General features: G+C 45.0%; 112 protein-coding genes and 1 pseudogene (2 of these 113 running past the window's edge). 29 read left to right on the forward strand and 84 right to left on the reverse strand.

Annotation, left to right across the window (positions count from 1 at the left end; genetic code table 11):
- Positions 1 to 299 carry the end of a DUF885 domain-containing protein gene (locus ABFV83_RS16275; RefSeq protein ID WP_349945274.1) on the forward strand. It extends 1,522 nt beyond the left edge of the window, so only the last 299 of its 1,821 coding nucleotides appear in the window; the start codon falls outside the window, past its left edge; the stop codon is at positions 297 to 299.
- Positions 300 to 350: 51 nt separating this feature from the next.
- On the opposite strand, the gene ABFV83_RS16280 is transcribed toward ABFV83_RS16275, so the two are convergent.
- The 3 genes from ABFV83_RS16280 to ABFV83_RS16290 all read right to left on the reverse strand — a co-directional run bounded on the left by ABFV83_RS16280 (position 351) and on the right by ABFV83_RS16290 (position 1,995).
- Positions 351 to 887: a GerMN domain-containing protein gene (locus ABFV83_RS16280; protein WP_349945276.1), complete on the reverse strand. Its 537-nt coding sequence runs from the start codon at positions 885 to 887 to the stop codon at positions 351 to 353.
- A 27-nt stretch (positions 888 to 914) separates the two neighbouring features.
- A complete protein-coding gene (locus ABFV83_RS16285; protein WP_054739937.1) occupies positions 915 to 1,364 on the reverse strand; it encodes a MarR family transcriptional regulator in 450 nt (149 codons plus the stop codon).
- Between the two features lie 103 nt (positions 1,365 to 1,467).
- Positions 1,468 to 1,995, reverse strand: coding sequence for a spore maturation protein (locus ABFV83_RS16290; RefSeq protein WP_349945278.1), 528 nt, complete (start codon positions 1,993 to 1,995; stop codon positions 1,468 to 1,470).
- A gap of 138 nt (positions 1,996 to 2,133) precedes the next feature.
- Between ABFV83_RS16290 and ABFV83_RS16295 the strand changes: the two genes are divergently transcribed.
- On the forward strand, positions 2,134 to 2,493 hold the full coding sequence (locus ABFV83_RS16295; protein WP_349945279.1) for an arsenate reductase family protein: 360 nt from the start codon (positions 2,134 to 2,136) through the stop codon (positions 2,491 to 2,493).
- A 100-nt stretch (positions 2,494 to 2,593) separates the two neighbouring features.
- Here the strand turns inward: ABFV83_RS16295 and ABFV83_RS16300 are convergent, their stop codons facing one another.
- Positions 2,594 to 3,082, reverse strand: coding sequence for a hypothetical protein (locus tag ABFV83_RS16300; protein ID WP_349945280.1), 489 nt, complete (start codon positions 3,080 to 3,082; stop codon positions 2,594 to 2,596).
- 110 nt (positions 3,083 to 3,192) lie between these two features.
- Between ABFV83_RS16300 and ABFV83_RS16305 the strand changes: the two genes are divergently transcribed.
- Positions 3,193 to 4,260 carry an undecaprenyldiphospho-muramoylpentapeptide beta-N-acetylglucosaminyltransferase gene (locus tag ABFV83_RS16305; protein ID WP_349945281.1) on the forward strand — a complete coding sequence of 356 codons (1,068 nt, stop codon included), beginning with the start codon at positions 3,193 to 3,195 and terminating at the stop codon, positions 4,258 to 4,260.
- 3 nt (positions 4,261 to 4,263) lie between these two features.
- Here ABFV83_RS16305 and ABFV83_RS16310 read toward each other — a convergent pair whose 3' ends face one another.
- Genes ABFV83_RS16310 through ABFV83_RS16320 form a run of 3 tightly spaced genes read right to left on the reverse strand, consistent with a single transcriptional unit; the run spans position 4,264 to position 5,884 of the window.
- Entirely contained in the window at positions 4,264 to 4,806 is a 543-nt protein-coding gene (locus ABFV83_RS16310; RefSeq protein WP_349945282.1) for a sigma-70 family RNA polymerase sigma factor, read from the reverse strand.
- Positions 4,803 to 5,240 carry an HIT family protein gene (locus ABFV83_RS16315; RefSeq protein WP_349945283.1) on the reverse strand — a complete coding sequence of 146 codons (438 nt, stop codon included), beginning with the start codon at positions 5,238 to 5,240 and terminating at the stop codon, positions 4,803 to 4,805. Before ABFV83_RS16315 ends, ABFV83_RS16310 begins: the two co-directional genes overlap by 4 nt.
- 23 nt (positions 5,241 to 5,263) lie before the next feature.
- Positions 5,264 to 5,884: a rhomboid family intramembrane serine protease gene (locus ABFV83_RS16320; RefSeq protein WP_349945285.1), complete on the reverse strand. Its 621-nt coding sequence runs from the start codon at positions 5,882 to 5,884 to the stop codon at positions 5,264 to 5,266.
- A gap of 326 nt (positions 5,885 to 6,210) precedes the next feature.
- Between ABFV83_RS16320 and ABFV83_RS16325 the strand changes: the two genes are divergently transcribed.
- The 6 genes from ABFV83_RS16325 to ABFV83_RS16350 all read left to right on the forward strand — a co-directional run bounded on the left by ABFV83_RS16325 (position 6,211) and on the right by ABFV83_RS16350 (position 10,240).
- Positions 6,211 to 6,600 carry a transcriptional repressor gene (locus tag ABFV83_RS16325; RefSeq protein WP_349945287.1) on the forward strand — a complete coding sequence of 130 codons (390 nt, stop codon included), beginning with the start codon at positions 6,211 to 6,213 and terminating at the stop codon, positions 6,598 to 6,600.
- Positions 6,601 to 6,630: 30 nt separating this feature from the next.
- A complete protein-coding gene (locus ABFV83_RS16330) occupies positions 6,631 to 6,927 on the forward strand; it encodes a hypothetical protein (RefSeq protein ID WP_349945289.1) in 297 nt (98 codons plus the stop codon).
- 118 nt (positions 6,928 to 7,045) lie between these two features.
- Complete coding sequence (locus tag ABFV83_RS16335; protein WP_349945291.1) at positions 7,046 to 8,035, forward strand: metal ABC transporter substrate-binding protein; 990 nt, start codon at positions 7,046 to 7,048, stop codon at positions 8,033 to 8,035.
- A 14-nt stretch (positions 8,036 to 8,049) separates the two neighbouring features.
- Positions 8,050 to 8,760: an ABC transporter ATP-binding protein gene (locus tag ABFV83_RS16340; RefSeq protein ID WP_349945293.1), complete on the forward strand. Its 711-nt coding sequence runs from the start codon at positions 8,050 to 8,052 to the stop codon at positions 8,758 to 8,760.
- Positions 8,757 to 9,611, forward strand: a complete 855-nt coding sequence (locus tag ABFV83_RS16345) for a metal ABC transporter permease (protein ID WP_349945295.1) — start codon at positions 8,757 to 8,759, stop codon at positions 9,609 to 9,611. Before ABFV83_RS16340 ends, ABFV83_RS16345 begins: the two co-directional genes overlap by 4 nt.
- On the forward strand, positions 9,608 to 10,240 hold the full coding sequence (locus ABFV83_RS16350) for a hypothetical protein (protein ID WP_349945297.1): 633 nt from the start codon (positions 9,608 to 9,610) through the stop codon (positions 10,238 to 10,240). The genes ABFV83_RS16345 and ABFV83_RS16350 overlap by 4 nt, the downstream gene beginning before the upstream one ends.
- A 229-nt stretch (positions 10,241 to 10,469) precedes the next feature.
- Here ABFV83_RS16350 and ABFV83_RS16355 read toward each other — a convergent pair whose 3' ends face one another.
- The 11 genes from ABFV83_RS16355 to ABFV83_RS16405 all read right to left on the reverse strand — a co-directional run bounded on the left by ABFV83_RS16355 (position 10,470) and on the right by ABFV83_RS16405 (position 20,600).
- Positions 10,470 to 11,774: a DUF6382 domain-containing protein gene (locus ABFV83_RS16355; RefSeq protein WP_349945298.1), complete on the reverse strand. Its 1,305-nt coding sequence runs from the start codon at positions 11,772 to 11,774 to the stop codon at positions 10,470 to 10,472.
- Position 11,775: 1 nt separating this feature from the next.
- On the reverse strand, positions 11,776 to 12,165 hold the full coding sequence (locus ABFV83_RS16360; RefSeq protein WP_349945300.1) for a hypothetical protein: 390 nt from the start codon (positions 12,163 to 12,165) through the stop codon (positions 11,776 to 11,778).
- Complete coding sequence (locus ABFV83_RS16365; protein ID WP_349945301.1) at positions 12,162 to 12,596, reverse strand: prepilin peptidase; 435 nt, start codon at positions 12,594 to 12,596, stop codon at positions 12,162 to 12,164. Before ABFV83_RS16365 ends, ABFV83_RS16360 begins: the two co-directional genes overlap by 4 nt.
- A gap of 10 nt (positions 12,597 to 12,606) precedes the next feature.
- The gene (locus ABFV83_RS16370) at positions 12,607 to 13,530 is read right to left on the reverse strand and encodes a hypothetical protein (RefSeq protein WP_349945303.1); all 924 of its coding nucleotides are present in this window, start codon (positions 13,528 to 13,530) and stop codon (positions 12,607 to 12,609) included.
- Positions 13,531 to 13,599: 69 nt separating this feature from the next.
- Positions 13,600 to 15,486: a DUF5702 domain-containing protein gene (locus tag ABFV83_RS16375; protein ID WP_349945304.1), complete on the reverse strand. Its 1,887-nt coding sequence runs from the start codon at positions 15,484 to 15,486 to the stop codon at positions 13,600 to 13,602.
- Positions 15,486 to 15,671 carry a Flp1 family type IVb pilin gene (locus ABFV83_RS16380; protein WP_349945305.1) on the reverse strand — a complete coding sequence of 62 codons (186 nt, stop codon included), beginning with the start codon at positions 15,669 to 15,671 and terminating at the stop codon, positions 15,486 to 15,488. The genes ABFV83_RS16375 and ABFV83_RS16380 overlap by 1 nt, the downstream gene beginning before the upstream one ends.
- Before the next feature lie 15 nt (positions 15,672 to 15,686).
- Positions 15,687 to 16,949, reverse strand: coding sequence for an immunoglobulin-like domain-containing protein (locus ABFV83_RS16385; protein ID WP_349945307.1), 1,263 nt, complete (start codon positions 16,947 to 16,949; stop codon positions 15,687 to 15,689).
- Positions 16,950 to 16,963: 14 nt separating this feature from the next.
- Positions 16,964 to 17,701, reverse strand: coding sequence for a type II secretion system F family protein (locus ABFV83_RS16390; protein WP_349945308.1), 738 nt, complete (start codon positions 17,699 to 17,701; stop codon positions 16,964 to 16,966).
- Entirely contained in the window at positions 17,691 to 18,911 is a 1,221-nt protein-coding gene (locus ABFV83_RS16395; protein ID WP_349945310.1) for a CpaF family protein, read from the reverse strand. The genes ABFV83_RS16390 and ABFV83_RS16395 overlap by 11 nt, the downstream gene beginning before the upstream one ends.
- A gap of 24 nt (positions 18,912 to 18,935) precedes the next feature.
- Positions 18,936 to 19,943: a hypothetical protein gene (locus ABFV83_RS16400; protein WP_349945311.1), complete on the reverse strand. Its 1,008-nt coding sequence runs from the start codon at positions 19,941 to 19,943 to the stop codon at positions 18,936 to 18,938.
- A gap of 99 nt (positions 19,944 to 20,042) precedes the next feature.
- Positions 20,043 to 20,600 (reverse strand): A24 family peptidase, encoded by a 558-nt coding sequence (locus ABFV83_RS16405; RefSeq protein WP_349945313.1) that lies wholly within the window; start codon positions 20,598 to 20,600, stop codon positions 20,043 to 20,045.
- Between the two features lie 345 nt (positions 20,601 to 20,945).
- On the opposite strand from ABFV83_RS16405, the gene ABFV83_RS16410 reads away from it, so the two are divergent.
- From ABFV83_RS16410 to ABFV83_RS16430, 5 genes are all read left to right on the forward strand, one after another.
- The gene (locus ABFV83_RS16410) at positions 20,946 to 21,326 is read left to right on the forward strand and encodes a metalloregulator ArsR/SmtB family transcription factor (protein WP_349945314.1); all 381 of its coding nucleotides are present in this window, start codon (positions 20,946 to 20,948) and stop codon (positions 21,324 to 21,326) included.
- Between the two features lie 101 nt (positions 21,327 to 21,427).
- Positions 21,428 to 21,646, forward strand: a complete 219-nt coding sequence (locus tag ABFV83_RS16415) for a YaaL family protein (RefSeq protein ID WP_054739741.1) — start codon at positions 21,428 to 21,430, stop codon at positions 21,644 to 21,646.
- A gap of 26 nt (positions 21,647 to 21,672) precedes the next feature.
- Complete coding sequence (locus ABFV83_RS16420) at positions 21,673 to 23,007, forward strand: alpha-amylase family glycosyl hydrolase (protein WP_349945317.1); 1,335 nt, start codon at positions 21,673 to 21,675, stop codon at positions 23,005 to 23,007.
- A gap of 4 nt (positions 23,008 to 23,011) precedes the next feature.
- Positions 23,012 to 24,922 (forward strand): 1,4-alpha-glucan branching protein GlgB, encoded by a 1,911-nt coding sequence (gene glgB, locus ABFV83_RS16425; protein ID WP_349945319.1) that lies wholly within the window; start codon positions 23,012 to 23,014, stop codon positions 24,920 to 24,922.
- A 138-nt stretch (positions 24,923 to 25,060) separates the two neighbouring features.
- Entirely contained in the window at positions 25,061 to 25,810 is a 750-nt protein-coding gene (locus ABFV83_RS16430) for a phosphotransferase (protein WP_349945321.1), read from the forward strand.
- Between the two features lie 130 nt (positions 25,811 to 25,940).
- On the opposite strand, the gene ABFV83_RS16435 is transcribed toward ABFV83_RS16430, so the two are convergent.
- The 5 genes from ABFV83_RS16435 to ABFV83_RS16455 all read right to left on the reverse strand — a co-directional run bounded on the left by ABFV83_RS16435 (position 25,941) and on the right by ABFV83_RS16455 (position 30,206).
- The gene (locus ABFV83_RS16435) at positions 25,941 to 26,360 is read right to left on the reverse strand and encodes a DUF3783 domain-containing protein (RefSeq protein ID WP_349945323.1); all 420 of its coding nucleotides are present in this window, start codon (positions 26,358 to 26,360) and stop codon (positions 25,941 to 25,943) included.
- A 22-nt stretch (positions 26,361 to 26,382) separates the two neighbouring features.
- Positions 26,383 to 27,369, reverse strand: a complete 987-nt coding sequence (locus ABFV83_RS16440; protein ID WP_349945324.1) for a diaminopimelate dehydrogenase — start codon at positions 27,367 to 27,369, stop codon at positions 26,383 to 26,385.
- Positions 27,370 to 27,505: 136 nt separating this feature from the next.
- Positions 27,506 to 27,790: a septation regulator SpoVG gene (spoVG, locus tag ABFV83_RS16445; RefSeq protein ID WP_054739747.1), complete on the reverse strand. Its 285-nt coding sequence runs from the start codon at positions 27,788 to 27,790 to the stop codon at positions 27,506 to 27,508.
- A 23-nt stretch (positions 27,791 to 27,813) separates the two neighbouring features.
- Positions 27,814 to 28,935 (reverse strand): glucose-1-phosphate adenylyltransferase subunit GlgD, encoded by a 1,122-nt coding sequence (gene glgD, locus ABFV83_RS16450; protein ID WP_349945326.1) that lies wholly within the window; start codon positions 28,933 to 28,935, stop codon positions 27,814 to 27,816.
- Positions 28,932 to 30,206, reverse strand: coding sequence for a glucose-1-phosphate adenylyltransferase (locus ABFV83_RS16455; protein WP_349945327.1), 1,275 nt, complete (start codon positions 30,204 to 30,206; stop codon positions 28,932 to 28,934). Before ABFV83_RS16455 ends, glgD begins: the two co-directional genes overlap by 4 nt.
- 245 nt (positions 30,207 to 30,451) lie before the next feature.
- On the opposite strand from ABFV83_RS16455, the gene asnS reads away from it, so the two are divergent.
- From asnS to ABFV83_RS16470, 3 genes are all read left to right on the forward strand, one after another.
- Complete coding sequence (gene asnS, locus ABFV83_RS16460; RefSeq protein WP_349945329.1) at positions 30,452 to 31,843, forward strand: asparagine--tRNA ligase; 1,392 nt, start codon at positions 30,452 to 30,454, stop codon at positions 31,841 to 31,843.
- A gap of 137 nt (positions 31,844 to 31,980) precedes the next feature.
- The gene (locus ABFV83_RS16465; protein WP_349945331.1) at positions 31,981 to 33,051 is read left to right on the forward strand and encodes a metallophosphoesterase; all 1,071 of its coding nucleotides are present in this window, start codon (positions 31,981 to 31,983) and stop codon (positions 33,049 to 33,051) included.
- 4 nt (positions 33,052 to 33,055) lie between these two features.
- Positions 33,056 to 34,918, forward strand: coding sequence for an AAA family ATPase (locus tag ABFV83_RS16470; protein WP_349945333.1), 1,863 nt, complete (start codon positions 33,056 to 33,058; stop codon positions 34,916 to 34,918).
- Between the two features lie 77 nt (positions 34,919 to 34,995).
- Here ABFV83_RS16470 and brnQ read toward each other — a convergent pair whose 3' ends face one another.
- Both brnQ and ABFV83_RS16480 read right to left on the reverse strand, forming a co-directional pair.
- Entirely contained in the window at positions 34,996 to 36,306 is a 1,311-nt protein-coding gene (brnQ, locus tag ABFV83_RS16475; protein ID WP_349945334.1) for a branched-chain amino acid transport system II carrier protein, read from the reverse strand.
- Positions 36,307 to 36,316: 10 nt separating this feature from the next.
- Positions 36,317 to 37,495 (reverse strand): ribose-phosphate pyrophosphokinase, encoded by a 1,179-nt coding sequence (locus ABFV83_RS16480; RefSeq protein WP_349945335.1) that lies wholly within the window; start codon positions 37,493 to 37,495, stop codon positions 36,317 to 36,319.
- 306 nt (positions 37,496 to 37,801) lie between these two features.
- On the opposite strand from ABFV83_RS16480, the gene ABFV83_RS16485 reads away from it, so the two are divergent.
- Entirely contained in the window at positions 37,802 to 39,475 is a 1,674-nt protein-coding gene (locus tag ABFV83_RS16485; protein WP_349945336.1) for a S8 family peptidase, read from the forward strand.
- Positions 39,476 to 39,539: 64 nt separating this feature from the next.
- Here the strand turns inward: ABFV83_RS16485 and ABFV83_RS16490 are convergent, their stop codons facing one another.
- From ABFV83_RS16490 to ABFV83_RS16565, 16 genes and pseudogenes are all read right to left on the reverse strand, one after another.
- Entirely contained in the window at positions 39,540 to 40,535 is a 996-nt protein-coding gene (locus ABFV83_RS16490) for an ATP-binding protein (protein ID WP_349945338.1), read from the reverse strand.
- A gap of 34 nt (positions 40,536 to 40,569) precedes the next feature.
- On the reverse strand, positions 40,570 to 41,613 hold the full coding sequence (locus ABFV83_RS16495; RefSeq protein WP_349945340.1) for a DnaD domain protein: 1,044 nt from the start codon (positions 41,611 to 41,613) through the stop codon (positions 40,570 to 40,572).
- A gap of 409 nt (positions 41,614 to 42,022) precedes the next feature.
- Positions 42,023 to 43,402 carry a UDP-N-acetylmuramate--L-alanine ligase gene (gene murC, locus ABFV83_RS16500; protein ID WP_349945341.1) on the reverse strand — a complete coding sequence of 460 codons (1,380 nt, stop codon included), beginning with the start codon at positions 43,400 to 43,402 and terminating at the stop codon, positions 42,023 to 42,025.
- A 196-nt stretch (positions 43,403 to 43,598) separates the two neighbouring features.
- On the reverse strand, positions 43,599 to 44,483 hold the full coding sequence (locus ABFV83_RS16505; protein WP_349945343.1) for a hypothetical protein: 885 nt from the start codon (positions 44,481 to 44,483) through the stop codon (positions 43,599 to 43,601).
- Positions 44,484 to 44,775: 292 nt separating this feature from the next.
- Positions 44,776 to 45,282 carry a QueT transporter family protein gene (locus ABFV83_RS16510; RefSeq protein ID WP_349945345.1) on the reverse strand — a complete coding sequence of 169 codons (507 nt, stop codon included), beginning with the start codon at positions 45,280 to 45,282 and terminating at the stop codon, positions 44,776 to 44,778.
- A gap of 349 nt (positions 45,283 to 45,631) precedes the next feature.
- The gene (locus ABFV83_RS16515) at positions 45,632 to 45,991 is read right to left on the reverse strand and encodes a type II toxin-antitoxin system HicB family antitoxin (RefSeq protein WP_349945347.1); all 360 of its coding nucleotides are present in this window, start codon (positions 45,989 to 45,991) and stop codon (positions 45,632 to 45,634) included.
- Positions 45,978 to 46,145 (reverse strand): annotated as a pseudogene (locus ABFV83_RS16520) (toxin HicA); the annotation flags it as partial. The pseudogene ABFV83_RS16520 and the gene ABFV83_RS16515, both read right to left, overlap by 14 nt.
- 796 nt (positions 46,146 to 46,941) lie before the next feature.
- Positions 46,942 to 47,769: a DUF364 domain-containing protein gene (locus ABFV83_RS16525; RefSeq protein WP_349945348.1), complete on the reverse strand. Its 828-nt coding sequence runs from the start codon at positions 47,767 to 47,769 to the stop codon at positions 46,942 to 46,944.
- 46 nt (positions 47,770 to 47,815) lie between these two features.
- Positions 47,816 to 48,832, reverse strand: coding sequence for a radical SAM protein (locus ABFV83_RS16530; protein WP_349945350.1), 1,017 nt, complete (start codon positions 48,830 to 48,832; stop codon positions 47,816 to 47,818).
- Positions 48,798 to 50,012 (reverse strand): molybdopterin molybdotransferase MoeA, encoded by a 1,215-nt coding sequence (locus tag ABFV83_RS16535; protein ID WP_349945352.1) that lies wholly within the window; start codon positions 50,010 to 50,012, stop codon positions 48,798 to 48,800. The genes ABFV83_RS16530 and ABFV83_RS16535 overlap by 35 nt, the downstream gene beginning before the upstream one ends.
- Positions 50,013 to 50,023: 11 nt before the next feature.
- The gene (locus ABFV83_RS16540) at positions 50,024 to 51,133 is read right to left on the reverse strand and encodes an ABC transporter substrate-binding protein (protein WP_349945353.1); all 1,110 of its coding nucleotides are present in this window, start codon (positions 51,131 to 51,133) and stop codon (positions 50,024 to 50,026) included.
- A 29-nt stretch (positions 51,134 to 51,162) separates the two neighbouring features.
- Positions 51,163 to 51,954 (reverse strand): ABC transporter ATP-binding protein, encoded by a 792-nt coding sequence (locus tag ABFV83_RS16545; RefSeq protein WP_349945355.1) that lies wholly within the window; start codon positions 51,952 to 51,954, stop codon positions 51,163 to 51,165.
- On the reverse strand, positions 51,951 to 52,973 hold the full coding sequence (locus tag ABFV83_RS16550) for an iron ABC transporter permease (protein ID WP_349945356.1): 1,023 nt from the start codon (positions 52,971 to 52,973) through the stop codon (positions 51,951 to 51,953). The genes ABFV83_RS16545 and ABFV83_RS16550 overlap by 4 nt, the downstream gene beginning before the upstream one ends.
- A 564-nt stretch (positions 52,974 to 53,537) precedes the next feature.
- Positions 53,538 to 55,403, reverse strand: a complete 1,866-nt coding sequence (locus ABFV83_RS16555) for a hypothetical protein (RefSeq protein WP_349945357.1) — start codon at positions 55,401 to 55,403, stop codon at positions 53,538 to 53,540.
- Positions 55,400 to 57,682: a glycosyltransferase gene (locus ABFV83_RS16560; protein ID WP_349945359.1), complete on the reverse strand. Its 2,283-nt coding sequence runs from the start codon at positions 57,680 to 57,682 to the stop codon at positions 55,400 to 55,402. Before ABFV83_RS16560 ends, ABFV83_RS16555 begins: the two co-directional genes overlap by 4 nt.
- Complete coding sequence (locus ABFV83_RS16565; RefSeq protein WP_349945361.1) at positions 57,675 to 58,772, reverse strand: bifunctional glycosyltransferase family 2/GtrA family protein; 1,098 nt, start codon at positions 58,770 to 58,772, stop codon at positions 57,675 to 57,677. Before ABFV83_RS16565 ends, ABFV83_RS16560 begins: the two co-directional genes overlap by 8 nt.
- A gap of 413 nt (positions 58,773 to 59,185) precedes the next feature.
- On the opposite strand from ABFV83_RS16565, the gene ABFV83_RS16570 reads away from it, so the two are divergent.
- Positions 59,186 to 60,865: a methyl-accepting chemotaxis protein gene (locus ABFV83_RS16570; RefSeq protein ID WP_349945363.1), complete on the forward strand. Its 1,680-nt coding sequence runs from the start codon at positions 59,186 to 59,188 to the stop codon at positions 60,863 to 60,865.
- Positions 60,866 to 60,952: 87 nt separating this feature from the next.
- Here ABFV83_RS16570 and ABFV83_RS16575 read toward each other — a convergent pair whose 3' ends face one another.
- From ABFV83_RS16575 to ABFV83_RS16585, 3 genes are read right to left on the reverse strand one after another with little or no spacing between them, the layout of a single operon-like run.
- Complete coding sequence (locus tag ABFV83_RS16575; RefSeq protein WP_349945364.1) at positions 60,953 to 61,480, reverse strand: shikimate kinase; 528 nt, start codon at positions 61,478 to 61,480, stop codon at positions 60,953 to 60,955.
- The gene (locus tag ABFV83_RS16580) at positions 61,477 to 62,115 is read right to left on the reverse strand and encodes a flavin reductase family protein (protein WP_349945366.1); all 639 of its coding nucleotides are present in this window, start codon (positions 62,113 to 62,115) and stop codon (positions 61,477 to 61,479) included. The genes ABFV83_RS16575 and ABFV83_RS16580 overlap by 4 nt, the downstream gene beginning before the upstream one ends.
- A 14-nt stretch (positions 62,116 to 62,129) precedes the next feature.
- On the reverse strand, positions 62,130 to 63,794 hold the full coding sequence (locus tag ABFV83_RS16585; RefSeq protein ID WP_349945368.1) for a putative manganese-dependent inorganic diphosphatase: 1,665 nt from the start codon (positions 63,792 to 63,794) through the stop codon (positions 62,130 to 62,132).
- 381 nt (positions 63,795 to 64,175) lie between these two features.
- Between ABFV83_RS16585 and ABFV83_RS16590 the strand changes: the two genes are divergently transcribed.
- The 3 genes from ABFV83_RS16590 (at position 64,176) to ABFV83_RS16600 (ending at position 66,871) form a co-directional block, all read left to right on the forward strand.
- The gene (locus tag ABFV83_RS16590) at positions 64,176 to 64,865 is read left to right on the forward strand and encodes a Crp/Fnr family transcriptional regulator (protein WP_349945369.1); all 690 of its coding nucleotides are present in this window, start codon (positions 64,176 to 64,178) and stop codon (positions 64,863 to 64,865) included.
- A gap of 117 nt (positions 64,866 to 64,982) precedes the next feature.
- Positions 64,983 to 65,684 (forward strand): DUF542 domain-containing protein, encoded by a 702-nt coding sequence (locus ABFV83_RS16595; protein WP_349945370.1) that lies wholly within the window; start codon positions 64,983 to 64,985, stop codon positions 65,682 to 65,684.
- Positions 65,684 to 66,871 carry an MBL fold metallo-hydrolase gene (locus ABFV83_RS16600; RefSeq protein WP_349945371.1) on the forward strand — a complete coding sequence of 396 codons (1,188 nt, stop codon included), beginning with the start codon at positions 65,684 to 65,686 and terminating at the stop codon, positions 66,869 to 66,871. Before ABFV83_RS16595 ends, ABFV83_RS16600 begins: the two co-directional genes overlap by 1 nt.
- Positions 66,872 to 66,926: 55 nt before the next feature.
- On the opposite strand, the gene ABFV83_RS16605 is transcribed toward ABFV83_RS16600, so the two are convergent.
- The 6 genes from ABFV83_RS16605 to ABFV83_RS16630 form a co-directional block, all read right to left on the reverse strand.
- A complete protein-coding gene (locus tag ABFV83_RS16605; protein WP_349945372.1) occupies positions 66,927 to 67,871 on the reverse strand; it encodes an ROK family glucokinase in 945 nt (314 codons plus the stop codon).
- Positions 67,872 to 67,964: 93 nt separating this feature from the next.
- The gene (tkt, locus tag ABFV83_RS16610) at positions 67,965 to 69,947 is read right to left on the reverse strand and encodes a transketolase (protein ID WP_349945374.1); all 1,983 of its coding nucleotides are present in this window, start codon (positions 69,945 to 69,947) and stop codon (positions 67,965 to 67,967) included.
- The gene (locus ABFV83_RS16615) at positions 69,944 to 71,218 is read right to left on the reverse strand and encodes a DUF5711 family protein (RefSeq protein WP_349945376.1); all 1,275 of its coding nucleotides are present in this window, start codon (positions 71,216 to 71,218) and stop codon (positions 69,944 to 69,946) included. Before ABFV83_RS16615 ends, tkt begins: the two co-directional genes overlap by 4 nt.
- Before the next feature lie 73 nt (positions 71,219 to 71,291).
- Entirely contained in the window at positions 71,292 to 72,536 is a 1,245-nt protein-coding gene (locus ABFV83_RS16620) for a LysM peptidoglycan-binding domain-containing protein (protein ID WP_349945378.1), read from the reverse strand.
- A gap of 62 nt (positions 72,537 to 72,598) precedes the next feature.
- Entirely contained in the window at positions 72,599 to 73,198 is a 600-nt protein-coding gene (gene yyaC / locus ABFV83_RS16625; protein ID WP_349945380.1) for a spore protease YyaC, read from the reverse strand.
- A gap of 229 nt (positions 73,199 to 73,427) precedes the next feature.
- On the reverse strand, positions 73,428 to 74,519 hold the full coding sequence (locus ABFV83_RS16630) for a hypothetical protein (protein WP_349945381.1): 1,092 nt from the start codon (positions 74,517 to 74,519) through the stop codon (positions 73,428 to 73,430).
- Positions 74,520 to 74,688: 169 nt separating this feature from the next.
- Here ABFV83_RS16630 and ABFV83_RS16635 point away from each other — a divergent pair, with 169 nt between their 5' ends.
- A complete protein-coding gene (locus tag ABFV83_RS16635; protein ID WP_054739899.1) occupies positions 74,689 to 74,955 on the forward strand; it encodes a hypothetical protein in 267 nt (88 codons plus the stop codon).
- A 109-nt stretch (positions 74,956 to 75,064) separates the two neighbouring features.
- On the opposite strand, the gene ABFV83_RS16640 is transcribed toward ABFV83_RS16635, so the two are convergent.
- The 11 genes from ABFV83_RS16640 to ABFV83_RS16690 all read right to left on the reverse strand — a co-directional run bounded on the left by ABFV83_RS16640 (position 75,065) and on the right by ABFV83_RS16690 (position 88,262).
- A complete protein-coding gene (locus ABFV83_RS16640) occupies positions 75,065 to 75,886 on the reverse strand; it encodes a glycosyltransferase family 8 protein (RefSeq protein ID WP_349945383.1) in 822 nt (273 codons plus the stop codon).
- Positions 75,876 to 76,466, reverse strand: a complete 591-nt coding sequence (locus tag ABFV83_RS16645) for a CDP-alcohol phosphatidyltransferase family protein (protein WP_349945385.1) — start codon at positions 76,464 to 76,466, stop codon at positions 75,876 to 75,878. The genes ABFV83_RS16640 and ABFV83_RS16645 overlap by 11 nt, the downstream gene beginning before the upstream one ends.
- A 32-nt stretch (positions 76,467 to 76,498) precedes the next feature.
- Positions 76,499 to 76,942, reverse strand: a complete 444-nt coding sequence (locus ABFV83_RS16650) for a MarR family transcriptional regulator (RefSeq protein WP_349945387.1) — start codon at positions 76,940 to 76,942, stop codon at positions 76,499 to 76,501.
- A 153-nt stretch (positions 76,943 to 77,095) separates the two neighbouring features.
- Positions 77,096 to 78,097, reverse strand: a complete 1,002-nt coding sequence (locus tag ABFV83_RS16655; protein ID WP_349945388.1) for a LacI family DNA-binding transcriptional regulator — start codon at positions 78,095 to 78,097, stop codon at positions 77,096 to 77,098.
- Positions 78,098 to 78,216: 119 nt separating this feature from the next.
- Positions 78,217 to 78,858 carry a beta-phosphoglucomutase gene (gene pgmB, locus ABFV83_RS16660; RefSeq protein ID WP_349945390.1) on the reverse strand — a complete coding sequence of 214 codons (642 nt, stop codon included), beginning with the start codon at positions 78,856 to 78,858 and terminating at the stop codon, positions 78,217 to 78,219.
- Between the two features lie 21 nt (positions 78,859 to 78,879).
- Complete coding sequence (locus ABFV83_RS16665) at positions 78,880 to 79,731, reverse strand: DMT family transporter (RefSeq protein ID WP_349945392.1); 852 nt, start codon at positions 79,729 to 79,731, stop codon at positions 78,880 to 78,882.
- Between the two features lie 13 nt (positions 79,732 to 79,744).
- The gene (locus ABFV83_RS16670) at positions 79,745 to 82,066 is read right to left on the reverse strand and encodes a glycosyl hydrolase family 65 protein (RefSeq protein WP_349945394.1); all 2,322 of its coding nucleotides are present in this window, start codon (positions 82,064 to 82,066) and stop codon (positions 79,745 to 79,747) included.
- Between the two features lie 25 nt (positions 82,067 to 82,091).
- Positions 82,092 to 85,082, reverse strand: coding sequence for a glycoside hydrolase family 2 TIM barrel-domain containing protein (locus tag ABFV83_RS16675; RefSeq protein ID WP_349945396.1), 2,991 nt, complete (start codon positions 85,080 to 85,082; stop codon positions 82,092 to 82,094).
- A 97-nt stretch (positions 85,083 to 85,179) separates the two neighbouring features.
- Positions 85,180 to 86,001 (reverse strand): carbohydrate ABC transporter permease, encoded by an 822-nt coding sequence (locus ABFV83_RS16680; RefSeq protein WP_349945397.1) that lies wholly within the window; start codon positions 85,999 to 86,001, stop codon positions 85,180 to 85,182.
- Positions 86,001 to 86,921: a sugar ABC transporter permease gene (locus tag ABFV83_RS16685; RefSeq protein WP_349945399.1), complete on the reverse strand. Its 921-nt coding sequence runs from the start codon at positions 86,919 to 86,921 to the stop codon at positions 86,001 to 86,003. The genes ABFV83_RS16680 and ABFV83_RS16685 overlap by 1 nt, the downstream gene beginning before the upstream one ends.
- A 102-nt stretch (positions 86,922 to 87,023) precedes the next feature.
- Entirely contained in the window at positions 87,024 to 88,262 is a 1,239-nt protein-coding gene (locus ABFV83_RS16690) for a sugar ABC transporter substrate-binding protein (RefSeq protein WP_349945401.1), read from the reverse strand.
- A 487-nt stretch (positions 88,263 to 88,749) separates the two neighbouring features.
- Between ABFV83_RS16690 and ABFV83_RS16695 the strand changes: the two genes are divergently transcribed.
- Positions 88,750 to 89,214: a GNAT family N-acetyltransferase gene (locus tag ABFV83_RS16695; RefSeq protein ID WP_349945403.1), complete on the forward strand. Its 465-nt coding sequence runs from the start codon at positions 88,750 to 88,752 to the stop codon at positions 89,212 to 89,214.
- Between the two features lie 145 nt (positions 89,215 to 89,359).
- On the opposite strand, the gene ABFV83_RS16700 is transcribed toward ABFV83_RS16695, so the two are convergent.
- The 4 genes from ABFV83_RS16700 to ABFV83_RS16715 form a co-directional block, all read right to left on the reverse strand.
- On the reverse strand, positions 89,360 to 90,127 hold the full coding sequence (locus tag ABFV83_RS16700; RefSeq protein WP_349945405.1) for a DUF6612 family protein: 768 nt from the start codon (positions 90,125 to 90,127) through the stop codon (positions 89,360 to 89,362).
- A gap of 196 nt (positions 90,128 to 90,323) precedes the next feature.
- Positions 90,324 to 91,670: a glucose-6-phosphate isomerase gene (locus ABFV83_RS16705; RefSeq protein WP_349945406.1), complete on the reverse strand. Its 1,347-nt coding sequence runs from the start codon at positions 91,668 to 91,670 to the stop codon at positions 90,324 to 90,326.
- A gap of 122 nt (positions 91,671 to 91,792) precedes the next feature.
- Positions 91,793 to 92,734, reverse strand: a complete 942-nt coding sequence (locus ABFV83_RS16710) for a hypothetical protein (RefSeq protein WP_349945408.1) — start codon at positions 92,732 to 92,734, stop codon at positions 91,793 to 91,795.
- A gap of 127 nt (positions 92,735 to 92,861) precedes the next feature.
- Positions 92,862 to 93,560: a 5'-methylthioadenosine/adenosylhomocysteine nucleosidase gene (locus ABFV83_RS16715; RefSeq protein ID WP_349945410.1), complete on the reverse strand. Its 699-nt coding sequence runs from the start codon at positions 93,558 to 93,560 to the stop codon at positions 92,862 to 92,864.
- 276 nt (positions 93,561 to 93,836) lie between these two features.
- On the opposite strand from ABFV83_RS16715, the gene ABFV83_RS16720 reads away from it, so the two are divergent.
- The 5 genes from ABFV83_RS16720 (at position 93,837) to ABFV83_RS16740 (ending at position 97,684) form a co-directional block, all read left to right on the forward strand.
- Positions 93,837 to 94,085, forward strand: coding sequence for a TIGR03905 family TSCPD domain-containing protein (locus ABFV83_RS16720; protein WP_349945412.1), 249 nt, complete (start codon positions 93,837 to 93,839; stop codon positions 94,083 to 94,085).
- Between the two features lie 101 nt (positions 94,086 to 94,186).
- On the forward strand, positions 94,187 to 94,981 hold the full coding sequence (locus ABFV83_RS16725; RefSeq protein ID WP_349945414.1) for a GntR family transcriptional regulator: 795 nt from the start codon (positions 94,187 to 94,189) through the stop codon (positions 94,979 to 94,981).
- Positions 94,982 to 95,242: 261 nt separating this feature from the next.
- Positions 95,243 to 95,518 (forward strand): metal-sensing transcriptional repressor, encoded by a 276-nt coding sequence (locus ABFV83_RS16730; protein WP_054739918.1) that lies wholly within the window; start codon positions 95,243 to 95,245, stop codon positions 95,516 to 95,518.
- Positions 95,519 to 95,648: 130 nt separating this feature from the next.
- Positions 95,649 to 97,508, forward strand: coding sequence for a cation-translocating P-type ATPase (locus tag ABFV83_RS16735; RefSeq protein WP_349945416.1), 1,860 nt, complete (start codon positions 95,649 to 95,651; stop codon positions 97,506 to 97,508).
- Entirely contained in the window at positions 97,505 to 97,684 is a 180-nt protein-coding gene (locus ABFV83_RS16740) for a hypothetical protein (protein ID WP_349945418.1), read from the forward strand. Before ABFV83_RS16735 ends, ABFV83_RS16740 begins: the two co-directional genes overlap by 4 nt.
- Before the next feature lie 195 nt (positions 97,685 to 97,879).
- Here the strand turns inward: ABFV83_RS16740 and ABFV83_RS16745 are convergent, their stop codons facing one another.
- The 19 genes from ABFV83_RS16745 to ABFV83_RS16835 all read right to left on the reverse strand — a co-directional run.
- On the reverse strand, positions 97,880 to 98,044 hold the full coding sequence (locus ABFV83_RS16745) for a hypothetical protein (protein ID WP_349945420.1): 165 nt from the start codon (positions 98,042 to 98,044) through the stop codon (positions 97,880 to 97,882).
- Between the two features lie 14 nt (positions 98,045 to 98,058).
- Positions 98,059 to 99,351: a cytosine permease gene (locus ABFV83_RS16750; RefSeq protein WP_349945421.1), complete on the reverse strand. Its 1,293-nt coding sequence runs from the start codon at positions 99,349 to 99,351 to the stop codon at positions 98,059 to 98,061.
- 28 nt (positions 99,352 to 99,379) lie between these two features.
- Positions 99,380 to 99,865, reverse strand: a complete 486-nt coding sequence (locus tag ABFV83_RS16755) for a nucleoside deaminase (RefSeq protein ID WP_349945423.1) — start codon at positions 99,863 to 99,865, stop codon at positions 99,380 to 99,382.
- 225 nt (positions 99,866 to 100,090) lie between these two features.
- Positions 100,091 to 100,708, reverse strand: a complete 618-nt coding sequence (locus ABFV83_RS16760) for a nucleoside recognition domain-containing protein (protein ID WP_349945424.1) — start codon at positions 100,706 to 100,708, stop codon at positions 100,091 to 100,093.
- 204 nt (positions 100,709 to 100,912) lie between these two features.
- Positions 100,913 to 102,175, reverse strand: coding sequence for a uracil permease (gene uraA, locus ABFV83_RS16765; RefSeq protein ID WP_349945426.1), 1,263 nt, complete (start codon positions 102,173 to 102,175; stop codon positions 100,913 to 100,915).
- A gap of 191 nt (positions 102,176 to 102,366) precedes the next feature.
- Complete coding sequence (locus ABFV83_RS16770; RefSeq protein ID WP_349945427.1) at positions 102,367 to 103,488, reverse strand: nitronate monooxygenase family protein; 1,122 nt, start codon at positions 103,486 to 103,488, stop codon at positions 102,367 to 102,369.
- Entirely contained in the window at positions 103,488 to 105,212 is a 1,725-nt protein-coding gene (locus tag ABFV83_RS16775) for an acetyl-CoA carboxylase carboxyltransferase subunit alpha (protein ID WP_349945429.1), read from the reverse strand. Before ABFV83_RS16775 ends, ABFV83_RS16770 begins: the two co-directional genes overlap by 1 nt.
- Positions 105,213 to 105,232: 20 nt before the next feature.
- On the reverse strand, positions 105,233 to 106,585 hold the full coding sequence (locus ABFV83_RS16780) for an acetyl-CoA carboxylase biotin carboxylase subunit (RefSeq protein WP_349945430.1): 1,353 nt from the start codon (positions 106,583 to 106,585) through the stop codon (positions 105,233 to 105,235).
- 9 nt (positions 106,586 to 106,594) lie between these two features.
- Positions 106,595 to 107,020 (reverse strand): 3-hydroxyacyl-ACP dehydratase FabZ, encoded by a 426-nt coding sequence (gene fabZ, locus ABFV83_RS16785; protein ID WP_349945432.1) that lies wholly within the window; start codon positions 107,018 to 107,020, stop codon positions 106,595 to 106,597.
- A gap of 62 nt (positions 107,021 to 107,082) precedes the next feature.
- Positions 107,083 to 107,562 carry an acetyl-CoA carboxylase biotin carboxyl carrier protein gene (accB, locus tag ABFV83_RS16790; RefSeq protein WP_349945434.1) on the reverse strand — a complete coding sequence of 160 codons (480 nt, stop codon included), beginning with the start codon at positions 107,560 to 107,562 and terminating at the stop codon, positions 107,083 to 107,085.
- A 10-nt stretch (positions 107,563 to 107,572) separates the two neighbouring features.
- On the reverse strand, positions 107,573 to 108,811 hold the full coding sequence (gene fabF, locus ABFV83_RS16795) for a beta-ketoacyl-ACP synthase II (protein WP_349945436.1): 1,239 nt from the start codon (positions 108,809 to 108,811) through the stop codon (positions 107,573 to 107,575).
- 13 nt (positions 108,812 to 108,824) lie between these two features.
- Positions 108,825 to 109,565, reverse strand: a complete 741-nt coding sequence (gene fabG / locus ABFV83_RS16800) for a 3-oxoacyl-[acyl-carrier-protein] reductase (RefSeq protein WP_349945437.1) — start codon at positions 109,563 to 109,565, stop codon at positions 108,825 to 108,827.
- 33 nt (positions 109,566 to 109,598) lie between these two features.
- Complete coding sequence (gene fabD, locus ABFV83_RS16805; protein WP_349945439.1) at positions 109,599 to 110,510, reverse strand: ACP S-malonyltransferase; 912 nt, start codon at positions 110,508 to 110,510, stop codon at positions 109,599 to 109,601.
- A gap of 16 nt (positions 110,511 to 110,526) precedes the next feature.
- Positions 110,527 to 111,450, reverse strand: a complete 924-nt coding sequence (fabK, locus tag ABFV83_RS16810; protein WP_349945441.1) for an enoyl-[acyl-carrier-protein] reductase FabK — start codon at positions 111,448 to 111,450, stop codon at positions 110,527 to 110,529.
- Positions 111,450 to 111,683 (reverse strand): acyl carrier protein, encoded by a 234-nt coding sequence (gene acpP / locus ABFV83_RS16815; RefSeq protein WP_054739924.1) that lies wholly within the window; start codon positions 111,681 to 111,683, stop codon positions 111,450 to 111,452. Before acpP ends, fabK begins: the two co-directional genes overlap by 1 nt.
- A gap of 73 nt (positions 111,684 to 111,756) precedes the next feature.
- Positions 111,757 to 112,722 carry a beta-ketoacyl-ACP synthase III gene (locus tag ABFV83_RS16820; protein WP_349945443.1) on the reverse strand — a complete coding sequence of 322 codons (966 nt, stop codon included), beginning with the start codon at positions 112,720 to 112,722 and terminating at the stop codon, positions 111,757 to 111,759.
- A 159-nt stretch (positions 112,723 to 112,881) separates the two neighbouring features.
- On the reverse strand, positions 112,882 to 113,739 hold the full coding sequence (gene rsmI, locus ABFV83_RS16825; protein ID WP_349945445.1) for a 16S rRNA (cytidine(1402)-2'-O)-methyltransferase: 858 nt from the start codon (positions 113,737 to 113,739) through the stop codon (positions 112,882 to 112,884).
- A 26-nt stretch (positions 113,740 to 113,765) separates the two neighbouring features.
- Positions 113,766 to 114,503: a tRNA1(Val) (adenine(37)-N6)-methyltransferase gene (locus tag ABFV83_RS16830; RefSeq protein WP_349945447.1), complete on the reverse strand. Its 738-nt coding sequence runs from the start codon at positions 114,501 to 114,503 to the stop codon at positions 113,766 to 113,768.
- A protein-coding gene (locus tag ABFV83_RS16835) for a stage 0 sporulation family protein (RefSeq protein ID WP_349945448.1) crosses the window boundary here: on the reverse strand, positions 114,493 to 115,343 show its 3' portion. Its footprint extends 58 nt past the window's final position; the window shows 851 of its 909 coding nt (coding positions 59–909); its start codon lies off the right edge, out of view — the gene reads right to left on this strand; its stop codon occupies positions 114,493 to 114,495. Before ABFV83_RS16835 ends, ABFV83_RS16830 begins: the two co-directional genes overlap by 11 nt.

Here is a 115,343-nt window from a genome sequence, read left to right on the forward strand (position 1 = left end):
ATGAGGGCTGGGATAAAGAGCAGACAGCCAAATACCTTGGCACGTTTTATAATATTGAGAAAACAGATATTGCAGATTCCATTTACTCCAGCCTGATCGAAAATCCCACCAATTATATGGAATACTACGTGGGATATATGGAGATTATGGAAATGCGGAACACCGCTAAGAAGATCTTAAAGGATGATTTTAATTTGAAAGATTTCCACGCCTTTTTGCTTGATATTGGTCCTGCTCCGTTTTCTGTCATCCAGCCTGCGTTCCGCAGCTGGCTGTCAAAACAGTTAAGAAACCCATAAATTTAAAAGAGCAGAAGCTTGAAATATGCCGCTTCTGCCCTTTTTTTGTCTTTATTTTATTTTCTTATAATTCTTAACATATTCCAGATAGTCACTATCTCCCTGCTTGATCTGATCATTGGAATAATTCTTTCCATTAACAAGAAGCTTTAATTTATCAAGTTCAAAATTTTCGATAAAGGTATTACCAACCGCTGTCAGGGTAAGTAAATCCTCAGTTGAATCCTTTTCCGGCATCTTAGATAAATCAAGAGTGGCAGTTCCATCTTTCTCTTCAAATTTCAGAACCTTTGTATCTTCCTCTAATACGCCGTATTCAATCAGCTTGTCCACCATGGCATCTGCCGTCAGTTCAGATACTGCATCCATCGCCTGATTTAAACCGGTGGCATCATCATTCCGGCTGTATACGGAAATGATCTCCATAGGCTCTGCGTTAGGATCAGGAACTTTATCACTGGCTCCTCCCGTTGGCCCCATCACATCAGGACCAGGTGCTGTGGTCTCCATCTTAGGCTGTGTTGGCGCACATGCCGCTAAGGACATCATCATCATTGCGCTCATTAAAAACACGATGAATTTTTTCATAATTGCAAATTGCCTCCTTAAATTCTGTTAAAGGCTCCGAAACCACAGGTTTAACTTGGTCAGAGCTTTGATCAAAACTTCTATCTCATTTTCACTTAAGCCTGCAACAGCGCCGGCGATCATCTCCTGATGAAATCTGGCATGGTGCTCATAGGCTTCTTTCCCTTTTTCTGAAAGAGAGATATATACAACACGCCGGTCCTCTTTTCCTCGCTGACGGGTCACATACCCCTTCTTTACAAGACTGTTCATGGCAATGGTCAACGTACCGACCGTAACAGACAGTTCCCTGGCTATGGCCGACATATTCTTTGGCTCTCCAATACCAATGGCCTCGATCACATGCATATCATTATTTGTAATGTTGTTAAATTCCTGTGTAATGATAGCCTGTTGTTCTATATCCATAATATCCCGAAACAGTCTTACCAAAACTTCGTTAAGAGTCCCGTAAGTATCCACGTTTATCCCCTTCACATATGACAATAAAAGCTTCTTCGTAATTATACATGATTATGTATCCCAAGACAACCACCTGAATTCTTATGAAATTCTTAAAATCGAAATAAAAAAATACCTTTTATACCAGAAAACGGGATATGATGACGCTGGCAGCAATTCCTGCCACTGTTGCGGCCAATGCACCGCCTAGAGTATACCGGGTTTTTTTGATCTTTACGGTTCCAAAATAGATGCTTAAACAGTAAAATAAGGTCTCTGTGCAGCTCATGATCACGGAGGTCAGCATACCGATATAGGAGTCAGTTCCATATTTCTTAAAAATATCAAGCACAAGCCCTGTTGCTGCTGAGTTTGATATCAGGCGCACTAAAATAACCGGTACAACCGGTGCGGGAAGAAAAAAGAAAGCAGCCGGCTTTGTCAGGCATTTTGCAAGAAAATCCAGAAAGCCGGAAGCCCGTAGCACCCCCACCGCAGTCATAAGCCCGATGAGTGTAGGCATGATTCCTGCCACTGTTTTCATTCCATCCTTAGCCCCATCTATAAAATCATCAAAAACCGGACGTTTGGACAATATGCCAAAGCCTACCATGTAAAAAATGATAAGCGGCACTGCCGCTTCCGACAGAAATAATAAAAATTTCATATTTTCACCTGAAAACCCATGATTGTTATAGTTTATTCTAATTCTTTCCTTTTCATTCAAGGCATTTTGAGGTAAACTATCCACGAAAGCAATGAGCAGTGCGGACTCACCCCATTAACCGAAAGGAGATGTACAGATATGAACGTTTTATTTTTACAATATCCCCCCTGCAGTACCTGCAAAAATGCAAATAAGTGGTTGGATGCCCATGAAATAGCATATGACTCCAGAAACATTAAAGAAGAGAACCCAAACGCCACAGAGCTTGCAGACTGGATCAAAAGAAGCGGCCTTCCCATGAAGCGGTTCTTTAATACCAGCGGAATCCTCTACAAGGAAAAGAATTTAAAAGAGCTTTTGCCCGGCATGAGTGAAAAAGAGCAGATCGATCTCCTGGCAACTGATGGAATGCTGGTCAGGCGTCCCTTAATCATTGGCAAAGATTTCGTACTGGTTGGCTTTAAGGAAAAGGAATGGGAGGCAGCATTGCTCCGGTAATCCTTATCCCATGAACAAAGCTTTCCCACAGCCGAACATGCAAAATACCCGGCGGGATTCAGGATTGTCTCCTTTCCGCCGGGTATTCTGCCATAAAATTTCACCGTTCCATTTTATGGGGCATATTATTAATCATTAAAACCGTGATCCCAAGATGTTCTTTCAATTCTTCATTTGCATTTGACATCTTGCCCTCTTTTAGTACCTCATTTCTGCTTTTACTGGCATTCTGGTCTTTTAAGCGGTACTCATGGGCCTTTTTTGCCGATGCACCGATTGAGGAGGCGGCCAGTATAATCAGGACCACCATTACGATAAGAAACGGCTTTTGCAGAGAACCCACAAATTTGTTGCCGTAATACAATACCCTCAGCTGCTTTCTTACCAATGTTTCCGCCCCCCGCCGGTTAATCTCCGCCATAATTTTCTGAAATTCGCCTGGAGGAGGGGTGGGAGGCTCAGGTGTTAATTCCGGATGCTCCTGCATATAATCAAGCAGATGGGCTTCTAATTTCTCCTGAGACGATACATAAAATTTCATCCGTTTTAAAATAGAATATTTTTTTCCATGGTTTCTCTCCTTCTCCACGTTACACCTCTTAAATACAAGTTATCCTTAAGTTCCCACAAGCTTTGGGGTTGACTTTTTATCGCTAACGTTTACTATAATAGTATATCGAATTTGGGAGGCAACGCTTTATGAAAAAAATCATCTTAACTGGCGGCGGTACAGCCGGCCATGTTACCCCGAACCTGGCTTTAATCCCCTCATTAAAAGAGCGGAATTACGATATTCACTATATAGGATCATACCAGGGAATCGAAAGTCAGCTCATTAAGAGAGCCGGCATTCCCTATGACGGCATTTCTTCCGGTAAATTCCGTCGGTATTTTGACTTAAAAAACTTCTCTGATCCCTTCCGTGTATTAAAAGGATATGGGGAAGCATTGAAACTGATAAAAAATTACAAGCCGGATGTGGTTTTCTCAAAAGGAGGCTTTGTAGCCGTTCCCGTGGTGATGGCAGCAAAACGCTGCAAGGTACCTGTTATTATCCATGAATCAGATATGACTCCAGGGCTTGCCAACAGGCTTTGTATTCCGTCTGCTGTAAAAGTATGCTGCAATTTTCCGGAAACCCTTCCTTATCTTCCAAAAGAGAAAGCTGTACTCACAGGCTCTCCCATACGGAAAGAGCTTTTAAAAGGGGATCGCATGACAGGATTAAAATATGCAAAGTTGTCTGCAAACCGGCCAGTTATCCTGATCATTGGCGGAAGTCTTGGTTCCGTAACGGTCAATACTGCCTTACGGGGAATTCTCCCGAAACTGCTGGCAAATTATCAGGTGATACATATCTGCGGAAAAGGCAATCTGGATGAAAGCCTGATCGGAACGGAAGGATATGTACAATACGAATATGTAGACGCCCCTTTAAAACATCTTTTTGCTGCTGCTGATCTTATGATTTCAAGAGCCGGAGCCAATTCCATCTGTGAAATTCTCGCACTTAGAAAACCAAACATTCTGATTCCTCTTTCCGCTGCCGCAAGCAGGGGAGATCAGATTTTAAATGCCAGATCCTTCGCAAAGCAGGGCTTCAGCTCCCTTCTGGAAGAAGAAAACCTAACCGGAGATTCTCTCTTGCAGACCATCACCGAAACATTTGCCAACCGGCAGGCTTTTATCTCAAAAATGGAGCAAAGTGAATTATACAATGCGGTTGATACCATCATTGATATGATCGAATCCCTGGTTCAGAATTGATCTTTACACATGAAAATTAGGACCGAGGATCTTTTTTAAGCAAACTCTTGTACGATATATCCGGGAGCGGCAAACCGTTCCCGGAATTTTTAGGATTTCGCAAATTTCGGGAATGGTAAGCTGTTCCAGAAAATAAAGAACAGCCATTTCCTTCCACTCTTCTCTCATATTGGAAATCTCCCTGGTTATCCTTAAAAGAGCTTCTTCTCCAAGGATTACATCCAAAGGATCAGTGACCACATATCTCGTAAGCATTGCTACCTCATTGACCGCGTCTCCCTCATCCAGGCTCACCTTTTCATAATGGCCGTTTTTACGGAGGCAGTCAATCGATTTACGCTTTAAAATCTTAATCAGCATGCCTTTCTTTCGCGTATCTGTCCATGATAATGAATAATTTTCAAAATATGAAATAAAAGTTTCCTGCACCACATCGTCAAGTTCCATGTCTGGCACATTGAGTGTTTTCGCTATCCTGCGGAGCAGTCCCTGATATTCTCCGTATATAGACTGCAGCAGCAAATTTTCATCTTCATGTATGCTCATTGATTATGTCCCTCTGATTGCAGGGCGCTCCTTATAGCCGCTCCTGTCTGTGTCAATTCTTCCGGATTTGCCTCGCTTTGCACCCATGAAACCATAATAGGCCCGTCTTCATAACGAGGAATCAAATGCACATGAAAATGAAAAACCGTCTGTCCTGCTTCTTTCCCATTATTCTGCACAACATTAAATCCGGCACATCCTAATGAGTTTTTCATGGCGTTTCCTATTTTAGCCGCTAATGGGAGGACCTTTTTTGCCGTTTCTTCATCCAGCTTACAGATATCTTTGTAATGCTGTTTTGGAAGAATCAAGGCATGGCCTCTGGAAGCTGGCCCTAAATCCAGGATCACACGAAAGGTGTCATCCTCGTATATCGTTTCAGAAGGTATCACACCATTTGCAATCTTACAGAAAATGCAACTATCTTCCCTCACTTGCTCACCTCCTTCCAATTATATTATCCCCATATTTCCATATCCTGACATCTTCTCGGCCTGCGGTAAAGGAGAATCCCCATAACAATGCCTACAAGCAGCCCGCCAATATGGGCCGCATTATCTACGCCTGTGCTGGTAAATCCAAAATACAGGGAACATGCAATCACAACTACCAGCTGTCTGGCACTTAAGTCCTCCAGCCGGCCGCGGTTGATAAGTACCGCATATAAAAGGCCTCCGATCACGCCAAAAATAGCGCCCGACGCCCCTGCCGAGACTACAGTCCGGTATTCTCCAAGGTTCACAATCATGGACACCACATTGGCACCCACTCCGCAAAGCAGATAGAAAAACAGGTATTTTATATGGCCCAGTGCTCTTTCCAGATTATCACCCAATATAAATAGAATGAGCATGTTATTCATGATGTGGTTAATCCCAAAATGCATAAAAACAGAAGTGAGAAGCCGGAAATACTCTCCTCCCTCCAACACAAGCGGAGCATACATCGCTCCATGCGCCACCATAAACTGCGTATTTTCCGTGGAGCCTGTCAGCTCCAGATATAGGAAATAGATGACATTTATTGCGATTAAACCAACGTTTACAAATGCCTTCTTACGCCTGTACAAGTCTTTCATTGCCGCTCTCCTTGATAAATATTATGCTTATTTTAACACAGCCTGACATATTATGTAAATATAAACGCGAAATTTGCGGTAAAAACTTCACCATTTTACTCCTTCCTGAAAATTTTTTCGTTAAAAGTCCGGACGGCAGTTTTTAAAAAGCTTTCTAAGATTCCTCCCTGCCAGGCAAGGGTTCTGAAAGGAGCTAAAACCCTTAAAAAAGAGGGAAGAAACATTGATAGGCAAAAAATGCGAAACATTCGCAAATTATCTTGACAATCTTCCAATTCCGCAGTACACTTATTTGCAAATAATTCGCAAATTAGGAAGTGATCCCTTTGGCCAACTATATGACAGCACAAAGAAAACAGCTTTTCGCATTCTTGCAGGAAAACCCTGACAGGCAATTTTCCGCAAAACAAATTGCAGACAGCCTTTCCGGTTCTTCTGTCAGTTTAAGTGCGGTGTACCGTAATCTCACTTATCTGCAGGAAAAGGGGCTGATCAACCGCTTTACAAAAGAAGGAAGCCGGGAGATCTTTTATCAGTATATTCATTCAGAAGATTGCCGTAATTGTATTCATATGAACTGCATAAAATGCGGAAGAACATTTCATATGAATGCTCACATTGCGGACAGGATGCTGAAAGACATTTCAAGAGTCGACGGATTCCAGATCAGAAAAGAGAAATCCGTGCTATACGGGATCTGCAAAAACTGTATCTGATGTGTTCATCGTTTTAAAGGAGGAAGAGACATGGCAAAAAACAAAAAACTGCTTGCCGGGCTTATTACCCTGGCGGTTCTTTTTATGCTGCTCTTTTCCGTATTTTTTATTACTGCTGAGACCCGCCATAACTGCATTGGTGAAAACTGTCCCATCTGTCTTGAAGTTCAGGCCTGCGTCCAGGCACTGAATACTCTTGGAACAGGCCTTGCATCTGCTGTTGCTGTATTCGCGGCCGCTCACTTTTTTGTAATCTTAGTGATTCAGGTATTTCACCGCAACCCTTCACACACTTTGGTTTCTCTTAAGGTAAAGCTGACGAATTGAATATTGACTTTCACAAGGGAGTATTCTGCCCATTTAGTGGCAGAGACCGATTGATCCATGCTTCCTTGTATTCTTATGCCCATTTTTAATCATCAATATTTATCCGGAGGTTTTAATAATGAAAAAATTAATCGCCTGCCTGTCAGCAGGACTTATGATAATGGGAGCCCTTACTGCCTGCTCCAACACAAATGCAACAACAAAGACCAGCAACAACCATAAACTAAGCGTGGTATGCACAATTTTCCCGGAATACGATTGGGTGAAAGAAATTCTCGGCAGCCATGGCAACAATGGGGAAATCACCATGCTTATGGATAGCGGCGTGGACCTGCACAGCTATCAGCCGACAGCGGATGATATCATCAAAATCTCAAACTGCGATATGTTTATCTATGTGGGCGGCGAATCCGACCACTGGGTAAAGGATGCCTTAAAGGAAGCCAAAAACAAAGATATGGTAGTGGTCAATCTCCTGGAAGTTCTTGGCGACACGGTCAAAGAGGAAGAAATCGTTGAAGGAATGGAATCAGAGGAAGAAGAAGCCCAGGAGGGCCACGATGAAGGCCCGGAATATGACGAACACGTCTGGCTGTCACTGAAAAATGCCAAAACCTTATGTAATCATATTGCATCAAAGCTGGGCGAAATCGACAGTGCAAACGCTGCAGATTATTCCGCAAACGCAGATGCCTATGAAAAAAAACTGGATCAATTGGATGAAAGCTACCAGCAGACAGTAAACTCTGCAAAACAGAATGCAGTGCTGTTTGGGGACCGTTTCCCCTTCCGCTATCTGGCAGATGATTACGGACTTACCTATTATGCTGCTTTTGTGGGCTGCTCGGCTGAAACAGAAGCAAGCTTTGAGACCATTGCCTTTCTTTCAAAAAAGGTTGATGAATTAGGTCTTAACGCTGTGCTCACGATAGAAGGCACTAAGCATAAAATCGCCGAAACCATCGTCCAAAACACAAAGGACAAAAATCAGGCAATACGTTCCATGGATTCCATGCAATCCATCACTTCCAGAGATGCAGAAAGTGGTGCCACCTATCTTTCCATTATGGAGGCGAATCTGGAAGTGCTGAAAGATACATTAAATTAAGAGGAGGAATTAAAGTGGCACAGCTAACATGCAACAACTTAAGCATTGGGTATGACGGTAAAACTGTCCTGAAAGGACTTGACTTTTCCGTAAACAGCGGAGATTATCTCTGTATTGTGGGAGAAAACGGCTCCGGTAAAAGCACGCTCATGAAAACCATCCTGCACCTTCTGACTCCCCTTGAAGGAAGCATTGTTATAGAAAACAGCCTGCAGCCGGGGGGATTTGGATATCTGCCCCAGCAGACAATCGTGCAAAAGGATTTTCCTGCTTCAGTCAGGGAAATCGTCTTATCCGGCTGCTTAAACCGCTGCGGGCTGCGTCCCTATTACAATCGGGAAGAAAAGCAGCTTTCCCTTGAAAACATGGAGAAAATGGGGATCTCTCATTTATCCAGACGGTGTTACAGGGAATTGTCCGGAGGCCAGCAGCAACGGGTTTTGCTGGCCCGGGCGCTGTGCGCCGCCGGAAAAATGCTGCTGCTTGACGAGCCTGTTTCAGGTCTTGATCCAAAGGCTACTGCCGAGATGTATGAATTAATCCGTAACTTAAATGAGGAAGGCATCACCATTATTATGATATCTCATGATATTGGAGCCGCCGTAAACTATGCAAGCCATATCCTTCATTTGGGAAATCCCTGTTTTTTCGGGACAAAGGACGAATATTTAAGTACCGGCATTGGTAAAGCATTTTCAACTCAGGATGGAGGCAAAGAAGCATGAGTGCATTAATTGAAAAATTAGCCTTGTATTTTGAATATCCTTTTGTACGTTATGCGCTGATTGTAGGAATATTGATCGCTCTCTGCTCCTCTCTGCTGGGGGTTACACTGGTGTTAAAGCGATTTTCCTTTATCGGCGACGGACTTTCCCATGTTGCCTTTGGAGGGATTGCAATTGCAACAGTGTTGAAGCTGACCAATCAGATGCTGCTCATTTTGCCGGTCACGATTGTGTGTGCAATTCTTCTGCTTCGCACCGGACAAAACGCAAAAATCAAGGGCGATGCGGCTGTCGCAATGATTTCCGTTGGCGCTCTGGCCCTGGGCTATCTGCTCATGAATATTTTTTCCACCTCAGCCAACCTGGCAGGAGACGTATGCAGTACCCTGTTTGGCTCAACCTCCATTCTGACATTGACAAAGACTGAGGTATGGCTTTGCGCCGCCCTTTCGGTTGTCGTTATAGCCGTATTCCTTCTTTTTTACCATAAGATATTTGCGGTCACCTTTGATGAAGACTTTGCAAAGGCCACCGGCACGAAAGCGGACCAATATAACCTTCTGATCGCTGTCATCACAGCCATTATCATTGTACTTGCCATGAATCTGGTAGGCTCACTGCTGATCTCCGCTTTAGTCATCTTTCCGGCGCTCTCGGCAATGCGTTTATTTAAAAACTTTAAGTCAGTGATCCTTTGTTCTGCAATCCTCTCCGTTTTCTGCGCCGTACTGGGCATTCTAACGTCCATTCTGGCCGGAACACCGGTGGGATCAACCATTGTTGCCGCCAATATCGCCGCCTTTTCCATATGCTCCCTCATTGGTTGGATCTGGGGAGGTGTCAGGGGATGAGACATAGCTTTGGAATAATTCTGTTGCTTTTAATGGTGAACCTGGCATTAGCAGGCTGCGGGAAGAACGCCGATACTGTTCCCGGTCCGTCGCTGCCACAAGGGGATAGGACAGACTCCGGTCAATATGGCACCTCAGACTCTGAACAAAACGAATCGGAGAGCGCTGAAGACTTTGACATCAATTCCTATCCTTCTGATTCCTTTGAGCCAGCCACGGAGCAATTCCAGGAGAGCGAAGCCGGTTCTCTTAAGGATTATCCGGCTGACTCCACGAATAATACCGGATTTGATATTGATCTGACAAAACTAAGCAGCACCATGGTTTTTTCCGAGGTATACAATATAATGATATCGCCAGAAGAATATGTGGGAAAAACAATTAAAGCCCAAGGGATGTTCCAGGTTTACCAGGATTCGAAAAATAAGAACTTTTATGCTTTGATAATTGCCGATGCCACTGCCTGCTGTCAGCAAGGGCTGGAATTAATCTGGAACGGGGATCATACTTATCCGGATGATTATCCGGAAGAAGAAAGCGATATAGAAATAACAGGTGTGTTTCAAAGCTATGTAGAAGAAGGCAATACATATTATTATGTGCTGGTAAACGATGTTAAGGCGGTGTAGGATATCATTCCCATACCGCCTTTATAAACTGCTATAAATGTTTCTTTGCGCTTGACACCTGACAGGTATATAAGGTTCCACTGCTTTTTCCTATAGAACATGGCATCTAAAGATCATGCCACCGGTAAGTCATTCCACCAGTCGATCATGCCATTGGTAGATCATGCCACCAGCACATCGGTATAAAAAACGGCCGGCGCTGCTTAAAATTTGGAAAATAAGATTTATGTTATGTAAATATAAACGGGAAATTTGCGATAAAAACCTCATCTCCCTTTTTCAAAGCAACTGTCTCATTAGTTTCTAATAACCGTCCATTGACTGACGTTCCATTGGTAGAATTTAAGTCGCTGATACGGTATTCCTCTCCTTCCCGATCTATCCTGGCGTGAATCCTGCTGACGGCTTCTCCGGTAAGGACACAGTCAACCATGCCTTCCTGCTTTCCAATTAAAAAGGGAACATAAGTAATTACAATGTCTTCCACATCACTGCCAACCGCACGTAAATACCGGAGGTTTTTATCAGCCGTTGTATCGGTCAACAGGACCGTTTGAATTACTTCCTCATCTCCAGTTTCATGTTTAGGCGCCTTTTCCTTTATTTCTTCTTCAAACGTCATTTGCCAGTCAAAGTCCGCCCCTGGCTGATGATCCCCCTCTTCCCTTTTTACCATGATCTCCTTTAGCTGCCCGGACTCTTTCTTCCATACGGTAAAAACTGCTAAAACTGAGAAAACCCCGGCCAAAGGCACCCCATACCAGAATTTCCTGATCCCTTCCATGCCAAAAACCAGCCATAAAGCTGCGGCTATGCCAAGCATGGCTAATATTGGGATAATAAGAACAGCTCCTTTCTCTTTTATATTAAAAAAACTATTCCTTTCTTCCATTTCCTGGTTTAGAAAATAGGGTTGAGGAGAGATATGGCTTTCTTCCGGTTTGTTGTCTCCTTCCGGCTTGGGGAGACTTTCATCGCTTTCGTTTCTCCTTGCACAATTTTTTCCGGCAATTTCAAGAAGGTCCTTTATCCCGTAATTTTCCTTAAGGCTTTCCTGATAAAGGCCATAAGCCATTACTACGCATTCTTTATCCTGATGGTTGACCTTACCCAGAAGATAGCGAAGCAGTTCAGTCATTTCCCCCGGAAATCCTGCCTGACTTCCAGGAACAAGGCAAAGGGAAACCGTAAACTGCTCCGGTTCAACATAAATATATTCCGGTTCCAGAAGGATCTGTTTTTCCTTAAGCAGATAAGCTTCCAGCTTCTCCAAAGTCCGCCCAATATCTCCTATAAACTTCTTAAGCTCCTCCCCTCCAAGGCTATGGCATTCAAGAACTCTGTTTAAAGGCTGCTTAGAAGTGATCTCATAATAATAAAACTTCCGGTTATCCACCTGCTTTACATGGAATTTCAGCAATCCTTCTATCCTGTTTGCCGCCATCATATGTATTTCATAACTTTCATATCCGGCTTCCTCTGGTTCCAGGATTAAATAATTGTGCTTCATTTCCCGTCTGTATGCTGCCTTCATTTCATTCCTCCTGATTGATGAGAGTCAACATCCTTAAAAAATTCTCCGGATCAAACACGCCCTGTTCCATCTCCAGCTTCCAGGTTCCCGCCCTTCCACAGGCTTCCACCTTTTTGCCTGTTACAGGGTTTCCGGCCATCTTAATCTGAAAATCGTATTTTTTCCAGGAAAAGGGGGTCCCGGCCCTTTTGGCTGCCCACACCGCTGCTTCATCCGGCGGCTCGGTTTCGTTATGGCGCAGCCTTTGCACAGATTCCTGCAGTGCCATTGATCCCACTACTTCATCCCTCAGCCGGTAAGCCGCCTGAACAGAAACCATTAGAGCCCATAAAACAATTGCCATAATAAAAGCCGCTTCAACAGTATAGCTTCCCCGCAGTTTTCCCTTCACAGCATCACCAGTCCAATCCATACAGGAACCAGAAATGGAAGAAAGGGTACTGATTGCTTTTTTACATCCCTTCCCCGCAGCCAGGCCAAAAGACAAATTCCACCACAGACGATACCGTTTAAAAAGATTCCATAGATCAATAACTTCAGGTTCAAAAGTACTCTTAAAAAAAGGCCGCTGACTACAAAAAACCAGCCATCTCCCATGCCAATTGCCTCACCTGTTAACCGGCTAAGGAGCAGGAGTCCCACCCCAACCATACAGCTTAACAGCCGTTCTGCTCCAATATCTCCCCGTAAAAAAGTCAGAATTACTCCGGCTATGCCTGCCGTCTTAAAAAGCCACACGCTGACAGCCTTTTCTCTTCCGTCTTCCCAGGCAGCCGCCAGTAAAAATACCCCAAATAATATTTTATTTATGCTTTCCAGCATAGGACACCCCCTATTGTGAACAGTACGAACACGCTCCCAGATGACTGACCTGGGATAATGGAACAGCCTCCACATATGCCATGATGGAGGAACAGTTCCTGTCACTGTGATACCGCTCTCCTGACGGCATGATGTATACACTGCCGTTTCCCTCTGCAAATCTGCCGCATCTGCTGCAGGGCTTATATTTTCCACCGGATAAATTACGGGCATTCTCAACTTTTTTAAATGGAATCTGTTCTATGTCATTGTATAAATAATGACAAGTCCGCTGCCGGTGGTATCTCGTACTCGCCTTTCCAATGTATACAAGCTCATCATCCTGCCCTGTTTTTCTGCTGCTTCCTCCCTCCTGACCGATCCAGGCTCTGCGGCAGCATCTGGCTGTCATGGGTATACTGCTTAAGCCAAAAACGGAAAAAGGAATTTTGACCCGGTAATCCATGATCAGATCAATGGTCTCTCCATCTCTTAAAACAGCAGAACGTGCAAAAGATGTTGATTCAAACCGTTCAACCTCTGTCCGTCCCTCTACCCGCTTTCTCACATAGAGAAGTATTCCCTCCTCTGTCAGCCCGTCTAAAAACTCCTCTGAAAAGCCGTCGAATCCAGTGGCCTCCAGCCTTTCTCCCAGCTTAAGCCGATGCAATACATAAGCATACTGGCTTACCTCCTCTCCTGCCGCCTCCAGGGCGGTTTGAATGCGCCTCCCCTCCTTCATCACCCCCATGGGAAGCATGAGGATCACCATAAAAAACAGAAAAAGGGGCAGGACAAGGGCAGCCTCTATAGTCAGGCTCCCCTTTTTTCGGAAGCAGGAGGCAGATGATAATACCCTTTTTACAAGGAATTCTTGTTTTGTGAAAGGGATTTGTACCTGGAGAGTAACAATTTTTTTATTATTTTTTCTTTGGAACTCCTTGAAAAAGGGCATGATCATCCACCTCCTTTCCTATTTTTTACCCAACTGACCGGGCATAACGGTATGCCCGCAGAGCGTCCTTTAATATGCTTTTTCTGTCCGGACTTCCACCGGATAGAAGGGATTATTCCCTCCGAAAAACATATGCCTTGATCTCACAGTTCCTCTTACCTCTGCCTGATAAACGCAGTGCACCATACGAAAATCCGCCTGTTTCCTGCATAAATTCATCTGGATCACATCCATAAGACGATAATGCTGCTGCCCAGGCTCTCCCAAAAAAAGAAGAAGCTTTAAATAGCTTGTATAACCAATTCCATTTTCATCATCTTTTCCGCCTGTACATGTTCCCGTTCTTCCTAATTCCAGAAGACCGTCCAGTGACAGCTTCCAGGTAGCTCCTGATTTAAGAAAGGCCACCTTTTTTCCCTCCAAGAGCATTCTCACATCCACGATCGCCTCCCCAAGTGCCCAGATGCTCATTACAAAAAATGCAACAATTCCGGTAAGAGGAGCCAGGCCCACAGATCCGGTAATAAGGCCGGCTAAAGCCATTGCCTCTTCCCGTTTCTGGCCGTCTGAAAGAATATGAATTAAGTTCATGCCTTCCCTTATCATGAGAATATCTAAAACCGTCTGCTTTAAGTTCTCCTCATCTGTTTTCTTCCCTGAAACCAGATACTCCACTTCATACTTTACCTCCTTATCCTCCTCTGAGAGAAAGCTTGTGAGAAAATGGCCGCAATACTCCCCGAACAATATCCGGTCTATAAGGCCCGCCTCCAGCACCTGACCTTCCCCACAGGTGACGGAAGGAAAAGAACCGTCAGACAAAATGCCTTTTGATATTTCCTTTCCATCAGGCAGAATCATAGATAAAAGCCCTGTCTGCATGAATCCTTCCACCTGTTCCAGAAGTCTCTGTTTTTCCGGGTCCTTCACTCCATTGGAATAAGAAAGGAATGGGAGGTCTGCCTTAACCCATATTTCCCCTACAGACCCCCACAGTTGGGACAGATCAGGACCTTCATCCTCTTCATCATCACTGTCCCAGTTATCAATAATGCTCTCTACCTCAAAGGAACGTTCCCTTGCATGGTCCATAACCTGTTTCAACTGTTCCATCCGCCCGGGAAGAGCCTCAATTTCCTGCCTTCGCTCCCCATCCTGGTTTACATAGGATCCATAGCAGGAGGTATCACCGTTCAAAGCCTCACGGACTTCCTGGCTTAATTCATCCTGAGCTGCTGATAAGCCTTTGTTTGTTTCGCTTATGCTGCTTTTTAATTCATCTGCCCTTTTCCCATAAGTCTTTACTAGGCCAGGGATCCTGTTCATTTCCCCCTTTAGCCGATCCGCCTCTCTTCGGAATCCAGGACCGTCATAATCCCTGATTCTTTCATAGGCAGCCTGCCAGTAAGCCTTCTGCTGCTTTAAAGAATCATTGATATCCTCCAAAGCCCTTTCCAGCCGGACAGCTTCCCGTTCATGGTCACGGAAAGATCCGGATAACTGTTTCACGGCTTTTGCTTCCTTTAAGTTCTTAAGCAGGTCTTCTGTACTCTTTTCATCTGTCATACTTTCAAAGATTCCGTACTTCATGTAATCCAGTATCTCCTGCTTTAAATACTGCCCTCCCCCGTCGGTAATACGAAAAAGCTCCATTGTATCTGCCTTTTCCACATCCATGGAATACCAGCCGGAGCTGTCCATATAAGGCTTCATGAATCCCTTCCATGCCTCCTCCAGCTCATCATCATTCTCACATTCCAGAAGAAAGAGACGATATGTTTCCCAGGCTTCTCTGTGGTATCTGCTGAATACAGAGTCCATGGCAGAATCTGCCGCAAGCTTTAGATAGCTCCTGGATCCAGCAGTCCGTGCGGACTCTATAAGCCCGCACATCAGGCTGAATATGCATAAAAGGGCCATACTGAAAAACACTGTTACCTGTCCGCTTTTGCGCATCAATACACCTCTTTAGACTGACTGTTAATTTCCTTAAATACGTTATCAAGAAGAGTCGTTATCTGCTTTTTAAATATAATAACAAGTCCGATTAAAACCACCAGAATCAGCACTACTTCTATAACACCTACTCCATCTTCTTCCCTTAAAAAATCCCTGATCTGTCTGTTTACCAATGTCAGCATCCTTTCACCTCCCTTCTAATAAAATGCCAGGAACGCAGGAACCACAATCATGACCATGACCACTCCCAGCATCATAAGCAGAGGCAGCAAAAGCCTGGTTCCAGCTTCTTCTCCCAGCTTTTTCGCCAGGTTCTTTCTTTGCTCAAAAGCCGAGACCATCTCAAGCTCCAAAGCAGGGCGTAGCTGTCTGCTTCCGTTTTTCTGACTTTGTTCCAGAAGAGCGGAAAGTTTTATGTAGACCTGTAACCCGCAGCGCCTTCCAAATTCACTGTAAGCCCGTCCTTCCGACAATCCAGTGCCAAGCTGCCAAGCTGTTTTCACCATCTCTTCATACGCCGGACGCACATTTCTCTTTCCCTGCTTCACCGACTCCTTATAGCCAGCCGCAATCCTCTCCCAGGCTCCCCGGACCGTAAGACCTGCCCCGATGTATACTACCAGCTTGGAAACTACCTCAGAATAATCCAACAGCAATTGCTGCTCCCGCATCTTTGCCAGGCTTTTCCTGTCAAACCCTTCTTTTATATGTAGTAGCGCTGCCAGTAAAAGTCCCAGTACCGGTAATATCCGGAAATCTGCCGTTTCAGGCAGGAAGTACTTTAGCCTTTTCCCCTCATAAACCGACGGCAGTAACAGGCGGTCTTCCGTCTGCTGTTTAAGATCCATCTGGCCTATCCACTGGAGAAAGGCAGAGGCAGCCTTTTCTTCCTGGGTAAGGGCGGGCGGATAGACCGTCACTTTAAACTCATATTGGCCTTCATGACCCCCAGCCTTTATTCTGGCCCTTAGCCAGACCGTTTCTCCCTCTTCCGGTATTTCCTCATTGTGAACGATTCCAAAGGAATCGATCACCTGGGGATTATCAGACTCCCAGCTGATTCTAAGCCCATAATCTCCCAGGCTGTTCTTTAAATTTAAGTCTCTTCTCACCTCCTCCAGGGACTCATTTTCTCCAAGCATCTGCTTTATCAGCTCAGGCTGGATCCTCTGAAACAGCTCCCTTACTTCTTCAGCCCCATACTGCCGCTCCCTGACAGGAATTTTAACCGGTATCTTCCTGTCACCACTCTCCCGGTCAAGCCCGGATACCAGAATATCGTAAGTAGTTTCTCCCCGGCCCGGCTCTGCCCGTTTAAGCCCTCCTCCTTCAGATACCGCCTGCCCGCCTGGTGAAAAAAACAGCTTCATGGCAACATATAAGGCAATCCCGGAAACTAAACAGGCTGTCTGTACTTTAGAAAAAGGAAATCTCCATGTTCTGCTGCCTTTTCTTAACATCTGTCCTCTCCTTTCTATATCTCAATCCTCATAATCCGCTTTGCAATCCCTATGGCCACGATGTAAATGACCATGCACAGGGTCATAAGGACCCTTCCGATCCCCGTACTGTACATGATGTTAAAAAATCCGGGAGAAGTTATATCAATGTAAAGGACAATAAAGAAAGGGATTATGCTCATGATTTTTTGTTCAAACTGTTTTGAGGCTGTCATCGTTAAAATCTCCTGTCTAACCTGTACCTTATCCCTTATTACATCCGCCGTGTGGCTGATGATCGAAACCAGCTCTCCCCCGCTTCGCTTTGCCGCGGCAAATACCTCCGCAAAGTTTTTAACATCATCAAGACCGCTGCGGCCAGCAAATTCAGAAAGCGCCTGCTCCACCGAACGGTTCATCCGGATCTGGCTCTCAATATGGCTGAATTCCTTAGAAACCATCCCCTCCTCCCCATAAAGTAAAATCAATTCCTTTACAGAAGCAGAAAACGCGTTCTCCACAGAATAACCGGCACTTAAGAAGGAAGCTAAAAGCAGAATGCCCTCTTTAAATTCCAGATTCAATTGCTGAAGCCGGCCTTCCTTTAACTCTCTTTTTTTAATCATAGGGAAAATAAAAACCATTGGAACAAATAACAGAAATGACGCAATGCTGCGGTAAAAGACGTAAGCGAAAAGCCCTGCAGCTGCCAGGCCCTGAAATCCATACAGGCACCACTGAACCGGTGTCAGAACATAGTTTTCATATCTCAATGCCTGCTGCTTTAAGTTTATCGGTGTTTTGAATGACTCCCACCTTTTTAAGACTGCCCCAAACAGCCGTTCCTCCCTCCCGGTTCTCATAATCTTCCTCAAACTTATATAACGGATTAAGCCTGATTTCTCCGTCTTCATAACCAATTACCTCCACAATGGACAGGACCCTCCTGCTTTTATCTCTTAAGCGCCCCAGATGAATTAAAATATCAATTGCCGCCGCGACCTGGCTTCTGACCGCTGCCAACGGGATATCTGTTCCCATAAGCACCATGGTCTCCAGCCTGGAAAGCATGTCCCTGGGGCTGTTTCCATGACCAGTGCTAAGGCTTCCGTCATGTCCGGTGTTCATGGCTGATATCATATCCAAAGCCTCCCTTCCCCTCACCTCTCCAACAATAATTCTGGAAGGGTTCATCCTCAAAGCGGCCCTGATCAGGTCTCCCATGGTCACCTCTCCATCCCCCTCCCCATTGGCCTCTCTTGTTTCCAGCCGCACCAGATTTGGAATATGGGTAATCTTTAGTTCTGCGGAATCTTCAATGGTTACAATCCGCTCTTCCCGGGGGATGTAAGCGGATAACGCATTGAGAAACGTGCTTTTTCCCGAATTGGTTCCGCCGCTGATAAAAATATTATAGCCTGCCTCAACAATACATTTCAGGAAAATTGCAGCCTCTTCTGTGACCGAGCCCAGCTTTAACAGTCTTGTCATGGTAATGGGCTTCGGGAATTTCCTGATGGTCACTGCGGGGCCGTCCAGTGCGATAGGTGGCAGCACTACATGAACCCTGGAACCGTCAGGCAGCCTGGCATCCGCCATGGGTCTTGATACATTTACCGTACGGTTTACCCTGCTGACGATCTGCTGGATGGTATCCTCCAGCTGCTCCTGGCTGTCAAAGGCTCTGTCCCACTTCTCCATGTGTCCATTCCTCTCCACATAGACATGGCTTGCCCCATTTACCATGATCTCCGTCACATCCTCGTCATCCACCAGCTCCTGAAGAACCCCCAGCCGCCGGAAAGAATCAAAAAGCCTGCCCCGAAGCTCCATTTTTCTTTTCAGGGGAAGAAAGCTGATTTGCCCATACTCCAGAATTCTACGGTCTATGATCGCATAAAGCTCCTCATCAGTTACCTGCTGCCGCTCATCCAGCTCTCTCATAATTTCTTCCCGCAGCTTCCTTCTCTCATCATCGTCCATGACTGTTCCCCCTTAGCAATCCTTTTACAGCTTACGGCTGTTTCCTAAAAGCTGTCTTGTATAATCCCCCAATTCTCCCCATAAGAGCTGTTCCAAATAGTTCTCCCTACGATTGAAGCTGCAATGGTAGGGAGGCTTTATTTTCTGAATCCGGTCTTTAAGGAATCCGCGGCCCGATGACTCCAGATATTCCTCAAACTCTTCTATCTTTGCTGTGGATACGCAGTCATCCTTTACAGGCATGTATACCACATCGCATACCTCCAGCACCTCTGCCGCCTTCTTTCCGAATTGGCCTAAATCCAGGATAATGGACTCATAAGCACTCTCCCTGGCAATGTGGCTTACCAGTTCCGCCATCATCTGCCCGGTCACCTGGCAAAGGTCCTCAGGATATTGCACCGGCGGCACATAATCCAGTTCTCCCCAGGTATAGACGACGGATCCAAGGCGTATCCAGTGAAACCCCTCCTGGCTGTAATAATACAAAAGATCAGATAAACCTCCCCTGTACTCTTCTCCGATCAACCGCCGGAATCCGGAACAATCCTCTAAATTTAAATAAAGTACCTTTAAATCCCGGGCCAGCAGCTGTCCCATTGCAAGGGCAAAAGAAGTCTTTAAGCAACGGTTGATAGGAGAATATACACCCATGATCCTGCCTGTCTTTGAAACCATGGCATATCCCGGATCTCCGGGATCGTCACAATAATACTTCATCACCTCACGCATCAGGCTGTCTGCGGCCTGATACTTATAAACACCTGGATACTGCCCTTCCGGAGGAACTGCCTCACCGTCAGTCAGCATGACCACAAAGGCAGCGCCTGTCTTTTCTATTTCCTCCCTGGAAATGGAGGAACTAATGAGCAGGAGTTCTATCTTATGGTCTTTTCCATAAGCCGTTAGTTGATCCAGGTCAGTAAATGCCATCACCGTGAATGAGACCTGCTCCTTCTGGCTTACAAATTCCGTGAACCTCTCCGTATACAAAGGATCAGTATCATAAACCGCCATCACTCTCTTTGCCAAAACCAAACCTCCTTATTTTGTATACTAATGAAACAAGCGGATAAATTTGCATATTCAGTTATCAGCATGGGGAGGTTGAAGGAAGTTCTTCCCTCAACCTTATCCCCAAAAAACCATATAGCCCAATGTCCCCAAAAACAGGCACAGACCCAAAGGTATCACCATATCATACCCGTCCCGGACAGAATCGTAGTAGGTTGTAAAATTTCCTGTTTGAAATACGCGCCTGATATAGGCAAGAAGACAAGAAAGGCGGAAAAAAAGGCTGCCACTCCCTGTCAGTTTGATAAAGGACCAGAAAGCCCCTATAAGAAAACCAAGTCCAACTGCCAAAGCGCCCTCTCTAAGCCCCAGAAATCCGCATATGAGAGCAGCCAGCTTGATATCTCCCGCACCGATCATACGGCACAGGAATAATAAAAAGAATATCCCGGTCACAATTACAAGCCTCAATAAGAAGAGAAGGCCCCCAAAAAGCTTTTCTGATCCGGAAACTTCAAGCAGAATGCCGAGGATGATTCCTGAAATCACCAGCCAGTTAGGTATACGGTGCTCACGAACATCATAAAAAGCCCCTGCCCCTAAAATCAGCAGCAAAATAACATATCGAACGATACAATCCCCCTCTTTACTTAAAATTTTAACATTGGAATTCATGCTGGAAAATCAGCCTTGGATTATGGAATCAAATGTCCATAATTCTTTGAATACTTTTGAAATGCTGTATGCGGAACGCATATAAGAATGTGCCTTTATTATGCACAAAGGGAAATGAAATGTCAACTGTTTTTTGCAAGAAATATTGTATACATTCTTTTTTATGGTTTTCTGAAACCAAAAGCCTCTCTGTTATTTTATTGTCATTTTTAACAATTTTTTTCATTATTTTACCTTTTTCGCAGCATAAATCACAAAGTTTTAGTTATAAAACATTGACGTTATGCTGCTGGGATGATAAAATATTATTAGTTTAATTTTTTAAACCAAAGGAGGAGTCCAACCATGCATGCCGAGGATTTTAATGAACTTTTCCAGAATTGCATGCCTATCTTTATCGCTCTGGGAGACGAAATCCGGCTGACCATTATTGAGGGGCTCGCCAATACAGGTCTTTATGACGACCTGGGAAACGGCGTTGCAAATACCAGTAACGGCTTAAAGCTACAGCCCAGGCAGGGAATGAATGTAAAAGAAATCACGGAAATGACCCGGTTGTCCCGCCCTGCCATTTCCCATCATTTAAAGATTTTAAAAGAAGCAGGTCTTGTGAATGTCCGTCAGGAAGGAACAGCGAATTATTACTATCTGACCATTGGCGACAGCACAAAAAAACTTTGCTCTCTGGGACTGTATTTACAGGAGTTAATGAACCGGGTTTCATGAATTATCAAAGATATACAGGTAATATATGAATAAAATGCCAATTTCCAGACATACTGAATTTATAGCATTCGGTAAAAATTATAAAATCTGGAGATGATAAAATGAAACATGGTCTTTTAAAAAAACATCTGGTCCTATCAGAGGAAGAGCGGAATTTAAGACGTGAGATCGAACGTTCCAAAACCGCCATTGATTCCGCCAGAAACCACTTTGAGCAGGTGGTTGACCCAACGCTTATTGATTGTTATATTTACGAACTTAACGCGGCACAGCTGCGTTACCAGTTCCTTCTGCGCCGTTTTAAAAGCCGGGAGGTATAAACTACTATAATCTGGAGGATAAGTATATGAGCAAGTGGTATGAAAGGGGTATTTTTTATCACATCTATCCCCTGGGGCTTGTGGGCGCTCCGAAAGAGAACAGGGAATCTTCTGTTATGTACCGGTTTGGGGAGCTTTATGAGTGGATTTCCCATATCCGGTCTCTGGGGTGCAATGCGATCTACATCGGGCCACTGTTTGAATCCTCTACCCATGGGTACGATACGCGTGATTACCAGATGGTTGACCGCCGTCTTGGTGACAGGGAAGGCTTTCAGGAGTTTGTGTCCCGCTGCCACAAAGCGGGCATAAAGGTGGTCGTTGACGGCGTCTTTAACCATACGGGACGGGAATTTTTCGCATTTCAGGATATCTTAAACCATAGGGAGAGTTCTTCCTACAGGGAATGGTACCGGGGAATCAATTTTGCCGGCAACAGTCCACTGGGAGATTCCTTCGGATACGAAGCGTGGCAGGGACATTTTGAGCTTCCTTGCCTTAATCTTTTTAATCCCGCAGTCAGGCAGTATTTATTTGATACCGTACAGTTTTGGATCAACACCTTTGACATTGACGGAATACGTCTTGACTGCGCCAATGTGCTGGACTTTGGATTTATGAAAGAGCTGCGGCAGCGCACGACGGAAATGAAGGAAGATTTCTGGCTCATGGGGGAAGTTATCCATGGAGAATACGGCAGATGGGTCAACCCCGGCATGCTGCATTCTGTCACCAATTACGAACTACATAAGAGCATTTATTCGGGTCATAATGACCACAATTATTTTGAAATTGCACACAATGTAAAAAGGCTGGAATCCATTGGTTCCCAGCTTTATACCTTTGTGGACAATCATGACGAAAATCGGATCGCAAGCAAGCTTAACAATACGGAACACCTCTATCCGGTTTACACCCTGTTATTTACCCTTCCCGGAATCCCCTCAGTCTACTATGGCAGCGAGTTCGGAATGGAGGGCAAACGGACCAATACGGAGGACTCCATGCTGCGTCCCCAGGTTTCCATTTCTGAAATAAGAGAGCTTTCCTGTCCGCTTAAGGACTTTATCAGCAAGCTTGGTCATATCCATGAACAGAACCCGGAATTTCACGGGGGGCAGTATCAGGAACTTCTTCTCACCAACCGGCAGTACGCATTTGCACGGTTTCATGAAAAACAGGCCATCATTACTGCGGTAAATAATGATGAATCTGACGCATATGCCGAAATTCCCTGTCCTTGTGAGGGAGGCACTGCTGTCAATCTTCTTGATGGAGAAGTATTTCCAGTGATTGACCATAGAATCGGATTGACCATACCCGCAAACCGGGGCGTAATCTTAAAGATCATGGAGGGATGAGCGAATGGAAAGTGACAAAAATGAAATCGGATTGGGCTTTATTACAGAGGTAGACCGGTATCTTTATAACAATGGAAGGCATTACGAAATCTACGAAAAACTGGGCGCCCATCCGGAAAACTACGAAGGAAACGACGGTATGTATTTTGCAGTCTGGGCACCTCATGGTGAGCAGGTCAGCGTAGTCGGCGATTTTAACGGCTGGGATCCGGAGGCAAATTCCATGACACTGCTTGCTGATTCCGGAATCTGGGAAGCCTTTGTTCCTGGTTTAAGTGTTGGGGAGCTGTATAAATATGCGATCACCACCAGGAGCGGCAAGATCCTTTTTAAAGCGGATCCTTACGCATTTCAATCGGAATACCGCCCCCAGACCGCCTCTGTTACTGCAGACCTGTCGGGATTTCAGTGGAAGGACCTGGCCTGGCTGGAAAAGCGGAAGACCAAAGACCCGTTGAATGAACCGATCAGCATTTATGAGGTACATCTAGGCTCCTGGAGGAAGAAAAACAGGGATGAAAAGGAGGGATTTTATACCTATATTGAAGCGGCTCATGAACTGGCAGACTATATTCTCCAAATGGGTTATACCCATGTGGAGCTGATGGGAATTGCAGAGCATCCCTATGATGGCTCCTGGGGTTATCAGGTAACAGGATATTTTGCCCCCACTTCCCGGTATGGGACTCCGGGGGAGTTTATGTATTTCGTCGATTATATGCACAGAAAAGGAATCGGTGTTATCCTGGACTGGGTCCCTGCCCATTTTCCAAAGGATGCCCATGGCCTGGCGGACTTTGACGGAGAAGCCTGCTACGAATATGCGGACCCCAGGAAAGGGGAACATCCCGATTGGGGAACAAAGGTCTTTGATTACAGCAAATATGAGGTGGATAATTTTCTTATTGCCAATGCCCTTTACTGGGTGGAGAAATTCCATATAGACGGGCTTCGTGTGGACGCAGTCGCTTCCATGCTTTATCTGGATTACGGAAGAAACAACGGGGAATGGGTGCCAAACCAGTACGGTGGAAATGAAAACCTGGAGGCCATTGAGTTTTTTAAACATTTGAACAGCGTTATCAGAAAGCGTGGAAACGGGGCAATGGTCATTGCCGAGGAATCTACCGCCTGGCCAAAGGTTACCGGAAACCAGGAGGAAAGGGGTCTTGGTTTCACCTTCAAATGGAATATGGGCTGGATGCATGACTTCCTTGAATACATGAAGCTGGATCCTTATTTCCGCAAATACAACCACCATAAAATGACTTTTGGCCTTACATATTTTACCAGTGAAAACTATATACTGGTATTATCCCATGATGAGGTGGTGCATTTAAAAGGTTCTATGATCCATAAAATGCCGGGGCTTTTAGAAGATAAATTTGCAAATTTAAAATTGGGATATACGTTTATGCTTGGCCAGCCCGGTAAGAAGCTTCTGTTTATGGGACAGGACTTCGGGCAGTTCCATGAATGGGATGAAAAAACCGCCCTGGACTGGTATCTGTCTGAGGAACCTTTAGGCAGGAACCTTAAGGATTATGTAAAGGATCTTCTGCATCTGTATAAAAAATATCCGGCGCTTTACGAGAAGGATTATAACTGGGAAGGTTTTTACTGGATCAACGCCAATGACAGCGAACGGAGCATCTTCAGCTTTATCAGGTACAGCAAGGACCATAAGCGCAGCCTGCTGTTTGTTTTAAACTTCACTCCCGTACCACGTCCCGATTACCGGGTAGGGGTTCCGAAGCGGGGAACCTATACTCTTGTTTTAGACCAGGATCACGGACTGTACAAGCGAGGTGAGAAAGCACCTGCTTTCCGATCTGAAAAGATGGAATGGGATGGGCAGGAGTACTCCTTCCCATATCCTCTTCCGGCTTATGGCGCGGCTGTTTTCCGCTTTTAGCTTACATGTGAATTCAGTAATATTTTCCAGATAATTCTAAAAACAAGCTATACTTTTTATGGATTTTGTAGTAAAATATAAGTACAGAATCATTACTTAACGGTTCGGACTAATGGTTGGATGGAAGGAGAGATTCTTATGGCAGCAGAATTAATTGCTACAACTGCAACAAAAAAGGTTTTTCGTGATGGCGAAAAGGCGATCAAGGTTTTCAACGCTGATTTCCCAAAGGCAGATGTATTGAATGAAGCATTAATTACCGCCCGTGTGGAAGAAGTTGGTGGGATCAACGTCCCCAAGGTTCAAGAAGTTGGTGTTTTCGAAGGCAAGTGGTCCATTACCTTTGATTTCATTGAAGGCAAGACTCTCCAGCAGCTCATGGATGAAAATCCTGATAAATTACCGGAATACATGGAGAATATGGTAGATCTTCATTTGAGCATTCTTTCAAAGCAGTGCCCGCTTCTTAATAAGCTGAAGGATAAGATGTCACGGCAGATTCTGGATTCGGAAGAATTAGGCGATGTGACCAGATACGATATGCGGACACAGCTGGACAGCATGCCAAAGCATACAAAATTATGTCACGGGGATTTTAACCCCAGCAATATTGTGGTAAAGGATGACGGAACCATGTATGTTCTGGACTGGGTTCATGCGACCCAGGGTAATGCCAGCGCTGATGTGGCAAGAACTTACCTGCTGTTCTGCCTGCAGGACCAGAATAAAGCGGATATGTATATGAACCTGTTTTGTAAAAAGACCGGTACGGCAAAGAAATATGTGCAGACCTGGCTTCCCATGGTTGCGGCTGCCCAGCTTTCAAAGAGAAGACCGGAAGAGGTGGAATTGCTGCAGCAGTGGGCCAATGTTTGTGATTATCAGTAAATTCGCATCATAAAAACCAAAGCGCGTCTTGAAAAGGCTTTTATCCCTTTATCAAGACGCGCTTTTTATGCACTGTTTTTTTACGCACTGGCTTTCTATAATCCCATCTTACAACAGTCCGACAGGCGCTTTAATCCTCTTCTGTCTTATTTGCTGCTGACATGGCATCATGTTCTTCTTTAAGCTCCAGATACAGGTCATAAAATTTCCATTTGCAGTTGGTATCGGTAATTACCGCTTTTAAGTCGATTTTAGGAACTCCTGCCCGCCTTAGGTTTGAGAGCAGTTCATCGATCCGGCGGCTTGAAAAATTTTTCATTACCAGAATCTCCTCTTCCACATCAGGGCATTCCATCTGTTCCGTCTCTTCAAAGCCTTCAAAGCCTGCCAGATATCCTACGGTCTGGCCCACCTGGTCAGGGAAAATATTTTTGATCCGTATCCCCATACGGACAAGAACCGCCTTTAGTTTCGCAGCCTTTGTATCATTTCCACTCTGCCTGTCCTTCTCAGGCTGGTAATAAAGGACCATTTCTTTTCTCGCTGCCATTCTCTGTTCCTCCTGCTCTGATTTATAACAGACGTCCTCTCAGCTCTTTTCCGCTGAAAGCGCTTAAATATGCCGGAGCAATATCAAGCACGGTTTTACATCCGCTCTGGCCTTCTTTATTCAGACGGTAAGCGGCTCTTGCATAGGCCGTCAGCACGGAAGCCGTAAATTCCGGATTGGAATCCAGCTTTAAACTGTATTCCACCACATGGCTGTTCTCATCCTCCCAGCCTGTCCTTCCGGTCCTTATGACAAAACCTCCATGCGGGATTCCCCTGTGATCCCTGTTAAGCTCCTCTTCACTTATAAAATGAACCGTAGTTTCATAATCTGCAAAATAATTTGGCATTGACACGATTTCTTCCCGGATCCGGTCCAGATCTGCATTTTCTTCCACCACTACAAAGCACTCACGGGTATGCTTTTCTCTGGTGGACAGTTCCGGATTTTTCCCGCTCCGGACCGCTAAAAGGGCACCTTCCACAGGAATGGTATATTGTCTGGCATCCTTTACGCCTTCTATCCTGCGGATCGCATCGGAATGGCCCTGGCTTACGCCCCGGCCCCAGAATGTATAATCATGGCCGCCCGGTAAGATGGCCTCCCCATACAGACGGTTTAAGGAAAACATGCCCGGATCCCAGCCAACGGATATGATCCCGACCTTATTTCCTTCCTTTGCCGCCTCATCCACCGCTTCAAAATGCTGTGGAATCCGGGCATGGGTATCAAAGCTGTCCACCACGTTAAAATATCTGGCAAGAAGGGGAGTCTGTACGGGAAGGTCTACGGCGCTTCCGCTGCAGAGGATCATCACATCAATGGAATCCTTCTTTGAAATGGCTTCCTCCATGGAATATACCTTTACACCCGGAGAAAGAGGGGTTATTGATGCCGGATCTCTTCTGGTAAATATAGCTGAAAGCTCAAGATCCGGGTTATGGCGGATGGCGCATTCCACCCCTTTTCCCAGATTCCCATAGCCTGCAATACCTATTTTAATTGTCATATTTTCATCTACCTTTCAAAAGTTATTAATTTATTATAACCCCAAAAAGAGTGACCTGTAAATCCTGTATTTTAGAAGAGTCTGCATAAAAAATCCGCAGGCAGAGTCTACCCCTGCCTGCGGATTAAAAGGCTTATTAAGCAAATGTTGACACATCCGGCATCTCCAACGCCGTGGTCTCATATTTATCCAGGATGACTCTCTGGATCATATCACGCGTGTCGGAATTAATGGGATGCGCAATATCACGGTATTCCCCATCAGCAGCCTTCCGGCTGGGCATAGCAATAAATAATCCCTTCTCCCCTTCGATTACCTTGATATCATGAATTACAAATTCATTATCAAGTGTAATGGATACAATTGCTTTCATCTTTCCTTCTTTTTCAATACGTCTAACCCTCACGTCTGTAATCTGCATGTCAAGCTTTCCCCCGCATTTCCTTATAATGTGTATCTTTCGTTTTTTTCTAAGACAACTTTTATATTGTCCGGTGTCCCGATATGGGTGGTATTGGCCCGGATCGTGTCCCGGCTTTCCACAATACAATTTTCAATAACCGTATTATCACCTATGTAAACATCATTTAAAATGATGGAATTTTTAATGACACAGTTATTGCCTACATATGCCTTTTTAAACAGAACAGAATTTTCAACCACTCCATTGACAATGCTGCCGCTGGATATCAGACTGTTCTTAACCACTGCACCCGGATTATACTTTGCCGGGGGCAGATCATCTATTTTAGAATAAACATCCGGGTACTGGCGGAAGAAATAATCCCTTACTTCCGGTTTCAGGAAATCCATGTTGGTCTTATAGTAAGACTCAACGGAAGCGATATTCCTCCAGTAGGTGTTCATCTTATAAGCATAAATCCTCTTTAGATTCCTGTAACGTATCAGAATATCGCTTACAAAATCATAACGGTCTTCCATCGCACAGCGCTCAATAAGTTCGATTAATTGCCGTCTGCGGATGACGTAAATGCCGCAGGATACGATATTGGAAGATGCCACCATGGGCTTTTCTTCAAAATCCGTAATCCTTCCGTCTTCATTGGTCCTGACAAGACCGAACCGTGTAGTATCCTCTCCCTCCGGAAGCTCTGTACAAACAACGGTAATATCCGCCTTCTTTTCAATATGATATTCCAAAACTTTTCCATAATCCAGTTTATAGATGCCGTCACCAGCTGCAATGACCACATAGGGTTCATGGCTGTTTTTTAAGAATGTAAGGTTCTGGTAAAGCGCATCTGCGGTTCCCCGGTACCAGTCGCTGCTATCTGCAGTTATGGTCGGAGTAAATACAAACAATCCCCCCTGCTTTCTTCCGAAATCCCACCATTTGGAAGAGCTTAAATGCAGGTGAAGCGATCTGGAATTATACTGGGTTAAAACCGCTACATTCTGAATATGGGAATTCGTCATATTGCTTAGGGCAAAATCAATGCTGCGGTAATTTCCTGCAATGGGCATGGCCGAGATCGCCCTTTTATTGGATAATTCCCGCATTCTCTTACTGTTTCCGCCTGCTAATACAATTCCTATCGCTCTCATCGTATTCCACCTGCCTTTATGATGTAGTCTCCGCCAGCCAGCTCGCCGTCAGCATAATCTTCTGCTGTTGTCTCACCGACAATTGCCGTATTTTTACCCACCTTCACATTTTCAGGTATGGTTGAATTTTCACCGACTGTTACCAGATCAGACTGATAGACCTTGGGATCATATTTGCTGGGAGCAAATTCCCCGAAACCAAGCTCAGAGTTTGCACCTATCTTTACATTTTCAGCAATAATGGCTTTCTGGACTTTAACATTCTCTCCTATTACGCATTCCCTCATGATGATGGAATCCTTGACCGAAGCTCCCTTTTTAATGGTAACTCCCGCACCGATAACGGAATTGTGGACTTCTCCGTAGATTTCCGCCCCTTCTCCAATGATACTTCTGTCTATGATAGCTTCCTCCGACACATACTGTGGCGGTATGATGTCGCTCTTTGTATAGATCCTCCAGTACTCCTCATAAAGGTTAAATTCCGGAATGATATCGATTAACTCCATGTTGGCTTCCCAGTAAGAGCTTAAGGTCCCAACATCCTTCCAGTAACCATTGTATTCGTAAGCAAATACCCTGTCTCCTGATTCAAAACAGTAGGGTATGATATGCTTGCCGAAATCACAGCCCGGGACCTCAGACATCTTGATTAGTGCCTCCCTTAATACCTTCCAGCTGAATATGTAGATACCCATGGATGCCAGGTTACTTCTTGGATTTGCCGGTTTTTCCTCAAATTCCGTAATACGGTTGTTCTCATCGGTTATAAGGATTCCAAAACGGCTGGCTTCCTCAATCGGCACCGGCATAGCAGCAATGGTGATATCAGCATTATTTGCTTTATGGTATTCCAGCATGACCTCATAATCCATCTTATAGATATGGTCCCCTGACAATATCAGGACATAATCCGGATTGTAGGTCTCCATATACTCTAAGTTCTGATAAATAGCATTAGCCGTTCCGGTATACCAGTCACTGCCCTTGCTCTTTTCATAGGGTGGAAGGATTGTAACGCCGCCAACATTCCGATCCAGATCCCATGGGATTCCGATTCCGATATGGGTGTTCAAACGCAATGGCTGATACTGAGTCAGAACTCCCACAGTATCTACCCCTGAATTGATGCAGTTACTGAGTGGGAAATCAATAATACGATACTTGCCGCCAAATGACACTGCTGGTTTGGCCACTTTTTGCGTTAACACGCCTAAACGGCTTCCCTGGCCACCTGCCAAAAGCATGGCAATCATTTCTTTCTTGATCACGTTATCACCTCTCGCTGTTGTAATTTTATTGTACTAGCATTATAACACATATTCAGAAAATAGTGAACAAATTTTTGAATTATTATGATAATTTTTTGTGCATTTTCCGACATTTTTCCTGTTTTTTTTGATTCTTTTACATTTTAAGTCATATCTTGCGTTTTTACACCCTTCCCCCTTGAATCGAGGCTCGAAATACAGTATAATCTTGTTAAGTATGCGAACATGTAAAAGGAGAAGCTATTATGGATTTAATCACTGTAAGACAGATATATAAAAACAAAGAATCACTTCTTAACACCCAGGTTACCATCGGAGGCTGGGTAAGAAGTTTAAGAGACTCCAAATCATTTGGATTTATTGTTTTAAATGACGGAACTTATTTTGAAACACTTCAGATCGTCTATCATGACACCATGGAAAATTTCTCTGAAATATCCAAACTAAATGTAGGAACCGCCGTCATCGTCACCGGTACCCTAGTGCCCACTCCTGAAGCAAAACAGCCGTTTGAGATACAGGCAGACAAAATTATTGTTGAAGGAACATCTACACCAGACTATCCCCTTCAGAAAAAGCGCCATTCCTTTGAATATTTAAGATCCATTTCCCATCTGCGGCCCAGAACCAATACCTTCCAGGCTGTTTTCCGCGTGCGCTCTCTGATCGCATATGCCATTCACCAGTTTTTCCAGGAAAGGGATTTTGTGTACGTTCACACTCCAATCATCACAGGAAGCGACTGTGAGGGAGCTGGTGAGATGTTCCAGGTTACTACCATGGATTTAGCAAACGTTCCAAAGACCGGGGACGGGGCTGTGGACTTCAGCCAGGACTTCTTTGGAAAGCCTACCAACTTAACCGTAAGCGGTCAGCTTAATGCGGAAACCTATGCCATGGCATTCCGCAATGTTTATACCTTTGGACCTACCTTCCGTGCTGAAAACTCCAATACCACACGCCATGCGGCGGAATTCTGGATGATTGAGCCGGAGATGGCGTTTGCCGATTTAAATGACAATATGGAGCTGGCGGAATCCATGCTCAAATATGTGATCCGTTTCGTCCTGGAGCATGCACCGGAAGAGATGAACTTCTTTAATCAGTTTGTGGATAAAGAGCTGCTTAACCGCTTGAACCATGTTCTGAACTCTGAATTCGCTCATGTGACTTACACCGAGGCCATAGAGCTTCTGGAAAAGCACAATGAGGAATTTGATTATAAGGTGTTCTGGGGCTGTGACTTGCAGACCGAGCACGAGCGCTATTTAACCGAGCAGCTCTATAAGAAGCCTGTATTCGTAACAGACTATCCGAAGGAGATCAAGGCATTCTACATGAAGCTGAACCCGGACAACAAGACAGTGGCTGCTGTGGACTGCCTGGTTCCCGGTATCGGCGAGATCATCGGAGGAAGCCAGAGAGAGGACAATTACGACAAGCTGGTGGCACGTATGGACGAGCTTGGCCTTGAGAAAGAGGATTACGAATTCTACCTTGACTTAAGAAAATACGGATCCACCCGCCATGCAGGCTTTGGCCTTGGCTTTGAGCGCTGCGTGATGTATTTAACCGGAATGGGCAACATCCGTGACGTAGTTCCATTCCCAAGAACTGTCAACAACTGCGAGCTTTAAGCCTGTACCACAAATTCCCTTCCTGACCGGCAGGGAATTTGTGGTTTTAGTTAAGCCGTGTATATTCTGCCCGACAAATCAGGAATGGCATGGCTGAACTGTAACCATTTGTGCAGAGGACCAGCGAGGTAATGACAATGAAATTCATACATATTGCAGATGTTCACTGGGGCATGAGCCCGGACAGCGACAAGCCGTGGAGCAAGGAACGGTATCAGGACATCAAGGACACCTTCGCAAAGGCGGTCAGCCAGGCAAAGTCACTGGAAGCCAACTGTCTCTTTATTTCCGGAGACTTATTCCACCGGCAGCCCCTGGCCAGGGATTTGAAAGAAGTAAACTTTCTTTTTTCCACCATACCGGATGTCCATGTGGTCATCATTGCCGGCAACCATGACCGCATCCGGAGCAACTCCGCCCTTTTAAGCTTCACCTGGGCTCCCAATGTGTCTTATCTCATGGGAGAGGAACTGGAAAGTGTTTACTTTAAGGATATCAATACCGAGGTCTACGGCTTCAGCTACCATTCAGCCGAAATCCCGGAAAACCGCCTTGACCATTTAAAGGTGCCCAACAACGGGCGCATCCATGTCCTTCTGGGCCATGGGGGCGATGCCAACCACATCCCCTTTGACAAGGGTGCCATGGCAAATCTGGACTTTTCCTACATTGCCATGGGGCACATCCACAGGCCGGAGATCCTTTTGGAAAACCGTATGGCATTTTCCGGCTCCCTGGAACCTCTGGACAAAACAGAATCCGGCCAGCACGGCATGATGGTAGGGGAGATCAATGAGGTGACCCGCATGGTGGCCTCCTTAAAGTTCATCCCCCTGGCAAGGCTCCAGTACATCTCCCTGGCCGTTAATGTAACGACTGCCACCACCAATACGGAACTTGCCATGAAAATCACCCAGGAAATCCAAAACCGGGGGCCGGAAAACATATTCCGGTTCCGGATCCGCGGTATGAGGGACCCTGATATTTCCTTTGACTTGGAGATGCTTTCCACCCGGTTTAAGATCATGGAAATCATTGACGAATCCGAGCCTCAGTATGACTTTTCCGCATTGTTTGCCGAACATCCCAGCGACATGATCGGCTTCTTTATCCAGGCCCTTCAGAAACCGGAGATGAGCCCGGTGGAAAAAAAGGCCCTTCATTACGGCATCAACGCATTGCTTCGTACAACGGACGAAAGGAGCTGACCCCATGAAAATAATTGATATCTATATCAATGGCTTTGGGAAATTCCATGGCAGAAACCTTACATTCCGGGATGGGTTAAACATTGTATATGGGAAGAATGAGGCGGGAAAATCCACCATTCATACGTTCATCCGGGGAATGCTTTTCGGCATTGAGCGTCAGAGAGGCCGTGCATCCCGCAATGATCTTTACACAAAATTCGAGCCTTGGGAAAACAGCGGTACCTATGAGGGACAGATACGGGTGGAGCACAAGGATCACATTTACCGGATCGAGCGCACCTTCCAAAAGAACAAAAAAGAGTTTAAGATCGTTGATGAAACCGCCGGACGTGAGATAGAACCGACTAAGGCATTTTTAGATGACTTATTATCTGGTTTAAGTGAAGCCGCCTACATTAACACCGTCAGTATCGGCCAGTTAAAAAGCGCTACCGATGAAGGCATGGTTTCTGAACTTAAAAATTACATAGCCAACTTAAACACAACGGGAAACCTGGCCCTTAACATAACAAGAGCCGCTGCCTTTTTAAAATCACAGAAAAAGGAGCTGGAATCCCAGATGGTTCCGGAAGCGGCCCGGACCTATACCTCTTTATTAAGCGAAATCCGCAACACGGAAAAAGAAATCTCATCTCCGGAATATGAAAACCAGATACAGGAATATCATAAGCTCCGTTCCCATATCAAGATTTCCATGGAGGAACAGCAGAAGGAAAAGGAAGAACTTCTTCAAAAAGCTGCAAGAGGCAGACAGGTATTAAACAGCAACCAGTTTTCCGACCAGGCATCCATTAATGCCTGTCAGGCAAAAGCTCAGGAAAATTATGAAGAATACATGGAAGCCATGGCAGCCTGCAATAAAAAGCCGAGAAAGATCTTCTCCGTCCTTTCCCTGATCATTGCCACCATACTTTTATGCGGCACAGGAGTACTATATTATCTTGGGGAAGCAAATTATTTCACCGCTTACTATGGGCTTGATCTCATTCTTTTGCTTGGTATTTTTATCGTAACAGCCACTATTTTCTACCTGATCGGCCTGATCCTGTTCTTACGGTTAAGGCACAGCCAGAAGGACATGGAAATGAGCGCCAAGATCCTGCAGGAGATCCTTTCCAGGCATTTGGGAAATACGGAAATTTCCCCGGAAGCGATCAAGGCATTCCAGACGAGAATGGCAGAATTTACCCGCTTATGCTCTGCTGTATCCAAATCCGAGGCTGTCATCGCACAGAAAGCAAAAGAAATTGAGGAGCTTTCAAAGAAACAGGAAAACTGCGGGGAATCCATTGAAAAGCAGCAGAAAAGCCAGTGGGAGCTGGAGCGAAAGCTAGAGCACCTATCAAACTGCAAGACCCAGGCAGAAGGGCTTAAGCATATCCTGACAGAGAATGACCGGATCCGGGAAGAAATATCCGCCATTGACTTAGCGCTGGAAACCATGACAAGCCTCTCCTCCTCCATCCGGGACTCCTTTGGCCTGTATCTAAATAAAACGGCTTCCGACCTCATCGCCGGAATCACAGGGGGAATCTATACCAGCATGAGCGTGGACGAGAACTTAAACGTCTTTTTGAATACAAGAACCAAACTGGTTCCCTTAGAACAGGTCAGCAGCGGCACCATGGACCAGGTCTACTTAGCGCTTCGTCTGGCTGCCGCTACCTTGATCCAGGAGGGAACGGAACGGATGCCATTCATATTTGACGACAGCTTTGTGCTGTATGATGATGACAGGCTCCGGACCGCTTTAAAATGGCTGGTGAACACTTACTCCGACCAGGTCATTATCTTCACCTGCCATCAGCGGGAGGCTCAGATGCTGACCGCAAACCTGATCCCTTATCATCTGGTGGAAATTTAATCATATCATAATGTTTCAATAAAAAAATACTGTCATGCCGCTTATCCGGCTCATGACAGTATTTTTCCTATTAACCCCTATATCTTGTTCCCGTTACCGGATAGACCGGCTAAAACCCCAGCCAGAAGCCCTGCAATGGCAGGTCCGATCCAGCCAAGCCCTATATCATAAAAGGGAAGCATGGAAAGCCCGGTATTTAAAAAGCCAAGGCCCGCCTGTTCCAGGGACAAAAGCACACTGGCAATTCCAGTGAGTCCAATGGAGCAGACATATACAGCCCTCCACTTTCTTCCATCCGGGAAACCAAAGGACAGCAGGATGAGGACAATGGATACAGGGTAGATCGCATTCAGCACCGGAACTGAGACTTCCAGAATCCTGTTAAGGCCAATATTGGAGATCACCAGACTCACCAGTGCAAAAAGAAGCGCCCAGGTGCGATATCCCACCTTTGGTACAATGGTACAGAAATACCTGCTGCAGCAGCTGATAAGGCCGATACAGGTATTTAAACAGGCAATAAAGAAAATAACGGCAAGCATCACAAGCCCCACATTTCCATACAAAAAACGTACCGCCTGGTTTAACGTCTGAGCGCCGTTCTCCCCGATCCCCAGTGTACCGCCTGTAATGGCTCCTACATGGGCCAGAGCGCTGTATACGAGAAGAAGGACGCCTCCTGCGATAAAACCCGCATGAATAGTCTCTCTGACCACTGAGGCCTCCTGTTTGACTCCCATTGCCCGAACATTCAAAGAGATAATAATTCCAAAATTCAGGGCAGCAATAGTATCCATGGTCAGATACCCCTCTAAAAATCCTTTTACAAAGGGATTGGACCCATAGGACTTTGCCGGAATCCCGTAGGAGCCTGCCGGATGGATCATGCAGCCTGCAAATATCACCACGATCAGAACCAAAAGGCAGGGAGTCAGTATCTTACCCAACCGGTCTGTCAGCTTGTCCGGTTTTAAAGCCACAACAAAGGCAATGGCAAAGAATACGGCAGAATAAAGGAACTGGGTCAGCGCACCTGAGCCTCCTGCCTTTAAAAAGGGAACCACTGCCATCTCAAAGGACGTGCTGGCTGTTCTTGGAATGGCAAGACACGGTCCTATGGACAGATAAATGAGCAATGTAAAAATAAATGCAAATCTGGGGTGAACATGACCGGCCAGCTTATCAAGGCCGCCGGACCTGGCCACTGCAACCACGCCAAGAACCGGAAATCCAATGGCAGTCACCGCAAAGCCTGCCATGGCAATCCAGGTATTAGTTCCCGCAGATGCACCCAAATAGGGCGGAAAAATAAGATTTCCCGCCCCAAAAAACATGGAGAAAAGTGTAAGGCCCACTAAGACCAGCTTCTGCTTCGATAATTTTTCCATATGCCCTGCTCTACCTGTCGCCTGCGCGGTAGCGTTCTAAAAGCCGGTTAATTCTGTTAGTCGGATTTAAAAGCTCGCTTAAGGAGGCGTCATGGTTTAAATTATCGATGATCAGCGCAATGTACTTACTCATATCAACATTGATGTAGTATGGCCGGGACAGAAGATCAGGAGTCTGATAAACCAGGTTGGTTGTGAGGATCCTGTCAATAAATCCATTCTCATAATATTCATCAAACTTTGCAAGACCGTTGGTAAAAAGTCCAAAGGTGGAACAAACGAATACTTTCCTGGCTTTTCTTCTTTTAAGCTCCTTGGCTACATCCAGCATGCTTTCACCGGAAGAAATCATATCGTCAACAATGATCACGTCTTTGCCTTCTACGCTGCTTCCCAAAAATTCATGGGCAACAATGGGATTGCGTCCGTTAACGATCTGAGTATAATCCCTGCGCTTATAAAACATACCCATGTCAAGGCCAAGAACATTGGCAAAGAACACAGCACGTCCCATGCCACCCTCATCCGGGCTGATGACCATCATGTGCTCGCTGTCAATATCCAGTTCCTTCTCTTCCTTCAGTAAGTATTTAATAAACTGATAAATAGGCTGAACAGTCTCAAAACCCTTTAAAGGAATGGCATTCTGCACTCTCGGGTCATGGGCATCAAAGGTAATGATGTTCTCAACTCCCATATTCACCAGCTCCCGAAGTGCCAGTGCGCAGTCTAAGGATTCTCTGCTGGACCTCTTATGCTGCCTGCTCTCATATAAGAAAGGCATAATCACATTGATGCGGCGTGCCTTTCCTGCTGACGCAGCAATAAGGCGCTTCAAATCCTGGAAGTGGTCATCAGGTGACATGTGATTGGTCATCCCGCAAAGGGAATAGGTAAGGCTGTAATTACACACATCCACCATGAAATAAAGATCATCGCCCCGCACGGATTCCTGCAGGGTACCCTTTGCTTCGCCAGTTCCAAACCTTGGCGTGCTGGCTCCGATAATATAGGAATCTCTCTGATAGCCCGAAAAAGCGATGGTAGACTTGTGCTCACTCTCCCGCTCCTGTCTCCATGCCACCAGGTAATCATTGACCTTATCTCCCAGCTCCTTGCAACTTTTTAACGGTATCAAACCCAGCGGACCTACCGGAATGGTTTCTATCGTTTTTTCTTCGTAAAGCATTCTTTTCTCCTCCAACGTATCCTAATACAATGCAACGGTTCTTTTATAACATTATGTACGAAAATAGTCAAGTTAATCGATGCGATTAAGACTCTTTATATTTCATTGTAACTGTTAGGCACACTTGATGCAACTGCTAATTTCTTACGTTTGAAGCCAAACCTTTTCTCTAACGCCTTTCCAAATAAAAAACCGGCCTTGCAGACTGAGCTTTGAATTCCCAGCAATACTCCAGGTGATCTTCATAATAGACGTTTTTCCGCATAAAATGTATCATGTACCCATTAAATACAGGGAGGATTAATCTTGTTAAAAATCTTGGATAATAATTATTATGACTTAATTATCAGTAATACCCTGGCTCCTTCCTATGATACTGGAAATAATATCACTTTTTTAAATATAAGGGATTCTCTTCTGCATGTACCTGTCAGCACCGTAGATCCCTGTGATTTAGGCCGTCATCCCTATAACAGTTTCCCCTTTCTCTATACGCTTACCTCAACTACGAGCCTGGAAAAATCCGGCATATCCACCGTTCAGAGAAACCCTTACCTGTCCCTGTTTGGCAGAGGAGTCCTGGTGGCTGTCATTGATACCGGAATCGACTACCAGCATCCCGCATTTAAATATAATGACGGAACCACCCGTATCCTCTCTATGTGGGACCAGACAGAGCAAACCGGTACGATTCCCGATACCTTTACATTCGGTTCCGAATACAGCAGGGAGCAGATCAATGCGGCCTTAAGCTCAGAAGACCCTTTATCCCTTGTCCCCACAACAGATCCTATCGGTCACGGAACTGCCATAGCCAGCGTTTTGGCCGGTACCCCAAATGATGCCGAAGCTTTCAGCGGTGTGGTACCACAGGCTGATCTTGTAGTCGTTAAACTGAAAGAAGCAAAACAAAATATAAAGAGGATCTTCTTTGCCCCGGAAAATGCTCTCTGCTATCAGGAATCCGATATCATTCTCGGCATCCGTTATGCGGCCACGATTTCGCAGCAGTATAACCGCCCCCTTGTGATATGCATTGCATTAGGAAGCAGCCAGGGAGGCCATGACGGCAGAGGAGCCATTGACAACTACATCGATTACCTCACACTACTGCCTGGAATCGGAGTGTGCGTTTCCGCCGGCAATGAAGCAAACCATCAGAGACATTATTTTAATGCTACGAATGCAGCCCCCTATTACAATGATTTTGAGTTAAGAGTGGGGAGCAGTGATACTATGTTTTCCATGGAGATCTGGTCATACGCTCCGGCAAGGCTTTCCATAGATATCTCTTCTCCCAACCGGGAATCCACCCAGCCGGTTTTTCCTACCTTCAACCAATGCAGACGGTTCAGTTTCATATTTAACCAGACTACCATCTACGTTAACAACATCTTATTTGAGGAGGGAAACGGAGATCAGCTCATCCTGCTGCGTTTTAACAACCTCCTGCCCGGAATCTGGTACTTGCGGGTACAGAACATTGAAAGCGAACCCTTCTCTTTCCATTCCTGGCTGCCTTCCGGAGACCTTATCTCAAGAGAAACGTATTTTCTCAATTCAAATCCTGATACCACCATAACCGCTCCGGGAAATGGAAGGCATCAGCTGACGGTGGCCGCTTATGACGATACGAATAACAGCATCCTGCCGGAATCCGGCAGAGGCTATACAAGAATCGGCGAGATCAAGCCTGACCTGGCTGCACCTGGCAACCAGCTCACCTGTGCGGTCCCCAGAAGCCAGTATGGATCCGTAACAGGTACCGGAGCTGCGGCGGCCCATACAGCAGGAATGGTTGCCATGGTGTTTGAATGGGCGATTGTCAGAGGTAATTATCCCCGAATGACCGGTAATAATGTGAACCGTCTCTTAATAAGCAGTGCAACGCGCAGCAGCACCAATGTTTATCCTAATAATATTTGGGGATATGGCCAGGTAGATATCAACAGACTTTTTGAACGGCTTGCCAGTCTCTGACAGCCCAAAAGAACATAAAGAATCCAGGAGTCCGACTGCACAAAAGGGCCTCCTGGATTTTTAGCTACCTGGCTCGTTTTTCTTTTTTTCTGATACGAATATCATCTCCATACAGAGGAATCACCGTATAGCGGCTGATCAGCCTGGAGGTCACTCGTTCCGTATACCGGTCCCTGAGCTCATTCATGGGATGGTTGGTGGAAATAATGGTGGCCCTGGAAGAATTAAGCCGTTCGTTGATACAGTAAAACAATTCTGAAGATGTAAAGCTGTTATTAAGTTCTGTCCCCAAATCATCTATGATCAGAAGGTCACAGTCCAGAATATACTGGTACATCCCTTTCATATCCTCTTCATCCTGGTAATCGAACCGGTTTTTGGAAAATACCTCAAACAGATCATTGGCCGATAAATATATTACGGAATAATACCGGTCAATCAGCTCCTTTGCAATGCAGTTGGTAAGGAACGTCTTACCGACTCCGGTAGGACCCGTAAACAGCAGGTTTCCATGTTCCGTGGTAAATCCCTTTACAAAGTTCTTACAGGTCTCCACAACCTGTCCCATATACTGTCTGACAGTCCTGTTAAGAATGGGGACCACCCTGGTATCATCAAAGTAGTCATAAGAGAAAGTGTTGAAATTTTCCACCGCAATAATCTGTTCAATGTTTGACTGGGCATAAAGATATTTCATTTCAGACTGGCGGAAACAGTGACACTTGATCCCATCTGCGTATCCGGTATCCTTACAATCCGGACACCGGTACCGCATCTCCATATAATCTGCCGAAAACCCGGCCGCCTTTAAAAGAACACTCTTCTGTTCTCTCAAGTCTGCAATTTCACTTCTTAAGTCCTTAAGGGCTCCCTTGTCCCCGTCAAGCAGTCTGCGCGCACTGGTCACCGCACTGGTGCTGATGAAATCATCAAGCTCTTTAATGACCGGAATCTTACGGTATACTTCCGCAATCCTCTCCTCCTGTTCATGGCGGTTCTTAAACTGTTGCTGCCCATATGCCCGCATGATAGCATCGTACTGTGAATTGCTCAGCGCCATAATTACCTCCATTTCTCCTGCTGCCTTATGTAAACTACTGCCGCTCCGTTAATTGCCTTAGAACAAGTGCATCATAATCAATCTCCCTTTGAGGGAAATTCTGAAACTGGTTCTGTCCCTTTTTTCCCTTTTGGTTTTGAACCTGTTTATTTTCTCCGCTTTTTCCTGACTTCTGCTCTCCGTTCCTCATGCGGCCCGCATACTGTTCATCCTGTTTCCTGACCTCTTCCATGGAGCGAACCCCGGCTTTTTTCCAGCTCTCCAATATCTTGTCCGCATACTGGAAACTGGGTGCATGGGTGGCTGCCAGGGTCCTGTTACAGGCTTCAATCACCAGCTCCCTGGTAAATCCATAGGCACGGAACCATCTATCTATAAAATCCCTCTCCATATCTCCCGGCTTCCTGTCATTTAATCCAAAGGCTTTCATGACAGCAAAGGAATCCTTGGTAAAGGTAAGAGCATAGCTCTTGGCATCATCCACGGTCCGGAACCCTTTTTCATGCCAACTGATAGCTACTGTTTCAATATAACGGATGCTGCTGTGCCCGCCCTGCACACAGTATTCTACCACATATTCTAAAAGCTCAGCAGGCATGTGCAGGCCGTCATATAGATAGGCGAACACCTCGCACTCCCTTTGGGTGAATACCTTATTCATGTATTTCTGGGCAATATAAAGAAGCTGGGAAAAGTCCTCATCTCCGGCAAGACCGCTTATCTTTTCGGGCGAATAGACCGTACGGGGGACAGGGGATGGGGGGGGCGCTTGTTTCTCTGGGGTTATTCCGGAACAGGCTGTCTCAGATGCCGCTGGGGATACAGTCTGTTTTATTGGTGTGCACTCTTTAAGGGCTCCGGCATTCTTCCAATAGGATAAAGCCCGGGCTACATCCGCTTCCGTATGGTTTAACGCATCCGCAATCATGGAAACGGTGATTTCTTCCCCTTCATGGCGCATCAAATATAAGTATTCTTTTATATATTCTCCATTGGCGGCAGCCATATGTTCATCAATGAACTCATTGGAAATCACCGTAACGTTGATCTTGAAACTGCTTTTAATATTCAATGACATAACCTCACCTTTTTTGTAACGCCAGTCCGCAGTGCAGCGAGAGAAGCCGCAGGCTTCTCTCGCTCACGGGCATTCGCCCCTATGAAATAGGCCATGACAAGATTTTCTTATGTGCAAGCACAACGAAAATCTTGTCATGTCCTATTTCGCACTGCTCATTGCCTTCGTGAATATCATACCACAGCTCCCAGCAAAAGAAAATAGGGGCAGTTATCCACTAAATGAATTGTGGATAATGTGGATAATGTGGAAACCAAGTATACATAATTAGGATTTCTCCACCGAATCATGTCGATTTGCTGATAAAACCGAGATTTTGTAAATTGTAAGAATATAAATTATGTAAATTAAAAAATCCACATAGCTTCTTAACATAAAATGTTGAAAACTATGTGGATAATGTGGATAACTATAAGCCTAAAAGCTTTTCCCCCACTTTTACTATGTCTCCGGCCCCCATAGTTATCAACAAATCACCGTGTATACAATTTTCCAAAATAAATGTCTCAATCTCATCAAAGGATGAAATATAATGGCATTTTACTCCTCTTTTCTCGATTCTCTCCGCAATATCCTTAGAGCTGATGCCTAAATCGTCTGCTTCGCGGGCCGCATAGATGTCCGTCAGGATCACCTCGTCCGCCAGGGACAGGGCCTCTGCAAATTCGTCCAGAAATGCCTTTGTCCTGGTATAGGTATGGGGCTGGAATGCCACCCACAGCTTCTGATGAGGATAGTGCTTTGCCGTTTCAAGAGTCGCCTTGATTTCCTGAGGATGGTGGGCGTAATCATCAATTATGGTGATACCGGACAGCTCTCCCTTTTTTTCAAAACGCCGGTTGGTGCCGGTAAAGCGCTTCAAACCCTTTTTAATCAGTTCTACAGAAATTCCCAGCTCTGTACAGACTGCCGCAGCTGCCAGAGAATTATACACATTATGCTCTCCCGGAACGCCAAGTGTTACAGTATCCACAACATTTCCGTCCACCTTTAAATCATAAGTAGCTCTTGCCAATTCGTCAAAACGGATGGCTTCGGCCTGATATCTGCTTCCCGGCTTCTTGCCAAATGTGATCACGTTGCATGGCAGTCCCTGTGTGATCTCTTCCCTGCTGTCTATGTCGTTGTTAATCACCAGAGAGCCGGTTTGAGGAAGCTTTTCAGCAAACAGGCGGAAGGAATGACGGATATCCTTAATATCTTTAAAGAAATCCAGATGATCAGCCTCTATGTTCAGAATTACCTCCATGGTGGGGAAAAAGGAGAGAAAACTATTGGTATATTCACAGGCTTCTGTTACAAACAGCCTGGGACCACCCACCCGGATATTGCCGCCAATGGAATTTAAAATTCCGCCTACCGATATGGTGGGGTCCGTTTCAGCTGCCAAAAGAATCTCAGTGATCATAGATGTGGTGGTGGTCTTTCCGTGGGTTCCGGATACGGCTATGGAGTTCTCATAATTTTTCATCATCTGTCCAAGAAGTTCTGCACGGCTGAGTATTGGAAGTCCTTTTTCTTTGGCCTGTGCAAATTCCGGATTATCGGGATGAACGGCGGCGGTATAGACGACCACGTCAATTCCTTCTTTAATATTCTCTGCCCGCTGGCCATATGCGATTGCTGCACCCTTTGTCTCTAAATGCCGTGTCAGCTCTGACTTCTGGGAATCTGACCCGGTAACGGTAAATCCCTCATCAATGAGAATTTCTGCCAGCCCGCTCATGCTGATTCCGCCTATTCCAATAAAATGAATTGCCTCTGGTTTATGAAAATCAATTTGATACATGCTTTTTCCATCCTTAATTTTGTTTTCTGTAATAAATAATGCCTTCCTTTACTTTTACCGCTTTTCTTCCGTAAAGGCAACTGCTTTCTTCTTTATTATATAAGAAAGCACCGAGAAAATCTACAATATAATTACAATCCAAAAAATGCACCTTACAGATTTTATGTTCTGTAAAGTGCACTTTATGACACAGTCCTTATGATCCCAGAGCAATCGGCGTCACCTCTTCCTCAAGGTTACCACTGCCTTCCCCCGGAATTACCACTGCAGATACCATCAGGTAAAGCATTTCCTTAAAGCTCCTAAAGGACTGTTCCACCCTGCCTTCCCGCCAGTAAATAACACCCTGCCATGTAGAATGCTCACGAAACATTATTTTAATTGAAAAGGTTGCCTTTTGCCCGCCTCTCCTGCACATAGAACAAACCTCATTGGAAATCATACGTCCGTATTGCATTCCATATTTTGGAATTTTTTCCTTTAAAACCCTGACTTTCATAAAATTCCCCAGGGTTCCTGCAAGATCAGCCATGGCTTCGTGCCGTTCTGTTAAATCAGCAGGTATATTTTGATAGTTTCCCAGAATCCGCCCGGAATCATAAGCATCTATAGCTACATGGAAGGTATTCAATGATTCCCCCTCCTGTCCCATCTGGAAATCTCTTCCCAGCATCTTGTTCATTATAAGTACTAATTGAAGCGTGCTTTCAAACGGCTCCTGCCGGTCTCCTTCCTCCCAGTGGATCAGCCCCTGCCAGCTGGCGTGGTAACGATATTGCACATATATACGGAAAGTATTCCGTTTTCCTTTTCGTTCTTCCTCCTTACTGATCCTCGTTGCAAAATCTGGAAGATTGGTCCCGGGAAAATGACGCATTTGAAATGTCTGCTTTGGACAACCCATGGAATCAAATATACGGTCCATATTTAAAATCATCTCCAGCATACTGCCGTATTGAATTCCCTGAGATTCATCGCAATGAAACATAACCCCCTTAATACTCCAATCGTTGCATTCATCCACTGCCACGGTAATATACCGGTCGGTACCGCGAACTACACTCACTCTTCCTTTTGACATAATTTCCACCATCATCCTTATGTTATGTTATAATTATAAACGAAGACAGTTACATTTTGGTAACTTTTTTTACATTTAGATAAAATTAATATATTGATTGTAACCTGCCTTTTAATTTCTGTGATATGAGGGAAGAAAACACTCTCTGTAATAATTCTTTTATAGAATTCTTCTTCTATTTATAACAAAGAAAGCTTATTCAGGCTGCTAATTACAAAACACCTGAACAAGCTCAAAAGTAGCTTTTCAATACATGGAGCTATGCTGCGGCACCGTATAATTCCAGAGACTATTATTTATCTGACATAAAACGCCCGAATATTACATGCCTGTAGCTGTTCAGCACGCCAAGCAGTATGTTTCCAAGAACTCCAATCACCAGAACTTCCCCTGCTCCAACCGTAAGCATAGCGTACCAGATGATATCCTCTGAGCCGTAAGCATACCGTAGAACCCATGGGATGATAATGGTATTTGCCAAAATCGGCGGGAGGCATACCAGCCATCTGTTTTTCCGAAGCTTATAGGAACCGATAGCTCCGATCAGAGTTGCAAGGCTTCCGAAAATCACATCCAAGGTAGCTGCTCCGCATAATAAATTTGACAGAAAGCACCCAATGAACAATCCAGGAATTGCTGCCGGAGTGAAAAATGGCAGAATGCAAAGAATCTCTGAGATCCTAAACTGGATGGGGCCGAAGCTGACAGGTGCAAAAATCATGGTCAGCACAGTGTAGACTGCAGCAATCGCCGCTGAAAAAACCATAAAATAGGTCTTTTCTGAAGTTTTGTAATGCATATTCATTTCTCCTTTAGTTTTGTTTTAGGTGTGGAAGGTCTCGAACACACCGGTCGTCATGTGAAATTCCTTGTAAAATCGAGGGTTTCACGGCCTTATTATACTGATGATGGCTTTAAGGAACTGGTTACTACACAGTTTTTACACAGTTTTGTAAAAAAACCGATAGTCCTTTTTCTTTTTAAACCCTCATCAACGGATACAGTATATCACTCATAATCCTAGTAATCAAGCCTTAAATCATGTGTATGGGACAATTTACGACCAGTAATGCAGGGCAGGCTCTCACTTTACATGATGCTTATCTGTTTGAGGTGAAAGTTCCTGCCTTGCTTTGATAAATCCTTTTTCAATTCCGTACCCTGTCATTCTGGGCGAGAAGATACAAACAATACTGGTTCATGCTGATCCCTTCTCTCTTTGAATGTTCCGCTAACTGGCAATGCAATGACTTAGGTATTCTCAATTTAAACTGTCTGGAATATTTATCCAGATCATCTGGCTCCGGTATCTCATTACCATCTTCAAGCATAGCCTCCAGCCAGGCCCTTTTTGCTTCCTTTGCATTATCAATAGCCTTTTCAATAGTATCTGCACAGATTATACACCCCTTTAAGTCTGGAAATGATACAACATATCCTCCTTCATCAGAGTCCTCAATTATCTCCATTCTATAATGTAGGTTCATATATTCATCAACTGTTCTCATTGTCTGGCATCTCACTTTCAACAATTTCTCTCACCATCTGTACATATACCTTTTTAATCGGCTCATGCTTTGGTATGGTAATTGGCATACAGCCTGACTTTCGAAATGTATGATGGCTGCTTCCCCCTTTGGAGGACTTCATCTCGTACCCATAGGGTAATTGAAGAGGCCCCTTATCGGTATCAGTATTGAACTGCTAGAACTATGCTGAACATAAGAAATTGAGACTATTTGTCAACAGATACTCTTTGAAACAACCTCATTTTATAATAAAACTGCTTTTAATAAAGAATTTAGGAGATGGTAAGTATATGGCATCGTATAAGGCGAGGTACCCATACCTTTCGATATGACTTACCAAGGAGTGAATCTCCTTTTTACTCTGCAAAGCGTACCATGCAGATCATCCATGAAACTTTTTCCTTAACCAACTTTTAGCTTTATACTAAGTTCTTTTAGCTCTTTTACTTCCTAGTAAATGTATCCACATCCTTAGTTCTCCTGTGCAGTAGTTTTACACATTCCTCCCGTGGATTGATTCCATAGCGTGCAATCGTTTTTTGGTATAGCTTTCTTTGAAACAGCATTTTCTTATCATTCCTTGTCAAACTTTGGCTTACTATTATTATATCAAAATCAGATTAATCTTCCTTTTCCCCAGTTGTACCGTCCTTAACTTAAAATAATGCTTCCTGTAACGCTAAAATCCTTCAGGCAGTTAAATGCCTGAAGGATCTTCTTAATAGTTATTTTTTATTAAATATTCCAATGACTATCGCTAACACATTTGGGAAATTGTGTGAATCGTTTCGTACTCACAGACAATTATAAAATTGGTCTCAAATTTCTATTATTCTAACTATCAACCAATAAATCATAACAATACATAAATTATTCTATGATGAAGTTATTAACGGAATATGGTACCAATATCAATTTGGGACCCTGGATTAACTTTTATTTATGATGAGCCGTTCTGCACTTTTTCCAAAGAAATGATAGCCCGAACCACCCTCACTGATGATATCAAGCACTTCATCCGGCTTAGTAACCAGAACACCGCCCATTGTCGTGACCCCTCGCTGAAAAAAGGCATCCGGAAGCATGCTGGCAGTTGGCCCTGTGACAATCACCTGGGCACCAGGCTTTATCATATTCAGTAAATCCGGAAGGGTGTCGTTGAGCACAGTAACACCTGTAATAACCAAAAGATCAGCCTCAGGAATATAGATTGATGCATCTTCCGGATGTGCATAATGCTCAAGCTCTTTTCCTTTCAAAGTACGGTTGTCCATCTCAAGTACCTTAAAGTCGGCCTCAGCGGCAATCAGCTTTTTCAAAATGGGAACCAAAGCCCCCACAACTACGCTCTTTCCTCCTTTAGGAATCTGCACATCATCAAAGGCATCCACCCCTGTTTGAAGCTGATACCCTTTTGCAGCTCCACTTTGCCAACAGGCAGCGGACAGAGCATTCAAGGTGGAAATTGCCAATGTTTTTCGCAGAATATTGGAATGGTCCAAATCAGATAGATAATCTGCTGGGCTGCGGCCCTTCAGCTTGCCGGATAAGGGCATTGCTTTCGCAGAACTGGGACAGCACACAGCCTCCGGGATTTCCTTAACCGGAGTGAAACACAAGCCTCCCATACCATTGCTTAGCTTTACTCCAGAAAAAAACAGCCCGAATACCGCTCTTTCTACAGTAATCGCTTCTAAATCACTGCCCAGGCAGTTTTGCACAAGTGCAGCAGTTTCTTTTAACAAAATATTTCCCATAAGATACACCTTTACATCGTTTTATTTAAAAACATATCAGCAGTTTCTAAATCTTTAATAGCATTCCTTCGAGTATGCGTTCGATTTCTTTTCTTTTGTCTACAACATATATATGGTTTCCGATTTCATGCACAATAACCTCGGAAGATGCTTTTGGCGCCCGCTTTGTAATGGAAACGCCCAGCAGCTGATTTCCCCCTCCGGCCAAATACCATAGCGGAATGTCCTCCGGGCTGTTGCCCGCCGCAAGGCTGATTTCCCGGCCGGGCAAAATTAACCTTGCAATTGCAGTTACAAGAGCGGTTTCCCACGGTGAGCAACGTGGATGTGCTTGAAGCGCCGTTCCCGCAAAAGGCATGAAACGGGAGATCCTTAACTGATACAGCCTGTTAAACTGTTTAAGATAAAACAGTTGGGCAATTCGGTCTGCATCCCTTTCTCCCAGCCCTACCAGCATCATAGTGCGGCTGGGCATTTCAAGCTCCTCGCAGATTTCAAGAAGCTTCTGACGCCTGGGGAGGCTGTCACCGGGCTTTACAGCACTAAATATTTCAGGATTGGTGCATTCCAGTGAACTGGTAACACTCTCTACCCCTAAGCGCTTTAGTTCAAGAACTGTTTGTTCGGAAAAAGAAGGCCCCAGATTCACTTCAAGCTCCAGGTTGGAATGGTCGCGGATTGTCCTCACCATCGCAAGAAGCGGTTCCTCAAAACCGCCGTTTAAATCGGTTCCCCCACTGATATGAAATTGCCGGATACCCATATCTTCAATCAGTTCCAATCCTCTTAAAAGAGCGTCCATTGGAAAATGATCTTCCGTAAAGAAGCTGCAATAAGAACAGCGCGGAACCACATGGCACGGAAAAATGCCACCAGAACCGGATGTCCACCATAGTTGATCACCGAGGATCTGCTTTCTTTTTTGACATGCACGCCGAAAAAGATCAAATGCGGCATCAGGCTGATTTAAATTTCGTGCATTTTGCATCAATTCCAACGCTTCTGCAGGAGTAAGGCCGCGCTCCACATTAACTCCTCCTTTCGTCATCATCCGGCAGTTCATACAGCAGCTCTGCCTCAATCACATCGCCTTTGCGATGCCCCTCCGATCCTACCGGTATCACCATTAGCGCATTGCAGTTCATTGCCTGTGCAAACCGGCTGCCCCATGACAGCGGCTCCGCATAGAATCCGTCCGCAGTCTTATATACCTTTAACCGCAGGTAAAACTCATAAGGTGCAGGTTTATGCACCTCCTGCTGCAAAACCGCCTTTACCCTCTGCTGGGGCTGCATAGTGCGTCCTTGCGCCTGGTAAACCAATGTGCGGACACACCAATCCAAAGCGCAAAACGCTGCGAAAGGCGGACCTGGCAGGTTGATAACCGGCTTTCCGTCTACGATCGCCAACGCAACCGGAATTCCCGGAATGGACTTTATGCCGTGCTGCAGATAGCTGCTGCGCTTTTCCAGCAGCCGAACCGTATAGTCTTCGCTGCCCTTGGAAGATCCCCCGTTAATCAGGATAATGCCTGCATTTTGCAACGCATCGGTCAATGTTTCATCCAGCAGCTTTCGATTGTCAGGGAGAATGGGATAGGTCCGGATAACCGCCCCCCATTCCTCCATATATCCGCTGATCATCAAGCCATTGGTTTCCACATTCTGTCCACGCTGCGGCTTTTCCCCTGGGCGAACCAGCTCGTTTCCTGTAGGAATATAAGCCACCACCGGCTGCTTTACAACCTCAAGCGCAGAGATACCGCCTGCCGCCAAAAGGCATAGCTGCATGGGATGCACAATATCCCCTTTTTTAAGTAAAAGTTCTCCGGAACGCAGCATAGAACCTTGTGGACTGACCAGCTGTCCTTGCACAATTGGTGCTTCGGGTACAATGGAAAATGTGCCCGAAGCGTTATAAACAAGGTCCTCCACCTGAATAACAGTGTCAAAAGCGTCAGCAAAATCGTCTCCGGTATCTGCCATTGCATAATCCAGATCCTTTTTCCATACAGAAGTGTCCGGAATACCGTTCATAAAATCTGCAAAGCGTACAGCAATGCCATCCGCCTGCGAACTGCGGCATACGGGCAGCGTATTCTGTGAAAAAACATCCCGCGCGCAGATTCTGCCCTTCGATTGCTCCAAGGGTAAAATTTCCGTTGCAATGTCCGGAGTCCATCGTGCCATTAAGGCATTAATCGCCTCAGCCCTTGTTATAAAGTGCTCGCTGTCTAAATACATGCCGTTCCCTCTTACTTTCCGTCAATGATTTCTGAAACCTGTTCATCGCTCATCTCATAAAGGAAGAAGTGGCTGTAAAAGTATTTGATTTCCTTGGCCAGCTCATCCCGGCTCATAATTTCAGGATAAAGCTTGTTCATTGCCCAGAAGATGGTAAGCGGCTGCTCTACCGTACGGTTTCCCCATACATGGGCAACAGTAGGCGTCACATAAAGCGCTTTATCCTTTACAGCGGTAATATTAGCAAAACGGCTGTCAGCCTCGATTTCTGCAATTTGTGATTTAGCGGTAAGAATCATGACCTGCGGGTTCCATTTCAGTAAGTCCTCTAATGTATAGGTCAGAGTATCCTCCTTGCGCCCGTCGTCAGTGACGCTGACTCCGCCTGCCTGCGCAATCCACCACTCAGCAATTTTATGAGGCTGGGTGAGTGTGGTAACACTGCCGTAAAGCACGGATTTTTTATCAGTAATGTCTTTGGTCAGTTCCTCAGCTCTGGCTAACTTCTCATCAAAGTATTTTATATAATCAGCAGCGGTCTCCTGTTTATTCAGCACCTCGCCCATCAGTGTGACCGCCTTTTTAACATCGTCTATCTCCGACCAGGCCAGATAAACTGCGCTGATTCCATTTTTTTCAAGAAGCTCTGCAGTTTCCTTTGTCATGGTAAAGCAAACGTCCGGCTTGGCTGCAAGTACGGTTTCCATTGCAATCTCTTTATTGGCTTCGAAAATAGGACCACCCTTAATTTGAGGTGCAAACTCGTATTGCAGCTTCCAATTGTCATTTTTCGTAAAGTTTTCCGGCATATCGTTGCAAATTTTGGAGCCATCCCCCATCAGCTCCACAAAGGCGTTAAGAACACCTACGGATCCAAAGGTACCAATTTTTTCAATTTGCGCCGGAATAGTAACCGTACGACCTGCCATATCCGTAATTGTACGTTCGGCACCGGGATCCGGTTCTGCTGAAACCGTCTGTGAAGATGGGGCTTCAGTAGTGACTGCTGCTACGGAAGACGGCGGCTCAATTTGGGCCGCTTTCTGTGAACAGCCCGTAATGCTGCCCAGCAGAAGCACCGTCGTTAAAAGTGATGCAGCTGTTAATTTTACTGATTTCATAAATACTTCCTCCTGATATTTTTAAATTATCAAAACATAAGCGGAACGCAAACCTTAACTGCGCGTCCGTCCATGTTGATGTCTGTTTCAGTGACATGGACCGGTGTCTGATAAAGCGAAGAAAGGGAGTCACTGGTGACCACTTCTTCCGGTGTTCCCTGGGCCATAATATATCCGTCCTGCATCATCACCACACGACTGCAGGCAAGAAAGGCGTGCTCTGGAAAATGAGAGGTCATTAAGACGGTATACCCCTGTGCAGAGAGTTTTTTGATTACACGCAGCATCTTAACCTGATTGCCATAATCAAGATTGGCGGTTGGCTCGTCCATAACTAAGATATCAGACTGCTGTGCTAAAGCGCGCGCAACCAGCACCATCTGCCTCTCACCGCCGCTCAGTTCCTGAAACAGCGTATGTTCCAGTTCGAGAATCCCCATGCGTTCCATCGCTTCCCGGGCAACAGAGCGGTCTTTTTCGCTGGGCGAGCCCCCCAAAGAGAGATGGGAAAGCCTTCCCATCAAAACAACCTCAAATGCCTCGTAGGGAAATGTGATGCCGCTGGACTGGGGCACATAGGCCATCATGCGCGCGCGCCGACGCGAGGAAACAGACGATGACATATCCTTTCCGTCAATGCGTATGCTTCCGGATTTCATTTTGCTGAACCCCAGCAGGCACCTCAATAATGTGGTCTTTCCTGTTCCGTTAGGACCCAGCAGGCATACAATATCTCCTTTATCCGCCTGAAAAGAAATGTCTTCCAAAATCATCCGATCCGGTTTATAAAAAAAGCTGATGCCATTCACTTCAAGCATCATGACCACCCCTTTCTGACACGGTATAAAAGCAATATGAAAATTGGCGTACCTATTAAAGCGGTCAGCACACCCAGGGGCAGCTCAACCCCTTCAATTCCGCGTACAATATCGTCTATTGCCAGCAGGAAACAGCCACCAATTAAAAAAGAAACCGGAGCCAGTCGGGAAAAGCTGGAACCGCTGATCATACGCGCAATATGCGGCACCACCAGACCCACCCAGCCGATAATTCCGCTGATACTGACAGCGGAAACAGTCATGAGCGTGGACGCAACCACCACAACCAGCTTGGTAAGAGGCACATTCACACCCAACGCGGCTGCTTCGTCCTCCCCTGTGGAAAGCGCGTTGATCTGGTGGCGGAACAAAAACAGCAGTATCGATGAAACGATAACAGCAGGCAGCAAAAACAAGACCTCCCGGCCGGATCCCCTTCCCAGACTGCCCATCAGCCAAAAGGTAATGGAGGGCAGCGCATTGTCGGTATCTGCCATAGTCTTTACAATGGAAAGCAGCGCCTGGAACAGACTGGAGACCACAAGTCCTCCAAGAATCAGCACCGTAATTGCCTGACGTCCGATTGTATAGCCAATAAAATAGGTCAATATTACTGCTGCCATTCCGAAAGCAAACGCGCAAAGCTGAATTTCCCACCAGGAGGCATCATTGATCATTGCAAGGGCTGCCCCAAAGCCTGCGCCGGCAGATACGCCCAAAATATCCGGAGATACCATGGGATTTTTAAACAGCGTCTGATAGCTTGCTCCTGAAAGCGAAAGTGCGCCTCCTACAAGAATTCCTAACAAGATACGGGGCAGACGCACCTGCAAAATTACAGTCTCCAGCGTTTCTTCCCAAGTAGGTTCAATCGGAAAGAAGCGGGAAAGAATGATTTCCCATACAGTTTTAGGCGGTATAGCATACCTCCCCACCAAAAAGGATAAGGAGAATGCTGCTAACAGCAGCATGCTTAGAACTAAAAGGATCACCGCAAAATACCGGCGGTTTATTTTTCTCATATGTAACCCTCCTGCTTTTATCTTTTCGATATACTCACCCAAGAATAACGACAGTAAAAATATAAAATCGTTATATTCTTAAAAATAACGATTCTTTTCTAAATTATACAATAACAATTTTAAAATAGCAACTCACATAAAAAAATTTTTAGGAATACTAAAAAATTTTGATTTTAACGGAACTCTTACAAAAAAAGAGACAGACTGGAAAAAACTAAATTATGAATAGATGGATGAGTTAATATATATTTTAAGCCATTGGAATTACAAAAAAGCAGACGGTTAAACCGTAAAAATGTAAGTGAAATTAGCATTGGTGCATTTGCATGTTTTGAGCAGGTATTCCTTTTAAGTGGTTTTTAAGTTTTTTCACAGCCCAATTTCGTTACAGCAGATGAGAGCACAACTACCAGCGAAGATCTCTCCAGTCAGGCCCAGATTTTTAATGACCTTATGAACCAGTTTTAAGTTTTAAAATAATAAAAGCCGCTCCATCACTGAATGATTAATGACCAATTAATCATCATCATTCATTATAAAGCGGCTTTATTTGTATACAGTTTTTTATTCCACCAGCTCAATTGCCAGTCTCTCATTAGAATGAATAATCCTATAAATCCCTTCCTGCCCGGAAACACCAAAATACTTTTTCAGCAGATGTTTTGCTTCCCCATCGCTTTCAACTAGAACAAGGTAGTCATAGCTATTTAACAGATGGATCAGGTTATCTTCATAAAATGCACAGATTCCGTCTACATTGGAGGCATAAAGCATGTATTTGCCAATGTATTGCAGGTAATAATCCGTTACCTGGCTGTCCGCGTCCGATGCGTAGAATAAATACCTGCTTTCATCCACCCTTCCGCCGGAATACCAGTGGTCTCCCGTAACCTGGTATACTTTGTAAGGCAGAGTCGTTTTATAGGAACGCCGTATGGTCTGCATGCCATTGTATTCAGACATCAGAAGGGTTATGGCCAAGGCCATAAAAATGATGACTCCCTTTTGATACCGGTTCTTGCTTTCTACGGTTTTAAACGCCCGGTAATCCGGCAGCTCACCATATTTATAATAAAACGAATTCTCAATGTCAACGGTCGCACACAGCACCAGCCCTCCGGCAAATAAAACCACGATACTTGATGCATAACGTTCAAACCCTGCCAATCGGAGTGCCTCGTCAAGAGGCATGGAAAAGACATAAAGAGCAAGTATTCCAAGATAGTAGCCAATAAGAACAGCATTTAACGCAATCAGCGCCTTCCATAAATTCCAGTTTTTCTTTAAGAGAATGGTGGCAAATACACTGGCTATTATGGCAATCGCATTAAAACCCAGAATCCCCATGGCAGGACGGCTTTTGATATCAAACACTGATTTAACAAAGAGATCAACGATCTGACGTACCTCCTCCGGACTTTTTCCACCGGAAATACCGTGGAGGTTATTGGCAGAAACTTCAAACTTGTTTTCCACCCCCTGGAAATTAACCGACATATGGATATTCCATAAAAGATATGGGATAAAAGACACCCCAACGGAAAGAAGCACCGCCAATCCATTTTTCCATAAAGGCTTATCCCTGTTCTTTAACCAGGCATAGATCAGATAAAGAAACCCGATTCCCGCAAATATGGTGCCGGTATTTTTTATAATCATCAAAAGTCCTGCTACGGGTATAATGCCAATGCAGGCCTTTTTTATTTCCCTTTGATACCTGTATATCATCACAAATAATACTAGGGTATATATGGGAAGGAGAAAATCGACCAGCAGATTGGTGATCCGTATGGTAATGTTAAATATGGACAGCAGGGAACAGCCTGCGGCCAGAAACGCAAACAGCAGAAACCGCTTCTTTTCCCTGATCACCCCGAACATAGCATAGAAGCAGGAAAAAATAAGGATTCCCTGGGCTGCCAGCATAATCCCCTGGGAATTCCCGGCAACGCGGCAGATAAAATATAGAAACGAGGAAGAACCCAGAGGATAATTTTTAAAATCAATCAAGGCAGAAGCGGCATCAGGAAATGCATTGGTGCTGAGCATCTGCTTGACGACTATGGCCCAGTGGGAGAAATTATCATAGTGTACCAGCCTGCTGGCCAACAGCAGTTGAAAAAAGAACAGGCTGCCAACGGCAAACCCCGCCTGGAACAGGGAAATGCGGAATTTTCCATGGGACCGGTTTCTGATCTTCTTTAATAAAAAGAAGAAAAACAGAAGGATTCCTGCGGTAAGCACAGCGATCGACCCTGGCAGCAAAAAGCCGGCCAGTCCGCAAAAATAAACCATACAGGCGATGGCTGAGCAGACAAAAACAGGAGTGAATTCTGGCTGAAGCCCCAGTTTTTCCCTTGTAAATACCATATAGCCGGACAGGGAGCAAAAAAGCGCCGCTGCCATTATCATATGGACTATAACACTCATCCTTTAACCTCTTTTCCATCTGTATTTATTATGTCAACCAAAATCTGATTGATTAGATTTTTCCCAGTGAGGTCATCCAAATTCACAACTGACAATAGCTCCTCTGATGAATGCCGTATGTATATATTCGTCCGTTTCAGGACCAATGGAATCCCGCTTTCTGTATTATAGATGAACTTATCATCCTGGCTTCCGTTCGTATTAAAATCGGAAACCGAAAAATAGCGGTAGTTAAAATCAACCAGCCTGCAGGCAGCTCCGTTTGTAAAAGTAATTTGTCTTTCCATGGGGATCCTGGGCATCTTTCTTTTGTCTTTAAACGGCTGTTTCAACCGTTTTTTTATGTTTCTCAGCATATCGTCATAAGCGGTGATCCATAAATCCATCTGCATTGGGAGGGAATGGATTCTGTCATATATGATCTGCATATACTGGCGTTTGTTTTCATCGTCAACTGCCCGGATCGTTGCGGAATAACGCCAGCCTTTGTATTGCTCTTTCACGTAAACGATCTTCCCCTCAAGTCTGGCTTTATAATGAGACGTGGTAATCACAAACTTCACTGTTTTATTTTCCGGAAGATATATAGGCTTCTCCGACCAGAAGGCTAATCCGTTTTCGGAAACGTCTGCCGTCCTTGCTTCATAAGTTAAAGTCTTATATTGTATGGTGATATTTTCCTCTGCCCTGATCCGCTCACTGCTCCTGTAAGCACGCCTTCCCAGCATAAAAAATATGGCATAGAATAACGAAACCATGTTATGAATGATCCAGAACAGGATAATGCTGCTGTAAAATAATGCCCAGCCGTATTTTCCATGGATAAAGCGCATCATGGCCGCTGCGGACAGTGCCAGTAAAATTACATGAGGAATCGCAAACACGGCAAACTCAAAGCCAATGCCGTTTCCTTCTTTCTTTTTATTGGTGACTTTAAACTTTCTTTGATGGATGTGAAAAGTCTCAAGCAATACCGGGACAATCAAATAGGGCATAAATATGGTGTCAATGATCTGGCTCCATCTCTGGTTCCTGACGTTGCTTGAGAGATAACGCATGGATATACTGTAAAAAAAGTATGCAGGAAGCCAGAACACGATCACATCCCAGAAATGACTGTTCACGATCCTATAATCAAACAGGGCAAACAGGATGGGGGACATAATGAATATGAGCCTGTTAAAAAATGACCACCAATATAAAAAAGTATTAAGGTATGTAAGCCTTGCAATCAAAGGAAGCCTTGGCGTAACAATGGCATGGGTATTCTGAAGACTTTGAATGATGCCTCTTGCCCATCGCACCCGCTGCCTGATCATGCTCTTTATTGTTGTGGTAGTAAGCCCGGCCCCCTGTATCTCATCCGTTGCATAGGTGATGAATCCTGCTTTTTGTATCCGCAGGCTTGTCTCAAAATCCTCTGTAATGGTTTTTAAGGGAAAACCTCCTATCTCCTCCATGGCCTCCCTTAAAATAACGGTGTTGCTGCCGGTATAGGCGATGGCGTTGGAGGTATTTCTCATAGTATTGACTTCCCTGGAAAAGAAATCCTGCTCATTGGGGATGTTTCCTTCCGCATACAGATTAAACTGGAAAAGATCGGGGTTATAAAAGCTTTGAGGTGTCTGAATTAGTCCAAGCCTGAACTTTTTGTCAATCTCCTCTTCCCTTTTAAGCCTCCACTTCCCGTTTTCTTTTATGAATCTGGAAAGCAGGAAATATGGAACGGTCTTCATAAGAAACGTATGCTGGGGGATCATATCCGCATCAAAAGTAGCAATAAGAGGAGATGAGGTCTTACTTAAAGCATTATTTAAGTTACCTGATTTTGCATCCTTATTATCTGCAAGCCCCAGGTAGCCGACTCCAAATTGCCTGGCCAGTTCAGCAATCTCTTGGCGGTTTCCGTCATCGCAAATATAGATATGTACCTTGCTTTTATGGGGATATTCCATGAACGTGCATGCATTGACGGTTTTGTACAGAATATCGGCCGGTTCATTATGGGTCGCAATGAAAACATCCACATCAGGATAATATTCATCCGGTATTTCCGGACACTCCAGATGAAATTTATTCATCTGCATCTTTTGATAAAAAAGCTCAAAGGAGGTAAATACCGTAACGGTCTCCGCTGCCACCAGCAATATTCCAAATATCAGGCTCAGGGTCCCCTCATGAAGCGGCAGGGTAAATATCATACGCCAGCCCAGATAAATTGTCATCAGGACCATGGTAATAATAAAAATTATATTTCGTTTTTTCTCTTCTTTATTCACGGACCCCGCCCTCTGCGCGGGAAAATACCCAGCGCTGTTGTATTTGATAACCAAGGAGAAACAGACACCCATCACAGAGAAGCTTTGCCGCCTTTTCATTCAATCCCGGGGCCTGATAAAGGATATAGACCCCGGCAGCGGACAGCAGTATATTGAATGCGCACAAGCTTAAGTAACGGATAAGGCTGTGGCCTGGAGCCTGCCTGTCCTTAAACACCACATTTTTATTAAACAGATAATTCACGGCGATTGAAACCGATCTGGCAAAAGCCGTGGCTATCATGATTCTAAGGAAATCCTCCCCCCTCATATAAGGTTTCAGCAAGTCAAGAAGCGTCCAGGCTATTCCTATGTCAAGGAAAGAACAGACGACCGATGAGGAAAGGAACTTCATAAAATCAGCCCCAAGGATACCAATAATTTTTAAACTGTCCCTTACAGCCTTAAAATGCGTGCCCCTGTTCTCATCTTCATAGATGGTCTGAATGGGGATGGTAAGGACAGATATTTTAGACCGGATGCAGGTAGTCAGGACCTGGGTTTCATACTCAAACCCGTCTCCCTTTATGCCAAGCATCCGGCCTGTCAGCTTCGGACCAAAGGCCCTGAGCCCTGACTGGGTATCAGGAAGGTATTTCCCGTACAGTGCAGCAAAAATTGCAGAAGTAACACGGTTTCCAATGAGGGACTTGGCCGGTATTCCGGCCTTTCTAAAGTCTCTTACCCCCAGTATTAACGCATCGGGATGGCCTTCGGCTTCCATGGCCAGCTTATAAACATCCTCTGGGGCATGCTGTCCATCGGAATCCGCGGTTACGATGCACGAATAGCCGGGCACATGTTCCCTTATGTAATCATATCCCGTTTTAAGAGCAAAGCCCTTTCCCCGGTTTATGCTGTGATGGATTACGGTACACCCCCGCTCCTCCAATTCTTTGAAAATATCCTGATAATCGTTTCCAGAGCCATCATCCACAATTATAATACGGGATAACCCGTATTCCCCCAGCTCCTTTATATAAACCGGAAGCCTTCTGTCAGGCTCAAGAGAGGGAATCAATACAATGGCATGTTCTATGGTTTGTTTCATCTCAGCTCCCGTTTCTGTTATAAATAATTTCAGTTAATAAATAAAAGGATTCGCTTTATAATATACACCCAACAAAAATTATGTCAACCTCTGTCACCATGGTGAATGATGGATGGGGAGAATGCCCTAATTATGGTAAAATATTGCTCTCCCAAAAGCTGTCCTCAAGTATCACTTCCGTCTCCTAACACCTGTTGAAGAAAATTTCCACGTAAGAAACTACCAGAATCTACCATATTGACTAAAATCGGAAAGATAACTATAATTATTAGTAATTCCATATTCAGGAAATTCACGAAAAGATGTAATATTACATAACTATCTAATATTATGCCAAATCTGACATTTATCCAAAAATTCATGGGAATAAACACTTCACAGAAATATGACTTTAAAACCAAGGAGGAAATTGTATGTTAAAAAAACTAAAAGTAGGGAACCGGCTGCTTGTTGCATTTGTTATCGTTGTATTGTTTTCAGGGCTGGCCGGAACCATTGGGATCCTGCTCATTCGGGCCGTTAATAAGGAATATCATGCGGAGCTGGAGGATTATGGATTTGCCCAAGGAGATATCGGAAGCCTGGGACAGGCGTTTCAAGCCCACCGTGCCACAGTGTTATACATAATCTATTCAGAAGATGCCGCTGAAACCGCCAGGCAGAAGGAAATCTTAACCAAACAGGTCGATTTGATAAATGAAAAGATGCAGTTGGTACAGGCAAGGATGAAGACAGACTCGGAAAAGGAACTTTACAGCCAGCTTTCAGAAAAGATGAAATCCTATGAAGATATCCGCAGCCATACCATCGAGCTTGCCTCAAAATCTTCCCAGGAGTCTATGGCTTTTTTCCGAAGCTATGCAGCTCCTCTGGCAGCGGAAATCGCCGATACCATTAATACCATACTGTCGGATAAATCAGCCGCCGGAGATATAAAATCTGCCCAGCTTTCCCGCCAGACCTCTGTATTCATTGCAATTATGGGCACCATTATCTTTATTTCCATTGGTACTTCCGTGATTATTGCAATCGCGATTACAAGGGGAATCACCCGTCCCATTGACGAACTGAAAATGGTTGCAGACCGGATGGCACAGGGCGATTTAAAATGCCAGCTGGAATACAGTTCAGAGGATGAACTTGGGCATCTTGCCGACGGCATGAGGACCATGATGGGACGGCTATCCTACTACATGGATTACATCTCTGTCACCACAAGCCGTATGGCACAGGGAGATTTTGATATTCCCCATGACCCGGAAGAATTTAAAGGAGAGTTCCGTTCCGTACAGCTCTCCATACAGAATCTCACAGACTCTTTAAATGATGTCATGGCGAAAATAACCCAGTCCTCAGACCAGGTGGCCTCAGGAGCCGAACAGGTGGCAGACAGCGCCCAGGCCTTAAGCCAGGGTGCGACGGAGCAGGCCTCCTCTATTGAAGAGCTGGCTGCCACCATCAATGATATTTCCAATAATATCAATCTTAATGCGGAAAATGCCAAAGAAACAAACCAGCAGGTGAACAATACTGCGACAGAATTAGAATACGGCAAGACACAGATGCAGGATCTGACAAATGCCATGGAGGAGATCAGTAATGCATCCGCAGAAATAGGAAAGGTAATAAAGACCATAGAGGATATCGCCTTCCAGACCAACATCCTGGCCCTTAACGCAGCCGTGGAAGCAGCAAGGGCAGGAGAGGCCGGAAAGGGCTTTGCAGTTGTGGCAGACGAAGTCCGTAACCTGGCCAATAAAAGCCAGGAGGCTTCCAAAAACACTGCCACATTAATTGAACACACCCTGGCCTCCATTGATGCTGGAAATCACATTGCAAAGGAGACTGCAAAATCCATGGACCGCATTGTCCAGTCCTCCAAAACAGCAGCAGACTTAACCTATCAGATATCCACCGCTTCTAAGGACCAGGCATATGCGGTTGCCCAGGTAACTCAGGGAATTGACCAGATAGCAAGCGTGATTCAGACCAATTCCGCCACCTCAGAGGAAAGCGCCGCCGCCAGCCAGGAGATGGCCGGACAGGCTCAGATGCTGAAGCTTTTAATGCAAAGGTTCCAATTGAAAATCTAAACAAAAAAGGTGTCCAAAAGCCGAAATCTGACTTTTGGACACCTTTTAAATTTTCCCAGGCATGCAGGCCGTTTTAAAAACCGGCTGTTATGTGGTCAGGCCAAACCGTTCTTCCATAATGGCCCTAAGACTGTCTACCGTCTTTCCTGGATCAAGGCCGTTTTCATCAATGGTTATGTCCGCATATTTCTCATAATAAGGAACCCGCTCCTCATATAAGTCTCTTAAGGTCATACCATCCTTTAGCACGACTCCCCGGTCTACCAGATTGCCCAGCCGTTCCTCTATGCTTTCATAGCTAAGCTTTAAATAAACCACTGTGCTGATCTCCTTTAATTGCTCCATTGCCTTTTTTCCATAGATCACGCTTCCTCCCGGAGCAATGACGCTATGATGGACATTTAAACCGGCATTGATCCTGTTTTCCACAGCCAGGAAGCCCTCCTGGCCCTCCCTGGCGATAATTTCCTTTAATAGGCAGCCTTCCTGCTCCTGGATCACAATGTCCACGTCCACAAAGGAATATCCAAGGCGTTTTGCCAGCAAAACGCCCACTGTGCTCTTACCGGAGGCCGGCATACCGATCAGCGTAATGTTATCAAGCTTACCCGTCATTTGTTCTTCCTCCTGCCCGACGGCTTTTTTCCTGCCTTTTTCACAGAATAGCCGAAACTTCCAAGCTTTTTCCCCAGTTCAAAGTATTCCCCATGGGAATAGGATATAAGTCCTGACTCATTAAGGTGGAACTTCCCTTTCTCATCCATGTACCGGCTGTCAACGGTCACTCCCACCACCTCTGCTAAAAACAGGTCATGGCTTCCCAAGGGCTTGATCTCCACGACCTTGCAGGCTAAATTCACCGGACTTTCCTCTATTCCAGGGGCTTTGATATGTTCCAGGGAACAGGGCGTCAGCCTCATTTCTGCAAATTTATCCACATCCCTGCCGGACTTCACCCCGCAGTAATCGGTGGCCCGTACCAGATCCTTTGTGGCCAGATTTACCACAAACTCTCTGGTTTCTTTTATAATTTTATAGGAATGCCGTTCCGGACGGATGGATATGGACAGCATGGCCGGTGTGGAGCAGATGGTTCCTGCCCATGCCACGGTAATGATATTCGGTTTTTCCCCTTCCCGCTGACAGCTGACCATGACCGCTGGAACCGGGTAAAGCATGTTTCCCGGCTTCCAGGTAACCCTGCTGCTTTTTACGGACTTTTTATTTTCATTGGTTTCTTTCTTTTTCATTGACCGGCAGCCTCCTATTCCTGAACCGCCAGCATAATGCCAGGAATCAGCTGTTTCTTTCTGGATACCACGCCGGGAAGACTTACAACATGGTCTTCCGCCGCCTCTTCCTCTGCGCGGAAAGCTCCTATAACCATCTGCTTTGCTCCCTGGCCCTCGCATAACAGCACAGTGGATTCCGTCAAAATGTTGGTAAGCATAAAGAACATCATGTCCACGCCATGCTCTTCTCTTGCCTTTTTCATGTAAGGCACCATCCGGTCCTTTAACTCATCTAACTCCTTGGCGTTTAAGGAACTGATCTGTCCGACTCCAAAAGTCACCTTCCCAACGGTAAATTTCTTGAAATCCTGATAAAAGATTTCTCCATCCGTCTTTCCCTTTAGGTTGCTTCCTGCCGCGAACATGGAAGAAGCATATTTTTCCATCTGGATCCCTGCGATATCCGCAAGGGCAAGAGCTGCCTTTCGATCCGATTCCGTACAGGTAGGGGAACGGAATAAAAGGGTATCGGAAATAATGGCACTGCACAGCAGGCCAGCAATCTTCGGTTTAACCTCCACATTGTTTTCCTGATACATCTGATAAACGATAGTAGCCGTACAGCCCACCGGCTGGTTGCGGAAAAATACCGGGGCAATGGTTTCTACGGTACCAAGCCTGTGATGATCGATGATCTCCAGGACTTCCGCACTTTCCATGCCTTCTACTGCCTGGGTTTTCTCATTATGGTCTACCAGAATCAGGCGCTTTCCTTTTGCACCCAGCAAATTCCTGCGGGAAATCATTCCCATGTATTTTCCGTCCTTATCAAGAATCGGAAAATCCCGGTGGCGCTTACTTGCCATAACTTCTTTTATTTCATCAATGTAATCGTCTTCTTCAAAGGAAATCAGCCCTTCCGTGGTCATGAAATAGCTGATGGGAATGCTCTGGTTTACCAGACGGGCTGCAGTATACGTGTCGTAAGGGGTGGTCATGACCGTACAGCCCCTTTCCTGAGCCAGCTTTTTGATGGTCATGGATACCGCCGCACCTTCGCAGACAATGATGCAGGCCGCTTCCATCTCAATAGCGCACAGCTGGGATTCATAGCGGTTCCCCAAGATCACAAGGTCACCCTTTGAAATGTAATATTCCATCATATCAGGATTTGCCGCCGCTATAAGGACTTTGCCATGATTGAAATATTTGCTTTTTCCGCCGATTGCCATAGCCCCTTCCAGGGTTTCCACAATATTTTCATACGGAGTATTTGCCTTTGATAAAATGCTGCTGTCATAGACGTTCATATAGGACTTTGCAATGTCACCTACGGTGATCAGCCCTTCCAATATCCCATCCTCGGTTACAGTCGGAATGGTGACTACGTTGGCTTCCTGCATCAGATTCCAGGCTTTTTTCAAGGACAGGTTTTTCTTTACACCCTTTGTTTCACGAATTTCGATATCACGGACCTGCGTCTTTACATTCTCCACAAGCTCCGGTGCTTCCACTCCAAAGTAATGGAGCACAAATTGTGTCTCCTCGTTGACGCGGCCCGCCCTGCCTGGCTGATATTGTTCTCCAGTCAGCACTCTTTTTAAATTTGCATAACAGATTGCAGAACAGATGGAATCTGTATCCGGATTTTTATGGCCAATTACTATGGTCTTTCTGTTCTTATAATTTTCTCCCATACTTTCCTCCTTTTTTCATAATGTGTTTACAGGCCGTTCATATTCCGTTCATATATGTTTTTTATACTAAATACATAGAAAATATATGAGTCAAATTGATTAAACCGTCAAATTGCACATAGATTTTTCATAATTGCCCCGGTTGCCTGCCAACCGGGGTCTCCTCATTTTATGAGGCTTTTTCTTTGTGAAGTATTCCCATTATATCATAATTTAGTAAATTGTAAATAAGAGGAAAGCTGTTATGGCCATTGTGTAATCTAAAAAACAGGATACAAAAGAAAGAGGGAGGGAAGGATATTGTAAAAATATCTTTCCCTCCCTTTGTCAGATATCATATAATTATTCCTATAAAAATCAAATGTCCGAAAGGAGAACGGCATGGAATTTAAGTGTAATTGCTGCAGCAAACTATGCACCTCAAAAATCCCTCTTTTTGAACCCCTATCCTTAGAGGAGCAGAAAGAATTGATATCAAAGGCCCGGCATCTGGATTATAAAAGAGGAGAAACTGTTTTTCATGAGTATGACCCGGCAGATAAAATACTGATCATCCGTTACGGAAAAGCCAAAATCAGCCGCTATTCCCTGGAAGGAAAGGAATACGTTCTTGATATGCTGACAGAAGGCGATATCTACGGAGAACAGAACATATTCGCTGGGAAAGCCTTTGAAGCAAATGCCATTGCCCTGGGAGAATGCGGAGTGTGTCTTATTTCCCTGACAGATATTCAGGAACTGATCTTAAAAAAACCTGAGATCGGAGTCAAAATACTAAACGTGGTGGGACAAAAGTTATCGGCTGCAAATGAACTAGTGCAGCTATTATCTGTAAACGATGCCAAGGCCCGGGTCGCCGGCTTTCTTTTATTCAGAAGCAGCCGGATCAAAGGTGAAACCATTGAATTGACCAGAGATGACATATCCGCTTATATCAATGTCAGAAGAGAGACCATCAGCAGAAAGCTGGGCGAGCTTTCCAGGGAAGGCGCCATTGAGTTAGAAGGCAACCGTAAGATTCACGTCCGTAACAAAGATATTTTAAGAGATGTCTTTGAAAATGAATTTTGAATGAAAAAAATTAAAATAATGATCTGAATCACATTTTTTATTCTCTTTTCCGGATATACTGGCCTTACAAACAAACATTTCTGAAAAACAGAGAATTCAGGAAAGAGGAGGAGAACTATGATTACAGGTAAAATGAAAGTAACTGATGTGGTTAAGGCCTATCCGGAAGCAGTTGAGATCTTTAATGATTTTCACATTGATTATTGCTGCGGCGGAAAGGATGCCCTGGAAGAGGCCCTGCAAAAGCTGGGAATAGAGTCAAAAAGCTTTATCGAACTGCTGAATAAAAAGATTGTGAATAAACCTCATAAATCAAACAAAGGACAAGTGCTGGCTGTGGAACATCTGGCAGAGATGGATATCCCAGATTTAATTGATTATATTATAAATACACATCATTCAAAGGAAAGAATCCTGCTGGCAGAAATTGATGAACTGATCAATAAAGTCCTGCTGGCCCATTATGAACACCATCAGGAGCAGCTTGTTCCCTTACACGGACTTTTTTCAGATTTGAAAAAAGAGCTTCAGGAACATTTTGCAAAGGAAGAAAAACTTATTTTCCCTTATATGAAAAAGAACTTTAACGGAAAGCAAGATGTAGAATATGTAAAGGAGCTGGAGGATGAACATGAAGCGGCAGGGAACCTGATAAAAGAAATCACAGCCTGCACCAATGATTTTACTGCGCCAAAAGACGGCTGCGCTTCGTACCGCCTGGCCTTTCAGAAGCTGCATGAACTGGTTAAAGACGTGTATATTCATATATTTACAGAAAATTCACTGCTGTTTCCAAAATATGAAGGAGGAAATGAATAATGAACAAACTTGTGAAAAACAATGTTTACTGGGTAGGATTTATGGACTGGGAGCTGGAATCCTTCCATGGAGCGGATTACTCCATTAATCATGGCTCAAGCCAGAATGCTTATTTGATCAGGGAAGAAAAAACGGTCCTCATTGACACGGTCTGGAAGCCTCATTCCACGGAATTTATAGATAACCTGGAAAAAGAGATTGATTTAAAGGAAATTGATTTCATTGTTGCAAACCACGGAGAAGTGGATCACAGTGGTTCTCTTCCCGCATTAATGGAGAAAATCCCCGGCACTCCTATTTACTGTACGGCTAACGGGGTGAAATCCCTTACCGGACAATATCACCATCCGGAATGGAATTATCAGGTTGTGAAAACCGGGGATTCCGTTGATATTGGAAACGGCAAGAAGCTGGTCTTTGTGGAAATGAAAATGCTCCACTGGCCTGACAGCATGGCTACCTATCTGACAGGTGATAATATCCTTTTCTCCAATGACGCCTTTGGACAGCATTTCGCGGTTGAGGAATTATTTAATGACAAAGCCGACCAGTGCCGGCTTTGGGAAGAAGCCATCAAGTACTACGCCAATATCCTGACTCCATTTTCTCCTCTTGTAAAAAAGAAAATAGAGGAGATACAGGGGCTTAACCTGCCCATCGATATCATTGCAACCAGCCACGGCTCCATCTGGAGGGAGAATCCTTTGCAGATCGTGGAAAAATATTACGAATGGTCCCAGAACTATCAGGAGGATCAGATCACCGTGGTTTATGATACCATGTGGGATGGGACAAAGCAGCTGGCTCATAAGATCAGTTCCGAAATCGCACGGATTTCACCGGATACCAGAGTAAAGATTTTTAATATTTCCAAGATAAATAAGAATGATATTATGACAGAGGTATTTAAATCAAAGGCAATCGCTCTCGGCTCTCCAACCGTAGGAGGCAGCATTCTCTCTTCCGTGGGAGGATGGCTTGATTTCCTGAAGGAATTGAAATATAAAGGGAAAAAGGCTGCCGTGTTCGGATGCTATGGCTGGAGCGGAGAGGGAACAAAGGTCCTCCGGGAGCGGCTGACAGAGGCCGGGTTCTCTGTGGTGGAGCCTGAAGCCAAATGCCTTTGGAATCCGGAGGAAGAGGACTTTAACAAGGCAGCGGAGATTGCCAGGGCCATTTGCCAGTAAAATTGTATTCATAGACCTATAAAAAGGGCGGATTCCTAAGAATCCGCCTTAATACTTAATTAAGGATCAGCCTTGCTGCTCCATAAATTCCCGCATCATTTCCAAGCTTCGCCAGGACAATGCCGCTCTTATTTTGAGAAATAGGAGTGTACTTATCAAAATGCTTAGAGATTAAATCAATTAGGAACGCGCCAGCCTTTGAAACGCCTCCCCCGATGACAAAGACTTCCGGATCTGTTACCATGGAAATCTGAGCCAGGGCAAGGCCCAGGTAATGGCCTACAACCTCCATGACCTCACAGGCCAATGCATCCCCTTCCTTGGCGGCATCCAGCACATCCTTTGCCGTTACGCTGTCACCAAAGGTCCTGAGAACAGAGGGAGTATCAACTACAGCCATTTTTCTTCTGGCTTCTCTTGCAATGCCCGTTGCGCTGGCGATCTGTTCCACGCAGCCCACGCCTCCGCAATTACAGCTTTCTGTTTCATCGTCACGGATATGGATGTGTCCGATCTCTCCGGCCAGGCCATGCTTTCCGGCGACAATCTTCTGGTCAATAATAACGCCGCCGCCTACGCCGGTGCCAAGAGTGACCATAACGATATCGTCGTAGCCTTTTCCGCCTCCCTGCCACATCTCGCCAAGAGCCGCTACATTGGCATCATTGCCGCTTTTTACCGGAATGCCGTGAAGCAACTCGCTCAGCTCTTTTTCCGGATACATATCGCGCCAGCCTAAGTTCACGCAGACCTCCACATATCCGCTGGGCATGATAGGTCCCGGAACTCCCATGCCTGCTCCTTTTACCGCTTCCAGAGGAATACCAAGCTCTTTCAGGGTTTTCAGTATGGAAGCTGCGGTATCTTCAAGGATGTATTTTCCGCCCTCTTCCTGTCTGGTGGGAACCTCCCACTTATGGATGAGCTCTCCGGTCACTTCAAATATTCCGATTTTTACAGATGTACCGCCAATATCAACGCCAACACATTTCATTTCCATTTTGAATACACTCCTTTTACCTGTCGTACTATAAGTCCGCAGTGCCGCTCACAAAATTTCTCCTGTCCTGTTCCGCACTGCTCGTTTCTTTCGTTAATCCAGGGATCTTGCGGCCTGTGCCACATTCTCCGCTGTAAATCCAAAATGTTCAAATAAAAGATTTGCAGGACCGCTGGCGCCAAAGCCCTTCATGGTCACATAAGCTCCGTCAAGGCCCACATATTTGCCCCAGCCGAAATCACTTAAGGCTTCTACTGCCACGCGCTTGCGAACTGTCTTTGGAAGAACAGATTCCTTATACTCTTCGGTCTGTTCCTCAAACAGATCCATACAGGGCATGGAAACCACACGTACTTTTCTGCCTGCAAGAAGCTTCTTCGCATTGACTGCCAGCTCCACCTCAGAACCGCTTGCGATCAGTATGATCTCAGGGGTGCCTTCACAGTCATCGATTACATAGCCTCCCTTTAAGGCCTCCTTGCTGCTTCCCGGCATAGGAGTTAAGTTCTGTCTTGTAAGAACAAGGGCAGTAGGCGTCTTCTTAGAGGTCAGCGCAGAATACCAGGCTGCTGCTGTCTCTGTCTCATCGCAGGGACGGAATACATGGAAATTAGGCATTGCCCTTAACATGGCAAGCTGTTCAATCGGCTCATGGGTAGGACCATCCTCTCCCACGCCAATGCTGTCATGGGTAAATACAAAGGTCAGCGGAACGCCCATTAATGAGGATAAGCGTGCCATTGGCTTTGTATAATCGCTAAACACAAAAAAGGTTGCAATATAGGTGCGAAGGCCGCCATGAAGCATCATTCCGTTTCCGATCGCTGTCATGCCAAGCTCTCTTACGCCAAAATGCAGGTTGCGGCCGCTGCCGTTGTCCTTTGAAAAATCACCCATATCGGACATGTTGGTCTTATTGGAAGGAGCCAGATCCGCAGAACCTCCGATTAAGTTAGGCATATAAGTCTTTAAACGGTTTAATACCTGCCCGGATAAATTCCTGGTTGCATCCGCTTTCTCAGACCGCTTCCAGTAATCCTCACATTTTGCAATGGCCTTTTCTCCTGCATCCGGATCATGGTATGCAGTCCAAAGCTCTTCCATATCAGGATGCTCCTGGCAGTATGCGGCAAACATCACATTCCATGCCGCTTCTGTCTCTGCCTTCTCCTCTGCGATCTTCTGATAATGGCTGTACACCTCTTCAGGTACATAGAACGGCTCCATGGAAGGCCAGCCTAAGTTTTCCTTTAATGCCGTTACATTGTCAGCACCCAGAGGCTCTCCGTGAGCACTGGCCTTACCCTGCTTTGCAGGACAGCCATAGCCGATCTGGGTCTTAATGGTAATAAAAGAGGGATGCTCTGTATCTGCTTTTGCTTCTTCAATAGCCCGTCCAATGGCTTCCAGATCGTTTCCATCCTCAACAGTAATGGTCTGAAAGTGGAAAGCTTCCATACGCTTACGGACATCCTCGGTAAATGCGATATCAGTGCTTCCTTCAATGGAAATCTGGTTGGAATCATACAAAACGATCAATTTCCCAAGGCCAAGGGTTCCTGCCAGGGAAAAGACCTCAGAGGAAATACCCTCCATCATGCAGCCATCCCCACCCAGTGCATAGGTGTAATGGTCAACAACCGGGTAATTCTCTTTGTTGAATACGGATGCCAGATGTTTCTCGGCGATGGCCATACCAACTGCCATACCCATACCTGCACCCAAAGGTCCTGTAGTCGCTTCCACGCCTACGGTATGGCCATACTCCGGATGTCCTGGAGTCTTAGAGCCGTGCTGGCGGAAATTCATTACATCCTCTTTTGATAAATTCCCATAACCAAATAAATGGAGCAGGGAATACAAAAGCATGGAACCATGGCCACCGGATAAGATAAAGCGGTCCCTGTTGGCCCAGTCTGGATCTGCTGGATTGTGGTTCATGTGGTTTGCCCATAATTCATAAGCTGCTGATGCGCAGCCTAACGGAAGTCCCGGATGTCCGGAATTGGCTTTTTGGATGGCGTCCGCGGAAAGGACACGGATTGCATTGACTGACATGGTATCGATGTTGCTCATTGGTATTGTCCTCCTATTTGTAATCTTATTTCTTTCATGTTTTGGGGGCCGGTTACGATCAGAGTATTGGGGAACCTGCCGTTTCGGATCTTAGATATCGGAAAATCAAATGTCCCGGCAAACTTAAGCCTTCCGGACATGGTATAGACTCTGCAAGAATCTTCATTATACAAAATTACATGGTCCCCGTCAATATCAGCATGGGTGTACTGGTATTGGAAACCTTTGGAAAATACAAGATTCCCATTGGGTTTATATACATCCAGCCGGTAGGGATTTTCTCCTTCCGGGTTGTCCACAATAAGCCCTGCATATTTTTCCGAATAGAACACACTCTTTATTTCCTCTTCCACAGCCACCTGCCGGATCAGCTCCGGAGAAAGCTCATTCTTTGTGGAATAAAAGGATACGCTGTTGTCCGCAAAGGCACAGGAGTATGTATCGTCAAGGAACTGGACCCGGGCAACAAGTGAAGAGTCATAAGGCTCATCAAAACCGCCCACCAGCCTGTCTGGAATGCTTTTACCGATTTCCGCAAAATTGTGGAACGCAACCCTGCCGTTTAAAGTTCCGTTTTTCAAATATGCATAAGCTCCGATGAGCTGGGTTCCGTCAGGGGACAAGCTGATATCCACAGGATAACCGGAATCCCCCCCTAAAAGTGCTTTGATCTTCACATCAAGGGCGCTTCCATCCCGCTTAAAGAAATAAATATAATTTGACGTGGAGTCCTCCAGGATCGCGGCCGCCACTCCGTAAGAGGACACCGTTGCTTTCACAATAGGAAGTACCGTGGTCGCTATGCCGGTATTTCCTGTTTTATCAAAGATATAGATGGAATTTCCCTGCTGGTCCGCAATGGCCGCATAATTCCCGTTTACGCATGCCCTGGGAGACTTCATCTCATAGCTTTGTATCCATACTTCTTTTCCCTGGGAATCCAGATAGGAGGCACCGTCCTTGCTGTATTTTAATACATTGGAACCAAAGCTTAAATATCCCACATAGCTTCCCTCGTTCATTTCCTTCGCCCAGGCTACGCTATACTGGGTATATTGATAAAGGGTAAAATACTCATATATCCCTATGGTTCCTGCGAGAAGCACCAAAAACAACACCAGTGCGATCTTAATCCTTCTTTTTTTCACCCTGGTGAGGGCTTTCTTTATGATCTCCTGGCTGTTTTCGCCCTCTTGAGGAGAAGATGAAACAATCTGCCGCCGAAGCTGGTTTTTCTTAATCTCTCTGTTCATAGAGTTCCTGTCAATCATGCTATTTTCTCCCAAAAATACCCATATATACTGGTAGTATACATCATTTTAAGAAGAAACGCATTATATTTTTCTATGGAAGGAGTAATTTCTGACCGGCAACAATCTTATTCTCATCATCCAGCCCGTTAAGCTCACAAATTTCCTTTAATTTATTTACCGTATGGTATTCCGCTATACAGATACCGTAAAGAGTCTCTCCCTCCTGTACCACATGAACCCGCGGACTCCCGTTTGCTGCCGCCTCTGTTTCCTGAACGGCCGCCTGAGTTGCTGCCTGGGTCGCCGCCTGCGTCTCCTTGGGCAATGTCTCTGCAGCCTTGCTTTCAGCCATTGTCTCTGCTGTCTTACCCTCGGCCATCGTCTCTGCAGCCTTGGTCTCAGCCTGGGATTGTCCCGGCATTGTCTCGGACATGGTCTCCTTACTCACAGCAGTGGTAGGATAAACGCCTCCCTCTGCCTCCTCTACAACTACCCTGGATTCGCCCTTGTTTCCCATTTCCGTGCCTTTTTTTCCAATCAGAATCTGTTCCGCCTTGGCCGGAATGGCCGATGCGATCACACTCTCCATACTCCGCATCCGTTCATAGTTATTAAACATAACAATTCCGCCAGCTAATATGACGATTGACATGGCCATACACATGCCCCGGAGAAGCCCTACCGTCTGATGCCGGTCTGTAGCTTCCACCTTATGCTCGTCCATCCGCTTGCGGAATTCTTCGATTACCTTATCATTTGTATCAGTTTCGATACGTTTTACATCCTTTCGCAGTACCATATAGTCCTGCATCATCTGGTTTCGTTCATAATAAATGCTGTATCCACGCAGCTTGTAAAATCCATCCTCCGATGTTATGTAAACTGTTTCATCTCCATCTGCTCCAGTGCTTAAATACATCAGCTTGTTGGGTCCTCCAAAATACTGCATATGCTGTTTCCAGTAATTGATAGGACTCAGATCATCTCCCGGCCTGCCGCATAAAAACCAGCCCTGTATGGACCGCTTTGGAAAAAGCTGCTCCATATTCCGATAGGTTCTTTTCCAGGACAGCTCGGAAAACACCACCCGGCCTCCGGCCTCCGCCACATCCTCCATTTCCAAAGCTCCGTCAATGAAGATATATGGCGTTCCGTCATTGAATTCCATGCCGCCTAACAGAAGACCAACCCGCAGTTCCTGTCCACCCGCAGGATACAGACGTTTTAAATAAGTATTTACATAATCTTCCACATATAATTTTACACTCTGATCCCTTTCCCCGATCTGCCTGATATTCTTCGGCAGCTTGGGGAACGGATTATATAATTCACCCATTGGCTCACCCCGCTATTCTTTTTAATCCAATGAATCATAGCATACAACAGGTGAAAATCGTGTCAAAGCAGGGCAGTGTTTTCCCATAACTTTTCGACAAGATAAATACTGTGGCTGATGCAGTCAGCCATGCGCATAACAATGGAAAGCCGGATGCTCTGCAGCATCAAAGGGTCATAATTTCCGCAGCTTCCTACGATCCCGGTAATAAAAATATCCCCTACGGCCCGAAGCTCCTTGCTGACTCCAAGGCCAGGCTTTAACGCTCCTTTTCCCAATGTCACATAGCCGATGTGTTCCATACTCCCAACGGAGGCATCCACTGCCACTACCACATGATTCGGATAACGAAGCTTTAAAATAGTCTGGTAAGTATCCAGATTCATGGCATGGACCGGACGTTCCAGTGTCCCCAGAATTTCTAAATATTCCAGTTCCTTTTCCTTCAGCTTGTAGCCGATGAGGGGCCCAAGACTGTCTCCGGTGGAGCGGTCGGTACCAATGCATAAAAACAGCACTCCCGCCACCTTTCCGTTTTCCTGCTCCGTACATATCATGTCAAAAAGCCTGGAAGCAAACTCCTCTGCCTGGAAGGCCTGCTTTGTATCATAATAAAAAACGTCCCGGTTTCCGCGGATCGCAATTCTTTCCCATAATTTCATAATATCCTGCCTTGCTGTCCTTATTTTCTCTGTTCTATTATAAGCCGCCATTTATGGAATTATTCATTTGCGAGGCCAGGAAATGTCCTGGGAAAAATCGGTGGGCCTTTGGTTCAACGAAAGGTTGATTTTCTAAATTCAGGTTCAATTTAACTGCCTTCATGAAGTAAATTAAATTAAAAAAGTGCAGGAAAAAAGCATATACATGCTTTCATTCTGCACCTTGACCTTATTCTTTCATACTCTTATAAAGAGTTTTTGCTTCACTGATGGAGGAAGCCTTGCCCATCCGGATCATATCGGCCAGTTCATCAAGCCTCTCCGGAACCATAAATTCTTTTCCAATATAAGACGCATAGTTGTCATTGATAAAAAGGGTCTGCTCCTTTACCCTGATTTCCGCCTCCTTGGCGTTAGCTGCTGCCCCTTCATAAGCTTCCTCAAGCTTTGCAATCTTATCCCTGCTGTTGCTGGCAATCTCATCGGAAAGGATGGTCCGTGTTACCTTGTCAAAGGTATTTAAGGCTTCCCGCTTCTTATCGGCGATGTTTGATAAATCCTGGTCGATCCGGGCGATCTCGTCATCGTATTTCTCCAAATTGTATACGGCTTCATCACGGTCCCGTTTTATGGAATGAATGATAACACGGATCTTCCGTTTGTTAGACTTAATAATGTCCCTGATAGACCTCCCTTTTCTCAATGCGCCCTGATGCCTCACCTTGGTAAAGTTATTAATGAGGATGTAAAGGCCCCCAAAAAACAGGATGGCAGCAAAGTAAATTCCCATGAGGTAGAACGGTGACTTCTCCGGAAGCAGCAGATAGATTCCGCAGGGGATTAAAAGAAAGAACAAAAAAATGTTTAAAAGCAGCACAAGGAATTCTGAAAATCCCCTGGGAAGATATAAGGCATAATACCAGCCGCTTTTACAAAATCCAGGAACCCGGTCCTGCTGGAAAACAGACTTCATCTGCAGCATTAATTCCCGGTTGTTTCCCTTAAGCTCTGCCGTCTCCTCTTCAATCCGTTCCCTGACTCCCTGGGTCTTCGCCTTCTCCCGCTTACCTCTCACCCGTTTTAAGCGGTCCTGTTCCCTGGCTATTTCCCTGTCATAGGTGTCACAAATTTCCTCGATCCGTTTCTTCACCGTAAGGCTGATGGCATCTGTCACAGCCTTTCTTTCTGCATCCAGTTCTTTTTCCAGACGTTTCTCCTCCAGGCGGAACTTTTCCAATAAACTCCTGCTTGCAGATAATTCCTGGACAGCCCTGCAGGCCTCTCCAAGAAATCCAACCTGATCTGTTATGGGTTGCGCCATCTTAAGTCTTCCTCCTTCGGTTTTTCCTACAAAGATTCTATCATAATTTTCATTATTTTACAATGTCCGGCATTTTCCTTCTTGCCTTTTTCTGAGTAATAATGCTATAATCGTTGCATTATAAAAACAACTGATGGCATCCCCTTATTTTAGAAAGGAAAATTCGATTATGTTTCGTATGTGGGCAAAATTAATGAAAGACACCAGGATCATGAGAGACACTGTTATCTGCATCTCAGACTACAGCCTTTCCAGGACTTCCATGGTCTTTCAGGCGCTTGATGACATCTGCCTCCAGTTCGATCTTGGAAAACCCATGTGGTTGGATGCTACTGTCCATGAGTTTCAAAAACATTCCAAAGCCAGGTTTACCCAGGATAATTTTATAGAGCACATTGATTTTGATTTTCTGGAGATTCAGGTCATCGAAGAATAGGCGAAAGAAGTCTTTGTATACCAAACGGCATAGTCAGCTTTGACTATGCCGTTTTGCTGCTGTATCCGCTGGTATCCTGCCCTGCGATCTCACCTGCGGTTTCTGACTGCTATCTGGCGGCGGCCTGCATATAATGCTTGTATAACGCCCCAAAACGATGGGAGTAGGAAGCTGCCCAGGGCTTTCTCTTTCCGCAGAAATGAAGAATCGCCGTGTTCTGAATCACCCATTCCAGATTACAGATGCCGCCGCTCCGAATCAGATAATTGGAATAATACCTGGCATCATAGTTCCATATGGCGTCATCCACCTGCAGCGTATTCTGTCCATACAGATAATTAAAAACATCCTGGTCCGGAAGCAGAAGATCTGTTTCGTGTTCGCTTACACACTGAAAAATATCATCCGGCCTTACGATCTCCCTGGCCTTTGTTAAATCCATCAGCATAACACCTGTATTGTAATAATCATGCTCGGTTCCCAGTCTTACACGATTGATATCATTCATGATCTCCGTAATTCCGGTATGGGACGCGGCGGCAAAGGCATTCCCGTTAAGCCCCACCTCCCACAGCGGGCGGATCGGATTAATCACAAGGATATCCGGATCAAGATAAAGAATCTTTTCCACAGACACGGGCAGAAGATGGGGAGCCAGTAAGCGGTAATACATCTCCTGGGGATACCTTTTTGAAATGGGGGCATTCTGAAACATTGCACGGTCTACCTGCAGCGGAGTTAGGGGTACGCAGTGTAAGCTGCAGTATTCCTCCAGCTCCTGCAGTTCCTCCTGGGGGATTGCACTATGGAGCAGCCATACGTGTAAGATTTCCCGGGGATTATTATTAAGCAGAGACATTAACATGGTCTGAAACGGTTTTATATAGTTTTTATCAAAGGTTACAAGCAAGTTGATTCTGTCATTCTGCATGGTTTTTCTCCTTTCCTGGCAAAATCTTGTTTGTGTTCTTCAATGCCCATATATTACGAATTCCGTATAGAACAAGAGAAACAAACATCATAGCGAGGCAAACTGCAATAAGGATATTCGATAATACCGTGGGAATGTCATTCCATACCACATGAAGGATCATCATGGCAAAAAGCAGAACAGTAGCTGCTTTTCCATGCCAATTGGCCCCGAAAACCTGCCCCGTATTCCGGATCACCAAAAATCCTGTGATTCCTGCAAATATCTCTTTCAGAATCAAAAGGACAAGGGGCGCCATCATAAAGGGGAAGCGGGTGATCAGGCAAAAAAGCATGACTCCCTGGGTCAGCTTATCGGCAATTGGATCCAATACCTTGCCCAAATTGCTGATCATATGAAAACGCCTTGCAATAAAACCATCTACAACATCTGTCAGGCCGGACAGGATCAGCAGGCCTCCTGTCCATAAATAATCTTGTTTTACATAGTATAGCCAGACAAGAAACGGTATCATACAAAGGCGTAAAGCGGAAAGCATATTGGGGATTGTCAGGATCTTATTTTGCGGCTCTTGATTCATAATTCTCCTTTCTGCCTGTTTTCATGAATTGTTTATTCTTTATTGATTTCTTCACGCAAAAGGGTAATATATTTCCCCATCAACGCGATGTATGTCTGCAGTTCCTGTTCCGGCATCTTTTCTATGGCTCTCTGTTCTGCTTCATATATATGCAGAACCCTGTTTTCGCCAAACCTTTTTCCTGCTTCCGTCAGACGGATGATCTTCCGGTTGCGTGTGCCTGGAACTGTTTCCAGAAATACAAAGCCCTTTTTTGTTAAATTTGCTATTACGGAGTTAACGGTCTGTTTCGGCAAAGACCACATATCGCAGATATCTTGCTGGGAATACTCGCCTCCCAAGACTAAAAGGGAATACCATACCCAAAATTCACTGTCAGAAATCCCGAATTTGATAGCAGCGCTGTGATAGATCGCTGTAAGCTCCTTTTCCTGTTGGTTTAAAATTTCCAGTTGCTTTTTGATCTGTTTCATCATTCCAGAATCTCCTCTATCATTAAGTATCCGATTTCGGACACTTAAAGTTTAATCCGGAAACAGCTGCTTGTCAAGAAGATTATTAAAATCAAAAAAATACTGTTCCTTCCGCATAAATGCGAAGAAACAGCATCTTTAAAGGGCTGATGGAACCTAATTCCCGCCCTTCCATTTACTGACACTTCCCCGAACCATTAATTTTGTTGGTAATGAAATATGCATACTGATCTCACGGCCGGAATATATCCTTTCAGCCAGTATGCTTACCGCCTGAGAACCCATAAAATCCATATAAATATGAACCGTTGTAAGAGGGGGAACCAAATATTTAGCAATGGAGATATCATTAAATCCGATCACACTGATATCCTCCGGAATTCCAAGACCTGCCTCCTGTATGGCTTTATAGCAGCCAACGGCTAAAGAATCGTTTGCAGTAAAGATAGCGCTTGGCCTTTCTTCCATAGCCAGGAGTTCTTTTCCAAGCCTGTATCCATGCTTAGGCGTATAGCCGCCTATTTTAATATAATCCTCATTTAAAATCCCTCTCTCTTCCATGAAGGAACGGTAAATAGGAACCCTTAAATCCACCACTTCTTTCCCGTCAGCATCCACATCACGGCCTCCGATAAATGCAATCTTTTTGTGGCCTTCCTGTAAAAAATAGCTGAGCACCTTCTTTACAGAGTGCTTTAGATCCGTTACCACGGAATCAAATAAATCCAGATCACCTAATGCATCCACAAAAACAGCCGGCTTATGAAAGTCTTTTACCTTGTTTACCATGGATTCGCTAAAGGTCCCAAGGCAGATCAATCCGTCCAGATTCGATGTGCTTTCTACCGAATCCCCTAAATTGACCGTAAACTTTTTAAACCCTTCCTCTTCTATTTTCCTCTCTATCGCAATGCGTACAGACAGATAAAAGGTATCTTCTAATTCCTCTTCCAGGGAATAGGAAGATATCATGCCAAGCTTTAATTTCTTTTTATACTTCTTCTTGTTCCGCATCTGATATTCTAACCGCTCTGCGGCCTCAAACACCCTTTGTTTCGTCTCGTCCTGTACATTTAACGTGTCATCAAAATTAAGGACACGAGATACGGTCGCAGCAGAAACGCCTGCCATCTCAGCTATTTCTTTAATTGTTGCCACTATTTTTTCCTTCCTCGCTTCTTATACTGTCCTTATTTTATCATATCTGATTTTGTGCCGCAACTATCATCATATACCGGCTGCAATACCAAGTTTACTGCGGTCCGCCTTGGGATTCATTATGGTTCTACGATATCCAGCAAATCAGAGAATGTGTTTAATACATAAGTTGCAATGTTACAGGATATCCCAGCCCCAATTGCCCCACAGTCCATATTTCCGGCTTTAGCAGCCTCCAGTCCGGCTTTGGCATCTTCTATTACAAGGCAGTTTTCCGGATCCTCAGAAAGGAATCCGGCCGCTTTTATAAACACTTCCGGATCGGGTTTGGATTTAGTAATATTATTTCCGTCAGAAATGGCGTCAAAATACCCGGAAAGTCCAAGGCGCTCTAAGATAAATCCTGCATTCTTACTGGAAGAGCCAATGGCAAGCTTCAGCCCTTTTAAGCGGAGGGCATCCAGTGTTTCCTTAACTTCTTTAGAAAGATCTTCCGGGCTCATATGTTTTAGTAATTCCTTATAGATCTCATTTTTCTTTTCTGCTAAAGACGTCTTTTCTTCCTGGTTCATATCTCCGTGATAGTTCTCTAAAATAATCTCCAGGCTTTCCATGCGGCTTATTCCCCGCAAACGGTTATTGATTTTTTCATCGAAATAAACGCCCAGTTCATCTGCAATCTGCTTCCAGGCCTGATAATGGTATCTGTCCGTGTGGCAGATAACCCCATCTAAATCAAAAATAACTGCCTTATATTTCATAAGGAATTCCTCCTGTTCTGCTTACCCGGCTTCCGAAAGATTTGATATTACAACTGCTCCTAAGATGATCACGCTGCCCGCCAGCATGCGGGGGGTAACAATTTCCCCAAGAATCAGAATAGAAAACAGCGTTCCAAAGACGGACTCCAAAGACAGAATAATGGCTGCTTTTGTTTCATCCACATATTTCTGGCTGGCTGTCTGAAGCAGGTAGCATACCGTCGTACTGATCACTCCTAAATAAAGCACACTTAATATTCCTTTTCCAGTCACGTGGAACTGCGTCTCTCCAAAGGCGATCAGGCTGATGAAAGATAAAAGAAACGCGGTTATCATCTGAATAAAGTTCAATACAGTAGCACGGTATTTCTTTACAAATTCACTTGTGAGAAAGATTTGAAATGCAAACCCAACAGCGCAAATAAGGGTCAGCCCGTCCCCAAGGCCTAAAGAAAAATTACGATCCAGCGACAGCAGGGCCACGCCTGCTACGGACATCACTGCCCCGGCTATCCCTCTTGCTCCTATTTTCTTTCTTAAGATCAGAAATGAAATAAACGGAACGATCACTACATTTAATGCTGTTAAAAAAGCATTTTTAGAAGGTGTTGTGTATTGAAGCCCCACAATCTGAAATGCAAATCCGGCAAAGAGGGCGACTCCCATAAGCCCTCCTGCCATTACTTCTGATTTTGTGATTCCCTGTAAGGACCGGATGCTGATCAGCCCCATTAAAACAGTGCCTAACAGAAACCGGACCGCCATAATCTGGAATGGCCTCATGCTCTCCAGTGCCATGTCGCTGGCAACAAAACCGCCGCCCCATATAATGGTTACTAAGATAAGCCCCCCGATTGCAAGCCTTTTTTTCATGAATATGTCCTCTCTATTCCCTTCCTGCCTTTACGATCTGCCCGTTCACATTTACTTCCAGAGCTTCTCCATCCAATACCTTTACTAAGACGCTGTTATCTCTGCTGATGGTGATCCTTAACCGGGAATTCATGTGGTGGAGGCAAAACTCCAGCCCTTCCCATTCTTTTGGCATGTGAGGACGTACCGTCAGCATACCGTCTTCCCCAATGGAAACCCCGGCAAAGCCAAATACCACGGTCTGCCATACGCCTCCTGTATTGGCGGCATGAATCCCCTCTCTTGTATTTTTCTGTAAATTCAGCAAATCAAGGAAGGCTGCCCGTTTCAGATAACGGTATGCCTTGGAGTCATCTCCTACCTTTAATCCCATAACAGAGTAAATGCTTGGGCTTAAAGAAGAACCATGAAGGGTACGTTTCTCATAATACTCGTAATTTTTCCGAATCTCATTTTCCGTAAATTCCTGTCCCATGAGATGGAGCAGCATAACAACATCCGCCTGCTTAATAATCTGTGTCTGGCTCGCTCTCCTGGTTTTCAAGGCTTCCGGACGGACAGGCCAGTCATTTTCGTCGTATTTCTCAATCACCACATCTTCCAGTTTAAAGTAACCTTCAAACTGCTCCAAAAGGTCTGTGCCTTCTTTTCTTGGCAGGTACATTTTTTCCTGGACAATCTCCCAATCTTTGATTTCCTGAGCAGTCAGCCCTGTTTTTTCCATCAGCGCATCATACTCTTTGGAATGTCCTTTCTTAAGGGTATCAATTAAGGAAATCACATAACGCAGATTCCATTTGGCCAGATAATTGGTATAAAGATTGTTATTCACCGGCTCATGCCATTCATCAGGACCGGTTACCTGATTGATCTCATAGCGGTCCTTTTCTGCCACATATTCACACCGGCTAGCCCAAAACCTTGCTGTCTCTGTTAATATCTCCGCTCCCTGGTTCAGTAAAAAATCCATATCCCTGGTGATTTTTACATAATTATAAATGCCATAAGCAACTGCTGCAGTCACGTGATGCTCATAAACGGCTACATAACAGCGGTAGCATGAACCATCCGGCTCAATGGTCCAATCAGGGCACTGCTCTGTGCCGTCATCCGCAGATTCCCAGGGATATTGGGCGCCTTTATAGCCGTTTTTCCTGGCGTTTGCCCTTGCTGCTTCCAGCAGATGATACCGGTAAGATTCCAGGTTTTTCGCTGTTTCAGGGAAAACGTATGCAAAAAAGGGAAGCATGAATATTTCCGTATCCCAAAAGGCATGCCCTCCGTATTCTTCGCCGGAAAGGAGCTTCGCCCCTACATTGACCCGGGTATCTCTCTCATTGCCCGTGCTCATTAAATGGAAAATATTAAAACGGACTGCCCGGTCCAGCTCATCATCACCTGCAATACGGATATCAGCGGCCTTCCACATACCCTCATAAACCGTCTTATGGGCTGCCAGTTCTTCTTCAAACCCTGTTTCCAAAAATCCATCTATTTCTTCTTTTACCTTCATATGAAGTGCGTATCTTGCGGCCTCACGTTCCGTATACATGGACACATATTTTATGATTTCTACGGTTTCTCCTTCTACGGCATCAAAATCACCAAACTCCACTCCCTGTTCCCCAAAGGCGTGGAACATCCTGTTTTTCAAAATACCCTTGCCGTTTTTATAGGCTTCCAGCCGGCATCCAGCCCCTGCATGAAGATGGTTATCCCTGGTGGCAACCTCCATATAAATACCGTCTTTATCAAGGGTTTCATTGGCTGTCATGTACGTATGTTTTACTTTAAAACGGGGGGCATCATGGAAGTTGATAATCGTGCCGTCAATGATGTTTTCCACTTCAATGATCCCGCTGTAATTTAACGGTGTGACATACAGTTTGATTCCCATGCGGTGTACATTGGCACGGCTTACAAACCGGATTCCTTCCACTAGGGTTTCCCTTCCCTTTTTATCCCGCAATATAAAGCTTTTTGCAAGAAGGGCCTGTTTCATATCAAGGGCTCTGGTAAACTTAAGAATCTGGCAGTCCTCTATTCCAATCAGTTCCTTTTCAATATAAAGCTTTATCCCAAGCCAGTTAGGAAGGGCAGCAAGCTCTCTCATAAAGGTTTCTGATTTATCAAATACTCCGTTAATGTATAAATAGGGAAGAGTTGTTTTCCCTCCTTCTTCATGACTTCCCCGGATCCCCAGATAACCATTGGATAAACTGAATAAGCTTTCAAACTTTAAATTTTCTTCCGGATCATATTCCGGCTGCAAAATCATCCAGTCATCGGAGCTTAGCATCTCTTTTAATTTTCCTGAAAATCTCTCTTTTATCATTCTTTGACTGCTCCTTTATCTCTTCCTACTCCAAATAACGCTTCTTTGCTTCCTTTCTCACTTCCCCATCATCAACCACCTGCATCACAAATACCATAGAAAAGTCCTGAAGCTTTACTTTATATTCTTCTAACTGTTCCTCTCCGCAGCTATTGCTTCCAAGGCCGGACTGTAAATAATCCAAATGGATTTCAACATGGTCTGCCCGCTGTATCTGGAATGAGTGTCTTGCCTCTTCCAGGCTTTCATCTGTATAATTTGCAAGATTCAGTCCCATAGGCGCTTCCATCTTACATAACAGGCTCTTATTCCCATCTCCTATCCCAAACCACTTTACTTCTTCCCTGTGGCCGTTTTCCTGGGGGAATACATAATCGGTTCCCATCTCATCCACTGAGCTGGAATAAATACCCATAATGCTGGCGGCTTTGCTGTCTGAATAGTTTTCATCTGGTCCAAGGCCATACCACACTGCCTTTTGCAGGGACTTATTTCCCTTCATGACCACACCGATTCTGGGAAGGAAAGAAGGTTCCAGCTTTCCTCTCTGAACCGCCCTGCCCTGCAAATTCACTTTAACCTGGCCGCAGGAGTAGATGGTATATTCATAATCACATTCAAAGCCCCATGACTGATTTAAGCAGCCAAAATATTTTCCAATGGTAACAACTACTTGATCCGCCCCTGCTTTACAAGTAACATATTCTGTCTGTTCACTGGATTTCTGAATAAAATATTTATTCATCCAATCCTCTTTTTTATACATATCGTTATCAATGGTGGCACGGTATACGCTCATTACCGGACCTTCACTTAAATATACCTGGTCTCCTGCTGCAACAGACAGCAGCTTCCCAAATATTTTATGGAAGGTTACCGTAACCGCTCCATTTTCTACCTTGAGAATATCCGTTGTTTCAGATACCTTTAAAGGTTCTCCTTTTGGACGTTCCTCCAGCACATCACAGCTTATATTCAATGGAAACTGTACTTTTAAAATTTCATAGCCGGCTTTTGCAAAGTTTGTATCTTCTTTCTGGCATACCGTAATATTCAGATAGTAATCAGTGTTTGCCTCAGGCATGAATGGAAGGAAGGGTATTGTCACCTTTTCTTCTTCATGAGGAAGGGCGTTCATATGAGTAATGGTTCCTTCCTGAATAATATGTTCTTCAGCCTGGATCTCCCATCTTAAAGTAACGTGCCCCAGTGTCAGGAAGTCATAATGGTTCCTTACAAGAACCTCCCGTCCTGCACCTGTCCTTGTCACTTCCACCGGTGCAATGACCTGTTTGTATTCCAGCATTGCGGGGGAAGGGGTTCTATCCGGCATCAGCAGCCCGTCGATACAGAAATTCCCATTAGTTGGAAAATCTCCGTAATTGCCTCCATAACGATAATAGGCTTCCTTTCCTTCTTCCGTATAAATTCCATGATCATACCATTCCCACAGAAAACCGCCTTGAAGCCGTTTATATTTGCGGTACATCTCCTGATATGCCTTTAAGCCGCCCGGTCCATTTCCCATGGCGTGTCCATATTCACACATAATGTGGGGCTTATTCCCTTTAGAATCTGATTCTCCAATCTCTTTCAGCCTATTAAGCCTTGTGTACATGGTAGAGTAAACGTCAGTCACTTCTGCTTCATAATCTCCCTCATAGTGGAGCAGCCTTGTGTCATCCAGTTCCTTTACTGCCCTGGCAGCACTTTTAAAATTGCAGCCAAAGCTGGATTCATTTCCCAGGGACCACATGATAATGCATGGATGATTCCGGTCCCTCTTTACCATGCGCACGCTTCTGTCCACATAGGCCTCTTTCCAGGACGGGTCATTTGTAATCCAGTCATACCGCTCTACCCATTCAAATCCATGGCATTCTAAATCTGCCTCATCAATCACATAGAGTCCGTATTCATCACATAAATCATACAGATATCCATTGGCAGGATAGTGGGAACAGCGCAGCGCATTGATATTATGCTGTTTCATAAGCAGGATATCTGCTTCCATCTGTGACCGTGTGACACAGCGCCCTTCTTTGGGATTGAAGTCATGATGGTTCACACCATTTAACAGAATCACCTGATTATTCACCCTAAAGTTATTATCTTTTATTTCAACCTTACGGAATCCCACCCGCACCACGATTTCATGCTCACCTGCAGATACTGTTAATTCATATAAATCAGGGGTTTCTGCTGTCCAAAGGTCCACACCGGAAATCATCTCTTTTAAGTGTGCCCTGCCCTCTTTTGACTGGAAGTTTCCGCCGGCAACTGCCTTTCCATCTCTTTCTAATTTCCATGTACCATCACATGTTTCCTGCTTTGTGGTAATGTCTGCTCTTAAGATTCCATTTTTATAAGAGCTGTCCAGATCACCAACTACCGTGCAATCAATAATACTTTCTTCCGGCTCATTGATTAACTCCACATCCCGGTAAATCCCGGAAAGCCACCACATATCCTGATCTTCCAAATACGTTCCATCGGACCATTTATAGACCCGTACTGTAATTTCATTTTCCCCTTCCCGGACATGGGCTGTAATATCAAATTCACTTGGAAGGCGGCTGACCTTGCTGTAGCCTGCATGGGTCCCATTGATCCATACATCAAATGCACTGTCCACACCATGAAATTTTAAAATCGTATCATTCTGAATCCACTCCCTGTTTAAATGGACTGTTTTTTTATAAATTCCTGTAGGATTTTCTGAAGGTACAAAAGGCGGATTGATTGGAAATAAATATAATACATCAGTATAGTGCATCCGGTCATATCCTCTTAACTGCCACACAGAAGGCACATCAATCGTATCCCAGTCTGTTCCTGTTCCTCTGTTCATAAATCCTTCCGGGGACAGTTCCGGCGCTTCCAAATAGAGGAATCTCCACTCTCCATTTAAATTAATTCTGGAAGCAGAATCTTTATAAAACTCTGTGCGGGCTTCCCTTCTTCCAATATGTCCCAGCATCTGGTCTTCCCATCTCTTTTTTGTTCGCCTTGTCATCTTTGTTTCTCCTCTATGTGTTTATGTCAAACAAATATATAGCCGGGAAGAAAACCGTGCACAGATGCACATGAAATACTTAACCCGGCTGCTCTTTCTATTTAATAGAACCACTTGTCCCTTCTACAATATACTTTTGCGCAATAATGAATATAATAATTGGCGGTATAATCATAATGATCGTAATACAAAGCATAGGGATAATCCGTGTGCTGTGAATTCCTTTAAAGGTTGCAAGTCCTAAAGCAAGTGTATATTTACTTCTGTCATGAAGGAAGATCAATGGTCCCAGATAATCATTCCACACCGTAATCATATTTAAGACACCTACCAGAATGAGGGAGGGTTTTAAGATTGGCATGAAAATTTTCCAATAAATCTGAAATGCATTGGCACCGTCAATTCGCGCCGCCTCTTCAAAATCCTTGGGAACCCCCATTAAGAATTGCCTCATTAAGAAAATATAGTAGGCAGAGCCAAACCATGCCGGCACAATCAGCGGCTTTAACGTATTAATCCAGCCAAATAAATTAAATTCCATATATTGAGGAATCATGGTAACATCCCATGGAATCATCATCGTTGAAAGCAAAATCATAAATAACAGGTTTTTTCCCTTAAATTCAAACCTTGCAAAACCATATGCCACCAGAGAACAGGAAATGATCTGTCCTGCAGTTGTCATAACCGTAATGATAATAGAATTTTTTAAATATGTGCCAAAAGGCTGTGATTGCCATGCATTTTTAAAATTCTCAAACAGCCATTTGGAAGGAAATAGCCGGGGCGGATAAGCAATGGCTTCTGCTTCTGTCTTAAAGGCAGTAAAGAACATATAAATAAAAGGTGCAAGAAAGTAAACTGCAACAGCAGTCAGCAGGGTATAGATAATAACTTTTGATTTCATGGACATCTTCATTATTTTTTCCCTCCCTTTTTCTTCTTACCATTCTTTGCTTCCGTTTCATAGAATACCCATGTAGAAGAAGACTTGAAGATCAATGCCGTCAGAATTAAGATAATAATAAACATCACCCATGCATTGGCGCTTGCATAACCCAGCTTATGGTGTTTAAACGCATTGTTATAAGTATACAGCCCATAGAAATAGGTGGATTTTAACGGACCTCCTCCGGTCAGCAGCATTACCAGCGTCACCTGCTGGAAGGAACTGATGACAGAAGTAATTAAATTAAATAAAATTGTTGGTGTAATAATCGGCAGCGTAATGCAGAAAAACTGTTTTGCAGGACTGGCTCCATCTAAGGATGATGCTTCATATAAATCAATGGGGATATTCTTAATATCCGTGTAAAAAATAAGCATCATGGTTCCTACACCAAAAGCACTGGCCAAAATTACTGCAAACAGTGCCCAGGCAGGATCTACCAGCCACCTGGGGCCTGTAATCCCCAGTAAGGATAATAAATAATTCAATACCCCATAGTCCCCGTTTAAAATCCAGCCCCAGATAATCGATACTGCCACACCGGAAATAACTGCCGGTATATAGAAAATCGTACGGTATATTTTTACGCCGTTTACCGGTTGTGTGATCAACATAGCAAGAAAGAGCGCAATTGCCATATTTAACGGTACAAAAATCGCCGCATACTTAAGGCTGATTGTCAGGGACTTCCAGAACTGAGTATCTTTTGTGAACATCTCAGTATAATTGCCAAACCCCTTAAATACCGGATCAGACGTCAATGGCCAGTCAAAAAAGCTCATGCCCAGGGACAGAATAAGCGGTCCGATTGTAAATACTAAAAACCCAATAATCCACGGAGTAATGAAGAAATACGGAGTTGCATTCCTTATAAACTTTTTTTGCTTCATAGCGTTTCTCCCATTAAGCTGATTCTTTTTTCGTAGCCCCTTAGAGGAATCTGGCCGTCTGGCCTGTTCACCAGACGGCCAGATTCTTCTTTTTATTTTGTTTTACTTCTGTGCTGCACTGTTCAATACATCCGGCACGCTCTGAAGAGAGCTTGGATTAAATACTTCTTCAAAGGACAGGGACAGCTTTTCTGATAATTCAGACCATTCTTTAATAATAAAGCTTGCAGAAGTATAACCGGTGCTTTGTTCAAGCATTAAGTAAAATGGCGCATACTCCGGCTGATCCATAATCTTTTCAGACTCTACAACACTGCTTAATACCGGTAATTCCAAACCAATACGTGCTTTATTGGATTCTTCATTTGTCCAGAATTTCACAAACTCCCAAGCAGCTTCTTTATTCTTGCTGTCTTTGGAAATGGAAATACCGGAAGAACTTAATATACTGACAGAGTCCTTCCCTGCATTGGCAAAGGCAGGAATCGCAACCACGCCATAATTTAACCCGTCTTCTTTCAGGGAATTAATTGACCACGCACCATAAACATACATTGCTACAGCGCCGGAACGGAATTCATCAGTCCCGCTTTTTTCCGTGGCAACTGCATACCCTTCTTTCTCCATATCCTGGAACATCTGAAATACTTCCTCTGATTCTTTGGAATTAATATTTCCCTCCAGGTTTCCTTCTTTGTCACAATATGCTGCTCCATTGCTCCATAAATACATTTCAAAATCATATGGATCCGGCTTCATCGGGAATGCAAAGCCTTTTGCAGAGGTTTTTTCTGATATGGTCTTTGCCGCCTGCTGCAAATCATCCCAGGTCCAATCATTGGTTGGCTCAGAAATTCCTGCTTCCTGGAATAAATCCTTATTATAAAACAAGGTGTGTGTTGTAAATCCGATCGGAATACCATATATCTGTCCATCCATGGAATTGTAATTCCATAAGGTGTCATAGAAATTTGCTTTATATGATTCCCCTTCTTTTTCAATAAAGCTGCCTAACGGTTCTAACCCCTGATAATATGACGGATAATTCCACATATACATTACATCGGGAGTATCCCCGGATCCCATGCCTGCACTGATTTTTGTATCAAAATCTTGTCCATAGGCTTCCAGAGTTACTTCAATATCATCATGTGCCAAATTAAACTTATCTACCAGTTCCTGCTGGCGGTCTACATCTTCCGCCACATCCCAGGACGCAAAACGAATTTTTGTTTTTCCGTCTTTTGCTGTATCCTGATTGGTTTTGCTTCCGCCACATCCACTTAATACAGTTACTGCTGTCAGTGATAACATACACAATACTGCCAACTTTCTTTTCATAAAAATACCTCCTCTTTTTTCTATAAAATTATTATATAATTTACTAAGTAATTTTTCAACATTTTTAGTTTAACTCTTGTATTTTCTTCTATTTTCAACATTTTTATCATATTATTTTTGTGCACTTTTACCTAATTTAATAGGTAATATTAATCCTCTTGATGTTTTTCAAATATTCACCCGGTAAATATTTACTTCATTTTACCAATATTGATAAGCATTGTTCTTAACATCCTTGCCATGATAAAAGAAATGAGGCGGGACATTCCAAGTCAAAGGAGTATTGTTCCAACAGAATGTCCCTGTTTCTGCATCTGTTGAAGACGGAAAACATAAGGATAAAAATATGATTGATAGCAGTCTGAGAAAATGACTGGCATACCGTTAAAGTAATTGTAAATCACTTTAGAATGATATATACTGCTTTCCATAAAGTCTTTGGCAGAAATGAACAGATAATTTAGTTTTCGAAGAAAGAGGAAATAAATTGGAAACCATAACATTGAAGAAATTATGTGACTATCCTGAATTTTTAGAAGAAGCAGCTTTCTGGTTTTCTCAAAAGTGGGGCATTCCTGTTGAGACTTACAGGGAAAGCATGGGGCAGTCCATCAATCAAAAAACAGGAATCCCCCAATGGTATCTTGTTTTAAATGAAAAGCAGGAAATGATAGCCGGGGCAGGAATTATAGAAAACGACTTCCATGACCGGAAAGACTTAAGCCCAAATTTATGCGCTTTGTATGTAAAAGAAAATTATCGCGGACTGGGCATTGCTAAGTACCTTTTAGATTTTTCCAGAAAAGAGCTAGGCAATATGGGATTTGAAAAGATATATTTAATAACAGATTATACAGAATTTTATGAAAAGTGCGGTTGGGACTTCCTTACAATGGTAAATGGAGATGATGGCAGCTCTGAACGAATGTATGCTGCTTCCACATTAATATAAACCTGGGATATAAATAAAAGGCAAAGGCGGAAGCTGTCCGGCATATCCTGCCGCTTCCAATGCCTTTGCCTTTCTAATGTTCCTTAATACTTCTTTATTCGGTATCAGCGAATGATTGAGAATCTTTTATCCTGCAATCGATTTACTAATTCTCCAGCGCGCTGGCATCGATTTCCGTATATCCCTCCAGATCCGGAGCCGTGACTTCAACGGTCTGACCAGGATTGTTATAGGTGGAATCCGTATCCATAACCATAGCTATGGTCTCGCCCTCAGCGGTCATTTCAAAGGACATCTTGATCTTTGAGCTGGTAAAATATCCTTCCTTATTGACTGTCGCCTCTCCGCTGGCCTCCTTGATGGAGTAGCTAACCCCTTCCATATTGGTTCCTAACTGAACCAGCATATCCTTTACATAGGAGTCCATCTTTTCAGCATCAACGGTAAAGGTAAGAACCTGGTTCTCTCCATCCTTCTTTGCCGTGATCTCCTTCAGATAAGAAGAATCTACACTTGCACCTTCTGTGCTCTGCTTTATCTGTTCCATCATGGCATCTAAATCCATGGCGTATTTAACCTTCTGGCCCATGGAATCCATATAATAATACCCATTCTCATAATACATGAGCATATCCAGATCCTGGCCCATAAGGGAAGTAGTCCCCTGTGCAAGGTATCTCATCTTCTCTGTGTTTATGTCCGCCATCTTCATATCCAGGTTCATCTTGATATCCGTGGTTTCCTCCCCCTGGGTCATCTGCATATTGATCGCAGAGATCACATCCATAGAGGCCAGCTCCGATGTTTTTTTCGAAGCCTCATCATAGAGCACCTTGGGATCCTTTTCTCCCTTGCAGGCAGCCAATGACAGGGTCGTGGCCAAAGCAAGGAAAAGCATTAAACATTTTTTCATATCTTCCTCCTTTAATCTTGTGTATTTATTAACGCACTATTAAGTATACTATACAATACGGTTATTTCATATCTAAAATTTTCTTAAATATATCTTTAATTTTTCCAATCAAACCAAGGTTTATAAAAACGCCGGTGTCCCGGTCCCACCTTTTATAAAAGTCTGGACCAGAATACCGGCGTTTTCTGCCAACATCCTATAATCTCTTTAAGAGCTCCTCTCTCTCCTTCTCATATCCCGGTTTTCCGAGGAGCGCGAACATATTCTTCTTATAGCTTTCCACTCCCGGCTGGTTAAACGGATTTACGCCCAAAATATATCCGCTGATACCGCATGCATATTCAAAGAAGTAGAAAAGCTGTCCCAGGCTGTACTCATCCTGTTTAGGAATCTTAACCATCAGGTTAGGCACGTTCCCGTCAGTATGAGCCAGAATGGTTCCGTTCATAGCACTCTTATTTACAAAATCAACACTCTTGCCTGCAAGATAGTTCATACCGTCGGTATCGACCTCTTCTTCCTTAAGAAGGATCGACCCGGGAGATTCTTCCATCTCCAGTACGGTTTCGAACATAATTCTGGACCCATCCTGAATAAACTGTCCCATAGAGTGTAAGTCTGTGGTCAAATCCACTGCGGCAGGAAAGATCCCTCTTTGATCTTTTCCTTCACTCTCTCCAAACAACTGCTTCCACCACTCGGAAACATAATGAAGGCTTGGCTCATAATTTGCCACGATCTCCACTGTCTTTCCTTTACGAAGCAGGATATTGCGCACGGCCGCATACTGAAGGGCGCCGTTTGACTCATAGGGCGCTTCCAGGGTTTCCTTCCTGGCCGCCTCCGCCCCTTCCATTAATTTATCAATATCAGCGCCGGACACTGCAATCGGAAGAAGGCCGACTGCTGTAAGCACTGAGAAACGTCCTCCTACGTCATCCGGAACCACAAAGGATTCATAGCCTTCCTCATCAGCCAGATTCTTCAGTGCGCCCCTTGCCTTATCCGTGGTGGCATAAATCCTTTTATTTGCCTCCTCACGGCCATATTTCTCAATCAGCATATCCTTAAATACCCGGAAAGCGATTGCCGGCTCTGTGGTCGTACCGGACTTTGATATAATATTAACGGAGAAATCCTTTCCTTCCAGCACATCCTTTAAGTCATGGATGTATTTGCTGCTGATGCTGTTTCCAACGAAATAAATCTCCGGAGTTTTACGTTTTCCTTTTGGCAATACATTGTAAAAGCTGTGGGATAAAAATTCTATGGCTGCCCTGGCTCCAAGATAGGAACCACCGATACCGATGACAAGCAGAACATCAGAATCATTTTGAATCTTCTCTGCTGCCGTCTTTATTCTCTGGAACTCTTCCTTATCATAATCCACCGGAAGGTCAATCCAACCCAAGAAATCATTGCCTGCACCGGATTTGTCCATCAGCACATTCTTTGCACACATAACTGTGGCCTTCATATTCTCCATTTCCTCTGCTGATACAAATCCTGCTGCCCTGGAATAATCAAAACTTATATTTCCCATTGCTAATATTCTCCTTTTCCTTTTATTCTCGCAAAGGCAACGTCTCTTACCCCCTGCTTGGGAAAATTATACCACAGAACAGTTCTAAATGCGACATGATTTTCATTTGGCCTTCCAAACGTTCATGTTAAATATTCCTGGAGAATTTCACCGATCAGCTTTAACTCATCAGGACTTAGATCTTTTAACCAGTCCTCTCCCTGCCTGCCTCCCCGCTCTCTTTCCCTGCTGGCGGCAATCTGTTCCAAGCTTCGTTTTAAGTAGTCCACATCCCGCCTGGAGTTCTTAAGCTCGGGCTGGGCCTGGCTTTCCCCTCTTTCGGGCACCTCTTTCGAGGCTTCAGAAAATACCTCCATGGACTGTTTTGAGGAACGGTTCCTTAAAGGCTTTTCCAGGGTTCCGTTTCTCTGCCTTGCACTTCTTCTGTCCGCCTTCTTGTCCTGCTCCGGCTCCTCTTCTGCCCCGGGCTTTGACGACTGGGAATAAATAGATCTTATATTTTCACGGGTTTCCACATGAGGCCCCGATATTGCCTGTAAATCCTCTCGTTCCATATCCAACCGATAAATCAGCGTATTTTCCAGATAATTGTCCAGGGACGCAAACAGCTGCTGCCGTTTCTCCACAATTCCTGCACCGTGGTCCACCAGAATGGTGAACAGTCCAGCCATGATCCCTGCCGAGCCATACAAGACTATGTAATAAGAATCAGTTCGGTACCAATAGGATGCAAATGCCGCTGCACCTCCTGCCAGAAAGCACCAGAGCGTCATCTGGTTGGAAAACATATTCCATCCGTGAAGTGTTACACCCATATATTTAAAATCATACATCTGCCGTTCCAGATACGGCTTTACCTTTGGGATTCCCTGGTTCATCTGGTACGTGGTTTCTGTCTTCTGTTTAAATGCCCGAAGACTCTTGTTTTTAGTCAATGTAAGGTTATCGGATTCTTTGATCAATCTTTTGTAGAGGTTACGTGTCAGCCATCTGGTGACAATGCCGATGCCGCACAGGGCTGCCAGCACGAATAGCGCTTTGCCTGTCTGTAAAAATTCCAGCATAATAATAGCTCCCCTTTCTTCCCGGTTACGACCGGTGATAGGTCTATTATAATCACCCGGTTTGTCTTTGGGAAGATGAGAGAGCCTAGAATCGTTCGTCAAATTTTGTCAGGATTCGATTCTCAACCTAATATGAATGCCGTTCAGCTATGGCTAAAATAAGGTTTACAGAATGCTTGACCGCCTTCGCCTCAAACTCGCTGTAGTCCATGTTTGCGCTGTCATCCGCCTTATCTGAGATAGCTCTTATGATGAGAAAAGGGATGTGGTTTAAGTATGCCGCCTGTGCGATGGCAGCCCCTTCCATCTCCGTGCAGTATCCGCCGAAAGTCTGGGATATCCACTGTTTTTTAACCCTATCAGAAATAAACTGGTCCCCTGAAACCACCCTTCCGGTAAAAACTCCGATTTCAGGATTAACCTCTCTGCAGCATTCTTCAGCCAGATTCCGAAGCCTTTCATCGGCCTGGAATGCAAATTCCTTCATCTGGGGGATCTGTCCCGCAGGATATCCAAAGCCGGTGGCATCCATATCGTGATGTACCGTATCTGTGGAAAGCACCACATCCCCGATGTTGATCTCATTCTTTAAAGAACCGGCAATTCCGGTATTGATGACTGCGGTCACATGGTAATGGTCTGCCAGAATCTGGGTGCAGATTGCTGCATTTACCTTACCGATTCCGGAACGGACCACCACCGCTTCTCTTCCTTTTAAAAATCCTCTATAAAAGTCCATTGCAGCTATGGTTTCTACCGTAACCTTCTCCATGGCCTTTTTTACTTCTGCCACCTCTACATCCATGGCTCCGATGATTCCTAACATAATTTTTCTCCTTTCTTCCTCATGCCCCTGTTCCTAAGGCATAAAGGTATACCCCAAGGGTATTTTCACAAGCTTCCCTTAAGTACCGCTTTTTGTGTGCTGCTACCTATTATAGCAGTTTGTATCAAATTTGTCAGGATAAATACTTGGGAAATTCACCGGATTCCAATGGGTTTACCCTATCCTGCCTGCAAAGAACTATTGACAATGCTGCCCGGATTTCCTATAATTTTATAATCTGTTATAACGAAACATTATGAATCGGAGGAAATTAAGTTGAAATATAAAACACACGGCGTCTGTTCACAGGAAATTGATTTTGAAGTAGAGGATAACAAACTGGTTCAGGTTCAGTTTGTAGGCGGCTGCTCCGGCAACACCCAGGGCGTGTCCCGTTTGGTGGAAGGCATGGATGTAGATGAAGCCATCAAAAGACTGGAAGGAATCCAGTGCGGATTCAGACCCACTTCCTGTCCGGATCAGCTGGCACAAGCATTAAAACATTATAAAGAAACTCTGTCCTAAGGCTTAAATTTTGCACACATGTTTACAATATAATTCTGCCATGATAAAATGGAAATAACGGAATTCCTGCTCTTTTAAATAAAATTTGATAGGGGGATTACATGACAGAAAAAAGCAAGGAACCAAAACCGCGGCGTATTCAAAAAACAGATTTAAAAACACAGGTGGAAGTGGAACTGCTGCATTTTATCAAACAGATGGATCTCTCGATGAATAACAAACTGCCAAGAGAAGAAGAACTGTCCAGAATGCTGGGAGTCAGCCGCATCACACTGCGAAGCGTCCTCGACGATCTGTCTGCAAAGGGAATGATATTCCGCAGGCATGGAAGAGGAACTTTTATTAATAACAGCTTTTTTGAAATGAAAGCCAGCTTTAATCCTGTCATGCATTTTGTGGACATGATAACCAACAGCGGCTATAAACCCAGAATAGAGATGATTCACCACGACATCATCAAGGCGGACAGGGATGTGGCAAACCACCTTGAAATGGCGGAAGGCGGCCTGGTTCTTGTCTGTGACAAGATATTTTATGCTGATACGCAGATATGCGCTGTCACAAGGGATTACATCCCATTCTCCTATCTTAACGGAGTGGATATGGCGGAGCTGGACAACTTCGTTGATTCCGTATTTTACTTTATGTACAAGGCCACCGGGAAAAAGCTGGAATGGGATAAGGTAGAACTGAATGCAGTATACAGTAAGGATGTGGAACTGTTAAACGGACTTCTGGAACGCTTTGGCATTCCGCCAAAAGCATTTCTCCTTCTGAAAGGCATGAATTATGACGAGGATGGTACTGCTGCCGTATATGCCTGGGAGTATGTAGACACCACTATATTAAAATATAGTCAAATACGTAAGAGGCTTCTGCACTATGAAGAAATTTAAGATTTACAGCATATACAAAACAAGCGGCCCGAAATGAATGCTTTAAACGCTTTCATTCCGGGCCGCTTTATTTTTCTTCTTTAGGCCAATGTCCTAATGGTTAGCAGGCAGGCATGGCCCAACTGTTCCGACAGAATTTTTCTTTTCATCATACGGTTAAATCCCTGTTCGTGTGTAACGTTACAATACCATCAGATTGACGTAGCAGGCTAAGTATGATATTCTTATTTTATACCCCTATAGGTATAAGGAGGTGGGAGAATGCGCCAGTGTATGGATGCAGATAATCTGCATCGTCGGTTGAATAAAATCATGGGTCAAATCAAGGCGATTGATAAAATGATAGACGAAGACATTTCATGTGAGGATATACTTATTCAGGTCAATGCAGCTAAAGGCGCTTTGCATAAAGTTGGACAAGTAATTCTGGAAGGACACTTAAATCATTGTGTAAGAGAAGGAATCGAACACGGGGACGCCGATAAAACGATAGCAGAATTTGCAAAGGCTATAGAGCACTTTTCACGTATGAGCTAAAAGAATATATCTCTCTGAAAATCAGCATCCGAAACCCGGTTGCTTTTTTTTATTGACAAGAGTATACCTATAGGGGTATACTCTTGTTGTGTGTACGTATACCCCCATAAGTATATAAGGAGTGATTTATTTGTTGACATTTTTTAAAGATAGCGAAAAGAGGACAATACTGTTTCTCTGCCTTTCGGCTATTTCATTAACTATCAGTTTCTTTGACATTGGATCGTTGCCTGTTAATGCGGCATGGGTTGCCATCCTGCTTTGCGGCATTCCAATCGTAAAGGGCGCAGTTGCCGGGCTTGTTACAGAGCTTGATATTAAGGCAGATGTATTGGTGTCCATTGCCCTCATTGCTTCAGTTATGATTAGTGAAATATTTGCGGCTGGCGAGGTTGCCTTTATTATGACAATTGGCTCGTTTCTGGAAGAACGGACTGTTGCCAAGGCTCGGGCAGGAATTGAAAAGCTGGTGCATTTAACACCTGCTACGGCAAGGGTTCTTCTGAATGGCGAAGAAATCACCATTCCGGCCCAGCAGGTCAAGGTTGACGATACCCTTCGCGTATTGGCAGGCGAAACAGTTCCTGTGGATGGAATCATTATTAAAGGACAAACTTCCGTTGACCAATCCGTAATGACAGGAGAATCGCTCCCTGTTGACAAAAGGGAAGGCGATGAGGTAAAGAGTGGAACCGTCAATCAGTTTGGAACCTTTGACATGCAGGCGCAAAAGGTTGGTGGGGATAGCTCACTGCAACGCATGATTCACCTTGTAGAATCAGCGGACGCTGGAAAAGCCAGAATTGTTGGAATAGCAGACCGATGGGCTACATGGATTGTGGTTATCGCCCTTGCTGCCGCCGCAATTACATGGCTTGTAACAGGCGAGATTATTCGCAGTGTTACCATTTTAGTCGTATTTTGCCCTTGTGCGTTGGTGCTGGCCACACCCGCCGCAATCATGGCAGGTATTGGCAATGCTACAAAATACGGGATTCTTGTCAGTCAGGGAGACGCGCTGGAAAGATTGGCAAAAGTAAAGCGTATCGCCTTTGACAAAACAGGTACGCTTACATATGGTAAGCCATCTGTAGTAAAGATTCAAAGCTGTTCTGCTGTGATGACCGATGAACAATTATTCCAAGTTGCCGCAGCTTCGGAGTTAAGGTCCGAGCATCCACTTGGAAAGGCGATTGTGGCAAGCTATAAAGAAACATACAGGAAGCTGCCGGCTGATCCAGATTCATTTCAGCTTTTGGCGGGGCGGGGGGTGTCTGCTATGATAAATGGGCATCCGTTTTTTTCCGGAAATGAAGCCCTTGTTAAGGACAATGGTCTCACTATTCCTGACCGTTTGCTGGAAAGTGGGGAATACCTCAAATCTGAGGGAAGCACCATTATCTATATTATGGATCAAGAGAATGTATTGGGCCTGATTGGGCTCTCTGATACGATTCGTCCCGATGCCGCCAAGGTCGTAAAAGAAATAGCATTCACTGGCGTAAACACCGTTTTGCTTACAGGTGATTCACCACAAGCAGCTAATCACATGGCAAAAACCGCTGGAATCAGTGACATACAATCCGGTTGCCTGCCAGAAGACAAGCTGAACGCAATCAGGCGGTATCAGGAAAACGGGGAGCTTGTCTGCATGGTTGGCGACGGTATCAATGATGCACCCGCATTAAAGGCTGCCCAGGTAGGGATCGCAATGGGAAGCATAGGAAGCGATATTGCAATCGAAGCGGCGGATATTGCCCTTGTCGGTGATGATATACGGGAAATCCCACACCTGCTGATGCTATCTAAAAAGACAATGCATACCATTAACATGAATCTTGCGGCATCCATGATACTCAACTTTGCCGCAATCGCGCTGGCAATTACCGGAATACTAAGTCCCGTAGTAGGCGCTCTTGTTCATAATGTAGGTTCGGTTGCAGTTATTATCAATTCATCTTTACTTTTAAAATGGAGGGAAAAAAAGTGAAAGAATTATTTTTATTTGTTCTTTTTTTAACCGTGGGAATAGGAGTACTGGTTGCAGGAATCGTGTACATGCTTAAAGAGAAACACGACCTGGAATCCGTTAAGATTTATCGTGTAATGTCCATCATAGGGGCAGTCATAACGGCAGGTTCTGTATTGTATCGGTTATATATATGAATACGCAGCCATTGCCAAGGGCCAAGTTGGCCAAAAATGTTAAAGAAACAGGATGTACCGCTATCGGTGCATCCTGTTTTTTCAACATTTGAAGCTGTCCATGATGTTTTTATTGTTTCTGAAGCTGCTTCCTTATGTATCTTGACCATTATGATAAGGGACTTTATATCTTTCACCCCTTTTATAACCCCTTATTTATGGCTGCCACTTGGCGTAGCCATATATCATGACGAAAATGCTTACCACAAGAAGTACATTTCCAGTAAAAATATACGGCGTCTTCTCAGCCAGGCAAGCCATGAATGATCCGACCCCCATGATGACCGTACCCACCAGGGCGCTTAATTTATACCTGTTCATATAACTCCCTCCTTCTACGCTTCTTCAGCCAGATTACCAGTCACCTGCCTGTTGGTTACAGCCATTAATACCGTATAAATAATGGCTCCCAGTATCATTCCGTTCAATGAAGGAAGTCCAAAGGGAATTATGTATACCGCTGCAATACAAACAGCCCAGGTGATCCATGGAACCGGATTCCATTTGCGGAAGGAAGCTTTGTCAAAATCCTCGTACCGTCCCTTGTGAACCAGGAAATAGTCAGCAAGGATAATTCCGGATAACGGAGGAACAACGGTTCCCAGAATATTTAAGAAGCTGAACAGAAAACCGATCTCATATGGCCTTGTAAGGGTTGCAACAGCAGACAGCGCCAAAAGGATCCCCAGCATTTTCTTTCTCTCCATCTTAAATGCATTGGAAAGATTTAAGGAGGTTGAGTAAAGATTTGCCGCATTGGTTGTAAATATGTTGGTGGTCATAAGGATCAAGCTGGGAATGACCAGCCCAAAGCTTAAGAGAATAACAGTCAAGTCGCTGTTCTGCATGGCAATGGCTGCAATCGCGCCGCAGACGATCATGAGGATGTTGCCGCCTAAAAGACCTGTAAGAGTTGCAGATACGGCTGTTTTCGTATCCTTGGCATAACGCATGATATCTGCAATACAGGTGGCGGTAGAAAGCACCCATGTGCCGATAACAGCTGTAATCCCTGAGAACAGAGGTATATTTGCACTTGGAACGTAGGAGAACAGAGCCTCTGCGCCGCCCATGACACCCAGAGAACGGATGGCAGTGGCAATGGACAGAAATACGATTGCCGGGATAGCGATATATCCCAAGATGGCAATTGCCTGGATACCGAACATGGCGAAAATTCCCATGACAACGGCGCTGGCCGCCATACAGGCTCCTTCGCCAACCCAGCCAAAATGGAATACCTGGGCCACAAAATGTCCGTAAGTAGCTGCCTGAATGGTATACCAGCCGAAATTTACAATCGGTACAAAAATCGATGCGGCCTTGGAACCGCTGGAACCAAAACTATAACGGGTGAGCAGGGCAAAGGTAAGTCCTGTCTTGCAGGCAATAATACTGATTAACACAGCAATGATGCTTAAGAAAATATTGCCCCCCAACGTTGCAATAAGAATCCCCTTAAAATCCAGTCCTGCGGCAAGACCCCCTCCTGCCATCATGCTGGTGATAACAAAAACAAACCCGGTCCAGATAATTGTAAGGCTGAAATAGCTTTTTCGCTGGTTTAAAGGCACAGCGCTGCGGGAATATTCTGTATCTGCCTGTTGACTTTGATTTTTCTGATCCATCTCGAAACCCTCCATGATTCATCAACTTTTAATTGTTCCAATACCCCTTATGGACTTCTGCAATCTCCTCTACCAGTTCCGGAAATGGTCCAACAACTTCAATTTTTTTCTGTCCCCTTGCAAATACCTCACGGCAGGGCAGATCAAAGGTAGGATTCTGAGGATCTGCACCTGTATGGGCCAGCAGATCTTTTTCAGACATTCCGTACACCACCCGTCCGATGCCCGCCCAATAGATAGCTCCTGCACACATGGCACATGGCTCTGCCGTTGTATAAAGAGTGCATTCCCCAAGAAAATCCTTAGAGTATAGTTGAGATGCTCTCTCAGCTACCTGTGTCTCAGCATGACCCGTGCATTTCCCTTCCGTAATCTCAACATTGGGCTGTTCCAGAAGAATGCTTCCATCCTTTCCTGCTAAAAGCGCCCCAAAAGGCGTGTTGCCTCCTTCCCTTGACTGGCGGGATATCTCCGCGCACCGCTTTAGATTTTTAACGTCAATCTCATAGTCCATATTAGACCTCCTATTGTATAAGGTAATACCTTATATCTTACTTATGGTAATAATTTAACATATAATAAAAGTGTTGTAAATAAAAAATGTGCTTAATAAAGGCGAAAAATATTGTGCACATTATCCAAATTACAATTGCCTTTATCCCCTTTTTCCGGCATAAAAATAAATCCCAGACTTTGTAAAGTAAGGGATTTATGATAAAACAGTCCTATAAGGGACTACCTAACGGTCCAGCAGTTTGCAGGCAGCCACACCCACAAGGGTTGAAAAGAGGGTGGCAAGGAGCGCCGGTCCCACCACGGCCACTGGATTGGGACTGCCATACTGGCTCCTGTAGGCGATCATATTGACCGGTATTAACTGCAGGGAAGAAATATTAATGATAAGAAAGGTACACATCTCATTATTTGCAGTTCCTTCCGGAAACGGCTTTTTCAGATACCTCCCGGAAACTTCTCCTTTTCTCCGCTTATCTTCCAGTTCCTTTAAGGCTTCCATGGCCTTAAGCCCTGCCGGGGTAGCCGCCCAGCCAAGCCCCAGGATATTGGCGATGATATTGGTAGAGATGTATTCAAAGGCCGGATGGCCATCCGGGATCCGGGGAAAAAGGAAACGAAGTATGGGGCTCATTTTCTGAGAAATCCGTTCGATCAGCCCGGATTTTCGCCCGATCTCCATGATGCCGCTCCAAAATGACATGATTCCCAGCATGGTGATGCACAGCATAACAGCTTCCTTAGCAGAAGTCAAAGCCCCGTCTGTCACCCCGCTTAAATTTCCGTGGAAAGCCCCCCAAAGGACGCCTGCCAGCATCATAAAGGCCCATAAATAATTCAGCATTGCTCTTTCCTCTTCTTAACATCTTTCACATCTTTCTTAATCCATCTTATTCCCTTTAAAATGACCTTATTACAATCAGAGGATATTTACAGGAATATGAAAAATACCGCAAAACAACTGATATTCCGTTGCTTTGCGGTATTTTAAAAATCTGCGATTCACATTTCCCGGTTATTGACCCTCCCGGATCTTTTCTTACTTTAATTAACCATTATCCCTGTCATTTGTCAGATTCAGCTTGTCCAGCACAAAAAACATGAGACCCATCAGCATGCCTACTACACATGCAAGAACCATACCTGATAACTGAATGCTTCCAAACTTTACGGCAACACCGGAAAGTCCTGTTACAAAGATAACGGAGGTCATGGCCATATTTCTGGATTTTCCATAATCTACCTTTGCATCGACCAGAATACGAATACCTGAGGCTCCAATCATTCCATACAGTAAGAATGAAATTCCGCCGATTACCGGCCCTGGAATTGTGTTGATCAGTGTTGTCATCTTTCCGATAAAAGAACAGATAACAGAGAGAACAGCCGCTCCACCAATTACATAGACGCTGTATACCTTTGTCATTGCCATAACACCGATATTTTCCCCATATGTGGTGGTGGGCACGGAGCCAACAAGACCGGAAAGTGTGGTTGATATATAATCTCCCAGCAAGGAGCGGTGAAGTCCGGGATCCTTAATCAAATCTCTGTCAACTATTTTACCGGTTACAATCTGGTGGCCGATATGTTCTGAAGTAACGACCAGAAGCACCGGGAGAATAATGACAATTGCTTCCCATCTGAACTTAGGTACTGAAAAATTTGGAAGGGACAGCCATGCTGCGGTGCTGACCTCATTGAAATTTACAATACCGCATAAAAGTGCAGCCACATATCCTGCAATAATCGCAATTAAAATCGGGATAACAGATAAGAATTTTCTGAATACCACAGAACCAATCACTGCTGTCAACAGAGTTACCAGAAAAACAATGACATTCTTCATATCGATCATTTCATCCTTAAGGCCTGCATTGGATGCGGCTGTTCCTGCCAGTTCCAGTCCAATTAAAGCCACAACCGGTCCCATAGCCGCCGGAGGAAGGACAGTATCAATCCAGTCCGAACCGAATTTATAAATAATCAGTGCCAGAACACAACCGCAAATACCCACAACAACAAACCCGCCCAGGGCATAATTATAGCCCCATTTGCTGATAACAATTCCTGCCGGTGCCAGGAACGCAAAACTGGAGCCAAGGTATGCCGGTGCTTTTCCCTTTGTTATGAAAATAAAAAATAATGTTCCAATTCCATTCATGAACAGTACAATTGCCGGGTTGATTCCAAATATAAAAGGAACCAGGACTGACGCCCCGAACATTGCGAACATATGCTGGATACTTAAGGGCACCAGCAGCTTAAATGGCACTTTTTCTTCCACCTGAATGATTTTCTTGCTTTCCATGCAGCTCTCCATTTCTCTCTAAGTCTTCTTAACAATTTTTTATCTTTCCCATTATAGCACTACCTCTATGTTCACGCAACCACTTAAAAAACAGTCTTATCTGCTGTACGCGCCATTAAAAAGGCTGCAGCTCCGGTTTCTTTAAACCGGCAGCTTTGCAGCCCCTTTTAGTTAAATACCCTACAACGGAATCAATTCTCACCAACCAGATCTTTTATAACCTCTTCCACTGTTTCCATCCGTGTTGCAAGATGAGCCTTACTTCCGCAAAAAATCAGTCCATCTTCGGTCCGTCCTTCCGCGGAGTCCACCAAAGCCTTTGTAATACAATAAGGAATAGTCTTCCTGTCACATTTATCCAGACATTGATAACAATGCTCCAGACGGAAAGGCGTATCTCCCACTGTCTTTAAGAAAGGATTTTTTATGGCCCTTCCCGGCATTCCCACCGGGCTTTTGGTAATGACGATATCTTCTTTTTTTGCTTGAAGATATGCCTGCTTAAACTCTTCCGGGGCATCGCATTCCACAGTGGTCACAAACCGTGTCGCAACCTGGACGCCGTCAGCTCCAAGGGAAAGCTGGTGCTCTACATCCTCATGAGAGTAAATGCCTCCTGCAGTCACCACAGGAATTACCTTATTGTACTTATCCCCATACTCCTTTACAAGCCTGATGATGCCTTTTACCTCTTCATCATATTCCGCCTGCTTATAAGTATGTTCCACATCCTCTGTATCTACTCCAAGGTTTTCTAAATCCCCTCTGGAAAATCCCAGGTGTCCTCCTGCCAATGGTCCCTCCACCACTACCAGGTCAGGTGCCTGATGGTATTTACGGTCCCACATCTTGCAAATAACCATGGCAGACTTAACCGTTGATACAATGGGCGCTATCTTGGTCTTTAACGCAATTCCGGCCTCTTCCGCCGCCTCTGCCACATATTCCGGAAGGCTTACAGGAAGCCCGGCTCCGGATATGATTAAATCCGCCCCGGCCTTTACCGCCTTTTTCACATAGCTGGCATAACTTTTCGTGGCAACCATAATGTTAAAGCCTATTATGCCCTCCGGCGCGATTTCCCTTGCCTTTTTCATTTCCTGTCCAATGGCCCGTAAATTCGCTTCCAAAGGATTTTCCTTAAAATCAGGCTCCCGAAAGCCGATCTGAGCCGTGGAAATGATTCCGATCCCTCCGGCCTTTGCCACTGCTCCGGCCAGGGAAGAAAGGCTGATTCCTACTCCCATACCACCCTGAATCACCGGATGGCTGGCCACCAGTTCTCCTATTACCAAAGGTTTTAATGTTCCCATTACATTCTCCTAAATCTTTCATATCTCTGATCTGCAAGTTCTTCCTTTGTCATGGTAAGGAAAACGGCAAAAAATTCTTCCATGGCCTTATCCATTTCTTCTGCAATCAGGTCAAGGTTCTCTGCACAGGCCGGCTCTTCTTCTGAGATCACCCGCTCTATGAGACCTAACTCCATTAAATCCCTGGCCGTGATCTTCATGACCCTGGCCGCGTCATTCGCTTTTTTGCTGTCCTTATAAAGAATCGAAGCAAACCCCTCAGGAGAAAGGATGGAATAAATGGAATTTTCCATCATCCAGACTTCATTGCCCACTGCCATGGCAAGAGCGCCGCCGCTGCCTCCCTCTCCTATTACGATGGAAAGAACCGGCACAGTTAAATCCCCCATTTCAAATAAATTTCTGGCGATGGCCTCTCCCTGGCCCCTTTCCTCGGCCTCAAGGCCGCAGAAGGCTCCCGGCGTATCCACAAAGCAGATGACCGGCCGGCCAAAGGTTTCCGCCTGTTTCATCAGACGCAGAGCCTTCCGGTATCCCTCAGGGGAAGGCATTCCAAAATTCCGTCTGATGTTATCCTTTGTATTCTTCCCCTTTTCCTGTCCGATTACCGTAACAGGAATTCCATGGAAAGAGGCGATCCCGCCTACGATTGCACCGTCATCTTTATAATAACGGTCTCCGGCAAATTCCATAAAATCATCAAACAGCGCATGAATGTAATCCGATGCCACCGGCCGGTCCGAGCTTCTGGATAATAATACCGTATCCCAGGCACTCCTTTTATTCTTTCGGGGCCGGAAGGGCTTCTTTTTTCCACCATTTGCTTCCGCTTTTACCCGGTTATCCACAGGAAAACCCTGAACGATTTGGGGATTGTGGAGCTTTAAGATGTTTGCCAGGGTTACCTTCATCTCTTCCCTGGGCACGATCTTGTCAATGAAGCCATGTTCAAGCAAAAACTCCGCCCTCTGGAACCCTTCCGGCAGCTTCTGTCCAATGGTCTGTTCAATGACCCGGGGTCCTGCAAATCCGATCAGGGCGAAAGGCTCTGCCAGAATAATATCACCCAGCATGGCAAAACTGGCCGTCACTCCTCCTGTAGTAGGATCCGTAAGAACGCTGATATAAAGCTGGCCTGCCTGATGATGGCGCTTTAAGGCTGCCGAGGTCTTTGCCATCTGCATGAGGGATACGATCCCTTCCTGCATTCTGGCTCCGCCGGAGCATGCAAAAAGGATCACCGGAAGCTTTTCCCTTGTGGCCCGCTCCACGGCCCTTGCGATCTTCTCCCCCATCACATGACCCATACTGCTCATAATGAAACGGGCATCACAGACTCCGATCACAGCCTTCTGGCTGTTTATCTCACAGCGTCCGGTGACAATGGCTTCTGAAAGGCCGGTCTTTTCCCTGGCTGCAGCCACCTTTTTATCATAACCTGGAAAATCAAGGGGATTTTTAAATTCCATCTCCTTATCCCATTCTTCAAAGGTTCCCTCATCCGCCACCATTTCAATTCTCTGGTAAGCATGGAGACGGAAATACCCCTTGCATTTGGGGCAGATGAAATGATTGCTTCTCACATCCTCCACATAAATGGGCTGGCTGCATTTATTGCACTTTCTCCACAGCCCGGCCGGAATGCCTGGTTCCTCAGACTTTTCAGGAGCCTTGTATTTGCTGTCTATTAGTGTATAGGTTTTCTTAAACATGCTTTTTAACATAAGATCGCTCCTTTACCTGCCTACCGGACATAATCCGGAAAATATTTGGGGATAAAATCCGTATCCACATCTCCACTCTGGTAAGCGTCATGACTCAGGATATCAAACTGAAAATCCACATTTGTCTCAATTCCCTCTATGATCAGTTCCCCAAGAGCGCTTCTCATCTTTAAGATGGCTTCCTCCCGGTCCTTACCGTGGACGATCATCTTCATCAGCATGGAATCATAGTTTGCCGGAACCTTATATTCATTGTAAATGTGTGTGTCAATGCGGACCCCGTTTCCTCCGGGCACATGGACATTTTTTATGAGGCCCGGACAGGGCATGAAATTTTTCGCCGGATTTTCTGCATTGATCCTGCATTCAATGGCATGGCCTGTTATGGCTACATCCTCCTGCCTTACGCTTAAAGGCTTTCCTGCCGCGATACGGATCTGTTCCTTGATTAAATCAAGACCCGTTACCATCTCGGTCACCGGATGCTCCACCTGGATGCGGGTGTTCATTTCCATAAAATAAAAATTCTTATGTTTATCCAGAAGGAACTCAATGGTTCCCGCATTCTCATATTTAACGGCCTTGGCCGCACGGACCGCAATCTCTCCCATACGGGTCCTCAGTTCCTCAGAAATAGCTGCTGACGGAGATTCTTCCAGAACCTTTTGATGGCGTCTTTGAATGGAGCAGTCACGCTCTCCTAAATGCACCACATTTCCAAACTTATCGGCCATGATCTGAAATTCAATGTGTCTTGGTTTTTCAATATATTTTTCAATATACATGGTATCATCAGAAAATCCCTTTACCGACTCCATCTGAGCATTCTTAAAGTTGGCTTCAAAATCCTCCAGGCTCTTGGATATCCTCATGCCTTTTCCGCCGCCTCCTGAGGAAGCCTTGATCATAACAGGAAAACCGATCCTTTCTGCCATGGCTTTTGCTTCTTCCACCTGACGGACCGCTTCCTTTCCGCCTGGGACCACGGGGACTCCAGCTTCCATCATGGTCTTTCTGGCCTCGGATTTATTTCCCATCTTCCCTATTACCTGTGCGGAAGGTCCGATAAAGGCAATGTTACATTTTTCACAAAGTTCCGCAAACCTTGTATTTTCCGAAAGAAAACCAAATCCCGGATGAATAGCATCCGCTTTCATGGCTACGGTAGCCGTGAGGATCCTCTCCATGTTTAAGTAGCTCTGGGTCGAGGGCGCCGGGCCAATGCAGACCGCCTCATCAGCCAATAAGGTATGAAGGCTCTCCCGGTCCGCCTCTGAATAAACGGCAACCGTTTTAATCCCCATTTCCCTGCAGGCTCTTATGATACGTACCGCAATCTCACCACGATTGGCAATTAAAATCTTATCAAACATAAGCTTCACCTATCCAATCATAAATGTCAGTTCCGCGCTGGCGGCCAGCTTTCCGTCTACGGTTGCAATGGCCTTTCCCACACCAACAGGACCTTTACGCTTAATGATCTCACATTCCAGCTTAAGTCTTTCTCCCGGAATAACCTTGTGCTTGAATTTTGCCTTGTCAATGCCGCCAAAGTAAGCAATTTTTCCCTTATTATCTTCCAGGCTTAAAATCGCCACTGCACCTACCTGGGCCAAAGCCTCTATGATCAGGACACCCGGCATAACCGGTTCCTCTGGAAAATGTCCCTGGAAAAAGGGCTCATCATAAGTTACACATTTATATCCAGCCGCTTTTACTCCCGGCTCAAACTCCTCGATGCAGTCCACCAGTAAAAATGGATGTCTGTGAGGAATGATCTCCTGAATCTCTTTAATACCTAACATCATGCGCCCTCCTGCTTTTAAAAGAGAGGCCCAGCCTCTGGGCCTCTCTTAGCTTTCACAACTGCCTACCGGATACGGAACAGAGGCTGACCGTACTCCACTACATCTTCGTTACCTGCCAAAATGGCTTCCACCACACCATCATATTCACATTCAATCTCATTCATCAGCTTCATGGCCTCGATAATTCCCAGGACCTGACCCTTCTTTACCGGATCTCCAACCTTTACAAAGGGTTCCGTGTCAGGAGATGACGCATTATAGAAGGTTCCCACCAAAGGAGAGGACACAAGCTTTTCCGAACAGATATCATTGTTCCCCTCTTCCACGATGTTCCCGGAAGGAGCACCTGCTGAAAGGGGCTGCTGGGTGAAAACACCTGCTGCCATTTCTGCCTGAACAACAGGATTTCCGGATACTGTCACAATTTCTCTTTCTTTTTCTTTCTTAATAGAGAGCTTTAAGCTTCCCTCTTCTACCTTAAAGCTGGTCAGTTCATTTTCTTTCACAGCCTGCATCAGCCTGATAATATCATTAATCTCCATAAACTGCCTCCTATCGTTCGAACTTCTTCACAAGAATGCTGGCATTATGTCCGCCAAACCCAAGGGAATTGCTGATGGCATATGTCACATCACAGGCAACGCCTTCCCCTTTGGTATAATTCAGATCGCATCCTTCTCCCTCTTCTAAAAGGCCGGCAGTGGCATGAACAAATCCATCCTGAATGGATTTCACACAGGCAATGAACTCGATTCCTCCTGCAGCGCCTAAGAGATGGCCCACCATGGACTTGGTGGAGCTGATCTTTACATCCTTTGCATGGTCGCCTAAAGCAGTCTTTATAGCCAGGGTCTCAAATAAGTCATTGTGATGAGTGCTGGTACCATGGGCATTCACATAATCAATATTTTCAGGAGTAATTCCGGCATCCTTTATGGCATCGGTCATGGCTCTTGCCGCACCGCTTCCATCCTCGGCCGGAGAAGTGATGTGGTACGCATCACAGGTAGAACCGTAACCAACCACTTCACCATAAATAACTGCATTCCTTGAAAGAGCGTGTTCCAGCTCTTCTAAAATTACTACACCGGCTCCCTCTCCCATGACAAAGCCGCTTCTGTCCTTATCAAAGGGGATAGAGGCACGAAGGGGATCAGCAGCAGTCGTAAGTGCCGTAAGCGCTGTAAATCCTGCCACTCCGATAGGAGTGATGCTGGCTTCTGCTCCTCCTGCCACCATTGCATCCGCTTCTCCGTACTGGATGGAACGGAAAGCTTCTCCAATGGAATGGGTTCCAGTGGCACAGGCAGTCACCACATTGATGCATTTCCCTTTTAATCCAAACTGAATGCCCACATTTCCGGCCGCCATATTGGATATCATCAGAGGAACCAGAAGAGGATTTACTCTGCCCGGCCCCTTTTCCAAAAGCTTTTTATTCTCCCTCTCTAAGGCCTGCAGGCTTCCGATTCCTGAACCAACGCATACGCCCACACGGTAAGGGTCTTCCTTTTCCATGTCAATGCCTGAAGACTCAAGCGCTTCCTTAGAGGCTGCCACGGCAAACTGGGCAAAACGCTCCATTCGCTTTGCTGCCTTTGCATCCATATACTCCTTTGGATCAAAATCCTTAACCTCGGCAGCCAGCTTTGCCTTATAATCCGTTGTATCAAACTGGGTGATCGGACCAATCCCCACCTTATTTTCCTTTAAACCATTCCAAAAGCTTTCCACATCTTTTCCGATTGGGGTGATTGCACCCATACCGGTTATTACGACTCTTCTCTTCATACGTCTCTCCTTTTTACATGGCCATGCCGCCATCCACACTGATCACCTGGCCAGTAATGTATCCGGCTTCCTCTGATGCCAGAAATGCTGCCACACCGGCAATATCTTCTGCTGCACCAAAACGTTTCATTGGGATCTGTTCTAAGGATGCCGCCTTTACGAATTCCGGCAGAACCTCAGTCATATCCGTTTGAACAAAACCGGGAGCTATTGCATTTACCGTAATTCCCCTGCTTGCAACTTCTCTGGCAAATGACTTGGTAATGCCGATAACACCGGCCTTTGCTGCGCTGTAATTTGCCTGGCCTGCATTGCCTAAAACGCCGGACACAGAGGAGATGTTTATGATTCTTCCGCTCTTTTGCCTGATCATCTGGCGGGCGATATGCTTCATGCAGTTAAATACTCCCTTTAAGTTGGTATTGATCACCGTGTCAAAATCTTCTTCTGACATCTTCATCAACAGATTATCCCGTGTGATTCCCGCATTGTTCACAAGAATATCCAGCTTTCCGTATTTCTTTATTACGCCTTCTAAAAACACTCCAACGCTTTCATAATCCGCTACATTACACTGAACAGCTTCCGCCTTACCGCCTTTTTCTTCGATTTCCTTTACCACTTCCAGGGCCAGGGAATCAGAACCATTATAATTAATAATCACTGTTGCTCCCTGGTCTGCCAGCTTTACGGCAATCGCTCTTCCTATTCCTCTGGCAGCTCCGGTCACCACTGCTATCTTTCCATCTAACATGCTCATTTCCTCCTACCTTATTGAAAGGAATTCCTATCCCAGTTTCTCCATATCTTCCAGTTTTTCTATATTAAAGACTTTTGCGTCCTTTGTAATCTTTTTGATAAATCCGGCCAAAGTCTTACCAGGCCCGATTTCGATAAAGGTATCTACCCCGTCTGCCAGCATGGTTTCCACACTCTGCTGCCAGCGCACGGAAGAATACACCTGCTCCTTTAGCAAAGGCTTTACCATTTCACTGTCTGTTACATACTGTGCTGTCACATTGGCTACGTAGGGAATCTTAGGGGTCTTTATTTCCACGCCCTTAAGAACCTCTCCCAATCGTTCCCCCGCTCCGGTGAGCATGGAGGAATGGAAAGGGCCGCTTACATTTAACATCAGCGCCCGTTTTGCGCCTGCTGCCAGCAGCTTTTCATTTGCCGCTTCCACAGCCTCTTTTTTACCTGATATTACAATCTGCCCCGGGCAGTTGTAATTAGCGATCTGGACTCCATCCATACCGCTTAATACTTCTTCAATCTTTAAGGCATCCAGTGCCAGAATGGCCGCCATGGCTCCGATTCCCTGAGGAACCGCTTCCTGCATGAGGATTCCCCTCTGCCGGACTGTCCGGATGGCATCAGCATCACTCATGACTCCTGCCGCCGCAAGCGCACAGTATTCTCCCAGGCTCAAGCCGGCAGACACCTGCGGCCTTATACCCTTTTCTGCTTCCAGAACCCGCATCATGGCAATGCTGGTGGTTACCATGGCCGCCTGAGTGTATTCCGTAATATCCAGCCGGTCATTCTTTTCAAAGCAAAGTTTTGGTAAGTCAAAACCAAGCAGGCTGGAAGCCATATCATATGTTTCTTTTCCAATCCTTGTCTGCTCATAAAAATCCTGGCCCATACCACAGTACTGCGCACCCTGGCCTGGGAAAATAAATGCAATCTTGCTCATAATAATAAACTCCTCTTTAACGGCCAAGCAATCTCTCTGCCTGCTCCATCATCTCTTCAATCATTTCCTTACAGGTCTGTTCCCTGGTAATCATGCCTGCGATCTGCCCGGCCATAACCGTGCCGTTTGTGATATCCCCCTCCTGAACTGCCGCTCTTAAGGTTCCAAGGGTCATATATTCCAATTCCTCAAAGGACTTGCCTTCCTGCTCCAGCCTCGCATACTCCCTGGTCATCTGGTTTCTCAAAGACCTGACAGGATGGCCATGGCTGCGTCCGGTTACTGCGGAATCAATGTCCTTTGCCTTAATAATCCGCTGCTTGTAGTTGGCATGGACAATGGATTCCTTTGCAACCACAAACCTGGTTCCGATCTGGACAGCCTCCGCACCCAGCATAAATGCTGCAGCGATTCCCCGTCCGTCTCCGATTCCGCCGGCTGCGATCACTGGTATGGATACTGCATCCACCACCTGGGGAACTAAAGTCATGGTCGTCTGTTCGCCGATATGGCCGCCTGATTCACTGCCTTCCGCCACCACTGCGTCAGCACCGTACTTCTCCATTCTCTTTGCCAGCGCCACAGAAGCCACCACCGGGATCACCTTGATGCCTGCTGCCTTCCACATATCCATATACTTTTCCGGGTTTCCGGCTCCGGTGGTCACCACCTTGATGCCTTCCTCCACCACTACCTTGGCCACATCCTCTGCATGAGGGCTTAACAGCATGACATTGACGCCGATAGGTTTTCCTGTCAGCTCCTTTGCCTTACGGATCTCCGCCCGTACCACCTCGCCGGGAGCATTTGCCCCACCGATGAGGCCTAAGCCTCCGGCTTCCGATACGGCTGCCGCCAGGTGATGCTCAGCCACCCAGGCCATGCCTCCCTGGACAATCGGTTGTTCCACTCCCAAAAGTTCGGTAATTCTGGTTTTCATTACGCTTCCACGCCCTTTGCTTTTAAATAGTCCATAACCTGCTGAACCGTAGTCAGTTTCTCCAGATCCTCAGACGGGATTTCAACAGAATACTCATCCTCAAGAGCCATAACAAGCTCAAACAAATCCAGGGAATCTGCTCCCAAATCCTCTTTGAAGGAAGATTCAGCGGTAATTTTACCTGCCTCAACGTTTAACTGCTCTGCGATAATTTCCTGCATTTTCTCTAACATAATTTAATCTCCTTTTATTGTCATTTTTATTTTTATACTATTACTTTGAGTTTCAAAGTATTAGTCAAAATCATTACCACTCCAAAAGAGTGGCTCCCCAGGTTAATCCTGCTCCAAAGCCAGCAAGTATAAGCTTATCTCCCCGCTGTAACTTTCCTTCCCGGTTCATCTCATCCAATAGTATTGGTATGGTTGCTCCCGATGTATTCCCAAACCGTTCCAGATTGGTAGGAAATTTCTCCATGGGTATCTTCAACCGCTTTGCGATGGATTCAAAAATCCGGTAATTTGCTTGATGCAGAATAAAATATTTAATTTCTTCCATGTCGGTTCCGCTTTCTTCCATTACCTTTTTAATGGCCTCGGGTACCGCCTTTACTGCAAATTTGAACACTTCCTGTCCGTCCATGGTCATATATCCAAGCTCCGGCTTCTTTCCTGTGAGAAAATTTCCTGTGGTCCTCCCTCCGCATTCCAGTGCCTTTCCCCTGGAGCCGTCTGCTCCCATGGTCATGTGAAGGATCCCCTTCTCTTCCGCCCGCACCACAGCCGCTCCGGCTCCGTCGCCGAACAGGACGCAGGTGCCTCTGTCATTCCAGTCAATGAGCTTGCTTAAGGTATCCGCCCCAATCACAAGCCCGGTCCGGTAGATCCCAGCCTTAAAAAAACCGTGAACCGTATTTAAGGCATAAACAAATCCGGAACATGCCGCACTTAAATCAAAGGCAACTGCCCCGTCAGCTCCGATTGCCGCCTGCACCTCACAGGCGCCGCTGGGGAAACAGCAATCCGCAGAAGAAGTAGCTAAAATGATGATATCTAACTCCTTTGCAGAAACACCGGCATTCGTAAGAGCCTCTTTTGCTGCCTGTATGGCCAGATCAGAGGTTCCTGACTCTGCCGATGCGATCCGCCTTTCCTTTATTCCGGTCCTGGTCCTTATCCACTCATCACTGGTATCCACAAACCTTGCCAGATCCTCATTGGTTACTACCTGCTCCGGGACAGCAGAACCTGTTCCTATTATTCTTGTCGTCATAAATTCCCCCATCCATGCCCCCGCCCTCTGCTTTTTTCTTGACTCTCCATGATTCTCGGAGCCTGCGGAGTACATGCCGTGTTGAATTATTTTATATGTCAAATATTTTGAATATCAAAGTAATTTTATAAAATGATACGCGGATTGTCAAGAGAAATTTTACAATTCATGTTTCAGCAAGTACTGATAAACCTCTCTTTTACTGATCCCCCTGTCCTTTGCCACCATGCGCATGGCTTCCTTCCGGTCTATCCCCTGGTTTACATAAAGTCCCATGTGTTCCTCCATGGACATCTCCCGGGAAGCCATGGATCGTTCCTCTATCTTCTCCCTGATGCTCTTTCCTTCTATGACGATGACGCACTCTCCCTTTGGCTCTTCCTCTTCATAGGTCTTTAAAGCATCCGGAAAGGTTGTCCGAAACGCTGTTTCATACCTTTTCGTAAGCTCTCTGCAAATGGTGATCCTCCGGTCCCCCAAAGCCTCATAAAGCTCTTTTAACGTCCTGACAAGCCGATGAGGCGCTTCGTAAATGATCATGGTCCTGGTCTCTTCTTTAAGCTCCTCTAAAATCCACTGCTTCTCCTTCTTATCAGACGGCAAAAACGCTTCAAAGCAAAAACGCCTGGTACCAAGTCCGGAAAGGGTGAGGGCCGTAATACAGGCCGCCGGTCCGGGAAGAGAAGTCAGCTCGATCCCGGCCTCATAACACTGCTTTACCAGCTCCTCGCCAGGATCCGAGATGCCCGGTGTCCCAGCATCCGTAATTAAGGCGATCTGAACCCCCTGTTTCATCTGCTCCACTAAGTACCTGGCCTTTTCCACCTTGTTGTACTCATGGTAACTGGTCATAGGCGTCTTAATATCAAAATGGTTTAAAAGCTTGATGCTGTGACGGGTATCCTCCGCCGCGATCAAATCCACTTCCTTTAACGTATTTAAAACCCTCAGGGTAATATCATCAAGATTCCCTATAGGCGTTGCACATAAAAATAATTTTCCTTTTTTCTCTTCCAACAAGGCATTTCCTTTCCCGGCAAAAATCAATACCCGTAGATAGTATAGATTTCATCCGTATACACACCTGGTTCTTTATATACAATAACAGGGGCCTCCACCTTGATCATGGATCTTCCTCCCCTCACAGCTTCAATAAGGACCATATTTGCTTCCCTGTTCACATAAGGATGAACCATTTTCATCCGCTTTGGCTCTAATCCGTAATCTTTTAAAGCCGTTATGATCTCAACCAGCCTGTGAGGCCGGTGAACCATGTAAAACCGCCCGCCTGGACGTAAAAGTCTTGCCGCTTCCCTAGTCACATCATGAAGGGTACATAACACCTCGTGACGGGCAATGGCCTTTGGCAGCTCCGGATTTTTAAGTCCGTGAGAATCATTCATATACGGAGGATTTGAGGTTACTACGTCAAAGGAAGCCGCGCCAAATAGACGGCTGGCTTCCTTTATATCTCCCGTTATAATGGAAATTTTTTCTTCCAGATGATTTAAGGCCACACTTCTTCTGGCCATTTCTGCCATTGTTTCCTGAATCTCCAGCCCGGTATAATGAAGTCCCTGGTTTTTGGCCTCCAAAAGGAGAGGAATGATCCCGGTGCCTGTCCCTAAATCAACCGCCTTTTCTCCCGGCTTTACAAGGGCAAATCCGGAAAGAAGGACCGCATCCATGCCAAAGCAAAACCCATCCCGGTTCTGTATGATCTTATATCCGTTTCTTTGCAGATCATCAATACGCTCGTTTTCCTTTAAATCAATTGTCATCTAACTTGGACTTTCCTTCTTTCTTTTCAAGGGCCTCTAATGCCCTTAATTCCTCATCCGTTACCTGGGCTTTCTCCCGGCGGCGCCTTGGTTTGAATTTCAGCTGTTCCACCCGGTATTCCCGGATTTCCTTTTCATCCTTAGTGGTGACAACCACCTTTACCAGCTGCCTTAAAACGCTTACAGAATGAACCTCTCCCTTAAGTCCGTCATCCGTTGTCACAAAATCACCAACATTGGGAAGCTTGCTGTTAAGCTCTTCATAAGTTTCCTCTTCATTCTTTAAGCAGCACATAAGCCTTCCGCAAACACCGGATATCTTGGTAGGATTTAAAGACAGATTCTGTTCCTTTGCCATCTTAATGGATACGGGTATAAATTCTGAAAGGTAGGAATGGCAGCATAAGGTTCTTCCGCAAATACCGATTCCTCCCACGATTTTTGTCTCATCCCGGACTCCTACCTGGCGAAGCTCGATCCTGGTCTTAAAAACAGAAGCCAGATCCTTAACAAGCTCCCTGAAATCGATTCTTCCGTCTGCAGTAAAATAAAACAGCACCTTGTTATTATCAAAGGTATATTCCGCATCAATCAGCTTCATCTGAAGACCATGCTTTCTGATCTTTTCCTTACAGATTTTAAATGCTTCCTTTTCCTTTTCATGGTTTCTTTTTTCCACTTCATCGTCAGCCTTTGTTGCCATTCGGATCACCGGCTTTAAGGGCTGGACTACTTTATCATCTTCCACTTCCCGGCATCCCAGGACAACATAACCATATTCTATTCCCCGGGCAGTCTCAACAATTACATGATCCCCAGTCCGTACCTCCTGGCTCACGG

Source organism: Lacrimispora sp. BS-2, from assembly GCF_040207125.1.
Lineage (GTDB): Bacteria > Bacillota > Clostridia > Lachnospirales > Lachnospiraceae > Lacrimispora.

Bases quoted from the DNA above. Each gene is read 5' to 3' on its own strand.
- ABFV83_RS16280 (WP_349945276.1), bottom strand. From the start codon at position 887: ATGAAAAAATTCATCGTGTTTTTAATGAGCGCAATGATGATGATGTCC.
- ABFV83_RS16290 (WP_349945278.1), bottom strand. From the start codon at position 1,995: ATGAAATTTTTATTATTTCTGTCGGAAGCGGCAGTGCCGCTTATCATT.
- ABFV83_RS16295 (WP_349945279.1), top strand. From the start codon at position 2,134: ATGAACGTTTTATTTTTACAATATCCCCCCTGCAGTACCTGCAAAAAT.
- ABFV83_RS16305 (WP_349945281.1), top strand. From the start codon at position 3,193: ATGAAAAAAATCATCTTAACTGGCGGCGGTACAGCCGGCCATGTTACC.
- ABFV83_RS16310 (WP_349945282.1), bottom strand. From the start codon at position 4,806: ATGAGCATACATGAAGATGAAAATTTGCTGCTGCAGTCTATATACGGA.
- ABFV83_RS16320 (WP_349945285.1), bottom strand. From the start codon at position 5,884: ATGAAAGACTTGTACAGGCGTAAGAAGGCATTTGTAAACGTTGGTTTA.
- ABFV83_RS16330 (WP_349945289.1), top strand. From the start codon at position 6,631: ATGGCAAAAAACAAAAAACTGCTTGCCGGGCTTATTACCCTGGCGGTT.
- ABFV83_RS16335 (WP_349945291.1), top strand. From the start codon at position 7,046: ATGAAAAAATTAATCGCCTGCCTGTCAGCAGGACTTATGATAATGGGA.
- ABFV83_RS16345 (WP_349945295.1), top strand. From the start codon at position 8,757: ATGAGTGCATTAATTGAAAAATTAGCCTTGTATTTTGAATATCCTTTT.
- ABFV83_RS16350 (WP_349945297.1), top strand. From the start codon at position 9,608: ATGAGACATAGCTTTGGAATAATTCTGTTGCTTTTAATGGTGAACCTG.
- ABFV83_RS16355 (WP_349945298.1), bottom strand. From the start codon at position 11,774: ATGAAGGCAGCATACAGACGGGAAATGAAGCACAATTATTTAATCCTG.
- ABFV83_RS16365 (WP_349945301.1), bottom strand. From the start codon at position 12,596: ATGCTGGAAAGCATAAATAAAATATTATTTGGGGTATTTTTACTGGCG.
- ABFV83_RS16370 (WP_349945303.1), bottom strand. From the start codon at position 13,530: ATGCCCTTTTTCAAGGAGTTCCAAAGAAAAAATAATAAAAAAATTGTT.
- ABFV83_RS16375 (WP_349945304.1), bottom strand. From the start codon at position 15,486: ATGCGCAAAAGCGGACAGGTAACAGTGTTTTTCAGTATGGCCCTTTTA.
- ABFV83_RS16380 (WP_349945305.1), bottom strand. From the start codon at position 15,671: ATGCTGACATTGGTAAACAGACAGATCAGGGATTTTTTAAGGGAAGAA.
- ABFV83_RS16385 (WP_349945307.1), bottom strand. From the start codon at position 16,949: ATGTTAAGAAAAGGCAGCAGAACATGGAGATTTCCTTTTTCTAAAGTA.
- ABFV83_RS16395 (WP_349945310.1), bottom strand. From the start codon at position 18,911: ATGGACGATGATGAGAGAAGGAAGCTGCGGGAAGAAATTATGAGAGAG.
- ABFV83_RS16405 (WP_349945313.1), bottom strand. From the start codon at position 20,600: ATGAATTCCAATGTTAAAATTTTAAGTAAAGAGGGGGATTGTATCGTT.
- ABFV83_RS16410 (WP_349945314.1), top strand. From the start codon at position 20,946: ATGCATGCCGAGGATTTTAATGAACTTTTCCAGAATTGCATGCCTATC.
- ABFV83_RS16415 (WP_054739741.1), top strand. From the start codon at position 21,428: ATGAAACATGGTCTTTTAAAAAAACATCTGGTCCTATCAGAGGAAGAG.
- ABFV83_RS16420 (WP_349945317.1), top strand. From the start codon at position 21,673: ATGAGCAAGTGGTATGAAAGGGGTATTTTTTATCACATCTATCCCCTG.
- glgB (WP_349945319.1), top strand. From the start codon at position 23,012: ATGGAAAGTGACAAAAATGAAATCGGATTGGGCTTTATTACAGAGGTA.
- ABFV83_RS16430 (WP_349945321.1), top strand. From the start codon at position 25,061: ATGGCAGCAGAATTAATTGCTACAACTGCAACAAAAAAGGTTTTTCGT.
- ABFV83_RS16435 (WP_349945323.1), bottom strand. From the start codon at position 26,360: ATGGCAGCGAGAAAAGAAATGGTCCTTTATTACCAGCCTGAGAAGGAC.
- ABFV83_RS16440 (WP_349945324.1), bottom strand. From the start codon at position 27,369: ATGACAATTAAAATAGGTATTGCAGGCTATGGGAATCTGGGAAAAGGG.
- spoVG (WP_054739747.1), bottom strand. From the start codon at position 27,790: ATGCAGATTACAGACGTGAGGGTTAGACGTATTGAAAAAGAAGGAAAG.
- glgD (WP_349945326.1), bottom strand. From the start codon at position 28,935: ATGAGAGCGATAGGAATTGTATTAGCAGGCGGAAACAGTAAGAGAATG.
- asnS (WP_349945329.1), top strand. From the start codon at position 30,452: ATGGATTTAATCACTGTAAGACAGATATATAAAAACAAAGAATCACTT.
- ABFV83_RS16465 (WP_349945331.1), top strand. From the start codon at position 31,981: ATGAAATTCATACATATTGCAGATGTTCACTGGGGCATGAGCCCGGAC.
- ABFV83_RS16470 (WP_349945333.1), top strand. From the start codon at position 33,056: ATGAAAATAATTGATATCTATATCAATGGCTTTGGGAAATTCCATGGC.
- brnQ (WP_349945334.1), bottom strand. From the start codon at position 36,306: ATGGAAAAATTATCGAAGCAGAAGCTGGTCTTAGTGGGCCTTACACTT.
- ABFV83_RS16480 (WP_349945335.1), bottom strand. From the start codon at position 37,495: ATGCTTTACGAAGAAAAAACGATAGAAACCATTCCGGTAGGTCCGCTG.
- ABFV83_RS16490 (WP_349945338.1), bottom strand. From the start codon at position 40,535: ATGGCGCTGAGCAATTCACAGTACGATGCTATCATGCGGGCATATGGG.
- ABFV83_RS16495 (WP_349945340.1), bottom strand. From the start codon at position 41,613: ATGTCATTGAATATTAAAAGCAGTTTCAAGATCAACGTTACGGTGATT.
- murC (WP_349945341.1), bottom strand. From the start codon at position 43,402: ATGTATCAAATTGATTTTCATAAACCAGAGGCAATTCATTTTATTGGA.
- ABFV83_RS16505 (WP_349945343.1), bottom strand. From the start codon at position 44,483: ATGTCAAAAGGAAGAGTGAGTGTAGTTCGCGGTACCGACCGGTATATT.
- ABFV83_RS16510 (WP_349945345.1), bottom strand. From the start codon at position 45,282: ATGCATTACAAAACTTCAGAAAAGACCTATTTTATGGTTTTTTCAGCG.
- ABFV83_RS16515 (WP_349945347.1), bottom strand. From the start codon at position 45,991: ATGAGAACAGTTGATGAATATATGAACCTACATTATAGAATGGAGATA.
- ABFV83_RS16525 (WP_349945348.1), bottom strand. From the start codon at position 47,769: ATGGGAAATATTTTGTTAAAAGAAACTGCTGCACTTGTGCAAAACTGC.
- ABFV83_RS16530 (WP_349945350.1), bottom strand. From the start codon at position 48,832: ATGAACTGCCGGATGATGACGAAAGGAGGAGTTAATGTGGAGCGCGGC.
- ABFV83_RS16535 (WP_349945352.1), bottom strand. From the start codon at position 50,012: ATGTATTTAGACAGCGAGCACTTTATAACAAGGGCTGAGGCGATTAAT.
- ABFV83_RS16540 (WP_349945353.1), bottom strand. From the start codon at position 51,133: ATGAAATCAGTAAAATTAACAGCTGCATCACTTTTAACGACGGTGCTT.
- ABFV83_RS16545 (WP_349945355.1), bottom strand. From the start codon at position 51,954: ATGATGCTTGAAGTGAATGGCATCAGCTTTTTTTATAAACCGGATCGG.
- ABFV83_RS16550 (WP_349945356.1), bottom strand. From the start codon at position 52,973: ATGAGAAAAATAAACCGCCGGTATTTTGCGGTGATCCTTTTAGTTCTA.
- ABFV83_RS16555 (WP_349945357.1), bottom strand. From the start codon at position 55,403: ATGAGTGTTATAGTCCATATGATAATGGCAGCGGCGCTTTTTTGCTCC.
- ABFV83_RS16565 (WP_349945361.1), bottom strand. From the start codon at position 58,772: ATGAAACAAACCATAGAACATGCCATTGTATTGATTCCCTCTCTTGAG.
- ABFV83_RS16570 (WP_349945363.1), top strand. From the start codon at position 59,186: ATGTTAAAAAAACTAAAAGTAGGGAACCGGCTGCTTGTTGCATTTGTT.
- ABFV83_RS16575 (WP_349945364.1), bottom strand. From the start codon at position 61,480: ATGACGGGTAAGCTTGATAACATTACGCTGATCGGTATGCCGGCCTCC.
- ABFV83_RS16580 (WP_349945366.1), bottom strand. From the start codon at position 62,115: ATGAAAAAGAAAGAAACCAATGAAAATAAAAAGTCCGTAAAAAGCAGC.
- ABFV83_RS16585 (WP_349945368.1), bottom strand. From the start codon at position 63,794: ATGGGAGAAAATTATAAGAACAGAAAGACCATAGTAATTGGCCATAAA.
- ABFV83_RS16590 (WP_349945369.1), top strand. From the start codon at position 64,176: ATGGAATTTAAGTGTAATTGCTGCAGCAAACTATGCACCTCAAAAATC.
- ABFV83_RS16595 (WP_349945370.1), top strand. From the start codon at position 64,983: ATGATTACAGGTAAAATGAAAGTAACTGATGTGGTTAAGGCCTATCCG.
- ABFV83_RS16600 (WP_349945371.1), top strand. From the start codon at position 65,684: ATGAACAAACTTGTGAAAAACAATGTTTACTGGGTAGGATTTATGGAC.
- ABFV83_RS16605 (WP_349945372.1), bottom strand. From the start codon at position 67,871: ATGGAAATGAAATGTGTTGGCGTTGATATTGGCGGTACATCTGTAAAA.
- tkt (WP_349945374.1), bottom strand. From the start codon at position 69,947: ATGAGCAACATCGATACCATGTCAGTCAATGCAATCCGTGTCCTTTCC.
- ABFV83_RS16615 (WP_349945376.1), bottom strand. From the start codon at position 71,218: ATGATTGACAGGAACTCTATGAACAGAGAGATTAAGAAAAACCAGCTT.
- ABFV83_RS16620 (WP_349945378.1), bottom strand. From the start codon at position 72,536: ATGGGTGAATTATATAATCCGTTCCCCAAGCTGCCGAAGAATATCAGG.
- yyaC (WP_349945380.1), bottom strand. From the start codon at position 73,198: ATGAAATTATGGGAAAGAATTGCGATCCGCGGAAACCGGGACGTTTTT.
- ABFV83_RS16630 (WP_349945381.1), bottom strand. From the start codon at position 74,519: ATGGCGCAACCCATAACAGATCAGGTTGGATTTCTTGGAGAGGCCTGC.
- ABFV83_RS16635 (WP_054739899.1), top strand. From the start codon at position 74,689: ATGTTTCGTATGTGGGCAAAATTAATGAAAGACACCAGGATCATGAGA.
- ABFV83_RS16640 (WP_349945383.1), bottom strand. From the start codon at position 75,886: ATGCAGAATGACAGAATCAACTTGCTTGTAACCTTTGATAAAAACTAT.
- ABFV83_RS16645 (WP_349945385.1), bottom strand. From the start codon at position 76,466: ATGAATCAAGAGCCGCAAAATAAGATCCTGACAATCCCCAATATGCTT.
- ABFV83_RS16650 (WP_349945387.1), bottom strand. From the start codon at position 76,942: ATGATGAAACAGATCAAAAAGCAACTGGAAATTTTAAACCAACAGGAA.
- pgmB (WP_349945390.1), bottom strand. From the start codon at position 78,858: ATGAAATATAAGGCAGTTATTTTTGATTTAGATGGGGTTATCTGCCAC.
- ABFV83_RS16665 (WP_349945392.1), bottom strand. From the start codon at position 79,731: ATGAAAAAAAGGCTTGCAATCGGGGGGCTTATCTTAGTAACCATTATA.
- ABFV83_RS16670 (WP_349945394.1), bottom strand. From the start codon at position 82,066: ATGATAAAAGAGAGATTTTCAGGAAAATTAAAAGAGATGCTAAGCTCC.
- ABFV83_RS16675 (WP_349945396.1), bottom strand. From the start codon at position 85,082: ATGACAAGGCGAACAAAAAAGAGATGGGAAGACCAGATGCTGGGACAT.
- ABFV83_RS16680 (WP_349945397.1), bottom strand. From the start codon at position 86,001: ATGAAGATGTCCATGAAATCAAAAGTTATTATCTATACCCTGCTGACT.
- ABFV83_RS16685 (WP_349945399.1), bottom strand. From the start codon at position 86,921: ATGAAGCAAAAAAAGTTTATAAGGAATGCAACTCCGTATTTCTTCATT.
- ABFV83_RS16690 (WP_349945401.1), bottom strand. From the start codon at position 88,262: ATGAAAAGAAAGTTGGCAGTATTGTGTATGTTATCACTGACAGCAGTA.
- ABFV83_RS16700 (WP_349945405.1), bottom strand. From the start codon at position 90,127: ATGAAAAAATGTTTAATGCTTTTCCTTGCTTTGGCCACGACCCTGTCA.
- ABFV83_RS16705 (WP_349945406.1), bottom strand. From the start codon at position 91,670: ATGGGAAATATAAGTTTTGATTATTCCAGGGCAGCAGGATTTGTATCA.
- ABFV83_RS16710 (WP_349945408.1), bottom strand. From the start codon at position 92,734: ATGCTGGAATTTTTACAGACAGGCAAAGCGCTATTCGTGCTGGCAGCC.
- ABFV83_RS16715 (WP_349945410.1), bottom strand. From the start codon at position 93,560: ATGTTAGGAATCATCGGAGCCATGGATGTAGAGGTGGCAGAAGTAAAA.
- ABFV83_RS16725 (WP_349945414.1), top strand. From the start codon at position 94,187: ATGACAGAAAAAAGCAAGGAACCAAAACCGCGGCGTATTCAAAAAACA.
- ABFV83_RS16730 (WP_054739918.1), top strand. From the start codon at position 95,243: ATGCGCCAGTGTATGGATGCAGATAATCTGCATCGTCGGTTGAATAAA.
- ABFV83_RS16745 (WP_349945420.1), bottom strand. From the start codon at position 98,044: ATGAACAGGTATAAATTAAGCGCCCTGGTGGGTACGGTCATCATGGGG.
- ABFV83_RS16750 (WP_349945421.1), bottom strand. From the start codon at position 99,351: ATGGATCAGAAAAATCAAAGTCAACAGGCAGATACAGAATATTCCCGC.
- ABFV83_RS16755 (WP_349945423.1), bottom strand. From the start codon at position 99,865: ATGGACTATGAGATTGACGTTAAAAATCTAAAGCGGTGCGCGGAGATA.
- ABFV83_RS16760 (WP_349945424.1), bottom strand. From the start codon at position 100,708: ATGCTGAATTATTTATGGGCCTTTATGATGCTGGCAGGCGTCCTTTGG.
- uraA (WP_349945426.1), bottom strand. From the start codon at position 102,175: ATGGAAAGCAAGAAAATCATTCAGGTGGAAGAAAAAGTGCCATTTAAG.
- ABFV83_RS16770 (WP_349945427.1), bottom strand. From the start codon at position 103,488: ATGGGAACATTAAAACCTTTGGTAATAGGAGAACTGGTGGCCAGCCAT.
- ABFV83_RS16775 (WP_349945429.1), bottom strand. From the start codon at position 105,212: ATGTTAAAAAGCATGTTTAAGAAAACCTATACACTAATAGACAGCAAA.
- ABFV83_RS16780 (WP_349945430.1), bottom strand. From the start codon at position 106,585: ATGTTTGATAAGATTTTAATTGCCAATCGTGGTGAGATTGCGGTACGT.
- fabZ (WP_349945432.1), bottom strand. From the start codon at position 107,020: ATGATGTTAGGTATTAAAGAGATTCAGGAGATCATTCCTCACAGACAT.
- accB (WP_349945434.1), bottom strand. From the start codon at position 107,562: ATGGAGATTAATGATATTATCAGGCTGATGCAGGCTGTGAAAGAAAAT.
- fabF (WP_349945436.1), bottom strand. From the start codon at position 108,811: ATGAAGAGAAGAGTCGTAATAACCGGTATGGGTGCAATCACCCCAATC.
- fabG (WP_349945437.1), bottom strand. From the start codon at position 109,565: ATGTTAGATGGAAAGATAGCAGTGGTGACCGGAGCTGCCAGAGGAATA.
- fabD (WP_349945439.1), bottom strand. From the start codon at position 110,510: ATGAGCAAGATTGCATTTATTTTCCCAGGCCAGGGTGCGCAGTACTGT.
- fabK (WP_349945441.1), bottom strand. From the start codon at position 111,450: ATGAAAACCAGAATTACCGAACTTTTGGGAGTGGAACAACCGATTGTC.
- acpP (WP_054739924.1), bottom strand. From the start codon at position 111,683: ATGTTAGAGAAAATGCAGGAAATTATCGCAGAGCAGTTAAACGTTGAG.
- ABFV83_RS16820 (WP_349945443.1), bottom strand. From the start codon at position 112,722: ATGACGACAAGAATAATAGGAACAGGTTCTGCTGTCCCGGAGCAGGTA.
- ABFV83_RS16830 (WP_349945447.1), bottom strand. From the start codon at position 114,503: ATGACAATTGATTTAAAGGAAAACGAGCGTATTGATGATCTGCAAAGA.